At 66.5% G+C, this 115,343-nt stretch carries 78 protein-coding genes and 5 pseudogenes (2 of these 83 only partly in view); 34 read left to right on the top strand and 49 right to left on the bottom strand.

What is annotated here, in order from left to right:
• A protein-coding gene (locus tag DIE08_RS01885) for a cytochrome c (protein ID WP_124900847.1) crosses the window boundary here: on the top strand, positions 1 to 731 show its 3' portion. The gene continues 532 nt to the left of window position 1, outside the view; 731 of the gene's 1,263 nt are visible here — the last part of the coding sequence; its start codon lies beyond the left edge, outside the window; its stop codon occupies positions 729 to 731.
• A gap of 92 nt (positions 732 to 823) precedes the next feature.
• Here DIE08_RS01885 and DIE08_RS35455 read toward each other — a convergent pair whose 3' ends face one another.
• The 3 genes from DIE08_RS35455 to DIE08_RS01875 form a co-directional block, all read right to left on the bottom strand.
• The gene (locus DIE08_RS35455; protein ID WP_174911803.1) at positions 824 to 994 is read right to left on the bottom strand and encodes a hypothetical protein; all 171 of its coding nucleotides are present in this window, start codon (positions 992 to 994) and stop codon (positions 824 to 826) included.
• Between the two features lie 243 nt (positions 995 to 1,237).
• Positions 1,238 to 1,729, bottom strand: a complete 492-nt coding sequence (pal, locus tag DIE08_RS01880) for a peptidoglycan-associated lipoprotein Pal (RefSeq protein WP_059600465.1) — start codon at positions 1,727 to 1,729, stop codon at positions 1,238 to 1,240.
• 338 nt (positions 1,730 to 2,067) lie between these two features.
• A complete protein-coding gene (locus DIE08_RS01875; protein WP_124900846.1) occupies positions 2,068 to 3,324 on the bottom strand; it encodes a porin in 1,257 nt (418 codons plus the stop codon).
• A gap of 570 nt (positions 3,325 to 3,894) precedes the next feature.
• Here DIE08_RS01875 and DIE08_RS01870 point away from each other — a divergent pair.
• Together DIE08_RS01870 and DIE08_RS01860 are read left to right on the top strand one after the other, a co-directional pair.
• Positions 3,895 to 16,227, top strand: coding sequence for an LWXIA domain-containing protein (locus tag DIE08_RS01870; RefSeq protein WP_124900845.1), 12,333 nt, complete (start codon positions 3,895 to 3,897; stop codon positions 16,225 to 16,227).
• Positions 16,228 to 17,048: 821 nt separating this feature from the next.
• Positions 17,049 to 21,425 (top strand): autotransporter domain-containing protein, encoded by a 4,377-nt coding sequence (locus DIE08_RS01860; RefSeq protein WP_124900843.1) that lies wholly within the window; start codon positions 17,049 to 17,051, stop codon positions 21,423 to 21,425.
• Between the two features lie 47 nt (positions 21,426 to 21,472).
• Here the strand turns inward: DIE08_RS01860 and DIE08_RS36505 are convergent.
• From DIE08_RS36505 to tssJ, 20 genes and pseudogenes are all read right to left on the bottom strand, one after another.
• Positions 21,473 to 21,592: pseudogene (locus DIE08_RS36505) on the bottom strand (LysR family transcriptional regulator); the annotation flags it as partial.
• 30 nt (positions 21,593 to 21,622) lie between these two features.
• A pseudogene (locus DIE08_RS01855) lies at positions 21,623 to 22,536 on the bottom strand (ISNCY family transposase); the annotation flags it as partial.
• 791 nt (positions 22,537 to 23,327) lie between these two features.
• Positions 23,328 to 23,717 carry a DUF2750 domain-containing protein gene (locus DIE08_RS01845; RefSeq protein WP_124900841.1) on the bottom strand — a complete coding sequence of 130 codons (390 nt, stop codon included), beginning with the start codon at positions 23,715 to 23,717 and terminating at the stop codon, positions 23,328 to 23,330.
• A 12-nt stretch (positions 23,718 to 23,729) separates the two neighbouring features.
• Positions 23,730 to 28,196 carry an RHS repeat-associated core domain-containing protein gene (locus tag DIE08_RS01840; RefSeq protein WP_185715823.1) on the bottom strand — a complete coding sequence of 1,489 codons (4,467 nt, stop codon included), beginning with the start codon at positions 28,194 to 28,196 and terminating at the stop codon, positions 23,730 to 23,732.
• 14 nt (positions 28,197 to 28,210) lie between these two features.
• Positions 28,211 to 29,476 (bottom strand): hypothetical protein, encoded by a 1,266-nt coding sequence (locus tag DIE08_RS01835; protein ID WP_124900840.1) that lies wholly within the window; start codon positions 29,474 to 29,476, stop codon positions 28,211 to 28,213.
• A 15-nt stretch (positions 29,477 to 29,491) separates the two neighbouring features.
• Positions 29,492 to 31,696, bottom strand: coding sequence for a type VI secretion system tip protein TssI/VgrG (gene tssI, locus DIE08_RS01830; protein ID WP_124900839.1), 2,205 nt, complete (start codon positions 31,694 to 31,696; stop codon positions 29,492 to 29,494).
• Complete coding sequence (gene tssH, locus DIE08_RS01825) at positions 31,693 to 34,365, bottom strand: type VI secretion system ATPase TssH (RefSeq protein WP_124900838.1); 2,673 nt, start codon at positions 34,363 to 34,365, stop codon at positions 31,693 to 31,695. Before tssH ends, tssI begins: the two co-directional genes overlap by 4 nt.
• A gap of 12 nt (positions 34,366 to 34,377) precedes the next feature.
• Positions 34,378 to 35,502, bottom strand: a complete 1,125-nt coding sequence (gene tssG / locus DIE08_RS01820) for a type VI secretion system baseplate subunit TssG (RefSeq protein WP_124624111.1) — start codon at positions 35,500 to 35,502, stop codon at positions 34,378 to 34,380.
• The gene (tssF, locus tag DIE08_RS01815; protein ID WP_124900837.1) at positions 35,499 to 37,370 is read right to left on the bottom strand and encodes a type VI secretion system baseplate subunit TssF; all 1,872 of its coding nucleotides are present in this window, start codon (positions 37,368 to 37,370) and stop codon (positions 35,499 to 35,501) included. The genes tssG and tssF overlap by 4 nt, the downstream gene beginning before the upstream one ends.
• Before the next feature lie 4 nt (positions 37,371 to 37,374).
• Positions 37,375 to 37,923: a type VI secretion system baseplate subunit TssE gene (gene tssE / locus DIE08_RS01810; protein ID WP_124900836.1), complete on the bottom strand. Its 549-nt coding sequence runs from the start codon at positions 37,921 to 37,923 to the stop codon at positions 37,375 to 37,377.
• Positions 37,924 to 37,939: 16 nt separating this feature from the next.
• On the bottom strand, positions 37,940 to 38,431 hold the full coding sequence (locus DIE08_RS01805; RefSeq protein WP_057927224.1) for a type VI secretion system tube protein Hcp: 492 nt from the start codon (positions 38,429 to 38,431) through the stop codon (positions 37,940 to 37,942).
• Positions 38,432 to 38,490: 59 nt separating this feature from the next.
• Positions 38,491 to 40,008, bottom strand: a complete 1,518-nt coding sequence (gene tssC, locus DIE08_RS01800; protein WP_124624102.1) for a type VI secretion system contractile sheath large subunit — start codon at positions 40,006 to 40,008, stop codon at positions 38,491 to 38,493.
• A complete protein-coding gene (gene tssB / locus DIE08_RS01795) occupies positions 40,001 to 40,555 on the bottom strand; it encodes a type VI secretion system contractile sheath small subunit (protein ID WP_124900835.1) in 555 nt (184 codons plus the stop codon). The genes tssC and tssB overlap by 8 nt, the downstream gene beginning before the upstream one ends.
• A gap of 59 nt (positions 40,556 to 40,614) precedes the next feature.
• Complete coding sequence (tssA, locus tag DIE08_RS01790) at positions 40,615 to 41,739, bottom strand: type VI secretion system protein TssA (protein ID WP_124900834.1); 1,125 nt, start codon at positions 41,737 to 41,739, stop codon at positions 40,615 to 40,617.
• Positions 41,726 to 44,161, bottom strand: a complete 2,436-nt coding sequence (locus DIE08_RS01785; protein WP_124900833.1) for a serine/threonine-protein kinase — start codon at positions 44,159 to 44,161, stop codon at positions 41,726 to 41,728. Before DIE08_RS01785 ends, tssA begins: the two co-directional genes overlap by 14 nt.
• Positions 44,162 to 44,226: 65 nt before the next feature.
• Positions 44,227 to 44,922 (bottom strand): type VI secretion system-associated protein TagF, encoded by a 696-nt coding sequence (gene tagF, locus DIE08_RS01780; protein WP_124900832.1) that lies wholly within the window; start codon positions 44,920 to 44,922, stop codon positions 44,227 to 44,229.
• The gene (tssM, locus tag DIE08_RS01775) at positions 44,904 to 48,533 is read right to left on the bottom strand and encodes a type VI secretion system membrane subunit TssM (protein ID WP_124900831.1); all 3,630 of its coding nucleotides are present in this window, start codon (positions 48,531 to 48,533) and stop codon (positions 44,904 to 44,906) included. Before tssM ends, tagF begins: the two co-directional genes overlap by 19 nt.
• 1 nt (position 48,534) lies before the next feature.
• Positions 48,535 to 49,854 (bottom strand): DotU family type VI secretion system protein, encoded by a 1,320-nt coding sequence (locus DIE08_RS01770; protein ID WP_124900830.1) that lies wholly within the window; start codon positions 49,852 to 49,854, stop codon positions 48,535 to 48,537.
• Between the two features lie 14 nt (positions 49,855 to 49,868).
• Complete coding sequence (gene tssK / locus DIE08_RS01765) at positions 49,869 to 51,251, bottom strand: type VI secretion system baseplate subunit TssK (protein WP_124900829.1); 1,383 nt, start codon at positions 51,249 to 51,251, stop codon at positions 49,869 to 49,871.
• Complete coding sequence (tssJ, locus tag DIE08_RS01760; RefSeq protein ID WP_124900828.1) at positions 51,248 to 51,763, bottom strand: type VI secretion system lipoprotein TssJ; 516 nt, start codon at positions 51,761 to 51,763, stop codon at positions 51,248 to 51,250. The genes tssK and tssJ overlap by 4 nt, the downstream gene beginning before the upstream one ends.
• Before the next feature lie 630 nt (positions 51,764 to 52,393).
• Here tssJ and DIE08_RS01755 point away from each other — a divergent pair.
• Both DIE08_RS01755 and tagH read left to right on the top strand, forming a co-directional pair.
• The gene (locus DIE08_RS01755; RefSeq protein WP_124900827.1) at positions 52,394 to 52,780 is read left to right on the top strand and encodes a TssQ family T6SS-associated lipoprotein; all 387 of its coding nucleotides are present in this window, start codon (positions 52,394 to 52,396) and stop codon (positions 52,778 to 52,780) included.
• A 47-nt stretch (positions 52,781 to 52,827) separates the two neighbouring features.
• The gene (tagH, locus tag DIE08_RS01750; RefSeq protein WP_124900826.1) at positions 52,828 to 54,237 is read left to right on the top strand and encodes a type VI secretion system-associated FHA domain protein TagH; all 1,410 of its coding nucleotides are present in this window, start codon (positions 52,828 to 52,830) and stop codon (positions 54,235 to 54,237) included.
• Positions 54,238 to 54,415: 178 nt separating this feature from the next.
• On the opposite strand, the gene DIE08_RS01745 is transcribed toward tagH, so the two are convergent.
• From DIE08_RS01745 to DIE08_RS01685, 13 genes and pseudogenes are all read right to left on the bottom strand, one after another.
• Positions 54,416 to 55,861: an NAD-dependent succinate-semialdehyde dehydrogenase gene (locus DIE08_RS01745; RefSeq protein ID WP_124900825.1), complete on the bottom strand. Its 1,446-nt coding sequence runs from the start codon at positions 55,859 to 55,861 to the stop codon at positions 54,416 to 54,418.
• A gap of 162 nt (positions 55,862 to 56,023) precedes the next feature.
• Positions 56,024 to 57,343: a cytochrome c gene (locus DIE08_RS01740; protein ID WP_124900824.1), complete on the bottom strand. Its 1,320-nt coding sequence runs from the start codon at positions 57,341 to 57,343 to the stop codon at positions 56,024 to 56,026.
• 15 nt (positions 57,344 to 57,358) lie between these two features.
• The gene (locus tag DIE08_RS01735; protein WP_124900823.1) at positions 57,359 to 59,593 is read right to left on the bottom strand and encodes a xanthine dehydrogenase family protein molybdopterin-binding subunit; all 2,235 of its coding nucleotides are present in this window, start codon (positions 59,591 to 59,593) and stop codon (positions 57,359 to 57,361) included.
• A gap of 1 nt (position 59,594) precedes the next feature.
• The gene (locus DIE08_RS01730; RefSeq protein WP_059525474.1) at positions 59,595 to 60,050 is read right to left on the bottom strand and encodes a (2Fe-2S)-binding protein; all 456 of its coding nucleotides are present in this window, start codon (positions 60,048 to 60,050) and stop codon (positions 59,595 to 59,597) included.
• Between the two features lie 141 nt (positions 60,051 to 60,191).
• Positions 60,192 to 60,491: a putative quinol monooxygenase gene (locus tag DIE08_RS01725; protein ID WP_124900822.1), complete on the bottom strand. Its 300-nt coding sequence runs from the start codon at positions 60,489 to 60,491 to the stop codon at positions 60,192 to 60,194.
• 93 nt (positions 60,492 to 60,584) lie between these two features.
• The gene (locus tag DIE08_RS01720) at positions 60,585 to 61,643 is read right to left on the bottom strand and encodes an NADP-dependent oxidoreductase (protein WP_124900821.1); all 1,059 of its coding nucleotides are present in this window, start codon (positions 61,641 to 61,643) and stop codon (positions 60,585 to 60,587) included.
• Positions 61,644 to 61,844: 201 nt separating this feature from the next.
• Positions 61,845 to 62,465 carry a TetR/AcrR family transcriptional regulator gene (locus DIE08_RS01715; RefSeq protein ID WP_124900820.1) on the bottom strand — a complete coding sequence of 207 codons (621 nt, stop codon included), beginning with the start codon at positions 62,463 to 62,465 and terminating at the stop codon, positions 61,845 to 61,847.
• 123 nt (positions 62,466 to 62,588) lie between these two features.
• Positions 62,589 to 63,599: a DNA-binding protein gene (locus DIE08_RS01710; protein WP_124900900.1), complete on the bottom strand. Its 1,011-nt coding sequence runs from the start codon at positions 63,597 to 63,599 to the stop codon at positions 62,589 to 62,591.
• A 380-nt stretch (positions 63,600 to 63,979) separates the two neighbouring features.
• Positions 63,980 to 64,374: pseudogene (locus DIE08_RS01705) on the bottom strand (transposase); the annotation flags it as partial.
• A 3-nt stretch (positions 64,375 to 64,377) separates the two neighbouring features.
• Entirely contained in the window at positions 64,378 to 65,379 is a 1,002-nt protein-coding gene (locus DIE08_RS01700) for an NADP-dependent oxidoreductase (protein WP_124624060.1), read from the bottom strand.
• A 67-nt stretch (positions 65,380 to 65,446) separates the two neighbouring features.
• On the bottom strand, positions 65,447 to 66,310 hold the full coding sequence (locus DIE08_RS01695) for an alpha/beta fold hydrolase (protein ID WP_124900819.1): 864 nt from the start codon (positions 66,308 to 66,310) through the stop codon (positions 65,447 to 65,449).
• Positions 66,311 to 66,548: 238 nt separating this feature from the next.
• A complete protein-coding gene (locus DIE08_RS01690; protein ID WP_124900818.1) occupies positions 66,549 to 67,337 on the bottom strand; it encodes an SDR family oxidoreductase in 789 nt (262 codons plus the stop codon).
• Positions 67,338 to 67,393: 56 nt separating this feature from the next.
• Positions 67,394 to 68,476, bottom strand: a complete 1,083-nt coding sequence (locus DIE08_RS01685; protein ID WP_124900817.1) for an alkene reductase — start codon at positions 68,474 to 68,476, stop codon at positions 67,394 to 67,396.
• Positions 68,477 to 68,607: 131 nt separating this feature from the next.
• Here DIE08_RS01685 and DIE08_RS01680 point away from each other — a divergent pair, with 131 nt between their 5' ends.
• Positions 68,608 to 69,213 carry a TetR/AcrR family transcriptional regulator gene (locus DIE08_RS01680; RefSeq protein ID WP_124900816.1) on the top strand — a complete coding sequence of 202 codons (606 nt, stop codon included), beginning with the start codon at positions 68,608 to 68,610 and terminating at the stop codon, positions 69,211 to 69,213.
• 109 nt (positions 69,214 to 69,322) lie between these two features.
• Here DIE08_RS01680 and DIE08_RS35450 read toward each other — a convergent pair whose 3' ends face one another.
• The 3 genes and pseudogenes from DIE08_RS35450 to DIE08_RS01670 all read right to left on the bottom strand — a co-directional run bounded on the left by DIE08_RS35450 (position 69,323) and on the right by DIE08_RS01670 (position 70,523).
• Positions 69,323 to 69,499, bottom strand: a complete 177-nt coding sequence (locus DIE08_RS35450; RefSeq protein WP_185715822.1) for a hypothetical protein — start codon at positions 69,497 to 69,499, stop codon at positions 69,323 to 69,325.
• A gap of 47 nt (positions 69,500 to 69,546) precedes the next feature.
• Positions 69,547 to 69,762: pseudogene (locus tag DIE08_RS35970) on the bottom strand (DUF2147 domain-containing protein); the annotation flags it as partial.
• Between the two features lie 98 nt (positions 69,763 to 69,860).
• Positions 69,861 to 70,523 carry a TetR/AcrR family transcriptional regulator gene (locus DIE08_RS01670; RefSeq protein ID WP_409360387.1) on the bottom strand — a complete coding sequence of 221 codons (663 nt, stop codon included), beginning with the start codon at positions 70,521 to 70,523 and terminating at the stop codon, positions 69,861 to 69,863.
• A gap of 471 nt (positions 70,524 to 70,994) precedes the next feature.
• Here DIE08_RS01670 and DIE08_RS01665 point away from each other — a divergent pair, with 471 nt between their 5' ends.
• From DIE08_RS01665 to DIE08_RS01640, 6 genes are all read left to right on the top strand, one after another.
• Positions 70,995 to 72,161 carry an efflux RND transporter periplasmic adaptor subunit gene (locus DIE08_RS01665; RefSeq protein WP_124900815.1) on the top strand — a complete coding sequence of 389 codons (1,167 nt, stop codon included), beginning with the start codon at positions 70,995 to 70,997 and terminating at the stop codon, positions 72,159 to 72,161.
• A complete protein-coding gene (locus tag DIE08_RS01660; protein WP_124900814.1) occupies positions 72,158 to 75,325 on the top strand; it encodes an efflux RND transporter permease subunit in 3,168 nt (1,055 codons plus the stop codon). Before DIE08_RS01665 ends, DIE08_RS01660 begins: the two co-directional genes overlap by 4 nt.
• Positions 75,325 to 76,791, top strand: a complete 1,467-nt coding sequence (locus tag DIE08_RS01655; RefSeq protein ID WP_124900813.1) for an efflux transporter outer membrane subunit — start codon at positions 75,325 to 75,327, stop codon at positions 76,789 to 76,791. Before DIE08_RS01660 ends, DIE08_RS01655 begins: the two co-directional genes overlap by 1 nt.
• Before the next feature lie 127 nt (positions 76,792 to 76,918).
• Positions 76,919 to 78,253, top strand: a complete 1,335-nt coding sequence (locus DIE08_RS01650; RefSeq protein ID WP_124900812.1) for a paraquat-inducible protein A — start codon at positions 76,919 to 76,921, stop codon at positions 78,251 to 78,253.
• Positions 78,254 to 78,292: 39 nt separating this feature from the next.
• Positions 78,293 to 79,888, top strand: a complete 1,596-nt coding sequence (locus tag DIE08_RS01645; protein WP_124900811.1) for an intermembrane transport protein PqiB — start codon at positions 78,293 to 78,295, stop codon at positions 79,886 to 79,888.
• Between the two features lie 26 nt (positions 79,889 to 79,914).
• Positions 79,915 to 80,586, top strand: a complete 672-nt coding sequence (locus DIE08_RS01640; RefSeq protein WP_260436445.1) for a membrane integrity-associated transporter subunit PqiC — start codon at positions 79,915 to 79,917, stop codon at positions 80,584 to 80,586.
• A gap of 308 nt (positions 80,587 to 80,894) precedes the next feature.
• Here the strand turns inward: DIE08_RS01640 and DIE08_RS01635 are convergent, their stop codons facing one another.
• Entirely contained in the window at positions 80,895 to 81,209 is a 315-nt protein-coding gene (locus tag DIE08_RS01635) for a hypothetical protein (RefSeq protein ID WP_124900809.1), read from the bottom strand.
• A gap of 200 nt (positions 81,210 to 81,409) precedes the next feature.
• Here DIE08_RS01635 and DIE08_RS01630 point away from each other — a divergent pair, with 200 nt between their 5' ends.
• The 3 genes from DIE08_RS01630 to pstS all read left to right on the top strand — a co-directional run bounded on the left by DIE08_RS01630 (position 81,410) and on the right by pstS (position 83,058).
• Positions 81,410 to 81,625 (top strand): hypothetical protein, encoded by a 216-nt coding sequence (locus DIE08_RS01630; protein ID WP_124900808.1) that lies wholly within the window; start codon positions 81,410 to 81,412, stop codon positions 81,623 to 81,625.
• Between the two features lie 90 nt (positions 81,626 to 81,715).
• Positions 81,716 to 81,982 carry a hypothetical protein gene (locus DIE08_RS01625; protein ID WP_124900807.1) on the top strand — a complete coding sequence of 89 codons (267 nt, stop codon included), beginning with the start codon at positions 81,716 to 81,718 and terminating at the stop codon, positions 81,980 to 81,982.
• A gap of 50 nt (positions 81,983 to 82,032) precedes the next feature.
• Positions 82,033 to 83,058 (top strand): phosphate ABC transporter substrate-binding protein PstS, encoded by a 1,026-nt coding sequence (pstS, locus tag DIE08_RS01620; protein ID WP_124900806.1) that lies wholly within the window; start codon positions 82,033 to 82,035, stop codon positions 83,056 to 83,058.
• Positions 83,059 to 83,540: 482 nt separating this feature from the next.
• On the opposite strand, the gene DIE08_RS01615 is transcribed toward pstS, so the two are convergent.
• Positions 83,541 to 84,290, bottom strand: coding sequence for a TetR/AcrR family transcriptional regulator (locus tag DIE08_RS01615; RefSeq protein WP_124900805.1), 750 nt, complete (start codon positions 84,288 to 84,290; stop codon positions 83,541 to 83,543).
• A gap of 136 nt (positions 84,291 to 84,426) precedes the next feature.
• Here DIE08_RS01615 and DIE08_RS01610 point away from each other — a divergent pair, with 136 nt between their 5' ends.
• From DIE08_RS01610 to DIE08_RS35965, 8 genes and pseudogenes are all read left to right on the top strand, one after another.
• Positions 84,427 to 84,837 carry a hypothetical protein gene (locus tag DIE08_RS01610; protein ID WP_124900804.1) on the top strand — a complete coding sequence of 137 codons (411 nt, stop codon included), beginning with the start codon at positions 84,427 to 84,429 and terminating at the stop codon, positions 84,835 to 84,837.
• Positions 84,838 to 84,849: 12 nt separating this feature from the next.
• Positions 84,850 to 85,920, top strand: coding sequence for a VOC family protein (locus tag DIE08_RS01605; RefSeq protein ID WP_124900803.1), 1,071 nt, complete (start codon positions 84,850 to 84,852; stop codon positions 85,918 to 85,920).
• A 37-nt stretch (positions 85,921 to 85,957) separates the two neighbouring features.
• The gene (locus tag DIE08_RS01600) at positions 85,958 to 86,914 is read left to right on the top strand and encodes a fumarylacetoacetate hydrolase family protein (RefSeq protein ID WP_124900802.1); all 957 of its coding nucleotides are present in this window, start codon (positions 85,958 to 85,960) and stop codon (positions 86,912 to 86,914) included.
• Positions 86,911 to 88,905: an acyl-CoA synthetase gene (locus DIE08_RS01595; protein WP_124900801.1), complete on the top strand. Its 1,995-nt coding sequence runs from the start codon at positions 86,911 to 86,913 to the stop codon at positions 88,903 to 88,905. Before DIE08_RS01600 ends, DIE08_RS01595 begins: the two co-directional genes overlap by 4 nt.
• A 115-nt stretch (positions 88,906 to 89,020) precedes the next feature.
• The gene (locus DIE08_RS01590; protein ID WP_124900800.1) at positions 89,021 to 89,758 is read left to right on the top strand and encodes an OmpW family protein; all 738 of its coding nucleotides are present in this window, start codon (positions 89,021 to 89,023) and stop codon (positions 89,756 to 89,758) included.
• A 39-nt stretch (positions 89,759 to 89,797) separates the two neighbouring features.
• Entirely contained in the window at positions 89,798 to 92,776 is a 2,979-nt protein-coding gene (locus DIE08_RS01585; RefSeq protein WP_124900799.1) for a molybdopterin-dependent oxidoreductase, read from the top strand.
• A 10-nt stretch (positions 92,777 to 92,786) separates the two neighbouring features.
• Positions 92,787 to 93,656: a 4Fe-4S dicluster domain-containing protein gene (locus DIE08_RS01580; RefSeq protein ID WP_124900798.1), complete on the top strand. Its 870-nt coding sequence runs from the start codon at positions 92,787 to 92,789 to the stop codon at positions 93,654 to 93,656.
• Between the two features lie 5 nt (positions 93,657 to 93,661).
• Positions 93,662 to 93,825, top strand: a pseudogene (locus DIE08_RS35965) (cation transporter); the annotation flags it as partial.
• A gap of 182 nt (positions 93,826 to 94,007) precedes the next feature.
• On the opposite strand, the gene DIE08_RS01570 reads toward DIE08_RS35965, so the two are convergent.
• A complete protein-coding gene (locus DIE08_RS01570) occupies positions 94,008 to 95,198 on the bottom strand; it encodes a LuxR family transcriptional regulator (RefSeq protein WP_059599475.1) in 1,191 nt (396 codons plus the stop codon).
• 281 nt (positions 95,199 to 95,479) lie between these two features.
• Here DIE08_RS01570 and DIE08_RS01565 point away from each other — a divergent pair, with 281 nt between their 5' ends.
• From DIE08_RS01565 to DIE08_RS01545, 5 genes are all read left to right on the top strand, one after another.
• Positions 95,480 to 96,418: an alpha/beta hydrolase gene (locus DIE08_RS01565; RefSeq protein ID WP_124624002.1), complete on the top strand. Its 939-nt coding sequence runs from the start codon at positions 95,480 to 95,482 to the stop codon at positions 96,416 to 96,418.
• Positions 96,415 to 97,539 (top strand): bifunctional 3,4-dihydroxy-2-butanone-4-phosphate synthase/GTP cyclohydrolase II, encoded by a 1,125-nt coding sequence (gene ribBA / locus DIE08_RS01560; RefSeq protein ID WP_059599455.1) that lies wholly within the window; start codon positions 96,415 to 96,417, stop codon positions 97,537 to 97,539. The genes DIE08_RS01565 and ribBA overlap by 4 nt, the downstream gene beginning before the upstream one ends.
• Before the next feature lie 172 nt (positions 97,540 to 97,711).
• Entirely contained in the window at positions 97,712 to 98,125 is a 414-nt protein-coding gene (locus DIE08_RS01555; RefSeq protein WP_124900797.1) for a helix-turn-helix transcriptional regulator, read from the top strand.
• Positions 98,126 to 98,127: 2 nt separating this feature from the next.
• Positions 98,128 to 99,462, top strand: coding sequence for a type II toxin-antitoxin system HipA family toxin (locus DIE08_RS01550; protein WP_124900796.1), 1,335 nt, complete (start codon positions 98,128 to 98,130; stop codon positions 99,460 to 99,462).
• A gap of 104 nt (positions 99,463 to 99,566) precedes the next feature.
• Entirely contained in the window at positions 99,567 to 100,802 is a 1,236-nt protein-coding gene (locus tag DIE08_RS01545) for an NADH:flavin oxidoreductase (RefSeq protein ID WP_059599452.1), read from the top strand.
• Positions 100,803 to 100,848: 46 nt separating this feature from the next.
• Here DIE08_RS01545 and DIE08_RS01540 read toward each other — a convergent pair whose 3' ends face one another.
• Positions 100,849 to 101,976 (bottom strand): 4-hydroxyphenylpyruvate dioxygenase family protein, encoded by a 1,128-nt coding sequence (locus tag DIE08_RS01540; protein ID WP_124623993.1) that lies wholly within the window; start codon positions 101,974 to 101,976, stop codon positions 100,849 to 100,851.
• 357 nt (positions 101,977 to 102,333) lie between these two features.
• Between DIE08_RS01540 and shiA the strand changes: the two genes are divergently transcribed.
• The 3 genes from shiA (at position 102,334) to DIE08_RS01525 (ending at position 106,192) form a co-directional block, all read left to right on the top strand.
• A complete protein-coding gene (shiA, locus tag DIE08_RS01535) occupies positions 102,334 to 103,641 on the top strand; it encodes a shikimate transporter (RefSeq protein ID WP_124623991.1) in 1,308 nt (435 codons plus the stop codon).
• 210 nt (positions 103,642 to 103,851) lie between these two features.
• The gene (locus DIE08_RS01530; RefSeq protein WP_059599449.1) at positions 103,852 to 105,153 is read left to right on the top strand and encodes a UDP-N-acetylglucosamine 1-carboxyvinyltransferase; all 1,302 of its coding nucleotides are present in this window, start codon (positions 103,852 to 103,854) and stop codon (positions 105,151 to 105,153) included.
• A gap of 268 nt (positions 105,154 to 105,421) precedes the next feature.
• Positions 105,422 to 106,192, top strand: coding sequence for an IclR family transcriptional regulator C-terminal domain-containing protein (locus tag DIE08_RS01525; RefSeq protein WP_124498875.1), 771 nt, complete (start codon positions 105,422 to 105,424; stop codon positions 106,190 to 106,192).
• 39 nt (positions 106,193 to 106,231) lie between these two features.
• Here the strand turns inward: DIE08_RS01525 and DIE08_RS01520 are convergent, their stop codons facing one another.
• From DIE08_RS01520 to DIE08_RS01505, 4 genes are all read right to left on the bottom strand, one after another.
• Positions 106,232 to 108,532 carry an ATP-dependent DNA helicase gene (locus tag DIE08_RS01520; RefSeq protein ID WP_124900795.1) on the bottom strand — a complete coding sequence of 767 codons (2,301 nt, stop codon included), beginning with the start codon at positions 108,530 to 108,532 and terminating at the stop codon, positions 106,232 to 106,234.
• Positions 108,529 to 110,223 (bottom strand): VRR-NUC domain-containing protein, encoded by a 1,695-nt coding sequence (locus tag DIE08_RS01515; RefSeq protein ID WP_124900794.1) that lies wholly within the window; start codon positions 110,221 to 110,223, stop codon positions 108,529 to 108,531. Before DIE08_RS01515 ends, DIE08_RS01520 begins: the two co-directional genes overlap by 4 nt.
• A gap of 105 nt (positions 110,224 to 110,328) precedes the next feature.
• A complete protein-coding gene (locus DIE08_RS01510; RefSeq protein WP_124900793.1) occupies positions 110,329 to 111,207 on the bottom strand; it encodes a MipA/OmpV family protein in 879 nt (292 codons plus the stop codon).
• A 207-nt stretch (positions 111,208 to 111,414) separates the two neighbouring features.
• Positions 111,415 to 111,726: a hypothetical protein gene (locus DIE08_RS01505; protein WP_059599445.1), complete on the bottom strand. Its 312-nt coding sequence runs from the start codon at positions 111,724 to 111,726 to the stop codon at positions 111,415 to 111,417.
• 520 nt (positions 111,727 to 112,246) lie between these two features.
• Between DIE08_RS01505 and DIE08_RS01500 the strand changes: the two genes are divergently transcribed.
• The 3 genes from DIE08_RS01500 to DIE08_RS01490 all read left to right on the top strand — a co-directional run bounded on the left by DIE08_RS01500 (position 112,247) and on the right by DIE08_RS01490 (position 113,831).
• A complete protein-coding gene (locus tag DIE08_RS01500) occupies positions 112,247 to 112,495 on the top strand; it encodes a hypothetical protein (protein WP_124900792.1) in 249 nt (82 codons plus the stop codon).
• Between the two features lie 339 nt (positions 112,496 to 112,834).
• Positions 112,835 to 113,266, top strand: a complete 432-nt coding sequence (locus DIE08_RS01495) for a CBS domain-containing protein (RefSeq protein ID WP_124900791.1) — start codon at positions 112,835 to 112,837, stop codon at positions 113,264 to 113,266.
• Positions 113,267 to 113,330: 64 nt separating this feature from the next.
• Positions 113,331 to 113,831, top strand: coding sequence for a PRC-barrel domain-containing protein (locus DIE08_RS01490; protein ID WP_124900790.1), 501 nt, complete (start codon positions 113,331 to 113,333; stop codon positions 113,829 to 113,831).
• A 34-nt stretch (positions 113,832 to 113,865) separates the two neighbouring features.
• On the opposite strand, the gene DIE08_RS01485 is transcribed toward DIE08_RS01490, so the two are convergent.
• Both DIE08_RS01485 and DIE08_RS01480 read right to left on the bottom strand, forming a co-directional pair.
• Positions 113,866 to 114,495 (bottom strand): DUF4142 domain-containing protein, encoded by a 630-nt coding sequence (locus tag DIE08_RS01485; RefSeq protein WP_124900898.1) that lies wholly within the window; start codon positions 114,493 to 114,495, stop codon positions 113,866 to 113,868.
• A gap of 100 nt (positions 114,496 to 114,595) precedes the next feature.
• A protein-coding gene (locus tag DIE08_RS01480; protein WP_124900789.1) for an ATP-binding protein crosses the window boundary here: on the bottom strand, positions 114,596 to 115,343 show its end. The gene runs 1,214 nt beyond the window's last position; the window shows 748 of its 1,962 coding nt (coding positions 1,215-1,962); its start codon lies off the right edge, out of view — the gene reads right to left on this strand; it ends in the stop codon at positions 114,596 to 114,598.

Raw genomic sequence — 115,343 nt, 5'->3', positions numbered from 1 at the left:
TGAAGGACAGCCTGCCCGATGCATCGACCGGCCAGTCCGCCGACTGGCAGCGCGGCCGCTATCTGGCGGGCGCGCTCGGCCACTGCGCGGAATGCCACACGCCGCGTGCGTTCACGGGTCAGCTCGACGGCGCGAAGCCGTTCGCCGGCGCCGCGCTCGGCCGCGTGGCCGCGCCGGACATCACGCCGGCCGGCCTCGCCGCGCGCGGCTGGACGGGCACCGACCTGCAGACGTTCTTCGGCGTCGGCATCGCGCCGCAAGGCTCGGCGTTCGGCGAAATGTATCCGGTCGTGCACCTGAGCACGCAATACATGACGAAGGACGATCTGCGCGCGCTGTCCGTGTACCTGCTCGGCGATACGCCGCCGGCGCCGCAGGCGGTGAAGCCGGTGTCGGCCGATGCCGCGCAGCTCGCGGCCGGCCGCTCGGTGTATCTCGCGGTGTGCGCGGGCTGTCATGGTTTCGACGGCGAAGGCAAGCCGCACGTGGCGGTGCCGATGAACGGCAATTCGACGCTGCGTCAGGGCGATGCGCGCAACCTGCTGGTCGCGATGCTCGACGGCATCGACGAGCAGAAGTTCGCCGGCTTCGAGAACCTGCAACCGATGCCGGGTTTCGCGCACACGCTGAGCGACGACGAACTCGCGCAGCTCGCGAACTACCTGCGCGCGACGTGGGGCGGCCAGCCCGCGAGCGTCATGCCGGCCGACGTGAAGGCCATGCGTCGGTAAGTCGTGCGGCGCAGCGGGGCGTCGCGCGCGAGGCGGCCGGTTTCCGGCCGCGCTCGTGCGTAACGCCCCGCTCGAGCCTTTCCGGCGGCGCTTCAGTAGCCGCCCCCTCCGCCGCCGCCACCGCCACCTCCGCTGCCGCCCGCGCCGCCATACCGGCTCATCCCGGGGCCTGGCGATACGCCGCCACCCGACGACGTACATCCGGCCGACAGCACCAGCATCAGTGCCGCGAGCAGCGCCGCGGCCAATCTTGCCGAATTCATTTCACTCTCCTTTCGCCGAGAAGGCCGCGCGGCAGGATGGTTCGCGTGAACCGGCGACCGCGCGATGACGAAACGTTTCCGGCGGGCGGTTTATTCCATGCTTTTTGCGTATCGGCACATGGCGACATGGAGCGGGGCAGGCGGTCGCGCATGCAGCCGGGGCGCGGCGCGCCCCCGCAGATTCGCTGCATCCGGGCAACGGAGAGTGAGCAGCCGGAATGCCGCCGTCGCGGCGGCATCCGGTCAACGATAGACGAGATCGGCGCGGCGGTTCTGCGCCCACGAATCCTCGTCGTGGCCGAGCGCAACCGGCTTTTCCTTGCCGAGGCTGACCGCTTCGAGTTGCGACGCCTGCACGCCCAGTGTTTCCAGTGCGCTCATCACGGCTTGCGATCGGCGTTGGCCGAGCGCGAGGTTGTATTCGGACGTCCCGCGTTCGTCGGTGTTGCCCTGGATCAGCACGCGGCGCGACGGGTGGCTGCGCAGGTAGTCGGCGTGCGCCTGCAGCAGCGTCTGGTATTCCGGCTTCACGGAGTACTGGTCGAAATCGAAGTAGACGCTGCGCTTCGCGAGCGGGCTGTTCGGATTGTTGAGATCGTCGGCCGCCACCGTCGCGACCGCTTCGCTCGATGGGGCCGGCGCCATCCCGGCATTCTCGGGCGTTTTCGCCGCGTGGTGACAACCCGCCAGCAGCGCGAAGGCTGCCATGACCGCAAATCGGTTCGTTTTGCTCATCGTGCGTCTCCTGCGGTTGACTGCGAGGAAAGCGTGGTGCGCGCGAACTGTCGCGTCACGCATCCGGCGAGACGGCACGAAAGTGCCGGCTTCCGTGCGCGATGCGCTTTCGTAAGCCGGCGATGCGCCATATGAAAGATTGTCTCGACCGGAACGCCGAAGCACGGCGCCGCTGCAACTAGATTAGGAAAAATGTCACAGCGTGACCAGTTTCTCGGCATTTTTCACACGGGAACGACGCAGGACGCATTCTTGCTTGCGCGGAAACCGCAGCATGCGCGGCGATGCATGATGCGCCATGCCGGTGCGGGCGCGTCTCGTGTCGTGTCGCCGGGTCGTCAGAACTTGTGCCGCAACCCGAGCGCGACCACCAGCTGGTTGCTATTGGCTGACGGCGTCATCGTCCAGACGGTCGCGTTGAACGCGGGATTGCCGTTGCCGCCGCTCACGCTTTGATAGACGGCTTCGAGATACGCGTCCGTGCGCTTCGAGAACGCGTAGTCGGCCTGCGTGACCACGTGGTTCCATTTCGGGCGCGTCTGGCCCGTGCGCGTGTCGAAACGGCCCATCGTATACGTGTACGCGGCGGCTACGCTCAACGCCTGCGTGACGAAGTAGCGGCCATCGACCGTGAAGTTGTCGAAGACGAGCGATTCGCCCTTCAGCGGGGTGATGCCGCTGCCCTGGAGCACGCCGCTCACGCCGTCGGTGGCCGAGTGCGACCACGCGGCGCCGACCGAATGCGGGCCGAACGCATAGCGCCCGGCCACGGCCCAGATCTGCTGGTTGCCGCCCGTGATCGTCGCCGAGCCGTCGACCGTGCTCAGTGCGCCGTCCGGATTCGGCGCATTGCGGTCGCGGCTGATCTTCAGGTAACCGGCGCCGAGCTTCAGCGGTCCGTTCGCATACCCGAGCCCCGCGCTCCACACGGCGTTGTTCGAGAACGCGCCGGCCGTGTTCGAGAATCCGTACAACGCGCCGAACGTCAGCCCGCGATACGTCGGGCTCGTGTACTTCACCGCGTGGTTGATGCGCAGGTTGCGGTTCGAGTCGTCGTTGTCGTACGGATGCACCGCGAGGTTGCCGCCCCAGCCGGGGCCCGACGCGCCGAGCGGCGTCACGAAATCGAGGATCAGGTCGTACTGGCGGCCGAACGTGAGCGTGCCGGCCGTGCGCGAGCTCACGCCGAGCCACGCCTGACGGCCGAACATGTCGACGCCTTTCTGCGACAGCTTGCCGTTCGTGCCCGTGAAGCCGTTCTCGAGCGTGAAGACCGCCGCCATCCCGCCGCCGAGATCCTCGCGGCCGCGCAGCCCCCAGCGCGACGCGTTCAACGCGCCGCTCGTCAGCCCGACGCTGCCGCTGCCGGGCGAACCGGCACCTTGCGTACGCTGGTTGGTCGCGTAGGTGATCGACGTATCGATCAGGCCGTACAGCGTCACGCTGCTCTGCGCGTGCGCGACGCACGGAATCAGGCCGGCCGCGCAGGCGGCGAGCACTGTCCCCGGGAGCGCCCCGGTACGACGGCCGCGGCGGACGGCATGCGGCGTGGCAACGCGCGCGTTGGCGGGCTGGATGGTTTTATAGGAATGCATAGGATTTTTTATCGTTGGTCTCCGGCCCGATCGCCGGTGGGTCGCGTCGGCGCGCCGGCCGACTGATCGAGCGGCCATTATTGGAGATCGCGCGACCGTCGATTAAGCCGCTGCACAGGAAAGGTCCTCTGCGAAATCGCGTGGAATCGTGGCGTTTCGATGCAGGGTGTTTGCGTCGAATCGGCGCGCAATGGAACCATCGCGTGGGCGGAAGGTTTCGGCAGGGCCGGGGGGCTCAGCGTGAGCGTCGGTACTTTCACGAGCCTGCGGGCGGATGTCGTCCGGGTGGTGATCCAACGCGCAGGGTCGTGTGTTGCTCGTTGGCGGCGGCATGTATTTCTGGTCTCGTGCGCGCCACCCGGCAAAATTTGCCGCCCGAAGCGGCAACGGTCGAATTGCCGCGTCGGGTTCATTCCGTTCGTAGCAGGAGTCTGCCCGCGCTGCCGCAACCCGGCCGACGACTACGTAATGCGCGACTTTTTCACGCGTGCCCGTTCTGCACAATGGACCATTGCGCGTGGCCCGTCTGCCGCTGTGCCGGCACGTCACGCATGCCGCGGGAGAATGGACATGGTGTTGATGGCTGTGGGCGGGGGCGGGCCGGTGAACGTGCCGCAGCCGCAGAATGACGACGATCCGGCACCGAAGAACGGGGCAGGCAGCACCCCGCCGGCCCAGACGCCGGAACAGCAGGCCCTCGCGGCCGCGCAGGCCGAGACGCAGCGCCTGCTGCAGCTCGCGCAGGCCGAAATGGCGACGCTCAAGCGTCTGCACGACCAGGGCGCGTCGCAGGCCGATCTCGACAACCAGGTGAAGAAGGCCGAAGCCGCATGGGGCTCGGTGCAGGCGGCCGTCGAGAACCAGATGCGCGTCGCGGCGGACGGCGGCGGCGACACGAACAAGGCGATCGCGGGCGTGGCATCGGATCTGCGCAATGCGTCGCCGAACGATCCGGTGTTCGGCTCGGTGCTCGACGATGCGCAAAAGGCGGTGTCGGCCGAATCGGCGCCTGAGCGGGCGACCAACGTGAAGGCGTTCCAGTTCGCGATGGCGATGCAGAAGGATCAGGCCGCGAACGCCGACGTGCAGCAGTACAACGCGTTGCCGGGCGGCATCCGGCGCGCCGATCCCGACACCGGCGCGCAACTGCGCCAGGCGGCCACCACGGCCGACACGAACGCCGACGACGCATACACGGCACTCACCACCGCGTTGCGCCACGAATACAGCACGTCGGCCGCGACGCTGCGCCTGAACGACGCGAAGGCCGACTATGCGGCGTGGCAGAAGGAGCCCGGCGGATTGCGCCGCGCCGACGAGGCCGACATCACGCAGGAGCTGTCGCAGGCGCAGAGCCAGTACGACAAGGTCGTGACGGGCGGCGACGACACCGCGCTGACCTACGTGACGGCCGACGAGCAGAAACAGGTCGTCGCGTCGGTGAAGCAGAATCACGACGGCATGTGGTACACCGGGCTCGTCGACGCGCTGGGCGAGGAAAGCCAGCTCAAGCGCACGATCGCGACGATCAATCCCGACGATCCGTCGCTGTCGCCGCAGATGAAACAGCTCGCGCAGTCCGACCCGGTCACGTTCGCGCTGTTGCAGGACACCGGTGTGACCGTCGATCCGAACGACCCGAAACTGTCGCCGCAGGAGAAGACGCTTGCCCAGCAGAATCCGCTCGCCGAGGCGTTCGTCAAGCTGACGGGTGTTCCGGTCAGCACGGACGGCAAGAGCGAATCGGAAGCGCAAGCCCTGAACGCGCAGATCAACCAGGCGGGCGGCGTGTTCGCGTATGCGATGGCGCACGCCGACCAGAACCAGCCCGGGTACCAGAAGATCAAGCTGCTGCTCGCCGCCGCGCCCGACGTGCGGCTGCAATACACGAAGCAGCAGGTCGCGCAACTGATGGAGAATCCGGGCAGCAATCCGGGCGCGGCGCTTCAGGTGCTGAACACCAACATGAACGCGTCGTTCTCGCTGGACGAACGCCAGACGCTGTGGACGCAGGCGGGCCAGCCGCATTTCAACGCGAACTTCATCCATTCGCAGATCGATCCGCTGATGCAGAAGCCCGATTCGCAAGCGACGGACCAGGCCAGCATGCAGGCGCGTTACGACGGCCGGATGAATGCCGACAAGGCCGGCAAGTGGATGCAGGACATCCTCGCCAATGCCCCGCCCGAATTCGCGGGCGTCGTGCTCGATACCGTCGAGAAGGATTTCGGCAACAAGTGGACGCAGTCGAACACGGGCACGCCGCAGCCTTACGGCGACGGCATCGAGTTCTACAAGGGCCTCAGCACGGCGGTCGGGCTCGCCGATCAGCAGCCGACCGCGAGCGGCGAGCCCGTGCATCGTGAAGACGACGTCGCGAGTTGGCTGCTCGACGCCAACGGCAACGCGAAGACGATGATCTATACGTTGCGCGGCAGCGATGCCGGCTACGGGTTCGACGGTGTGCGGCAGGCGCTGTCGTCGGGCGTCGACCCGTCGTTGTCGAAGGCGCTGCTGTCAAAAATGCAGAACGACGACCGGTTCCGCTCGGGCTTCGCGAACGACTTCCAGCTGCGTTACGACCAGGGCACCAAGAGTGCCCAGGACAAGCAGAACAAGGACGCCGCCAGCGCCAGCTACAAGCTGTTCCAGGCCGATCCGGACAAGCAGCTGAAGGCGTATTTCGACGACTTCCAGAAGCACTTCGACGACAAGTCCTATACGTTCACCACCGGCTCCGATCAGATGACGAACTTCGTCGGCGCCGGGCTCGGGATCCAGCCGGACGACCCGGGCGCGACGCCGACCGACCGGAACGACGTGCCGTCGATGGCGCTGCTCGAACAGTTGATCGTCAGCAACGGGCAGTTGCAGAACGGGACGGCGGTCAACAGCCAGTCGCTGTACGCGAGGAATTCGGCCGCGACGCAGATGATCCAGAACGTCGTCGATCAGATCCGCAAGGTCGGCGGCGACCACGCGGTCGTGTCGCTGGTGCCGATCTACTACGTGTCGAAGGGGACCGGCACCGCGCCGAGCGCGCTCTTCAAGGTGCAGGTGGAGGGGCATCCGGACCAGTACAAGCTGATCGACGATCGCGGCTGGAAGTACGACACCGTCGACGACTACCAGCACAACAATGCGCTGTCCGACGACGGCAAGCTGTACGTGCCGAAAAGCCTGACGAACGGTCCGGCGTCCGGCGGTTTCTCGCAATACGAAACGATCGACGCGCACAAGACCGAGTGGTACCAGCACGCCGAACACATCCTCGAAATGGGTGCCGGCATTCTTGCCGCGGCCGGCGGTGTCGTGCTGGTCGCGAGCGGCATCGGGGCGCCGGTCGGCGGCCTGATGCTCGGTGCCGCGTGGACGGCCGTCGGCGCGGGCATGGCCGTCGGCGTGCCTGCCGCGATCGGCGACCTGAAGAACCTGAGCGATCACGGCCAGTCGATCGGCTTCGGCAACGTACAGGCGCGCGGCGACTGGATCAGCCTGATCGGCAGTGGCGCGGGCTTCGCCGGCGCCGGGCTCGGCGTGGCGGCGAAGTCGCTCGCGGAGGCATCGTCGCTGCTGCGCACGACGGGGCGGGTCTCCGACCTGCTGACGGCCGCATCGCGCGGCGACGGCGCTGCGGCCGACGTGGCTAGTGTCGGCCGTTTCACGCAGGAAGCCGACGCGTTCCAGTCGCTCGCGCAGACGACGGGCCGCACGGCCGGCGTATTCAATGTCACGGGCGGCCTGATCGGCGGCTACCAGATGGGCGACCAGGGCGTGTCGCTGGTCAAGAACTGGGACGCGATGTCCGATTCCGATCGCGCGCAGCAATTGCTCAACCTCGGCATCGGCATCGCGCAGATGGGGCTCGGTTCGCACACGCTGATGGAGCGGCCGATTCGAGCCATCACGAAGACGCCCGCACCGTCGACGGTGTCGCGGCCAGTCGCGATCAACGTCGTCGATACGTTGTACGGCAACGGACTGGCGAACCAGCGTCTCGCGGTCGGCGAGATCGGCAACCCGTGGCAGCACGCGGAGGAGCAGGCGAACAGCTTCGGCGAACCGGCCGACGACGGCGGCACGGTCGCGCCGGCCGACAAGGGGCTGCGGGCGCGCGTCGCCGCGTGGTTGCGCGCGCACCGCATGCAGGGCCCACCGGACGACGCCGCGATCGTGCCGCGGCTCGCGCCCGACGGCGAAGCGACGCCGGCCGTCGCCGACGCGCTGGCTGGCGACGGTGCATCGACGGCTCGGGCCGGCATGCCGACAAACGGCGCGCATCCAGCGTCCTGGGAGATCCCCGCGCATGTCGCGGCCGATCCGGCGATGCTGAGCGAGGTGGTCGGAGGAATCATCGAGAGCGGCAACCGGCTCGAGGACGTCGAGTACTACGTGTACGCGCTGCAGGATCCCGAAGGCAACGTGCGCAACCCCGAGGAAGACGGGCTGCCCGCGACCCAAAAGGGCAACATCGTCGACGACATGAGCGCGGCGCGGGCGGACCAGCGGCGTGCGAACGCGGCCGACGATGCGAAGGCGCGTGCGGCGGTTGCGCCCGACGAAGACGGCACGATCGGCGTGACGCGCTACACGACGTATCACGACGCGCTGATGGTCGGCGCCGACGGCGTGGCCGGCGGCCGCTACCGGATCGCGCTGGTCGATCAAGGGGCGCTCGCCGCGGACGGCTCGGTGCCGCCCGAAGCGGTGGTCGGCCACGTCGGGCTGACCGACGCCGGCGATGCGTTCATGCTGTCGATGAACGATGCATACGACCGCACGCTGCGTGTGGTGTACCCGCGCGGTTTCGATCCGCAGAAGCCGTTGATTCGCAACGAGGGCGGCCGGCGCGTCGACGTGATCAACGCGCCATTCGGCATGAGCGAAACGCAGTGGGCCGCGTACCCGCGCCGCGAGGCCGACCTCGCGATCTATTCGGACAACCCGAGTCAGCCCGAGAACCGGCTACCGGCGGGCGAGCGGCCGTTGATGCCGGTGCCGCCCGGCTATTTCGCCGTGTACGCGCATGCGTGGGCCGATGCATTCGCAAGCGCGACCGGCAAGGCGATGAGCGCCGAAGACATGGCCGAGCTGATTCGCCAGAGCGGCTGGGACGGCAAGTCGCCGGTCATTCTTTATGCGTGCGGCGCCGGCACGCGCGTGAGCCCGCTCGCGCAATTGCTCGCGAACGTGCTGGGCGTGGACGTGTACGGCGCAAGCGGATTCGTCGCATGGCGTTCGCCGCGCTATCGGGCCGACGGCAGCCCCGACTCCGGTTATGCGGGCGGCATCCTGATCGAACCCGGCGCGCCCGATCAGGCCGGCGTGCCGGACCATTCGGTCAGCGGCGAACCGCGTACGTACCGGTTCTCGCCGGCGCTGGCGGTCATCGACCAGGGCGCGCATCCGGTCGACTGGAGCGGCGTCGCGCCGCGCCCGGTGTCGAATCATTGGGGCGGCAGCGCCACGACGGGCGACGCGCGCGTGCCGATCGGCGTGTACGTGTGGCGCCTGTTGACGAAACGCGGCTCGATCATCAATCCGCGCAGCGGCCGGTCGGCCAGCGCGCTCGAGATGACGCATGCGCTGGAAGAACTGGCGTGGAAAGGCTATACGCCGGGCACGCCGATCGCGCTCGAGGGGCCGCGCAGCGGCGCCAATCCCGAGTTGCTGCAGGAATTCGCGGATCTGATCCAGGCGCCGGTATTCGGCCGGCTGGGCGACGACGACGCGGCCGGATGGCGGCGGGCGCTCCCCAATCCGGGCCGACGGCTTGCGCGCTTCGAGATCGAGCCCGACGTGAACGGGAAGTTCTCGCCGGGCGGCGCGCAGCCGATCCGGATCAATCCTCTGGAACTGCGGCCCGTGCCGGGTTCGAACGTCGTGAACCTGCTCGGGCACGCGACCGCTCGGCAGTTCCTGAAGGTGTCGGGGTTCGACATCGCCGAGTCGCACGGCACGGCGCCGCGCGACGTGACCCTGGACAGCGCGGCCGCCGTCACGGAAGGCGGCAAGACGATTTCGCCGCGGCAATTCGCGCGCAAGCTGCTCGACGATCCGGCCTATACGGAAGGCAACGGCGTGCTGCTGACGGGCTGCTATCTCGGTGCCGGCGGTTACTCGTTCGCGCAGGAACTCGCGTACGAACTGCAGGTGCCCGTGATCGCGTCGATCACGTCCAACTCGGTGCGCGGCACCGGTGCGCTGGAACTGCATCCGATCGACGACAAGATCGTCCTGCCGGCAAACGATCCCGACGTCGCGACGCGGCTCTATCTGCATCTGCCCGAGGCGCCCGATGCGAGCGATCCGCCGATGGTGTTCGCACAGCGCGGCGAACCGGCGGCGCGCACGGCCGTGCATGACCATGCACCGGTCGAGCCGGTGCGCGCGATCGACGCGCAGATCGATCAGGACTCGGACAGCGGCCGCCGCGGCGCGGGCGGTACGCAAGGCGATGGCGGACGCCAGGACGTGACGCCGGGCGGGCCCGCGCATCCGCGGCTCGCCCCCGACGCGGAACCGGGCGAGCCGCCAGTCTACGAGCCGACTCCGCTCGTCGAAGTCGGGCCGGGGCAGATCTACAAGGCGGACGAATGGGCCGCACGCGTCGAGCAGGTCGCCGAAGCCGAGGCCGACGACGGCCTGTCGGGGAAAACACAGAAAATCTATCCGAAGACCAGCCGCGTCTATACGGACCGCCGGATCGCCAACGATGGCGTCGTCACGACGACGGTTCATGGTCAATCGGTGCTGCAGCCCGGGTTCGACGACGTGACCGGCATCGACGCGACGCAACATCCCGAGTTCCTGCGTCCGGCCGATACACTGCTGATGCCGCCCGACGATCCACTCCATGCGATCGGCGCGCGCGGGCTGATGTCGCCGCCCGGTCATCACGTCGTGTTCGGCCACGGGATATCGGCCGACGCGATGCTGGGCCCGGAAGGCCGTCCGCTCACGCCGGACGAGGTGGCCGAGCGCGTGGCGCCGCATCTCGAACCGGGGCAGGACGTCACGCTGTATTCGTGCTTCGGCGGATCGAACAAGCACGATCCGCTGCGCATCGCGCCCGGGCAAGTACGGGCGGCCAGCACGACCTTCGCGGCGGCACTCGCGCAGCGCCTGTCCGAGCTGACCGGACGGCCGACATCGGTCTGGGCGCCGCCGGACATCCTGCTCGTCGAGCCCGACGGTTCGACCACCGTACGCGGCACGCGGCTGACCGGCCAGGTCGACAAGGATCGTCTGCCGATGCAAAGCTTCCGCGGCGATCCGGCACGCGCGGGCCGGCCGGCGCTCCCCGCAGGACGCGACGCGGAACCGGCCGCGACGACCGCCCGTACCGCGTCGCGCCCGCTCGCCGATCCGCCGCCTCGCCCGACGGTGCCGCGCGTGGCCGATCCGACGTTTGCCGATCCCGACTACGATTTCACCGCGATTCCGGACGACACGTTCGAATCGGTCACGCTCGATCATCCGTTTCGCACCGCGCTGGCCGAACGGCCCGGCGTGATCGGCGACGCGGCGCGCGTGACGCAACCCGGCGGCACGGTGAGCCAGCGCTGGCCGAGCGGCTTCCTCGACGGCCCCGAACCGACCCGCGTGATCGACGGGGTGATGCAGGCGTTCGACGCGGCCGGGCTGACCAACCTGCGCGTGGAATTCGTGATGCGCGATGGCAGCATCGAGCTCGGCAGCGGCACCGATTTCGGTGCGCTCGATCCCGAGGACGGCTGGTTCCGGTTCAGCGGCACGGTGCCCGATGCACCGGCTACCGCTGCCACGCACGCGCCGGCCCGTTCGGCGACCGATGCCCGGCTCGCATTGCCGGAAGGCGCGCGGACGGTCGCGCACGACGATCTCGGGCAGGCAATCGATACGGCGCATACCGGCCCACGGAACCACGCATACGTGCGCACCGATGCGTTGCCGGACGGCACCGCGTTCGCACGGGACGACCTCACACCGCAGGAACGTGTCGCGGCCAGCGCGTCAGCGAACCTCGCTGCGGTCGAGGGCCAGGCACCAACCGACGTCGTGCTGCTGTCGGCGCTCGGCCACGATCCGGCTCGCGCGCTGCGCATCACGACGCCCGATGGCGGCGAGCTGGTCAAGCCGGCCGGTGTCGACATGTACGTCGTGCGCACCCGCGACGCGGCGACCGGCGAGGTGTCGTACCGGCTCGTCGGCATCGACCGCTCGGGCTTGCCGGAAGGCTATGCGGCCGTGCATGCGGGCGGCATGCGTGCGGTCGGGGCGACCGACGGGCGCCCGACCTGGCCGACGATCGGCCCGGCGGGGCCGGCGGCCGGCCGCCTTGCCGGTACGGCCGGCGAATCGTCCGGCGCGGCGGCGCCTGCCGCCGTATCCGGTCATGCGAACCAGCCGGGCGTGCCGCAGGGCGCCGCGGTGGCTGAAGCGAGCGATCCACAGGCGGTTGCCGCGACGTGGCTCGACAGCCTCGGCCGACGCACGCTCACGCGCGTCGATGGCCCGCGCGCGCCGACGCTCGACGGGTTGGGCCGCCAGCTCGGCCCGAACGCGCACGTGCTGATCACCGCGCATACCGACGCGCCGGCCGCCGAGGCCGAACACGCGGCGCCGGCGTTCGTCGCGGTGCTCGAGACCGACGAGCACGGCGCGCTCGGCCCCGTGCGGATGCTGGACGGCAAGCGCGTGCCGGGCGCGCTGCGCAAGGCGCTCGGGAAGACCGGCAGCAGCGGGCGCACGGCACGCCGTCAGTTCGATTTCTTCGTGTCGCCGGTCGCGCACGACGAGCTGATGCAGTTCGGCGGCGCGTCGAAGATCGAGACGCGGGACGGCAAGTCGTCGTGGTCCGTGACGGCGTCGGGTCATCCGGTCGACGCCGCGCTCGCCGCAGACGTGGCGAAACTGCACGACGCACCGGGTTTCAAGCGGCCGCGCCAGGCCGTGCGTGCCGTCGAGGGAGAGCGGCGCTGGATTCACGTGGTCGAAGACGAGACGGGCAAGGTGCTCGGCTACGCGGAGCGCAACACGAACCACGAATGGAAGTACTACGAAAAAGCGCCGCTCGGCGACACCGAGGTTCCCGAGCAGGATCTGCGCACCGTGTTCCGGCGACGGCGCAGGGGCGGCATTCCGGTCCTGCGCTCGCCGCGGCGCGGCATCCGGTTCGTCGTCAGCGACGTCAAGCCGGAAACCGTCGATCGAATCGGCGGCTTCCGGCCGGCGAAGGAAACCACCTCGGCAGAGAAACCGCCGCACCGTTCGCTCGGCGATCTTTTCCAGTCGAAGGTGCCGCTTCGCCGGCCGCTCGAGCGCGCGGAGCAGGGCGGTGAAAGCAACACGGCAACGCGGCCGCCGGTCGATCCGCATTTGCTGCCGTCGCACACATCCGCGCTCAATGCGGTCGATTTCAGCGGCAACAGCGTGCCGCACCTGCTGACTGCGATCCGCAACGGTGCGGTTGACGGCAACCAGCACGTGATCTACGTGTTCAGGACGGACGGCGCCGTGGCCGAGGCGCTCGGCGATCCGGTCGGCGTGATCGCCGCGCGCAACGGCGAGATGCGGTGGTTCGACGCCGTCCGGCACGCCAACAACCCGCATCATCAGGGCGTACCGCTCGACGAAATGCCGATCGGCAACGACCGGTTCGGCTCGGACGTGCATTTCCTGCTCACCCAGTTGCCGCCGCGCGCGTTCCTGCGGAGCGCGCGGCCGACGCGCATCGCGGCGCTCGAAGCGCGCGCGAAGGCGCTGCGCGAGCAGCTGTCCGACGCGGAAGCGCGTGGTCAGCATTCGGCGCCGTTCAGGGCGCTCGCGGCCCGGACGCGGCACGGTTACAACGAGGTGCTCAACGACTTGCAGCGCTTGCGGCGCAGCGGCACCGCACCTGCGCCGCTGTCGATCGAGCCGTACCAGCCCGGGCTCTCGTCGTCGACCGTCGTCGCGTTCAGCCTGCGCAATGGTGCGGCGAAGACCGAGCAGTATTTCCCGACGCACGACCAGATCGAGGCCTACAACAAGCAGGCGCAGCGTGCCGGCAAAGTGAATCTCGTGCTGAAGGGCGAGCCGCAGGCCGTGATGGTCGACCCGGGCATGTGGCGCACGCTGCTCAACAAGCTGTACGTCGGGCGCGACGTGTCGACGTCGGCGTCGCGCTTCCTGCCGGTGCCCGGCAAGCTGCGCGCACGCACCCGGCGCTTGGGCGCGGCGACCGTCGCCGACCAGCGGATCCGGTATTTCTTCACGCGCTCGAGCGAAGCATTGCAGGACCGCATGGTGCCGATGGCACGTTCGCTGTCGCTGAGCGACGATCCGGCGCTGATGCGCAAGATCGTCGAGCAGTACGGCGGTGTGACGCCGGTCGTCACGCTCGTGGTCGATCCTCATCTGCTCGCGGCCGTGCTCGGCAAGGCGCACGATCCGGATTTCCTGCGCGCGGTGAAGGCGCTCGGCGACCAGAAGAACGCCGTGTTCGACGGCGAGAACGGGATGATTCATCCGGCGCCGGGCACGGACGGGAGGGCACTCGCGCTCGATCATCTCGCACATCTGAATCGCTGGCTCGACGAGGCGGCGCACACCGGCTTCGCGATCCGGCTCGAAACGGCGCCATCGCGCGCGCTCGTTTCCGGCACCGACTACCGGTACCAGTCAGGCACCAACGACGCATACCACGATTACGTGCGCGTCATGACGGCGCTCGAGAAGTGGTCGAACGAACATCCCGATACGACGGCGCCCAACGTGATGGTCACGTTTCACGGCTGGGACGCAGTGCCCGAATCGGTGCCGGGCGCAGGGCACGAGAAGCTGTTGCGCGCCGTGCTCGAGCGCGAGGGGCTCGAATGGGTCCACGTCGGCCTGTCGCTCGGCACGCACGGCGCCGACTTCATCGGCAACCAGGACCTGACCGGCGCACTCGCGAAACTGATCGTCGAGAATCGCGCGCGACCCGAAATCATCGACCGCCTGCACGGTGCCGATGCGCTCACGCGCGTGTTCGAGCGCGTCGACCGCCAGACGCTGGCGAACCAGCATCAGCTGCTGTTCGCGGAGGTCGAGCGGATCGGTGCCGCGCAAGGGATGACGCCCGCCGAAGTGGCCGCGCTGCGCCAGAAGCTCTACGAAGGCAACACGACCGTGTGGCTGAACCAGGCGCGCAAGGCGACGATCGAGCATGCAACGGAACACTGGAAGGGCGACGGCAACGAGCCTGGCAACAAGACGGAGAAGGGCGCGCGCAGGTTCGCCGCACGCTGGCTGGAGCAATACGGCGCCAGCGTGCCAGACCGCGTGACCACCCGAGCGCAGCCATCCGCCGCGGACCCGGCCGACCACTGGCGCGCGGTCGTGCGCGATCCCGCGCTGATCAACGATGGCACCAAGCCGATCGGTACCAGCCGGCGGGAGACCGCACAGCTCGCCAAGGTCGAGATTCCCGACGCTAAGCGCGCGCAGGCGGAGCTGCACGCACTGCGCGTGCACGACGAGCCGATCGGCACGAACCGACCCCCGCCGTCGCGACGGCGGATTGCCGGCGAAATGACCGCCGCCACGCTGGCCGGCGGGACCGGCGCGGGCGCGCTCGTCGCGACGGGCAAGGAGTTCGTGGGTACCGCGACGAATTCGCTGTACGCCGGGCTGCGCGTCGGCCGCGTGTTCCAGGCGCTGCATCACGGCGCGGTCGCCAGCCTGAAGAACGGCGATCCGCGCGTGTTCGATCGCGTCGTCGACCGCCTCGTGCGCGGCCTGCAGAAGCAACTCAAGGCGAACGGGTTCGACGCCGACGCGCGAGGTACGCAGCTCGAACAGATTGCACACGAAGGCAAGGCCGCCGCCGCGCAGCTGCGCGCGCTGAACGAGGACGGGACGCTGTCGTTCGACGAAACCGCGACGCACACGCAGGCGATCGCGGCCGACATGCTCGCGCAGATGCAGGGCGTGGTCGGCGGGACGTCACTGAAACTGCTGCACCATGGCAGCCCGCGGCACTCGGTTGGCCGGGTCGGGCGACTGTTCGCACTGGGAGGGTACGGCGGCTCGATCACGATCAACGGGGCCAAGTTCCTCCATGGCGACGGGCTGGCCGGCGGGCAGGCTTTGGGCGGGATCATCAGCGCCGTCTCTACCGGCATCGTCTACAAGGGTGGTTCGCGCGGCGTGAATGCGGAGAATCGCAGTCAGCTGGCGCGGATCGCGAGCGCGACCGGCGACTACGTGACATCGGCCGTTGGTCTGGCAAGCGGCATCCACGGCGCAATGGCCGCCCACACGTTCGGCGACGGGATGACCGGCATGCTCGGTGCGATGTCCGGCGCGCTGCTGGGCGCCGGCCGCCTGCATACGCAATTCCCGAATGCCACGCCGTGGCTCGCGCGCTTGCCGACAGGCATCGCGCTGTTCCCGGTGGCGATCTTCGGAATCATGCAGGGGTACGGCGTGATCTCGGCGTTGACGGGATCGGACGACAAGGACAAGCATCCCGGTTCCGGTCCGTCGCCGACGCCTTCAGGTTCGAGCAGCACGACGCCGACGCCCGGGGCCTCGCTCGCACCGACGCCCGGGGCGACGACGGCGCCGGCGGCTCAGCCGAGTGCGTCTGCGTCATCGACGCCGAATGCGCCGCCGTCGGGGACGCCATCCTCGCCGGCGCAGCCTTCGACGGGTTCGCCGCGCCCGACGCCAACTCCGCTGACGGTGCAGGTGGTCGCCGGCGATTCGTTGTGGACCATTGCGGAAAGTCACGAAGGGTCATTGCTTGCAGCCGCTCGCGTACCGACCGACGAACAGCAACGGATGTCGGACGGTCAACGGATCAACGTCGCGTTGAACGAGATCCTGCAGCTCAACCCGAACCTGGCGAGCAATCCGGGGGAGATCAATCCAGGGCAGCAGGTGATCGTCGGGTGAGGGGGCGCGCGGAACGCGTGCGTGGTCTGGCCGTCGCACGGGGCATACACGGTCACTTCGACGATCGGGCAGGGAGGGCGATCAGGATTCCGCGCGTGAATGGCAGCGATCTGTGGGAGGCGATCTTTAACAGGCGGTTCAAATACTCCGGTCCGTCCTGCACGATGTAGGTTCCCGAGATCAAGGAAGAGCAGGCCGACGCGACGAAAGAGCAATGTGGCGCCGGCGCTGCCGAGCGATCTTGGTCATATGCTGACCGACGATCGGCACGATCTGGTGGTCAATGTTCGATGTACAGGCCAGCCGGGCGAATGAGCCGAAATCGAACGCTTCGCGGTGATCGCCGCGAACGGCCGAAGCGAAAATACGTCCAGCCCGACAGTAATTCAACGACCTGCTAGCCCTGGTTCAGCACGGATACCGCGTACCGCGGATTTGCCCGCCGCCGTGGTAATCGGGTTCAAGAAGTCCGCCGAGACTGCTGGGGACGGCAGCAGCGGGTGGATGCGCATGTCCAGCAACGCGGGGAAGTGGACGGGTTGATCCGCCTGACACAGTGGGAAACAACGCGCCGGGACGACTCGACTCTTTTTTTTCGGGATTCGGCCGGATGCCCGGTGAGCGGCGGGTCCGCGACCGCCTTGGCAATGTTTCCTGCGCAGGTGTTATATTGCGCGCGCATGCGTCCCGACCGGTGAACCAAGAAAGACAGTATCCGCGTACCGGCACGCCAGAGAACGAAAACAGAAACGGGTCCGTCGCGCCATCGGTCCAGGGTCTCCGTGACCAGCGCCATGGGTCCATGCAACGAGGGGATCAACATGAACCGGGTCTATCGGCTGGTCTGGAGCCGCACCTTGCGTGCTCCGCAAGTGGTATCTGAACGCACAAAGGCGGCGCACGGCGGGGGCCGCGCCAGCGATGGTGCCACGCCCGCGCGCCGCTGCACTTCCATTGTTTCCATCGGCGTGTCGCTTGGTCTGGCTGGCGCGGCCTTACCCGGCTGGGCCACCACGTGTTCTACCAGCACCATCGCGAATTGCAGTGCTGCCGGCGGCAACGGCCTTCCGAACCGCAGCGGCAACGGTGGCAGTGGCAATGGCGGTGGCGGCGGTTCATCCGCGCTTGGTCCCGGTAACGCGACGATACAAGTGCCCGGCGGGGCTACTTCGGGTGGCACGGGCGGTACCGGCGCGGTGAACGATAGTGGGCAAGTTGGCCCGGCTGGCGCGGTGGGCGCAACGACCGCCGGGAATACGGTCGTTGGTGCCGATGTTTCCGGGGGGGCCGGACAGGGGTTCGACGGCTTCAACTTTGCCGCAGGTGGCGGCGGCGGCGGCGCTGCCGTGTATTCCACCGGCGCCAGTATCTTCATCACCCCCGGGGTGACCCTGCAAGGCGGTGCGGGCGGGAATGGCGGGGCCGGCACATCGGGGCCTGCGTCGAATGGCGGCGGCGGCGGCGGCGGCGGCGCAGGATTGATCATGGTCGTGCCTTCCGCAGAAGTGAACAACCAAGGCTTGCTGGTCGGCGGCAATGGCGGCACCGGCGGTGGCGGCGGCAATCCTGGCGGCGGCGGTGGCGGCGGCGACGGGCTACTCACCTTGGGGCAGTCGATCCTGGTCACTAACCAAGGCACGATCACGGGCGGGACGGGCGGTGCCGGTGGGGGTGGCGGCACCACCGCCGGAGACAGCGGTGCAGGTGTCAATCTGGCCGGCGGCTTTAACGTGCTGGACAACTTCGGCACCATAACGGGCGGTGCAGGCAACGGCGGCGCGGCGGGCGTGGGCGTCATCGCAAACAACGACTTCATCGTCAACGGGGGAACGATCAGCGGTGGCCTGTTAAGCGATGGCGTCACGCGCGCGGCGGCCATTCGCTTTAACGGCACGCACAACACGCTGCAGTTTGTCACGGGCTCCAACATCATCGGCAACCTGGACGTAGCGGCAGGCGCAGCTGCCTCGGTCGTCGCCGGGAGCGCCGGCCTTTCGCTTGGCAACAACATCACGCTTGGCGATACCGCGTCGCAGGTCACGTTCGATTCCAGCCTCAACACCTTTGTGATGTCGGGCGCCGTGTCCGGCGCGGGCAACGTGGCCGTGAGCGGCAACCGAACGATCACGCTGACGGGTGACAACACCTATACCGGCGACACCACAATCAGCGCCGGCACGCTGCAGATCGGCAATGGCGGGACCACCGGCTCCGTCGCCGGCAACATCGTCAACAACGGCACGTTGGCGTTCGACCGCAGCGACACGGTGTCGTATGGCGGCACCATCAGCGGGACGGGCAGCCTTGTGCAGGCCGGGGCAGGTACGCTGGCGATATCCGGTGCCGCCGGCTATGCGGGGAGCACCACCATCAACGCCGGCACGCTCGCGCTGATCGGTGCCGGCAGCATCGCCGCTTCCAGCGGGGTCGTGAACAACGGCACGTTCGATATCTCGGGGACCATCTCCGGGGCGACGATCAATGCGCTTACCGGCACGGGCACGGTTGCGCTGGGTGACCGCACGCTGACGCTGGCCAATGCGGCCGGCACGTTTGGTGGAGCGATCAACGGGACGGGGGCAGTGACCGTCGGCGGTGGTACGCAGACGCTGTCGGGGGCGAATACCTACACGGGCGCCACCACCGTCAATGCCGGCACACTGGCGTTGACCGGTGCCGGCAGCATCGCCGCGTCCAGCGGTGTCGTGAACAACGGCACGTTCGATATCTCGGGGACAACCTCCGGTGCCACGATCAATGCGCTCACCGGCACGGGCACGGTTGCGCTGGGCGGCCGCACGCTGACGCTCGCCAACGCGGCCGGCACCTTCAGTGGTGCCATTGGCGGCACCGGCGGGCTCACCGTTGCGGGCGGCGCGCAGACACTGTCGGGTGCAAATGGCTTTACCGGAGCAACGTCGATCAACGCAGGCACGCTCGCGCTGTCAGGCACCGGCAGCATTGCCGCGTCCAGCGGCGTCATCAACAACGGCACGTTCGACATCTCGGGGACGACTTCGGGTGCCACGATCAATGCGCTCACCGGCACGGGCACGGTTGCGCTGGGTGGCCGCACGCTGACGCTCGCCAATGCGGCCGGCACCTTCAGTGGTGCCATTGGCGGCACCGGCGGGCTCACCGTTGCGGGCGGCGCGCAGACACTGTCGGGTGCAGATGGCTTTACCGGAGCAACGTCGATCAACGCAGGCACGCTCGCGCTGTCAGGCACCGGCAGCATTGCCGCGTCCAGCGGCGTCATCAACAACGGCACGTTCGACATCTCGGGGACGACCTCCGGTGCCACGATCAATGCGCTCACCGGCACGGGCACGGTTGCGCTGGGTGGCCGCACGCTGACGCTCGCCAACGCGGCTGGCACCTTCAGTGGTGCCATTGGCGGCACCGGCGGGCTCACAGTTGCGGGCGGAACACAAACGCTGTCGGGCGTGAACACGTACACCGGGGCGACGATGGTCAACGCGGGCACGCTCGCCTTGTCGGGTGCCGGCCGGCTTGCATCTTCCACGTCGGTCACGCTCGCCAGCGCAACTGCCGCGCTTGATCTGTCCGCCGGCGGCAGTCAGCAGGTCGCGCATCTCTCCGGCGTAGCAGGCAGCCGGGTGGTATTGGGCGGCAATGCCCTCACGCTGTCCGACGACTCGTCGCAAACATTCAGCGGCAGCCTCAGCGGCACCGGCGGTTTGGTCAAACAAGGCGCGGGCACGCTGACGCTGAATGGTGCCAGCAGCGCGTTCTTCGGGACGACGACGGTGGCAGGCGGCACGTTGGCCGTGGGCGACGCGGCTAATGCCGGTGCGGTGCTGGGTGGCAACGTCCAGGTGAACTCGCTTGGCACGTTGCGCGGCCATGGCACGGTATCGGGGGACGTCAGCAGCAACGGCGTGGTCGCGCCAGGTGGCTCCATCGGAACGCTGTCCGTGGGCGGGAACTATACCCAGGGAGCGGGCGGCACCCTCTCGATCGAGGTCAGCCCGACGGAGGCATCGCAACTACGCGTAGGCGGTGCCGCGACGCTCGGCGGCTCATTGGCCATTCTGTTCGATCCCGGCACCTATACCGCCCGCCGCTACACCGTGCTGAGCGCGGCCAACGGCGTGACGGGCCGCTTCGCGAACGTCGGCACCACCACCGCCGGCGCGAATCTCGGCGCGTTGCGGTCATCGCTGGACTACGGTGCCAACGGGGTCGACTTGCAGCTCGCCGAAGCCACCGGGCCCGGCACGCCGGCCAGCCCGACTGTCATCGCACCAACCAAGACCTCTATCTACACGGCCCTGGGCACGACAGCATTGCTTCAGGCGCAGGGCGCCAGTTCGACGCTGCTCGGCCGTCTGACGGGCCCGCAGATTAACGAGGCGGGTTCCAGCAACGTGTGGGCCGTTGCCAGCGGTTCCAGCACCAAGGTGGGCGGAACGGGCGGCGCGCCCGGCTTCCTTACCCACGCCTACGGCTTCCTGGCGGGCGCGGAAGGGCGGCTCGGCGGTGCCACGGTCGGTGCGGCGGGAGGCTATACGCACACCACGCTGAGTGAAGAAACGACAGGCGCATCGGGTGGCATCGATACGCTGCGCGTCGCCCTGTATGGCGCGCAGCCCATGGGTGCCGTCAACCTGTCGGCCACGCTCGGCTATGGGCTGGATTTCCTTTCGCAGAAGCGGCCATTCGGCAGCCCGGGTACCGCCGAAGGCGATCATCTCGGCCACGAGTTCACCGCCGCCACGCAGGCCAGCCTGCCCATGGACGTTGGCGGCCTCCGGCTTGCGCCGCACATCGGGCTGCGGTATGCCTACGTGCGCGGCAGCGGCTTCGGCGAGAACGGCGCCAACGGCCAGAACCTGCAAGTCGGCCCCGACAGCGCGAGGAGCCTCCAGCCTTACGTGGGTGTCTCGCTCGATAAGACCTTCGGCGATGCCGTGCGACCCGTCGACGTGCAGCTTCGCCTGGCCTATGCGCACGAGGTGCTGGGCGCGGGCCGCGTCGTGCAGGTGCAGAGCCAGGACGGGACCGTGTTCGCCGCGCCGGGCACCGATCTGCCGCGTTCGTTCCTGACCACGGGCGCCAGCGTTACCCTCCAGGCCGCCAAGGCGACCACGGTAGCACTCGGGTTGGATGCGACGATCGACACGAGTCATGTGTCGGCGCAGTCGGCGTATGTGCGGCTCAATCACAAGTTCTAACCGCGTACGCATGGATCCGGCAGTGTGGGTTGCGCTTCGCGCCCGCGCTACCGGCCGCTCGATACAGGCGCCACGTACAGCGCAAGCAATTGCGCCTTCCAGTTCATGAACACCTGCACCCGCACCGGCAGGTTCCGCCGGTTCTGGTTCACCAGCGATACCGGCATCAAATCGGTCAGGCAGCTTGCATTCCACGCCCGACGTGTTTCACGCCACGTCAACAACGTATCCAGATCCTCGTCGTCTCTCAGTGGCCGGTGCGCATTGAAGTCGCTCTTCGGCGGCTTCGCGAAGCGCGCGTTGTAGGCGGCCATGAAGGAGGGCGCGTAAGCGTTGGCGTCGGCCACCGTGTTGATCCCGCGCAATCGCATCTGTTCGCGCAGAACGTGTCGATGTTCAGCTCATACATCGCCCGGCCGAACGGTGTCACGCGATTGCCAGTCTTGCCCGGTGTCGAAACTCGGAACACGCTGGCCTTGTCGCTGTAGAACGCCCCGGGTTTGCCGTGCCGTTCGATGTACGCTCGCGTTGCTTCGAAGTAGCTGAAGGTCGATTCCGTCTGTGTGAAGTGCAGCATCATCAGTCGACTCGTCGCGTCATCCACATACACCAGCAGCGTGCAGGCCGGCGCCCGTTCCTCGAACCATCGATGATCGCTGCCGTCGATCTGGATCAGTTCACCGAGGCACGCCCGGCGCGCTCGCGGCTGGTAGACCTTAGGTGGACGCTGCCGGCGTGGCACCCACAAACCGGCATCCGTCATCAGCCGCCGTACCGTTTCCCTGGCCAACTGGATGCCATGGCACTCGGACAACTTCTCGCAGGCCAGCGTCGGGCCAAAATCCGCGTAGCGCTCGCGAATGATCGTCAGCGCTCGCCGAGCCAGTTCCTCGTCCAATCGCCGGTTCCCCGGACGACCACGTTTGCGCGACGTCAGTCCAGCCGCACCAGATTCCCGGTACCGAATCACTAGCCGTTCGATCTGCCGGACCGTTAGGCCCAGTCGTTCGGCCGCGCGGCCAGGCTTCAGGCCCAAATCCACTACAGCCTGGATTACCTTCAGACGGTCGAGTTCTCGCATGTTCAATGTCACCAGTGCTGTTCGGTGCATCGCCGGCTCCATGATCTGACAGGGAGCCGGCAAGCTTACCGAGGTCCAAACGCGACATTTCTAAATGGCTAGAACACGACATTTCTAGAAAGCTACTACACAGAAACTATCGATAATTCACGTTATGTAAAATAATAATCATCACGACGATCATGAACCCACCGTGCCGCACCGCCGTGTCGCGCGCGTCATCGTCGACGTGCGGCCTCCTCGATTACGACTGCGAGAGCCTGTGCCAGCGCTCGACCGCCGATTCCGAACCAGCGGCCGTTCCACCTGCCGCGATGCGGCGAGCCTCTTCGACCGCCGCCTGTTGATCGAGTGGCATCTGCCCGACGGTTGCCACCGTTTGCGAGGCATCCGCCGCGACATCCGGCTGTTGCAGCCCGGCTCGCGATGCAGCCGCCGGTCGCCGCCGAAACCAGATCGAACCGCGTGGCCAGGAACGGCGCCTAGGTCATCATGCGCGCGCGAAGCTTCTCTCGGAGAAACGCACCGTGTTCCCGCGCGCGCTGTCACCGGGCCGCGAAATACCGCATCGTTCCTTTATCGTTTCTTGCGCCTGGTGGCGCGACGCGTCGACAGTCAGGCCGACAGCGCGGCCCGCGCGCTCAATGGCCGCATGTCGGTCCAATTGACGCTGATCCATTCGAGACAGACGTCCCGGGTTCCCGGCGGACCCACCGCCCGCCAGCCTTCCGGCACACATTCCAAATGGGCTCTATCGCTCGCCGCCGGCCGGAAAAACAACGGGTGAGAATCTCCGATGTTGTGTTTACCTGAGTGCCCGATTAATATCGATCGCATTCCGCAGTCAAATCTCTTAAAAAATCTGCAGGCTTGACAACAGGCGTATCTGTCCGATCAAGTACTCCGAATATTCCTAAATTTATTTCGTCATCAATCAGATTCGGAAGAAGATCGTCCATAAGATAGTCGAGATCAATCTCCCTTGTGAGACAGTTTTTCCAATCTCCAATTGCGCATAATTCGGCGAGTTGGCGTGCCGGCCACAGTGGAAATATCGGATTTTCATTATCGTCCGCTCCCATTATCCATCCATCGTCGTATAGACCCCATGCAACCTCCCAGTCGACAATTTTCTTTACCGAGTATTCATATCTCCTTCGCCCTTCCGCTTTGGTCAATTTTTCGATCTGGATACGAGTCAAAGTCAACATTTTGGTCTCCGATCAATGGGTGTTATTAATACATTTCTTGCACTTGCTCGTCGCGCGTTTGGTTGTTTGTTTCTTGTTCTTGCTGCCATGATCATCATACTTGTGTTGCCGCTGGTGCAGCTGGGTGGTGTTCAGATCTGTGTGCAGGTAGTCGAACCCCTTTGCCGATTCGTAACCTCTCCAGTGGGCCATGTCGAAACCATATGGCACGCGAACGGTTTTCTTCTCATTGCCTAGTTGGTTGCGACTCTTCGTTTCTATGGCATACGTCTCTTGCCGTATCCATCCTCGTATGTAACTGGGTTGCTTGTCATCATCTGCAAGCGCTTTGAGTCGAGGTTGCTTTCCGGCATACGATCGCCTGCTTCTGCGTCTGAGCCCCAGCGGGTCATTCCAGCCATACAGATTGACAGCAAGTTCGTAGGGATTGATCCCACCATCCAGGCCGATCGGGTCTTGTGATATATATATCCCGACTTCCGGATCGAAGTAACGATATCGATTGTAGTGCAGGCCGCTTTCAATATCATGATACTGACCAAAAAGACGCAGTGGCTGATAGATTGAGTTGCCGTTGTTTTTGTTGGCTTGCCCTAGGATGGTATAGCTCGCATTCCACACGATTGACCCTGATACATCGGTCATTCTCGTTGGTGCGCCGTTTGCATCCAGATGAAAAAAATACAGCTCTTCGGATGTATTATATGTGACGGCGAGTGGATTAAATGTCCCTGGAAAGTAGATCCATTCCAGATTTTTTAATTCGCGCACATCCCCGGTGCCAGTCATGTCGGGATCGTCAATACGGTCTTCAATTTCTGCGGCCAGGGCGTCGCCATCCCACATAAATCGACTTTGTATCGTTGATGACGTCGCGGTGCCTGATCGCTGCCCGGATGGCACAAGGACATCCTTCCGGGTGAACTTCCCCACTCTTCGATGGAAAGCATCGTACGTATATTGTGTGGAAGTGCTCAGGACTTCGTCCATCGTTTGTTGAACCGTGCGAGCTTCGATCAGGAGTCCATCGCCATCCCAATAGAATTGCGAATCCTGAACGCTATCCTGCCTGCGCACCAGGTTACCTGCACGGTCAAATGTATATCTACGGCCTCCATATTCACCTTCCCGGGCGAACGTAGTATTTTTTATACGGTTCGGTAAGTGGGTCGCTTCGACTCCGGCGCGGGTCCGCAGCAAGTCACCCGCTTTATCGTGGATGAAGCGATGAAGCTTGCCGGCAGGATCGATGTGGCTGGTTACCCTGCCTAGCGGGTCGTATTCGATTCGCTCCGTACCGCGCAGGGAATCGCGTTTCTCGACGAGTTCTCCGTTTGCGTCGTAGGCATACTCATTTACAAAGAGCGGGCCAGTGTCAGTAAGCAGCTTTTGTGTCGTGAGCAGCCCATCCGGTCCGTAAGTCAACTCCCGACATTGGTGTGCTCCCAGTTGTTCGCGAACGATTTGCCCGAGTCCGTCGCGCTCGATCAGGATCGGCGCGGCGTCGTTGATTTGCACCGATGAAATGGAGTTAAGTGCATCGTAGGTGTAACGCACGCTGTTTGAACTAGCGCGCGACCGGCATGAAGTACGACGCTCGATACGGTTTCCTGCCGGATCGTAAGCGAACGAGATGCAGAAATCATCCCCCTGTTTTTCGGAAAGAACGCGCCCATCCAGGTCGTACTCCAGATAGACTGAACAATCAGGGGAATGGGCTTGGACGAGATTGCTGTCCTGATCGTATCGAAACGTCTCTGATCGTACCCCGGAGGCCTGCCGAGAGTCGGCTATGCGCTTCTCTACAACTCGCCCGCGGGCATCGCTGACGTACTCGATTTCCTGTCCGCGGGGATCGGTGCTGCGAAAGAGTGCTCCATTGGGGTGATATTGATACTTCCACGATTGCCCCCAATAGTCGATCTCTTCAACGATACGGGCCAAGGGATCACGTTTCAACGTGTGATGCTCGCCGCGTTCGTTGACAACGCCCACCAAATCCTCTTCAGAATCGTACAGATATTCGACGACGGTTCCATCGGCAGCCAACCGCTTGCTTATCTGGCCAAGCATTGTGTACTGGAACCACGTGGCATTTCCGGCTGGGTCCCGGTGACACGTGAGATTCCCGTCCGCGTCGTAGCTGAAGGAACTGGCCTTGGCATCCGGCTCCACCGCACGGATCAGGTTGTCGTTGCGATCGTATTCGTAGCGATAAACCTGCCCCAGAGGGTCAATCACTTGGACGATATTGCCGCGTCCGTCGTGCGTATATCCGATGCGATGACCCAGAGGATCGGTCAAGAAGGCAAGATTTCCGTCGCTATCGAATTCGATCCGGGTTGTCGCTCCGCGGGGATCCGTAAATGAAGTCAGTTGCCCGTATGCATCGTATGTGTAGCGAGAAATGGCACGCGACGGGGTCATCTGCGCGACCAGGTTGCCATAGTGGTCCCATTCGTAGCGCCACGTTTTGCCTCCAGGCGTAGTCAGGCATATAGGGCGGTGATTTTTATCGTATTCGGTCTGTCGGGTATCGCCGTTGGGGTGTATCTCGGACAGGAAATTTCCGTATGTGTCATAGCACCACGTCGTGGTATGTCCTTCTGGATCAGTTTCACGATTTGTCCGCCCCTGCGGGTCGTACTGATAGCTCGTGACGCCGTTCAACGGGTCAATTTCTGCAACCGGCATGTTTCGCGCGTTCAATTGCATGATCGTGGTGTATCCGCGCGAATCGATGAACCTTGCCTCCCTCCGGGCTGGATCGTACGAGAAGCGATAGTCGAACAATCCATCGTCGCCCCACGCTCGCTCAACACGTTGCTTACCGTCGTCACAATTGCGATAGCTGTAGTAAAACGACACGCCCCGGGCGCTGGTGTGACCGACCATCAGATGCGCGTCTGTGTAGTCGAAGCGATGTGGCTGAGTCATCGCGTCCACTGCGGCTCGCAGATCACGACAGTCGTCATGCTCGTAAGTGACGAGAAAGTGTGTGCGGCCAGTACCATCGCGCAAAGCCAGCGAGGCCAAACAAGCCGCCGAACGCACATCCGGATCCGCATTCGTTATGTTTCTCAGGCTGCATTCGAGTGTGCGGCCTGTTGGCCCGTCCCGTGTCCATTCGGAGATACGCTCAAGGCATCCGAGTGCATCTCGTTCGAAGACCCAGGCGTTGCCGTTTAAATCGGCTATACGTTCGATTTGCAAAGTCAGGCGGGCATTGCTTGGTAGCGCACGAACCGTTTGACGCCATTGCGGCGGCAGCGCGAAATCGTATTCGATCCCCTCGCGCGTGCGCAGCGTCAACTCATCTTCGTATTGGTACAACGCGTATCCACGTTGCCAGTCGTACACACGCACTGGCCAGCCGTGGCTTGCCGGAAGCACGTCGAAGGCAGTTGAATGGTCCGGAAAATTCGCGACTGCGCCCACGGCGCCTTCGTGCCAGATCAACTCGAGTCGTATGTCGGCCGGTGTTTGCCAGCCTGTACCGGCCACTCCTTCATAGGGGGGATTGCTCGCATAATGCCGTTCCCATACGAGCGGCAATCGTCCGGATATCGTGAAGTCGCGTTGCTGCACGACCACTTGCCCTGTCGTAACGTCGACCGGTTCTGCCTTTAGCACGTTGCATCGCAAGAACCCCGGTTTCAAATGCAGCTTATCCGCCAGCGCATGCGCCCACTTGGACCCCTGAAACGCCTTGAACAACCCCTTCGCCGCCGCAGCCATATTCATGATCGGCGGCCCGCCGACCATCACCGGTCGCCCTGCCGGAATCGGCAGCATCACCGAGCTCGGCATCGACGGATAGGTACGATCGGTATGCGCGCTGTTGTGGCCAGGCGGTTCCAGGCCAATAGACCAGCAGCTCAACGCCGGCAGCGCCATGAACGACATCGGATCGTTATTGGCGAGCACCGTCCGGCTGCCCATGTACGATTCCGCATCGTCCGAAGGGATAGGATCCGGCTCCGGCGGCGGGGCAAACGACTCGCCGAGCGGAAAATGCAGCCCTGGGACATGGTATGAATGCGTCCCGGCAGTTGCCCGCATCAAGCCATTCACGAAGATCGGCCGTCCAGCGGCGCCGCCCATTCCGACACCTGCGCCGAACATGTTTCCAATGCGGCTCTGGAGCGCTGCGGCTTGCTGCTCGAGTTTCAGCCCCTCCGCGACGATCGAGTTTTCCTCGATATCAGTCAGTTTTCCCGATGCAAACTCGGCCGCGTCGTCGAGCTTCTTTGCCACATCGGGATGGTCTTCGAGATACTCGGCCGCCTTCTCCTGTGCAATCGCCATCGCGATGCTTCCGACCACGCCCTTCGCCGCCTCGATGTACTCCCGAAGATCGAGCATGAACCCGACATGCGGGTGCGGCAGAAACACGGGCGTCGGACTCGGTGCAACCAGGACCGAATGAACGTCGATACCGACAACGGGATCCAGATGCTTGACCGCCAGCAATCCCATTCAGCCCTCCCTGCTCAGCGCCCGCCACGCAACGCCGCGACCTTCGCGCTCAGCGCGTTGCGTCTCCGGTCCATCGCACCCAGCTGTGACACCATCCACTCGACAACCATCGGCAGATTACTGTTAGCCCGCATCGGCTCATCGATCATCAATCCCGCATCGAGCGCATTGAAACCGGCCTCCAGCGCATGCTCGCGCTCCCCCGCCCGCTCCCAGCACACGGCGCTCATGCGCCACGCCTCGACCGTCATCAGCCCATCCTTCGCCGCCGTGGTCGAGGCCACCGCACGCTCGTAGCAATAAGCCGAGTGCGCATAATCCTTATGCGTCAGATGCACGCTCGCCTCGCCGAACAACCCGTTCGCAACGAGCTTGTGCCCCGCCGGATGCCCTGCCTCGACCGCGCGCATGCCGCTGCTGGCGGCACTCCGATACGCATCGATCGCCTTCTCCCGATCACGCCACTTCAGATACGCAGCCCCTGCAATCAGATGCACGACAACGCATTGATCGAACCACTGCTCACGCTCCGCGACCTTCAACGCCGCTGCACGCAATTCCTCCAGTCGAGCAGGATTACCGCCTTCGATCATCTCGGTCAGCATCACGAAATGCCGTCGAAACTCGCCGCTCGGCCCGCGCTCGCCCGATTCCGCAAGCAATTCGCGCGGCACGCTGGCCATCGAATACTTGCCGTGCACGACGCGCACCGCGGCGCGATGCCGTTGCTTCAACGCCGCAAACGGCGCGATATCGATACGCGGCACGACAAAACGCACGCGCTCGGCAAGCCGCGGTGCGACCGAGATGATCGACAGCAAATCGTCGATCCATCGCACCCATGCCGCGTCATCCCGCACTTTCCCCGGCTCCAGCACGAATACCATTGCCGGAAAAATATCCGGATGGTGCTGCATCAGGCTGTCGGCAACCGCGAACAGATACAGCAAGGGATTCTTGCCATCGTCGTACGGCGCTTGCCAATCGGCCCGCACCCCCTGCGCATCGGATCCTTCACGCCGGCTGTCGTAGAACGCAATAAGCTCGTCCGTCAGCGCCTTTGCGTACTCCGCTTCATTGACGAACGACGCGCGCATCGTCCTGACCGCACACGACGTCTCGTCCTGAACCTGAAAATAGAGCCGCACGAGCTCCGCATCCGTCTCGTCGGTCTGCCAGATCATCAATCGCGCATCCTGCTCTTTCGCGAAATTCATCCAGTCCGTATGCGCATCCATGAACCTGCGTTCTATCGGATTGGTCGGCTGCCAGTTCTGCATTCGTGCGAGCCTCCGTTATGGATTCAGTTTCAGGATCGCGCCTTCGACCGTGTGTTCGCCGGTCGCCGACGACGTCACCGTCTTGCCGTTCACGCTGTGGGTGTTCGTGCCGGTCGACGCGATGTTGACGCCCTGGATCGTGATCGTGCCGTCACGCTTCATCACGATGCTGGACATCCCGCAGACGAGCGAAAGCTGATCGCCGGCGTTGACGAGCATCTGGTGCTGCACGTTCGTCGTATGGTTCGCGCCGACGTTGACGGTGTGCTCACCGCCGACCGTGTGCGTATGGGCGTTGGCAATCGTCGATGTACGTGCACCGATTTCCTCGGTATGCGACGACGCAACCAGCGTCTTCATGTCCTGCGACGTCGTTTGATACATCTGTCCGACATTCAGCGTCTTGCCTTCGCCGATCGTTTCGGTCTTGCCATGCGTGACCGATTCCGTGTGGCTGCCGCCGATCGTCGCCTCACGATCCGACGCGATCGTGACGGTCTCCTTCTTCCCGACCGTTCGCGTGCGGTTCCCGCCAACCTCATGCGTCTCATCCACGCCGATCTGCGCCACCCGGTTCTGCCCGATATTCACCGACTCGTTCTGCCCGACGCTGCGTTGCCGGTTGTTCTTCACCTGCATCGTCTCGTCGTTCCCGACCGTATGCGTATGGTTGTTCCCGACGGAAAGCGAATGATCGAGTTCGGTCTCGGCGTCGAAATTGCGCTCGGCATGCATCCACAGCTGCTCGGCGCCCTTCTTGTCCTCGAACCGGAACGCGTTCGCATGGTCGGTCGTCCCGCCCGGTGACGACCGCGACAGCAGCCCGCTCTGCGTCGCGCTGCCCGGCAACCCCCACGGCGGCATCTTCTCGCCGTTGTAGACCCGCCCCGTCACGATCGGCTCATCCGGATCGCCGTTGAGAAAATCGACGACAACCTCATCGCCGACACGTGGAATCTGCACGCCACCGAAGCCACCCCCAGCCCAAGGACTCGACACTCGCACCCAGCATGACGAATCCTGATTGCTCTGCCCGTATCGGTCCCACCGAAACTGCAACTTCACCCGCCCATACTGATCGGTCCAGATTTCCTCCCCCGGCGGCCCGACCACGGTAGCCGTCTGCGGCCCGTTCGTCCGCGGCCGCGGCGTTTCACGCGGCGACCGATAAGGCAGGCTCGACGGCTGCACGAGCAGCATCGTCTGATGCACCACAGCCTCCGCGCCCTGATCGCTCGCATACGCGTTCTCCTGGAAACGGTACCGACACCGCACGATCAGGTACTCGCGGTTCTGGTCGGCACGCGGGCAATGCGCGAGCGTGAACAGATACCCGGGCGCCGCCCCACGCACGTCCGTCTCCGCACTCGCGCGCTCATGCTCGGCCTGCTGCTCCTCGAGCCGCACGCGGCTGTAATGCGCACCAGGCGCATCGTCGCGATACCCGCCCGGCCATTCGAAAGACGCAAAACTGTCGTGATCATGCCCACGCGGATCGACCTTCTGCGACGAAAGATCGGCACGCGGCTTCGTATAGTCGTAGTCGGTGGTCTGGTGCTTGCCGACGCTCACTTCCTGCGCGGGCAGCCAGCCGTCGATGTGTTCCTCGTCGGCGATCGCGGTGCGATCCTGCGCGATGTACGGGATCGTTTCGTAGCCGGGCAACGCGACGTGGGACGACATCGCGTCGCACAGCACGAGCGTATGACTGTCGGCCGCGTGCCGGAAATAGAAATAGATGCCCTCGAACTCCATCAATCGCATCACGAACGCGGCGTCGGTCTCGTTGTATTGCACGCAGAACTCACGCGGCACGTACGCATCGGTCAGCTTGTTTTCGATGGGGAAGCCGTAAGGTGCGAGCACTTCCTGCACGATGTCGGGCACGGTGCGGTTCTGGAAGATCCGGCAGTCGGAGCGGCGCGTCGCGAGCCACAGCCACGGCCGCACGACGAGCTCGTAGCCGTAGTGCCGTTCGGCGCGCCGGCCGGCCAGCGTCGCGCGCGCGACGATCCCGTTCAGATAGCGCGTCGACAGGTCCTGCTGCTCGATCCGCACGGTCACGGGCTTGCCGAGCATGTCCTTCAGCGACAGGCTGTGGCTGTCAGCCAGAGCCTCGATCCGGAATTCGAACAGGCGGCCGAGTTCGTCGCTGCCATCGAGCGTGTGGAACTTCAGGTCGTCGCCGTGCGGGCTGTCGAGTGTGAATACGCGATTCACGTCGTTCCCTCCTCGTCGAACCGGTAAGCGAATTCGCCGCCGGCGGCGCTCACCTCGATCGACGTCAGCGTGCGCCCTTCGAGCGTGGCTTCGAGGATCGAGCGGCCGATGCGCGGCATCACGGTATGCGTGAGGATCGCGTCGACCATGCGGCCGCCGGATTCGATCGTCCGGCAGCGTTCGACGATCAGCGCGGTCGCCGAATCAGTGCATCGCAGCTGGATTCCGTGATGCAGGTCGATCCGCTTCTCGAAGCGCCGCAACTGCAACTCGACGATGCGCGCGAGCGTTGCATCGGTCAGCGGGTAGTACGGCACGACGGTCAGCCGGCCGAGCAGTGCGGCGGGGAACACGTCGAGCAGCGGCGCGCGCAGTGCATCGGCGAGCGTCTGCATGTCGGGCAGGCGCTCGGGGTCGCGGCACAGCTGCATCACGCGATCGGCGCCGACGTTCGAGGTCAGCAGGATCACGGTATGCCGGAAGTCGATGTCGCGCCCCTCGCCATCCTCCATCCAGCCCTTGTCGAACACCTGGAAGAAAATCTCGTGCACGTCGCGATGCGCCTTCTCGATCTCGTCGAGCAGCACGACGCTGTACGGACGCCGCCGCACGGCCTCGGTGAGCACCCCGCCCTGTCCGTAGCCGACGTAGCCGGGCGGCGCGCCCTTCAGCGTCGATACCGTGTGCGCTTCCTGGAACTCGCTCATGTTGATCGTGATCGCGTTGCGCTCACCGCCATACAGCGTGTCGGCCAGCGCGAGCGCGGTCTCGGTCTTGCCGACGCCGGACGGCCCGCACAGCAGGAACACGCCGTGCGGTTTGGTCGGGTCGTCGAGCTTCGCACGCGCGGTCTGAATCCGTTCGGCGATCAGTTCGACCGCATGGTGCTGCCCGACCACACGTTCGCCGAGTGTCTCGGCGAGCTTGAGCACGGCTTGCGTCTCGTCGCGCACCATCCGGCCAAGCGGAATGCCGGTCCAGTCGGCGACGACGGCGGCGACCGCATGCGTGTCGACGGCGGGCAGCACGAGCGGTGCGTCGCCCTGCATCTCGGCGAGCGCCTGCTGCGTGGCTGCGAGGCGCGACAGGACATCGACGCGTGCGTCGCTCGTGAGCTCGTGCGACGGCTCGTCGTCGAGCAGCGCGGCACGCGATTCGACGATCGAGGTTAATGCTTCGCGCTCGGCTTGCCAGCGCGTGTCGAGCCGATCGAGCTCCGTCTGCACGGTGGCAAGCTCGGCATCGATCGCGTCGCGCCGTGCGGTGTCGCCGCTGCCGAGCGCGCACTCGCGCGCGATCCGTTCCCGCTCGACGTGCAGGCCGTCGATGCGCCGTCGCGCGTCCTCGATCGGCGCGGGCACCGCGTGCTGGCTGACGGCGACGCGCGCGCAGGCCGTGTCGAGCAAGCTGATCGCCTTGTCCGGCAACTGCCGAGCCGGGATATACCGATGCGACAACGTCACGGCGGCCTGCAGCGCGTCGTCGAGCACCAGCACGCGATGGTGGGCTTCGAGCTTCGCGGCGAGACCGCGCAGCATCGTCACGGCGGCGGCCTCCTCGGGCTCGAGAACATGCACGAGCTGGAAGCGCCGCGTCAGCGCGGGATCCTTCTCGATGTACTGCTTGTACTCGGACCACGTGGTCGCGCCGATCGTGCGCAGCAGGCCGCGCGCGAGTGCCGGTTTCAGCAGGTTCGCGGCGTCGCCGGTGCCGGCCGCCCCGCCCGCGCCGACGAGCGTATGGACTTCGTCGACGAAGAGGATCGCGGGCCGCTCGGACGACATCGCTTCGTCGATCACGCCACGCAGGCGGCTCTCGAATTCGCCCTTCACGCTCGCGCCAGCCTGAAGCAGCCCGATGTCGAGCAGGTACAGCGCGACGTCTCGCAGAGACGGCGGCACGTCGCCAGCGGCGATGCGCAGCGCGAAACCTTCCGCGACGGCGGTCTTGCCGACACCGGCCTCGCCGACCAGCAGCGGGTTGTTCTGCCGGCGCCGCAGCAGGATGTCGACGATCTGGCGGATCTCCGCGTCGCGCCCGACGACGGGGTCGATCTCGCCTGCCCGTGCACGGGCGGTCAGGTCGACGGCGAAGCGCGCCAGGGCCGAGCCTTCCGCTGCTGGCATACCGCGCGTCGCGGCGTCGCCGGAGCCGGTGCCCGAGCCCGAATCGGCACGCGCAGCCGGTTGCGCTTCGGGCGAGCCGTCGACGATCGATGCGAGTTCGTCGGCGAGCACATCGGGCACGATGCGCTCGAACTCGCGTGCGATCGCGTACAGCACGTTGCGCAACTGCGGCGTTTTAAGGATCGCGAGCAGCAGGACCGCGCCGCGAATCCGCGTCGCGTCGTATTTCAAGGTCGCATAGACCCACGCGCGCTCGACCGCGTCGTCGATGTGCACGGACAGGTCCGACACCGACCCCGCGCCGCGCGGCAGCCGATCGAGCGACGCGACGAGGCCGCGCTCGATCGCGGCCTCGTCGATCTCGAACCGGCGCAGCACGCGCTGCAGGTCGCCGTCGGGCCGCTGCAGGAGCTGCTTGAACCAGTGCGCGAGTTCCACGTACGGATTGCCGCGCAGTCTGCAGAATCCGGTCGCCTGCTCGAGCGTCTCGTAGAGGAGCGGATCGAGCTTTCCGAACAGGTTGACGCGGCCGATATCGGACATGACGGTTCCCGTTTAGGCGGTTTCGCGATGAAGGACGGCGCCGGTGCGCGGCGGGCCGCCACGGCGTGCGTCGTAACGGACGACGAGATCGCGCGCGGGGCCCGCGTCGAGCCGTTGCCCGAGCCACGCGGTACGGCCGAGGCCCTGCGACGCGCCGAGCGCGATCGCCGGCACCGCGTCGGCCGCCAGTTCGAGCTGAACGTCCCAGTCGAACTCGATGCCGACGTATTCGCGCACCCAGTGCGCGAGCTGCCGTGCGTGCGGGCCGCCCGGCAGGAAGCGCCGGTACGCGTCGAGCGACAGCGGTCCGAGCACGATCCGGAAATGCGACTGCGCGTCGCGCACCGCGATGCCGAGCGCGACGCCGCCGACGCGCAGGGTCGGCCGCGTCGCACGGATCACGCAGCGCTGCGAGCGTTCGATCGCGACCCAGCGCGACACGTGCTCGACGATGCGCGCATCGACGCCGAAATGACGTCGCAGGATCTGCACGAGCCCTTCCGGGTTGCGCGTGTGCCGTACGAGATGACCCGCGTGGAAATAAAGCGCATGCGGCGCGAGCGTGTCGGCAGCCGTGCGTTCCGCATCGGGCTGCCCTGGCGGCCCGTCGCCATGCGCGGCGCGCCCGATGAGGCTCGCGACATACGCGTCGAACCGTGCGCGCCCGGGACGATCGAGGCTCACCGTCGGTTGCGCGTCGGCCCATGCTCGGTAGAACAGCAGGATCAGCCGGTGATGAAACAGGTCCGCGAACGCGGCGAAGGTCGGGTCGTCGTGCTGGGCTGCGCGCTCGTGCGCGTATTCGGTCAGGTGGGTCGGCAGCGGCCCGTTCGGTCCGAACAACCCGAAACCGTGGATCGCGATGCGCGGCAGCGTGGCGCTGCCGTCGCCATCGTATGCACCGGCCACCATCGACGCCGCGAACGCGAGCGACGGCTGTTGCCCGAGCCGCAGCGGTTCGTCGCGCGGCCGCGCGGCATGACCAAGCGGTGCACGGCCGGGCGACAGCGCGTCGAGCCAGCGCAACGCCTGGAACAGGTCGTAACCGTGCGGCGCAGCGCGCAGTCGCGCCCACCATGCGTCGCGGCGTGCGGCTTCGGCGGCCGATCGAGCGCCGGGTGGCGTGCCGTGTTTCATATCGCGGGCCGCCTGCCGATGCGCGCAGGCCAGTGCGCGAGCGTGCCGCGCTGCACGCTGGTCAGCACGCATTCGGCGAACGCATTGATCGATACATGCCGCGCGAAGAACTGTTCGAGCACCGCACCGAGCAGGAACGGACTGTCGCCGGAGAACGCGTGATCGTCGACGGTCACGTCGACCTGCACGCCGCGCCCGAACATCAGCGGCCCGAGCGCCGGCAGCCGCCGGAACACCGGCGAGAACGCGACGCGCCGCACGCCGTCGATCTGCCGGCGCATCGCGGCATCGGCCGGGTCGGCGTGCAGGCCGAGCAGCTCGCGCAGCGCGTGCGCGCCCTCGTCGTCGTCGAGATCGGTCAGCGTCTGCCGGGCGAGCCCGAGATGACGGATGAGCCGCCAGGCCGTCTGCGCGTCGGCGATCGGCGGGCGCGGCCGCGACGGGCCGCGAATCGCGGCGATACGCTCGACGGGCGCCGAGATGCGCAGCGTGAACGTGTTCGCATCGCCTGGCGGCAGCAGCAGCGCGAGATCGCGGTTGGTGCACAGGGTGTCGACGGACAGGTAGCGCATCGACTCGTCGTACGGGGCGCACTGGCTGTCGACGAGCGACACGTAGGTCTCGCTGCCGACGTAGCCGGTGCGCGTGCCGTTCGCGCGTGCCTGCGCGGACACCAGCCGAGGCTCGCGACGCATCGTGTAGTACGCGCCGTAGTTGCCGTCGTCGCTCGCGAACGATGCATGGAACGGCCGGAATTCGCGCGACTGGCCATCGTCGCGCTGCTCGCTCGCCAGCCGCTGCACGGCATAGATCTCGTGATCGAGCGGCCGGCTGCGGTCGACGACGACATGATGCTCGCGCGCGCCCGGCTGCAACCGGATGCGGTCGCCGCGACGTGCGAAGAGGTTCACGGCCGGTGTGCAGTTCAGCGCCAGATGCCGCGCATCGACGGCCGCCTCGAGTGCGGCGTCGTGGCGGTCGAACAGCACTGTCAGCTCGCATTCGTCGCCGGTGGCGCGCGCGAGCGCGGCGCGCAGCCCGCCGACGCTGAAGAACAGGAAGCGCGCCGGAAACGCGAAATACTCGCGCAGCAGCCGGTAGCCGTGGAAGCTGCGCCCGTCGTCGGGCAGGATCGCCTGCGCCGGATCGAAACCCTCGTGGACGATCGCATCGGCGTCGAGCGTGTGCAGCCAGCGCGGCGGCTGCCCCGGGTCGTGGCAGACGACGCCGAGCGCATGCGCGGCGATCAGTTCGAGCAGGTGCAGCGCGTCGCGTTCGGGGCCCGCGAGATGAAAGGTCAGCCGCTCGAGCGGCAGTTGCGACAGCCTGGCGCCGCCGCGCGCCTTGAGCCGGATGCGCAACGCGCCGCGCACGTCCTGGCGTGCCGGTACGGCGCCGCGCGGCAGCCACGACGGCGCGCCGGTGACGGCCGCATCGGTCAGCTCGAGCGGCCACAGCGTCAGGTCGTGCGCGGTACGGAATTCGCATGCGGTCTGCTCGGATGCGGCGGGCCGTGCGCGCAGCGCAGTGCCGGCCGGCAGCCGCCAGCCCTGCGCGAGGCTGCCTTCGTTCAGCATCGGTGTGAACCGCACGATCGCCATCGACGGCAATGGCGCGAGATAGCCCGGATACACGGCGTCCAGCAGCGCCTGGGTGAACCGCGGAAACTCGGCGTCCATCTTCAGCTGCACACGCGCGGTGAGGAAGCTGAAGCCTTCGAGCAGCCGTTCGACGTACGGATCGGGCGGCCCCGACTCGGTGAGCCGCAGCCGCGCGGCGATCTTCGGGAACTGCTGCGCGAATTCGTCGCCGAGCTCGCGCAGGTACGCGAGTTCGCGGTTGTAGTAGTCGAGCAGGCGCGTATCCATCGTGTCAGTTTCCCGCCGCCGACCGCAGCGACATCGCGCCCGTCTCGAGATCCAGGTCGGAGCGCAGCACGAATTCGACCGGATGCGGGATCGACCACAGCGTGCCGCGAATCTCGAACAGCAGCACGTTGTGACGCCGTTCGCCGGCGCGCCCGTCCGATGCACCGGCGAGGCTGCGGACCTCGACGCTGTCAGGCGCGATGCGCGGCTCGAAGCGCACGATCGCGTCGCGGATCGACGCCTCGACCGACATGCGCTCGACGCCCGACATCGGCTTGCCGACCAGCGGCCGCATCCCGTAGTTGAGCACCGAGGCCTGCGCGTGCGCGAACGCGGCCCAGTCGACGAAGCCGTCCTCGGCGTTGCGTGTATTGAGCAGCCACGCGAGATCGCGCAGCACGGCCGCGCGCAGGCGCTCGGCGCCGATCCCTTGCGTGCCGGGCAGATCGGCCGTGCGCTGCGGCGCGTCGTCGGTCAGCCGGTCGAGCAGCGCGGGCTGCAGCCGGTCGCGCATGCCGCCGTGCCGGCCGGCGCGGGCTTGCGGGTCGTCCATCGTCATCGCTCCGCCGTCACATCTCGGTGTTTTCCTTGATGTTCCAGCCGACCGACACCTCGGCGCCCTTGCCGCCGTTGTCGTTCTGCTGCCAGTACTGCTTCTTCACCTTCGCGGCCTGGAAGCCGTAATGCATCATCAGACGGTCGGCCGCGTCTCCCGGATCGATGCCCGCGACCTGCGCGGACGTGACGAGCACTTCCTGCAGCGTCACGCGCATGAACTCGATCTGCGAGCCGCCGGTCTTGCACGCGGAGATCTCGACCTTGGGCAAGTGCTTGCCGCTCGCGCAGTTCTTGATGATCGCGGGCGCACCCTTGTCCATGTACGCGGCCACGACGAGATCGTTGAAGCTCGCCTTGCCCGCATTGCCGCCGCTGCCGCTCGCCATCGCGCCCGGCTGGCTCGCGCCCCACGTGAACGACTCGATGTCGGTCCAGCCCTTGTGCTGCGCGTCCGCCGATTCGCCGGTCACGCCGTCCACCTTCATAAACATAGCCACGCCCATTGCCGTCTCCGTTTCGGTGCGAAATCAGGTTGAATGCCGGGTTGAGTGCCCCTTGCCGCTCACTCGTTCGCCGCCTTCGCGGACGGCAGCCGCGAGATCAGCCGCAGCGACACGGTGAGCCCTTCGAGCTGGTAGTGCGGTCGCAGGAAGAATTTCGACGTGTAGTAGCCGGGGTTGTCCTCGACCTCGTCGACGACCACCTGCGCGGCCGCCAGCGGCTTGCGCGCCTTGGTCTCCTGAGACGAGTTCACGGGGTCGCCGTCGACGTAGTTCATGATCCAGTCGTTGAGCCAGCGCTCCATGTCGTCGCGCTCGCGGAACGAGCCGATCTTGTCGCGCACGATGCATTTCAGGTAGTGCGCGAAGCGGCAGCATGCGAACAGGTAAGGCAGGCGGCCGGACAACCGCGCGTTCGCGGTCGCGTCGGGGTCGTGATACTCGGCCGGCTGGTACAGCGACTGCGCGCCGATGAACGCCGCGAAATCCGAGTTCTTCCGGTGCACGAACGGCATGAAGCCGTTCTTCGCGAGCTCGGCCTCGCGGCGGTCGCTGATGGCGATCTCGGTCGGGCATTTCTGGTCGATGCCGCCGTCGTCGGTCGGGAACGTGTGGCTCGGCAGCCCTTCGACCGCCCCGCCCGACTCGACGCCGCGAATCGACGAGCACCAGCCGTACAGCTTGAACGAGCGGTTGATGTTCGCGGCCATCGCGTAAGCCGAGTTCGCCCACGTGTAGCGGTCGTGATTCGCGGCGTCGGTGTCTTCCTCGAAGTCGAATTCGTCGACCGGATTGGTGCGCGCGCCATACGGCAGCCGCGCGAGAAAACGCGGCATCGCGAGGCCGACGTAACGCGAATCCTCCGACTGCCGCAGGCTGCGCCAGCCCGCGTATTCGGTGTTCTGGAAGATCTTGGTCAGGTCGCGCGGGTTCGACAGCTCCTGCCACGAATCCATCTGCATCAGTTCCGGCGACGCGCCCGCGATGAACGGCGCGTGCGCGGCCGCCGCGATCTTCGACAGCTCGCCGAGCATCTCGACGTCCGGCGGGCTGTGATTGAAGTAGAAGTCGCCGACCAGGCAGCCGAACGGCTCGCCGCCGAACTGACCGTATTCCTCCTCGTAGATCTTGCGGAACAGCGGGCTCTGGTCCCACGCGACGCCCTTGTAGCGCTTGAGCATCCGCGCGACCTCGTTGCGCGACGCCGGCAACGCCTTGATCTTCAGCAGCTCGTCGGTCTCGGTGTGCGTGACGAGGTAATGCAGGCCGCGCCATGCACCTTCGAGCGTCTGGAATTCGTCGTGATGCAGGATCTGGTTGATCTGCTCGGACAGCTTCCGGTCGATCTCCGCGATGATCTGCTTCACGCTGCCATATGCGTCGGTCGTCATGCCGACCGTATGTTCGAGCGCCTGCTGCGCGAGCGTGCGCACCGCGCGCTCGACCGACTCTCGCGCCTCGGCGGTCTTCGGCTTGAACTCCTTCTGCAGCAGCGCGGCGAACTCGCCGTGCGCGACGGCCGGCTGCGCGGCGTCGCGGGTGTCGCGTACATCTGCGCGGGACTGGACGGGGTCATTCATCGCGGGCCTCCGGTTGGGTCGCGTCGCCGGCCTGCGCGTCGGCGCGCGGTTCGCGCACGAGCGTCTTCAGCAGGTCGGGATCGTTGATCGCGCGCTCGATCAACTGCTCGGCGCCGTGCTTGCCGTCCATGTACGACAGCAGGTTCGACAGCTCGGTGCGCGCATCCAGCAGCCGGCGCAGCGCGTCGACGTTGCGCGCGATCGCCGCCGGCGAGAAATCGTCGATCTGCTCGAACGTCATGTCGACGTTGAGCATCCCTTCGCCCGTCAGCGTGTTCGGCACCTGGAACGCGACGCGCGGCGCGACCGACTTCATCCGCTCGTCGAAGTTGTCGACGTCGATCTCGAGGAACTTGCGCTCCGGTAAATCCGGCAGCGGCTCGGCACGCTTGCCCGCCAGGTCCGCGATGACGCCCATCACGAACGGCAGCTGCACCTTGCGCTCCGCGCCGTAGGTCTCGACGTCGTACTCGATCTGCACGCGCGGCGCCCGATTGCGCGCGATGAACTTCTGTCCGCTGCCTGTCGCCTTGGTTCTGTCCGCCATCGTCCGCTCCTTCACATCGATCAGATTGCGTGTACGTTGCCGCCGCGGGGCGGCTTGCCTCATTCGCTCCGTTCGCCGCTCAGCAAGTCCAGCTTCGGCAGGCTCTCCGGAGCGAGATCCCGGATGATTTCGTAGAAGTCGAGCGCAAGCAGCCGCTGCGCGCGCCGCAGCAGCAGCGGCGCCGGGTGGCTCGGCTCGTGCAGTTCGAAATAGCGGCACATCTTGTCGAGGCCGAGCCGCACGTCGTCGCGGCTCGCGACCTCGGCATCGCGCCAGGCCTGTCCGTTCGGCACCGTGGCCGGCACGGACGCGCCGTGCGCGGCGCCTGGTGCGGCCGGCATTGCCGGAATCGAACCGTCCGCCGGCCCTGCCGCTTGCACCGGTGCCGGCTCCGGCATTTCGCGCACGATGCGTTGCAACGCCTTTTCCGTGTCGCTCGCATCGGGCGACCATTCGCTGCCGAGCCGGTCCGTGACGCGCGCGCGGATCGTGTCCAGCGCACCCAGCGCCGCGCGCACGGCGTCGATCGGCACGCGGCCGTCGTCGCGTGCGATCGACAGCGCGGCGACCAGGCCGTCGCGGCTGCCTGCCGCCGGGCCGCCCGCTTCGTCGCGGCCGTCGAGCGCGCGTTCGGCGTCGCGCACGCTCGGGCCCCCGTCGAACAGCGGCTGACGCCGCGCCGCGCGCGCGCATTCGTGCGCGCCGGCGACATCGGCGAGCGCGTTCATCCGCGGTGTCGGATCCTGTTCGCCGTCGGCGTCCAGGCGCGGGTGCAGGTCGTCCCACCAGCGCTCGATCAGGCCGGCGACGACCGCGAGCCCGTCCGCGTAGCCCGGAATGCCGTGCTGCTCGGTCCAGCTGCGCGCGAGATGCGCGGCGACACGCAAGTCCTTCGTCCGCTCGCTCAGCGCGAGCGCAAGGCGCTCGACCGCTCGCCAGTCGGGCGTCTCGGCGGGAATCACGGTGTCGCCGTATTGCTGCTCGGCGCGCGGTGTCGCCCGCTCCTGAAGCTGCAGGAAGTCGGCGTCGTATTCGAGGTTCGGGCCGCACGGGGCTTCCGGCGAGACGTCCGCCAGCAGCCGGCCGATCAGCTCGGCGCGCGGCGTCGCCGCCGGCAGGCCCGGTGACGGCGAGGACAATGCGGCGGCGGCCAGCGCCGCCTGGCTGACGTCATTCGAATGCATAGTCGATGTTGACCGGTTTGCTGCCGAAGTCGATCGCCACGGTGCGGTGCAACGGCGGCAGCGAGCCGTTGCGGATCTCGATCTGATAGACACCCGGTGTCAGCGACACCGAGCGCAGCGGCGGGCTCGCGCCGCGCCGTGCGCCGTTCACGTACACGTCGCCCCACGGGCGCACGTTGAAGCGCACCTGGACGGTTTCCTGCTTCGGCGGGCGCTGCTCGGCGGCCGATGCGTTGATCGCGGCGACGGCCGTCGCCGCTTCCGATGGCGATGCCGACGCGGGTACCGGTGCGCTCGACGGCGATGCAGCGGCCTCCGACGGCGGCACGTTGACGACGCGCTCCGATGCGTCGAGGCTGCCGGCCGGTGCGATGGTCGTGCTCGAACCGGCTTGCGACGGCGTGGCGCCCGCGATGTTCGTGGCGGGCGTGGCGACCTGCGGCGCGGGAACGGCAGCCCCCGCGGCGGGCGTGCTGGCCGGCGCGGCGGCCAGCGTTGGCGGCGGCACCTGCGCGGACGATCCGCCCGGCATACTCGACGTCGGCACGACGATCGGCGTCGGGCCGTGCTGCGCGAGCATCGCGTCCGATGCGCCGGCCGAGGACGCGACGCCGGCCAGCGGCTGGCTGGCGCCCGCTTCCGGTTCGCTGGCGACTTTCGCGGGACGCGACAGATAGGTCGCGGCGATGCCAACGACGATCAGTGCTGCCAGCGCGCCACCCACGTAGGTCTGCGTGCGCCGGTTGCTCGCTGCGATGAACGATGGGCGGCGCGGCGGGCGGGTCGGCGGCGATGCACCCGGCGAGGACGTGGATGCGCCAGCAGCGCCAGCAGCGCCAGCAGCGCCAGCAGCGCCAGCAGCGCCAGCAGCGCCAGCAGCGCCAGCAGCGCCAGCAATCGGCACTGCCGTTCCGTTCAGGTTCCCGATATCCGTTGCGCGGCCCTGGCCGCTGTCCGCCACCGCGCTTGCGGATCGCATGCCGGCGTCGCCATGCGCTTCGGTCTTCGAAGTCGACCGTTCGTCGTCCAACGCTTCCTTTGCACGCGCCTCATCACTTTCACGTCCGCCGGATCGCCCCGTTTTCGCGGAGGGCGACAACGCCTGCGATACGGACGACGAAGCAGTTGAAGAAGCGGACGAAGCCGGCGAAGCCAGCGCTCCCGCAGCAGCAGCCGACGCCAAAGACCCGCCATCTTCCGGCTTGTCGCCAGCCCCGACGGATGCAGTAGACGGCGTACCGGAAGTGCTCGGCTGGCCTTCCGCCCGCTCAGGCTGCGACGACCGCACATCCGTCGTTGCGTCGTCCGATACCGTCCCGCGTTCACCGGCCGACGCCGCAGCAGCAACCCCGGCCGACGTTTTTCCCGTCGCAGCAGACGCACCCGAAACACCGGAGGCCACCTTCCCTGCTCCGCCTCCCCCGGCATCGGCCGCCGGCGGCACAACGGCCGCACCATACCCGCCGCCCGTCGGGTCGAGATCGCGCAACCCGAGTTCCGCCGCGAACGCCGCGACCGACTCCGGCCGATCGGGGATCCGCAACTGCAGCGCGTGATCGATCGCCGCCAGGAACGCCGGGCTGTACACCTCGCCGGCCGGCAACTCGCGCGACGCGAGCGGCCGGTACGTGTCCTTGATGCTGCGCACCACGGCCGCGGGCGGCAGTTCACCGGTGATCAACGCGTGCATCACCGCGCCGAGCGCGTAGAGATCCGTCCACGGTCCCTGGCTGAACGCGGGATCGTCGGTGTACTGCTCGATCGGCGCGTAGCCGGGCTTGATCATCATCGCGCCGTCGTCGACGAGATCGCCGATCCGCTTGCGCGCCGCGCCGAAATCGAGCAGGATCGCGCTGCCGTTCGGGCGGATCAGCACGTTGTCGAGCGCGACGTCGCGATGGAAGCACTGCGCGCGATGCAGCGTGTCGAGCGCGCCGAGCAGCGCGCCGACGATGTTGCGCAATTGCGTCTCGCTCATCCGCACACCGCCGTCGAGCAGCTGCTTGAGCGTGCGCCCCTCGTAGAACGGCATCACCATGTACGCGGTGCCGTGGCTCTCCCAGAAGTGCAGCACCTTCACGAGCCCCGGATGGTCGAATTGCGCGAGCAGGCGCGCCTCGTTGAGGAACGCGCCGCGTCCCGCGTCGAACGCCTGGGCGAACCGCTCGGAGCGCAGCGACACCGTGTAGTCGCCGCCGCGCGTCGCGAGCATGGACGGCATGTATTCCTTGATCGCGACCGCGCGCCGCAAGGTGCGATCGAACGCGCGATAGACGATGCCGAAACCGCCGATGCCCAGCACCTCGTCGAGCTGCAGCTCGCCCAGGCGATGACCGAGCGGCAGCGGCCGCACCGTGAATTCGGGCGCGTCGCCGCGGGTCGCCGTGTCGTGCTCGTTGTCTCTCGATGAAGGATCCTTCATGTCTACCTCGCGATACCGCATCCGTATTGCCTGCGTTGCCTGCCTCCGACCGCCGACCGGCACCGTCAGCTACCGCCGAACAGCGTCAGGAACAGCGCGTTGTCGGGCGCGCCCGTATGCGCATGCGTGCGCAGCGGCGAGCCGTCGGCGCGATTGGTCCACCAGAAGCTCGTCCCGCCGTGCGGATCGAAATAGCCGGACAGCCCGGGCCATGCGGCGAGCGCCGGCCGCTCCGGCAGCGACGCCGGGATCGCATCGACCACTTCCGCCGTCGGCCCGTCGCCCGGTGCGAGCCGAACGCGGTCGAGCGTCTCCTCGAGGTCGACCGGCGCGCGCGCATGCCGGATCGCGTCGAGCAGCGCATGGCCGATCTGCCAGTAGAACGCGTCGGCCGCGTCCGGCAGCCCGTTCCAGTAATCGGCCGCCGGCATCGGCAGCGTGACGATCACCGGGTAGTAACGCCCGACACGGTCGCAGCTCGGCGCGAGGCAGCCTGCCTGTACGCACGACGCGCCGGCGCCCGCCGGCACCAGGAAATTCCAGACCGGCGCGACCGTGTAGTGGCGCGCGATCTCGTCCGGGCCGCGTTGGCGCATCGCGGCCATCCCCTGCTGAAGCCAGCGTTCCCACCACTGCGCGAGCGCATGCGGCAGCCGGCTGTTCACGAAGTCGCCGGCGCCGGGAATCTTTCCGTACCAGGCCGGGGCGTCGCCATCGGCGCGCGCGAGCGGCGGGAGGCGGCTCATTGCTTCGGAGGGCATGTAAAGGACTCCATCTGGGGCAGCCTGAACGGATTGCGGACACTGCCCGCATTCACCTGCAGCACGAGCGGTTTGCCGTCGACGGTGAAGCGCGCGACCATCTGGTCCGAACCCCGCCCGGCCGACACGGCGGCGCGGTCGAACAGCCGATGCAGCGCCCACGGCCCGTCGGTGGTGAAGCCGTCGGTCGCGCCGGCCTGCCCCGACACCTGCAAGCGGACCTGGTTGCTGCCGCGCGTGCCCGGCCAGTCCACCGCGCTCTGCACGAGCGGGCCGTGCGCATAACGGACGATCTGGCCGTCGACGTCGAGCACCATCTCCGTGAGCGACGGATCCATTTCGAGCGGCTGGATCTGCACCTTCAGTTGCGCGGTGCGTGCGCCGCCGCCGAAGTAGACGTCGCGGATCACCGCGGCTTTCTCGAACGACGAAAGCATCGCGGCCGCCGCCGGATCGGCATCCGCATTGCGGTTCGCGAAACGCCACGGGCGCGACGTCGTATCGACGATCGACTGCAGGTTCTTCTGGAAGAAATCGTCCATCAGGCCGCCCGGCGCGAACATCTGCGCGAAATCCGCCGGTGCGACGTCGCGCGACGATCCGCGCGCGAACGGATAGCGGCCCGCGATCGCCTGCCGGCAGAAATCGCCGACGTTCGCGCCGGCCCGCTGCGCGACGCTGCGCTGCTCGACGGTCGCGACGCTGCCGTTCGCGACGTTCGACAGGTCGTCGAGCACGTCGCGGAATGGCGTGGGCAGCCGCCCGGCCTGCGCGCGCAGCCGCGCGGGCGCGTCGGACGGCGGCGGCTGGGCGCCGCTGCGCAGCGCATCGTCGGTGGCTGTCAGGTACGTATAGAGCGCGTCGATCGACTTCAGCACCGCGTCGAACGCCTGCGCCTGGTCGCCGCTGCCCGGCGCGAACGCGCGCAGCCCGGCGAAGTGGTTGTCGACCACCTGCTCGGGGCTCGCGGGCGCCGCGGCTGACGGATTCGCGTCGCTCGCGCCCTGCCCCGCGAAGATCTGCGACAGCGAACTGCGCGCCTCGTCGACCTTGTCCTGCGCGCGCGACGCGAGATTCCGACCGCCGCCCGGCGCATCGCCGAGCGCCGTGTCGCGCGCGAGCGCGATCATCAGCCGGGTGAGCGGCGAATCCGCCGACGACAGCGCGCGCGCGACCTGGATGCTCTGCGCGAGCGTCGCCGTGCGCTGCAGCTTGATGTCGGCGAGATAGTCGTCCCAGATCTTCAGATAGTCGTTCAGGTACAGCTGGCGGATGTCGCGCGCCCATGCGGCGGCGTCGTTCGGCCCGGGGATCTCGGACAGCCCGAGATTCAGCACCCACACCTCCTCGCGCCCGTATGCGTCGACCTCGCCTGCGAGGCGCGGCGCGAACACGTTCCGGTAGCCGTTGCGCGTATACAGGCCCGGCACGCCTTCCGACAGCGGCTTGCCGCTCTGGCGGCGGAACACGAGCGACGCGTCGGGCCCCACCGCGCGCGCGACGCTGAAATCGAACGCGGACGTCGCCGGCCGCAGCGTGCGCGTGAGCTGGCGATATAGCCGCTGCGAGAACGGCACCTGCCGCAGCCGGTCGCGTACGTCGGCCACCCGCCGCTCGTTCATCGGATACGGCGACACGGCCACCCGGTTGCCGAACAGCGCGGCGAGATGCGCGCGCAGCGCCGAGCGTTCGGCCGGCGAGAAATCGGGCGGCAGCGAGCGCTCCATTTCCAGATCGACGACGGCCTGCACGAACGCGGGATCGTAGTGCGCGCTGTCGTACAGCATCAGGTAGGCCTTCAGCGCCGCATACGCATAGTCGGTTTCGTCCGGCCGTGCATCGCTCAGCGCGGCCTCCATCCGGCGCGCGGCAATCGGCAGCAGCACGTCGTCGAGCGCGCGCCGGTACACGACGTCGACGGCCTCGTCGATCTTCTCGCCCTGAAAGAGCCCCCAGCGGTACGCGAGCGGCGGATGCGAGCGGTCGACGCCGCCGGCATTCGCGAGCCCGCCGAGCGCATCGAGCACCGGCAGCAGCCGCGCGATGTCGGCCGCATCCGAGAACTTCGCGCCGGCGATCTGCGCATCGACGGCGGGCACCTGCTGCGCGATCCGGTCGAGATACGCGCGATTGTTCGCGTAGCTGCGCAGCCAGGCAGCCAGCACGACCACGCTCACGACCGCGAGGAGCGCATAGCCGGCGATCTGCAACACGCGCCGCTTCTGATGCCAGCGCAGGTCGCTGCCGGCGAGCGCGGCTTCGCGGAAGATGTGTTCCTGCAGCAGCGACTTCAAAAAGAAACTGCGCCCGGTCGAGCCGACCTGGGCAACCGGCGGCATGCCCTCGATCTTCAGGAAGCGCTTGATGCCGCTCATCACGCGGTCGAACGCGGTGCCTTCCTGTGTGCCGCTCGTCAGGTACACGCCACGCAGCATCGGCATCGGCTCGAAGCTCGACACGGAAAACACCTCGGCGACGAACTGGCCGAGCATGTCCTGCAAGTCGGCGACCTGCTGCGGCAGCAGGTACGCCATCTCGCGCTGGCGCGCATCGGTCTGCGTCGCGAGCAACTCGGGCAGCCCGTCGTTCAGCCGCTGATGCAGCAGCCGGTATTCGCGGTCGAACGCGGCACGCAGGTCGAAGCCCGGCGCCTCGCTCTGCGCGAGCGGGAACGTGAAACCCCACACCTGCGCGCATTCCGCGCGGCCGAAGCCGCCGAAATACTCGGCGAAGCCGGCCAGCAGGTCGGCCTTCGTCACGAGCAGGTAGACGGGAAACCGGATGCCGAGCTGGGCGCGCAGCTCGAGCAGCCGCTTGCGCAGCACCATTGCGTGCTGCGTGCGCTCGGCTTCCGACGCGCCGACCAGGTCGGCGACGCTGATCGTCAACATGGCGCCATTCAGCGGCTGGCGCGTGCGGTACTTCTTCAGCAGCTCGACGAAGCCTTTCCACTCGGCTTCGTCGAGTGCGCGATTGCCTTCGTGGGTGGTGTAGCGGCCGGCCGTGTCGATCAGCACCGCGTCGTTCGTGAACCACCAGTCGCAGTGTCGGGTCCCGCCCACGCCGCGAATCGCGGCACGGCCGAACTGCTCGGCAAGCGGAAAACTGAGCCCGGAATTGACGAGCGCGGTCGTCTTGCCCGAGCCCGGCGCGCCGATGAACACGTACCACGGAAGCTGGTACAGATACTGGCGCGACATCCGGTCGAACCAACGCGCCAGCCCCTTGCGCGCGGTGTCCGCCTGCCCGAAGCGGACTTTCTTCAGCAGCGCCGCGGCCTCGTCGAAGCGGCTGCGCAGCTCGTCGAGCTGGGCCTTGGCCGGATCGTCGGCGTTGGCCGGCCCGGGCGCGGACTCGCGCAACTGGTTCAGCAATTGCGCGTTCAGGCGGCTCGCGTGCCAGCTTCGCCACGCCACGCGTGCGCCCCACGCGGCGAACAGCACCGCGATCGTCGCCGCGCGCACCCAGCCGCTCTCGAGCGGCCGGATCTCGGCGAACGCGAACAGCGGCCCGGCGAGCCACACGAAACACGCGAGCACGACGAGACCGGCGAAGGACCAGATCTCCCGCGACGGCAACGGCCGGACGAAACGCGCGACAGCCTGGTTCATGTCAGTGCGCTCCCTGCGTCGCGCCGGCGGCGGCACTGCCGGGCGCCGGCAGCAGCGTGATCTCGACGCGCCGGTTCAGCGCGCGGTTCGCGGGCGTATCGTTCGGCGCGACCGGATCGAGCGTGCCGCGCCCCTCGGCCGCGAGTCGCTCCGGATGGTCGAGGCGCGCGGCGATCATGCCGCGCACGGCCTCGGCGCGCTCGCGCGACAGGTCCCAGTTCGACGCGAAGCGTGCCGTATGCACCGGCGTGTCGTCGGTATAGCCGGTCACCCGCACGTTGCCGGGCACCTGGTTCAGCGCATCCGCGACGCGTGCGAGCACTGGCGCGTAACGGTCGATCACCGACGTCGAGCCGGACTTGAACAGCCCGTCGCCGCGCAGCACGATCACGCTGCGATCCGCGTCGTCGCGCACCGCCACGAGGCCGGCCGCGATCTCGGGCGCCAGGAACTTCGCGACGCGCGGCGCCGGCGCCGGGCGCGGCGGAGCCTGAGCAGGCTGAAGCTTCGGCACGTGCAGCGCATCGATCGACGCGAACAGCCGGTCCGAATGCCCGGCCAGCGCGATGCGCAGCCCGACGAACACGCCGAAGCCGATCAGGAGCGCGAGCGCCACGCAGACCCATAGCGGCACGACGAAGCGACGCGACACGTCGCGCGTGACGACGTCGCGCCAGTGCGGCGACAGCGCGGGATCGAATTCACCGCGCACCGAGCGGATCGTGTGGGCCAGTTGCCGGCGCAGCGCGTCGAGCTCCGCATGACCGTTGTCGAGCACCCGATAGCGGCCTTCGAAGCCGAGCGCGAGACAGAAATACAGCAGCTCCAGCAGGTCGAGGTGCTGGCGCGGCTGCTGGGACAGGCGTTCGAGCAGGTGGAAGAACTTCTCGCCGCCCCAGGTTTCGTTGTGAAACGACACGAGCAGGCTGTGCGACGACCACACGCTGCCGCCCCACGGCGTCAGCGCGGCTGCTTCGTCGAGCGCCGTGCACAGGCAGTAGCGCGCGCCGATGATCGCCTCCGACGGCACGCCGGCTTCCTGCGCGCGCGCCTCGAACTGACGGATCTCGACGACGAGATGCTCGCGCAGCCACGCCGGGTTCGGATGATGGACGGTCGAACGGATCTGCGGCACGAGATTGAGCAGCGGGTTGGCGGCCGCGACGAGCGGGTTCGTGCCGCTCGCGGCCCAGCGGCCGGGGCGCGGCTGCGTGGCGGTCGGCCCCGCCGCACCGGACGCGGCCGGCGGATGCATGCCGCCCGGATTCGGCGGCACGAATCCGCCTGCGCCGGCGGAAATCGAATCGGAGGAAGAATTCATCGCGCTGCCCGCCCTCACCCGCGAATCGCCCAGAACTCCATCGAGAGCCCCGGAAATTCGCCGGCGAAATGAAATGCGAGACCGCCGGAGCGCGCCAGCTGCTTCCACAGGTCGCTGCCCTTGTCGATCTCGAAGTACGTATGACCCGCGTGGTACGGGATCTGCCGCGGCGCGACCGGCAACTGGCGCATCGTGATGCCCGGCAGCTGCAACTGCACCAGGTCGCGGATCCGCTCGACCGGGCCGAGCTTTGCCTGCGCGGGAAACCGCGCGCGCAGGCTGTCGGCCGGCACGTCCGCCCGCACGGCCAGCACGAAGCCGGCCGTGTCGCGCAGCGCGGGATCGGCGAGCGTCGCGACCCGGATGCCGTTGCCCGCGTCGTGCAGCTCGATCTGGATCGCGTTTTGCTCGAGCACCGTCGACAGCGACCGGCGCAGCTCCGTCATCAATTCGGCGAAGCTCGTGCGCAGGTCGTCGTGCACGTAGACGGCGAGCGATTGCGGGCGCCGGCCGGCCGCCGTGAACGTGCTGAGGTCGCATGCGAGCTTCAGCCAGTCGCGGAACAGCGCCTCCGGATGCGTCGCGACGTCCTGCTGCGCGTGCCAGGTCAGCGCCAGATAGCGGTTCACGAGCTGCAGCAGCAGGAAATCCGCGACTTCCGATACGCCGCCGCGCCCCGGCTCCGACAGGCGCTCGGCCAGCGCGTCGCTGCGCTGCGTGAGCAGTCCGTGCAGCTCGCGCGTGTACGCGAGCAACGCCGCATCGCGCTGCGCGACCAGGCGCGGCGGAATGTAGCCGTCGTCGACGAGCAGCCGTGCGTCGGTGCGTCGCTCGACGATCCGCACGACGCCGAGCGCATGCCAGTCGCCGGTCAGCTCGGAGTCGAGCATCAGCCGGACGTTCAGGCGCCCCGTTTGCAGCAGTGCGGGGCCGAGCGCGACCGCGTTCGCATCGGCCACTTCGTATTCGCGCACGACGTAGCGTGCGACGTCCGCACCGCCGCTGCCGCCTGCGCCCGCGCCGAACGCCACCTCCTCGCCGCCGCCGCGCCACAACGGCAGCGCGAGCACGACGAGCTGGTCCTTCGCATCGGCCGGCACGTCGAGCGGCTCGGGCAGATCGTCGGGATGCGACAGATCGAACGGCGTGCCGTCGCGCATCACGCCCGCCGCCGCGCGTAGCGCGACCTTGCCGAGCGCGAGCTGCTCGCGGTCGATCTCGAGCGTGTCGAAGCCCCAGTAGAACCCCTGCAGCGGCAGGCAGCGCAGCGCAACGTACCGTTCCCAGTGCCGTTCGAGCTGCTGGAAATGCTGCGGCCGAAGGAACATCCCTTCGGTCCACACCACGCGCTGGCGCAGTGCGGCGACGGGTGTCGCGGACATCGTCGGTTCGGTCATGGGCGCCCCCGCGTGTCGTTCAGCGCGAGACCGCCGTTCCTGACCGCGATCGACAGCTTCAGCTCGCCGGGCGACGTCTGCCAGAACTTGTATACGTTGAGCTGCTTCGCGCGCGGCAGCGGCACCGTCAGGCGCCAGCGGTTCTTGTCGAGCATCCGGTATTCGGCGATCACGCCGATCGCGCCGGCTTCGACGTTGCCGCGGTAATGCAGCGTGCGCGACTCGCCCGGGCGCAGGATCACGCGGTCGGTGCCGAGGAGGTCCGCGCCGAGGATGTTCTCGGGCTTGTCCTGGAGCGAGAAGAAGTCGGCGCCGTCGAACGCGGACGCCGCGCGCAGCTGGAACACCTTCAGCACGATCGGCGAAGGTTTGCGGTTGAAGTCCGGATTGACGTCGGGCGCCACGTCGACCGTGATCGCATACGGCACCGCGGCGGCACGCTCGGTGGCGCCGCATCCGGGCAACAGCAATGCACATCCCAATACGATGAACCCGCTCGACCGCCAGCGCATATTTCATCCTCGCAGCGCAATAATTCCCCCGTCGATTTCCGTACGCGAAATCGACACCTCGAATTAAAAAGGGACAATTAATTGACCGGTAATTATGTGGCTTGCATATCCTTCCGCTCAAATATCATTCGGCAATTTATTCTTGTAAAAAGCCGGGTCAAATCGCCAATTACGGGACGGGATCAAGATTGGGGAAATGACGAGGAATTGAATTGATTTCGGTCATTTTGAAAAGGCGCGTTAATTCGACCGGTTCGCCACGGCGGCCCGGTTCTATTGCATGGACACTGGCCGCATGGACGCTGAACCCAAGCCTGACGGCCGTCGGCGGTGGGTGGCTACGCCCTGCGGGTCGTGTCACGCTGTTTGCGTTGCCCGAACGGAGGGCCGGCTTTTCCGATCATTGACCTGCGCCGGGCAAACAACTGACGAATCCCAAAAGCACAGCGAACTATAGAATCGATTTTATGGATTAACAAGTCGAAAACCCGGAATCGATTTGAGCGATAACTCGAACGCAATTTACAAAATGAAACAAAACGTAACGGCGACATCGCCAGCCTTGATTGGCACTAGAATCCAACAGCACTTGTGCGCCACCTTCCAATAACGCAAACACTTCATTTCAGAATGAAAGGCCATTCATCGATCGTGATTTTCCTTGGCGCCTTGTTGCTGGGAATCGGCGGGTGCGGTACGTCCCCTACGCAGTCGGCGGCGCGCGCCGCGGTCGACAGCGCGCGCGCGGCGTATGGCGCGGGCGACTACGGACGCACGATCGCGATCCTGAGCCGGGCGAAGGAGATCGACGGGGCCGATACCGACACGCAGGTCGCCGCTCACAAGCTGCTCGCGTTCAGCTATTGCGTGACGAACCGCGTCGCGCAGTGCCGCGCCGAGTTCTCGAAGATTCTCGACCTCAACCCGCGCTTCGACTTGTCCCCCGCCGAGAAGGGACATCCGATCTGGGGGCCCGCGTTCGAGTTCGCGCGCCGCAGACATGCGTCGTCATCCTGACCGAACCGGATTCCCCGCGAGCGTTTCCTTACCGAGCGACGTATGACATGCAACTGATCGTGATCGAACATGCCGGCGAGCCGGTCGAAAGCGACTCCTACGACGCCGTCGTGTTCCACCCGCCCGGCGGCACCATCGGCCGGGCGACCGACAACCATCTCGTGCTGCGCGACGACACCCGGCAGATTTCCCGGCTGCAGGCCCTGCTGCAGGTCGGTGACGATGCGTGCCTGCTGAAGAACCTGAGCAGCGTGTCGACGATCGAGGTGAACCGCGAGCCCGTCGGCTATGCACAGGAGCGCCCGCTCAATACTGGCGACATCATCCGCATCGGCCCGTACGTGCTGCGTGCCGAGCGTGACGACGGACATGAGGCGCCGGTCGTCGACATGCCCGCCGCCTCCAGCGCGAGCGCCGACCTGCGGCGCACGCCGGAAACCGCCGCACACGCGCACCTCGACGCGAAGACGACCGGCAACCGGTTGTGGGGCCTGCTGCAGGATCGTCTCGCGCCGCGCGGCAAGGCGGCGGACACAGGTACGCGATCCGGTACGTCAGCGCGCAGGGAGGCGGCGCAGCCCGCGAACCGCGCCACGCCGACCGCGCCATCGCAACGCGACCTGAATCAGTTGTCGACCGACCCGCTCGACTTGTTTGTCCAGTCGTCGCCCGATATCGGCGAATCGGGTTCGGCGTCACCGTCCGGACGCGGCAATGCGGATCGCGGCGCGTCGTCCGCGACGCAAGCCGACCATGCGCCCGAGTGGACGCAGCACGTGCGTGTGCAACCGGCGACGGCGCATGCCGAGCCACGTCCCGCCGACGAGCCTGCACCGCAGGCGAACCGCGCGCCGACGCCCGATGAATTGCTGAACGCGTTCTTCGAAGGCGCCGGCCTCGATACCGCCGCCGAGTCGCATCAATGGTCGGCCGAGCAGCTGTACATCGCGGGGCAGTTGCTCGCGCTGTTCGCGAACGGCACGGTCGAGCTGCTGTCGTCGCGCAGCATCCTGAAGCGGGAGGTGAAGGCGCACATGACGATGCTGCTCGATCGCGAAAACAATCCGCTGAAACTGCTGCCCGACGGTGGCGCCGTGCTGCGCCAGATGTTCGGGCTACCGCTGCCGGGCTTCATGTCGCCGCAGAGCGCGGTCAGCGACGCGTTCCAGGATCTGCACGCGCACCAGATCGGCATGGTCGCCGGCATGCGCGCCGCGCTGATGGATCTGCTGACGCGCTTTTCGCCGCAACGTCTGCGCGAGCGAGACGATGCGATGCGCTGGTACGAGAAGCGCGTGCCCGCGCTGTACAAGGCGAGGATGTGGGACCGCTACGCGGCGACGCATCGCGACACGGTGTTCGCGATCGAAGACGATTTTGCGTCGGTATTCGGCAAGGCGTTTCTCGCCGCGTACGACGCGGAGGTGGAAAGCTATCGCGGGAGCAGCCGGCATTGAGCGGCGGGCGTCGTATGTCCCGTGCTCGACGGGAACGACCGCCACTCCCGGGCGAAGCCGACTGCCAAGACCGCCATCGACGCAGAAATGACAAGGCCGGGCAGAACGCCCGGCCTTCGGCAACGCGACGGCGCGTGCGCGCCGCGCAAACGGCGGCACGCTCGCGCTCGAATGGTCGTCAGACCGCCATCACCGTCACCGACTTCGTGACGAGGTACGGTTCCAGCGCTTCCGGCCCGCCTTCCGACCCGTAGCCCGAATCCTTCACGCCGCCGAACGGCATTTCCGGCCACGGCGTCGCGGGCTGGTTGATCCACAGCATCCCGACTTCCAGGCGCTGCGTCAGCAGGTGCACGTTCGCGAACGAACGCGTGAACGCATAGCCGGCCAGCCCGAACGGCAGACGGTTCGCTTCGGCGATCGCGTCCTCGAGCTTGTCGAAACCGCGGATCGCCGCGACCGGGCCGAACGGCTCGTTGTTGAACACGTCCGCTTCGAGCGGCACGTTCGCGATCACGGTCGGCGCGAAGAAGTTGCCTTCCGAGCCGATCCGTTCGCCGCCGGTCTCGATGCTCGCGCCGACCTTGCGCGCGTTCTCGACGACCGACGCCATCGCGGTCAGCCGGCGCGGGTTCGCCAGCGCGCCGAGCGTCGTGCCTTCCTCGAGGCCGTTGCCGACCTTCAGCCCCTGCGCATGCTGGACCAGCGCGCGCGTGAATTCGTCGCGAATGCTGTTGTGCACGAGGAAACGCGTCGGCGAAATGCACACCTGGCCGGCGTTGCGGAACTTCGCGCCACCGGCGGCCTTCACCGCCAGCGCGACATCCGCGTCCTCGGCGACGATCACCGGCGCGTGGCCGCCCAGTTCCATCGTCGCGCGCTTCATGTGCTGGCCCGCGAGCGACGCGAGCTGCTTGCCGACCGGCGTCGAGCCCGTGAACGTCACCTTGCGGATCACCGGGTGCGGAATCAGGTAAGACGAGATTTCGGCGGGATCGCCGTACACGAGACCGATCACACCGGCCGGCACGCCCGCGTCGACGAACGCGCGCAGCAGCGCGGCCGGCGACGCCGGCGTTTCTTCCGGCGCCTTCACGAGGAACGAGCAGCCGGTCGCGAGCGCGGCGCTCAGCTTGCGCACGACCTGGTTGACCGGGAAATTCCACGGCGTGAACGCCGCGACCGGACCGACCGGCTCCTTCACGACGGTCTGCTGCGCGCCGAGATTGCGCGGCGGGACGATCCGGCCGTACACGCGGCGGCCTTCATCCGCGAACCATTCGATGATGTCGGCTGCCGACAGCACTTCGACACGCGCTTCCGTCAGCGGCTTGCCTTGCTCCTGCGTCATCAGCTGCGCGATCGTGTCGGCGCGCTCGCGCACCAGCGCGGCCGCCTTGCGCATCGTCGCCGCGCGCTCGTGCGCGGGCACCTTGCGCCATGCTTCGAAACCGCGCTGCGCCGCGGCCAGCGCGCGGTCGAGATCGGCGATGCCCGCGTGGGCCACCTTGCCGATCGTCTTGCCCGTCGCCGGGTTCACGACATCGAGCGTCTTGCCGCTCGCGGCGTCGACCCACTCGCCGTCGATCAGCAGTTGTGTATCCGTATAAGTCACGTTAGCCATCCAGACACCCCAGTTTTGCGTTCGATAAAACGCGCGCTGCCGCGAACGGCCGCGCGCCGGTTGATAGAAAGCACTGCGTTGCCGGGCGCCCTGCACCCGGCAACGTTCGACGACGCGCACGCGGCGCGCATGCCCGTCGTCATCCGCCACGCACGGCCGCGCTCAGCGCGCAGCCGCCGTCGCCTTGCGGAGTTTCGCGACGTCCGCCGCCTGCACGGCCGGCGCGCCATTGTTCCAGCCGGCGCGCATGAACGTCAGCACGTCGGCGATCTGCTGGTCGTTCAGCTGATTCGCGAACGCCGGCATCGGATACGCGGACGGCACACCGCCGATCACGAGCGACTCGCTGCCGTTCAACGTCACGTTGATCAGCGACGATGCATCGGTCTCGAGCACGTTCGGGTTGCCCGCCAGCGGTGCGAGCAGCGGCGCGTAGCCGCGACCGTCCGCGCCATGGCAATTCAGGCAGTAAGCGTTATACACCTTTGCGCCCGGATCGTTCGCCGGCCGGCCCAACGCGACCTGCGTCGGCTTCGGATCATAACGGTTAGGCGGCGCGCCCGTGCCCCCCGCCGCCGGCAGCGATTTCAAATAGCGGGACATCGCCGCGAGATCGTCGTCGTTCAGTTCCTGCGTGCTGTGGTTGATCACGCTGACCATCGAGCCGAACGCGGTCGCATGCTGGTTCGCGCCGGTCTTCAGGAATTGCACGACATCCGCATCGCTCCATCTGCCGAGCCCGGTATTGTGCTCGCCGGTTAGGTTCGACGCGAACCAGTTGTCGATCGGCGCGCCCGACAGGAACGCCGAGCCGCTTTCGTCCAGCGCCTTCTCCTGGAAGCCGACGCCGCGCGGCGTATGGCACGACCCGCAATGCCCGAGTCCCTGCACGAGGTACGCGCCGCGGTTCCACATCGCATCCTTCGCCGCCTTGTCGGTATATGGCGTCGTGTCGAGGAACACCGCGTTCCACAGCGCCAGCGGCCAGCGCATGTTGAGCGGCCACGGAATGTCGGACGCACGGTTCGCCTGCTTTACCGGCTCGACGCCATGCATGAAGTACGCGTAAAGCGCCTTCACGTCGTCATCGCGCAGCTTTGCGTACGACGGATACGGCATCGCCGGATACAGGTGATGGCCATCCTTCGCGACACCCGAGCGCAGCGCGCCCGCGAACTCGGCCTCCGTATAGCCGCCGATGCCCGTGTCCGGGTCGGGCGTGATGTTGGTCGTGTAGATCGCGCCCATCGGCGTGATCATCTTCAGGCCGCCGGCGAACGGCGCGCCGCGCGGCGCGGTGTGGCACGCCACGCAATCGCCGGCCTTCGCGAGATACGCGCCGCGTGCGAGCAGCGCGCTGTCGGAGGGCGCCGTTTGCGCGGCATGCGCCGCCGTGCCGGCCATCAGCGCGGACAGCGCGATCAACGATGCGCCAAGCGTGCGAGCGGCGCGATTCAGACTGTTCGGGGTGAGGTTTCGCATGGTGTGCCTCTCCCCTCAAGCCGTCTTCAGCTGGCTGCCGACCGGGAGCTTGCGCAGCCGCGTGCCGGTCGCCGCGAAGATCGCGTTGGACAGCGCCGCCGCGGTCGCAGCGGTGCCCGGTTCGCCGATTCCGCCCGGCGCCTCGGCGCTCTTCACGAGATGCACCTCGATCGGCGGCGTCTCGTTGATGCGCATCATCCGGTAGTCGGTGAAGTTGCTCTGCACGACGCGGCCATCCTCGATCGTGATCTCGCCATACAGCGCGCCCGTGATCCCGAAGATGATGCCGCCCTGCACCTGCGCCTCGATCGTGCCCGGATTCACGGCCATCCCGCAGTCGACCGCGCACACGGCACGCTTGACCTGCACTTCGCCGCCCTCCACCGCGACATCGATGACGATCGAGAAGAAGCTGCCGAACGCGTGCATCACCGATACGCCGCGCCCTTGCCCCTTCGGCAAGGGCGCGCCCCATCCCGCTGCCTTCGTCGCGACGTCGAGCACGTTCAGCGCGCGCGGCGTCTTGCCGAGCAGCGCGCGGCGATATTGCACGGGATCGGTCTTGGTCTGCGCGGCCAGTTCGTCGATAAAGCTCTCGACGACGAAGGTGCTGCGCGTCGGGCCGACGCCGCGCCAGAATGCGGTCGGCACGTGACGCGGCTCCTGCCGCACGTAATCGATCAACTGGTTCGGCAGGTCGTACGGCAGGTCGGTCGCGACTTCGACCGCGTCGGGATCGACGCCGTCCTTGAACGCCGGCGGTGCGAAGCGCGCGAGGATCGACGAACCGACGATCCGGTGCTGCCACGCGACCGGCTTGCCGTTCGCGTCGAGGCCGGCCGAAATCCGGTCGTAGTAGTACGGCCGATACATGTCGTGCTGGATGTCTTCCTCGCGGGTCCAGACGACCTTCACCGGCGCGTTGACCTGCTTGGCGATCTTCACGGCCTGGCCGATCATGTCCGTTTCGAGCCGCCGGCCGAAACCGCCGCCGAGCAGGTGGTTGTGCACGACGATCTTCTCCGGCGGAAAGCTCGTGAGCCGCTGCACGGTGTCGACCGCGCGCGTCGGCACCTGCGTGCCGACCCAGATCTCGCAGCCGTCGCCGCGCACGTGCACCGTGCAGTTCACCGGCTCCATCGTTGCGTGCGCAAGGAGCGGCTGTTCGTAGACGGCGTCGATGCGGGTCTTCGCGCCAGCGAACGCCTTGCCGACGTCGCCGTCCTTGCGCGCGACCGCGCCCTTCCCGTTCGCGGCGGCCTGCGCGAGATCGGCGACGATGTCCTTGGTCGACACCTTCGCGCCCGCGCCTTCGTTCCACTTCACGACGAGCGCCGACGCGCCGCGCTTCGCGGCCCACGTATGATCGCCGACCACCGCGACCGCGTTGTCCGCGCGCACGACCTGACGCACGCCCGGAATCTTCTTCGCGGCCGTATCGTCGACGCTCGCGACCGTGCCGCCGAACACCGGGCTGTTCACGATCACCGCGTACAGCATGCCGGGCAGACGCACGTCGAGCCCGAACTGCGCGGTGCCGTCGACCTTCTCCGGCGAATCGAGCCGTTTCACCGGCTTGCCGATCAGCTTGAAATCGGCCGGCTGCTTCAGCGCGACATCCTTCGGCACCGGCAGCTTCGACGCGGCGTCCGCGAGCTGGCCGTACGATGCGCGCCGGCCGCTCGGGAGGTGCCGCACTTCGCCGTTTTCCGCCCGGCAGGTGGCCGGATCGACGCTCCATTGCTTCGCCGCCGCGGAAACCAGCAGCGTGCGCGCGGTCGCACCCGCGCGGCGCAGCGGTTCCCACGCGTAGCGCACCGACGTCGAGCCGCCCGTCAACTGGCCGCCGAGCAGCGGATCGAGGAACAGCTTCTCGTTGGGCGGCGCATGGTCGAGCGTGACGTTCGACAGCGGCACTTCGAGTTCCTCGGCGATCAGCATCGGCAGCGCCGTGTAGACGCCTTGCCCCATCTCGACCTTCGGCATCACCAGCATGACCTTGCCGCTGCGGTCGATCTGCACGAACGCGTTCGGCGCGAATACGCCGGCGCGCGCACTTTCGTCCGCATCGCCGCCGATCACCGAGCGCCGTGCGTCATCGCCCGCCGCCGGCATGCTGAAACCGAGCAGCAAGCCGCCGCCCGCCGCCGCGCCGAGCGACATGCCCGCCTTCAGAAACGAACGGCGCGACATGCCGGCGCCGGCCGCTTGCCCGGCGACCTTGCCTGCTTCGATCAGTCCTCGCGACATGTCACGCTCCCTTCGCGGCTTGCTTGACGGCCGCGCGAATCCGGTTGTACGTGCCGCAGCGGCAGATGTTGCCGGCCATTGCCGCGTCGATGTCGGCGTCGCTCGGGTTCGGGTTCGACGCGATCAGCGCCGTGGCCGCCATCACCTGCCCGGACTGGCAGTAGCCGCACTGGACGACGTCGAGCTCGCGCCACGCTTCCTGAACCTTCTGCCCGGCCGGCGTCGCGCCGACGGCTTCGATCGTCGTGATCCTGCGGCCCGCGACGGCCGCGACGGGCAGCACGCACGAGCGCGCGGCAACGCCGTCGAGATGGACGGTGCACGCGCCGCATTGCGCGATCCCGCAGCCGAATTTCGTGCCGGTCAGGCCCACGACGTCACGCAGGACCCACAGCAGGGGCATGTCGTCGGGGGCGTCGACCGTGCGGTTCTCGCCGTTGATATTGAGGGTGACCATTCAGACTCCGGGGCCGGTGTGTTGGGGAAGCGGCGCGAACGATCCGTTGCGCCGCATTGTCGTTGTCATTGCCGTCGCGTCATGCGTGACGGCTGCCGCGCGGCCCGAGCTCGAGCGAGCCGCGACGACGGTGCCGCGCCGTCACTCGGCCACGTCGATGCCCGACAGCACCTTGATGACGGGCGGCGCCGCGAACCAGTCGGCCGACTTCGCGCGGAATTCGGTGAAATGCGGGCTGGCGAGATGCGCGTCGAACGCGGCCTGGTCGTCGTAGATCTCGTACAGGTGCAGGTTCGGCGAACCGTCCTGCTCGCGGAACAGGTCGTAGCGCCGGTTGCCCGGTTCGACGCGCGTCTTGGCGACCATGCTGCGCAATTCGGCCTCGGCGGCCTGCGCGTGTTCGGGTTTCAGGAACAGGGAAGCAATCACGTGAAGCGCCATCTTGTCACTCCTTTCGAAACGGAATCGAGCATGCCACAAGCTGGCGTCTCGCGACGCCAGCGTGCAATCGTTGTGTGTCGTCTTGCGCCGGTGTCAGGCCAGTTCGTCCGGACCCACGCGCACGACGACCTTGCCGAAATTCTTGCCGGCGAGCAAGCCGATCAGTGCTTGCGGTGCTTCGGCGAGGTCGGGGACCACATCTTCGAGCGTCTTCACCTTGCCCTGCGCGACCCACTCGCTCATCTCCTTCAGGAACGGCGCATAGCCGGTCGCATAGTGATCCAGAATGATGAACCCCTGCATGCGGATGCGCTTGCGCAGGATCGTGCCCATCAGCGCCGGCACGCGGTCGCGGCCGCTCGATACCGCGGTGTCGTCGTACGCCGCGTCGTTGTAATGCGCGATGATTCCGCACACCGGCACGCGCGCATGATCGTTGAGCAGCGGCCACACCGCGTCGAACACGGCACCGCCGACGTTCTCGAAATAGACGTCGATGCCGTTCGGGCAGGCGGCCTTCAGTTTCTCTGCAAATTGCGGATCGCGGTGATCGACGCACTCGTCGAAGCCGAGCGTGTCCTTCACGTATGCGACCTTGTTTGCGCCGCCTGCGACGCCGACCACGCGGCAGCCCTTCAGCTTCGCGATCTGGCCGACCACCGCGCCGACCGCCCCGCTCGCGGCGGCCACGACCACGGTTTCGCCCGCCTTCGGCTCGCCGATCTTCAGCAACCCGGTGTACGCGGTGAACCCCGGCATGCCGAGCACGCCGAGCGCATGCGACGGATGCGGGAAGTCGCGGCCGAGCGCAATGAGGTCGCTGCCGTCGGACAGCGAATAGTCCTGCCAGCCGCCGCCCGCGACGACCAGGTCGCCTTCGCGATACGCGGGCAGGTTCGATGCCACGACACGGCTGACCGTGCCGCCGACCATTACGTCGCCTAGCTGGACCGGCGGTGCATACGACGGCGCGTCGCTCATCCGGCCGCGCATGTACGGGTCGAGCGACAGCCAGACCGTGCGCAACAGCACCTGACCGGCGCCGGGCACCGGCACGTCGAGGGTCTCGGTACGGAAGTCGTTCGGGGTGGGCGCGCCGACCGGGCGCGCGTTCAGGATGATTCTGCGGTTTGCTGCCTTGCTTTGCGGCATGGGAACCTCCGTCAACAGGAAGGGACGTGCACCGGGCACGATCGGATCAACTTGGACAACCTTGATGCGAGGCTGCGAGCCGTGCCAGCCAGTCGGCCGGCGGAGCCGCAGCCTTACGGGTAAAGCAACGGGATTTCAGTGTAAGTAGACCAGTCGTCTAGTATTCACCCAAAAAACAAGGCGCGCCTGCGCGCGCCCACGTTACGACTGCGCTCCGTCCGGCTCGAAGGACGGCAGGTTCAGCATCCGCCGTGTTTCGAGCATCGCGCGTTCGAGCGGTTTGCGGTTCCGGTGAATCTTCTCCAGCAGCGTCGCACCCAGCCACAGCTCGTAAAGGATCGCGGCCGTATGCGCCGGATCGTCGACGCCGCTCAGCGAACCGTCGGCCAGCCCGGCCTCGATCCCGCCCGCGAGCCGCTCGATGATCTGGCCGGTGCCGCGCCGCAGCACCGCGCGCATTGCCTCCGACAGATCGGACACTTCCGCGCCGAGCTTCACCGCGAGGCACTTGCCTTCCGGATCGTCCGCGCACTGCGTGTGCAGCCAGTTGCCCCAGTACGTCATCAGGCGTTGCGCACCCGTGCCGGCCTGTTGGCCGAGCAGGTTGTCGAGATGCTCGAGATAGCCTTCGAAATACGATTCGAGCAGCGCCTCGCCGAACGCCTCCTTCGAGCCGAAGTAATGGTAGAACGAGCCCTTCGGGATGCCCGCCGCGGCGAGAATCTCGTTCAGACCGACCGCCGAGAACCCCTTGTGGAGCATGATCGGCTTCGCGATATTCAGAATGTGCTGGCGGACTTCCGCGCCTGAAGATGCATTCATGATGGCGTATCTTAACAACGATTAGACCGGTCGTCTAGCAACGTCGAGCCGGCGAGTTGAGCGGCACTTTACCCGAATCGCACCGCGTCGCGGATGCGTTATCGCCGTACCGTGGCGCCCATGTCACGCGGGTTTGGGAGCGCGCTTCCTGGCGACCGGTTTCGCCGCACGCAGACTGCCGCCCGCCGGCCGACCGGGCGCCCTGCGCACGGGGGCGCGTGATGCGCGTTCCGCACGCAATGCATCGAGTTCACCGACATACGCGGCATTGGCCGCGCGGGCGCCGTCGAGCTGGCCTTCAAGCACCCCGCAGCGGTGCTGCGTGTCGGCCAATTGCGCCTGCAGCGCCGCGAGATCCTTGCGGTGCTGCGTATCGCGCTGTTCGGCGCGCGTCGCGGCCGCATCGAGTTCCTTTTGAACGCGCGCGGCCGCGAGCCGTTCGCGGTCGATCTCCTGAAGCGCCCGTTTCTCCGATGCTCGCAAGCGTTCCTCCGCCCGGCCCGCGTCGTCGCGCAGCCGGTCGAGCTGCGACGTGAAATCGGCGCGCGCTTGCGCCAGCGCACGATCGGCGTCTGCATTGTCGGACTTCAGCCGTTCGACTTCCGCCTGCAGCGCGCGGTGCGACGCTTCGTCGGCCGCCCTTGCCTGCTCGAGCTCCTGGATGCGCACCTGGGCCGCCAGCAACGCGCTCGTGCGGTGCTCCAGCGCGGTTTCGGTACGGGACAGGTCGGTTTGCAATGCAGCGACCTCCGCCTTCGCCGCCGCTCGTTCGGCTTCGACTTCGGCGCGCAGTGCATCGAGCGCTGCGGCGGCATCGGCAGTCGAGCGACTCCACAACGCGGCGACGAGCTCGCCGGCCGCAGCCTGCAGGTCAGCCGGCAAGTCGGGGTGCTCGATGCGCACCCGACTCTTCTCCCGCAACTCGGCCCAGAACTCGCCGAGAACCGCCGTCGGCGTGCTCATGCTGCCCTTGCGCACGAGCTGGTACAGGCGGTTCGCGGTGGGCGTGATGCCGAAGCGGAAGAACATCAATGCGCAGACCTCGCGATACAGCTCGCGGGTTTTCGGGAAATCGGCCTTCAGGCGGTCGATTTCGGCGATCAGGCGGGATTCGTCGGCAGCAAGGTCGGACATGGCAGGTTGCGTCGATAGTTTCGTGAATAATATAACGTAAACCGTTAAATATCCAATCATCAGTCGCGGTTGATTTGACATTATTTCTATAATGTCGAGATCAGTGGTCGCCGGTCTCGCGTTTGGCATCGCCGTCGTCCGTTTGCACAATTTTGTAACCCTGCCTTTGGTGCGCCTTATACAGGTCTTGCCCAGCACGGCTCGGCGGCCTCGCGCCACGCTCATCGACATGAATTGAGACCGAGTCCTGCTGCCTGAAAATGCACTCCGCTATTGAACGGTTTGCGACTGCAGTCGGGAAATTTGTAACCACGCCGACCGAACAGCTGGATGCGATGGTCGTAGTAGATCGCTATTCCTCCCTGCTTTCCTGGGTGGCTGACCGAGCCGAACGAGCCGCGATGGATTGCCTTGACGGTGATCAACGCAAAGAAGCGTTCGACCAGGTTGAGCCACGAACTGTAGGTGGGAATGAAATGCATGTGCCAGCGGGGGCGTGTCGCCAGCCACGCCTTGACCTTCGGATGCTTGTGACTGCTGTAGGTCGACGATGCAATGCACGTCGAGTTCGGCTGGCACGGCCTTGTCGATTTCGTGCAGGAAGGACAGGAATATACGGTTGCTGGCCCAGCAGCTTGAAGTAACGATGCACACCAGTTGGCGAAATGGCGGTTTCGGCGGCGATCGTGCGCATGCTCCAGTACGTGGAGCCATCCGCGGGCTTGGTGTGCAGGGCCTTGTGAATCAGTTGTGCCAACCGCCCGCCGTCGTTGGTACCTTACTTGATCTTGACCACGACTTTACCCTTCGCGCGTCCTTGCGCCAGGTACTCAAGCGCTTCCTTTGCTTGTTCAAACGGAAACACCTTGTCAATCACCGGATGGATACGTTCGGATTCGAGCAGTTTGCCGATCTCGGCGAGTTGAGCACCGTCGGGGCGTACGAAGAGAAATGAGTAGGTGACATCCCGCTTCCTCGCAAGACGCATGATCTTGCGGCTCATCAGACCGAATACAAACTTCAGGACGAGGTTCAGCCCGCGAGCACGGGCGAACGCTGCGTCCAGCGGACCGATAAGAGAGACGATCTTCCCGCCCGGCTTCAAGATTCCTACCGATTTTTCAACCGCGTCACCCCTAATCGTGCCAAGCACCACATCGTAGTCGCGCAGCACTTTCTCGAACGCTTGCTTCTTGTAGTCGATTACTTCGTCCGCGCTCAGGCTTTTCACCAACGGGATATTACCCGTGCTGGTATTGGTTCCCACCTTGGCGCCGAAATATTTGGCCAGTTGGATCGCAAACGTTCCAATACCGCCGGACCCCGCAGGAATGAACACCTTCTGACCCGGTTGAAGATTGGCACGCTCCTTCAGTGCTTGCCATGAAGTGAGCCCGACCATTGGAACCGAGGCGGCCTGCACGAAGTCCAGATTAACCGGTTTCGGGGCCGCAGCGCTCTCCGGTACCACGGCAAATTCGGCGATGGATCCTCTTCCAAGGTCGAACAGACTTGCAAAGATGGCGTCGCCTTTCTTGAAGCGAGTGACGCGGCTGCCGACATCGATCACGATGCCGGCCAGATCGCTGCCCATGGTCGCGGGCAGTTGGACCTTCAGGACGGGTTTGAACATTCCCGTTGGAATCATGTTGTCGATCGGGTTCACCCCTGCGGCGTGAACCTCAACCAGCAGTTCGTCGGGCTTGAGCGTGGGGCGCGGCACCTCGGCGAACCCGATCTCGGGTGATTTGCCATAGCGTTTGAATGTGAGTGCTTTCATGTTGCGCTTGCTCCGATGGTGCTTTGTATTCGCGAGAAACGTCATACGCCTCTGGTCCACAAGGTATTCATTGCGATAGAAATTCCAGTGCCATGGGTACGAAGTTGGTGTGATGCTGGAAGATTCCGCCGTGGCCGGCGTCCAGATAAATGACGAGTTGCGCCTGGGGGATGCGGCGGCCCATATCGTGGCTGAGCGCGGTGGGCACCATAATGTCGTTATCCCCATTGGCGATCAGGACAGGCATGGGCAGGCTGGCGAGATCCTGTGGCGCTTGCTGGCCCCACGCCTTGATCGCCTTGAGTTGACGAAGGAAGGCGCGAGGTGTCGGCCCCTTGTCGCGGCCAGACTTACGTTCCTTCAACCGTTTCAAGAAGGCGCTTGCCGCGTGCTGGCCGTTGGTCGTGGACGTGAAGAACAGATACGCCTTCGGATCGCGCAGCGTTAGCAGGCCTTTGAGCATGAGTGGCCAGGACACAGCGCCCACACGATCAATCCCGTGACCGCCGGCGGGGCCCGTGCCAGTGAGTATGAGCTTGCGCACCAAGCCCGGCGCCTTGAGCGCCACGTCCTGCGCGACGAAGCCGCCAAGCGAGAAGCCGAGCAGATCGACTCGATCGAAACCCATTTCGCGAATCAGCGCGATGGTGTCGCGCGCCATCTCGTCCACGGTCACGGGCGCGATGCCACCGGATAAGCCAATTCCTCGATAGTCGATGGCGACGACGCGATGTGTCTGAGCCAAGCCATCGACGATGCGCGGGTCGAAGTTGTCCAGCACGGCGCCCCAATGGTTCAGCAAAACCAAAGGAATGCCGCCGTGCGGACCCAGTTCACGGTAGGCGAACTGGGTTCCAGCCGCGTTGACGAACTTGTTTGGTGCCCGCGTATACGACGTTGTCGATTGGGTGTCCGGGTTGACGCTCTGCATCATTGACTCCTTGGGCGCTGCTTTCATATGTCGAGCGTCATGCTGACGGGGAAAACGGTGGGACTTGAATCCGCGCCGCAACCCGGAAACTCGAGTGTGGCCTCAACCATCGATTCGGATAACGGCGCTTCGTCGGCGGCGCGCGTCAACGTCGACGAAGCGTTCGTGCGTGGCTTCCTTGGATCGGGTGTCGGTCATCGTGGTATCCGTCGTTCCGCCGTTTGCCGCAATTGAGTGGTCAGGCGCGGAGCTGATAACGCTCGGCCGCGTGTGCCTGTCGAATATCCGAAAGCAGTCCCTGGCGAGCGCCATCCAGCGCGTCCCACCGCCCGGCTACGTGCAGCGGCGGGATCGTGACCAGTTCGCGACGGTCGAACCCGATCAGTGCGGCATCAACCAACTCGCCCACTTCCATCACCTCGGGCAGCGTGTTCACGTCGACCCCGGCGCGCTCCCAGATCTCCGTGCGCGTCGCCGCCGGCAGGACGGCTTGCACGTAAACACCCTTGGGCGACAACTCGAGATTCAGGCCCTGCGACAGAAACAGCACGAATGCCTTGGTCGCGCCGTAGATCGACATGCCGAACTCGGGCGCGAAACCTACCACCGAGCCAATGTTGACGATCGAGCCGTTACCGGACTGCACGAAGCGTGGCGCGACCGCGGCTGCAAGCCTCGCCAGCGCCGTCGTGTTGAGCGTGATCAGGCGTTCGATGCTTTCAGGGGTTTGCTGCAGGAAGCCGCCCGACTGAGCCACGCCGGCATTGTTGATCAGAATTCCTATTCGATCGTCATCGCGCAGACGAGCCTCGAGCGCGGACAGATCGGTGGACTGGGTCAGGTCGGCCTGCAGCACTTCTACCGCCACACCGGTTTCCTCCCGCAGGCGCGCTGCCAACGCATCGAGTCGCGCCTTGTCGCGGGCGACGAGAACGAGGTCATGGCCACGCCGAGCGAAGCGCTCGGCGTAGGTGGCACCGATGCCGCTGGAGGCGCCGGTGATGAGGACTGTCGGAAGCGTGGTCATGGGTACTTTCCTTTGCAAGGGTTCTTCTGGCTGAGGCTTGATCAAGAGCACGAGCCTTAACCGGAAATCGTCGGGTAATCGATGTAGCCCACCGCGCCACCGCCATAGAGCGTCGCCGGGTTGAATTGCGTCAGGGGTGCGCCGTGCTTCAGGCGTTCGACCAGGTCCGGGTTGCTGATAAACGGACGGCCAAACGCGAACAAGTCCGCTCTGCCCTCATTGAGTTGAGTGGTGGCGAATTCCAGGTCGTATCCGTTGTTGGCCAGATAGGTCTGCATGAAACGGCGGCGCAGCGCGTCATAGTCGAATGCCGCCACATTGCGTGGGCCGCCAGTCGCGCCTTCGACCACGTGCAGATAGACGATGCCTTGTGCGCTGAGCTGTTCGGCGATGTAGTCGTACTGCGCTTGCGGATCGCTGCAGGAAATGCCGTTGGCCGGCGAAACGGGCGAAATGCGCACGCCCGTGCGCTCTGCGCCGATTTCCTTGACCACGGCGGCGACTACTTCCAGCAGCAGGCGCGCACGTTTTTCGATCGAGCCGCCGTAGTCGTCGGTGCGCTGGTTGGCCCCGTCCTTGATGAACTGCTCCAGCAGATATCCGTTGGCGCCGTGAATTTCCACGCCGTCGAAACCGGCGGCAATCGCGTTGGCCGCAGCCTGTCGAAAGTCGTTCACGATGCCCGGCAACTCGGTGAGTTCCAAGGCGCGTGGCTCGGACACGTCGGCAAATCCGTTGTTGACGAAAGTCTTCGTCTCAGCGCGGATAGCGGAAGGTGCGACCGGCGCCGTGCCGCCAGGTTGCAAGTCAGTGTGCGAGACGCGGCCCACATGCCAGAGCTGCACGAAGATGCGTCCACCCTTGGCATGTACGGCATCCGTGACCTTACGCCAGCCAGCAATCTGCTCGCGCGTGTACAGGCCGGGAGTGTCCTGATAGCCCTGGGCCTGGGCCGAAACCTGGGTGGCCTCGGTGATGATCAGTCCGGCCGAGGCGCGCTGGGCGTAGTAGGTCGCGGCGTACTCGCTGGGCACCAGCCCGGCGCCGGCACGGTTACGAGTCAGCGGTGCCATGACGATGCGATTGGCGAGCGTCAGGCCACCGAGGGCGTACGGCTCGAAAAGCGATTTCTCTGACATGTCGTTCCAGCGTCGGATGGTGGGAATGGCTCAATGATGACGATCATAATCTAACGTGTCAATACTTTGATGACGACCAACATCAATGTATAGTCAGGCCATCAGACAGGAACGCGCCAACGGAGAGGAAAGTGAAAGTCACCAAGGCACAGGCCCAGGCCAATCGGGCCCACGTTGTTGAAACAGCGTCGACACTGTTCAGGGAGCGCGGTTTTGATGGGGTCGGAGTAGCGGATCTGATGGGCGCAGCTGGTTTCACCCACGGCGGCTTCTACAAACACTTCCGCTCAAAGACCGATCTGATGGCCGAATCGGCGGCCTGCGGCATGGCGCAAACCGTTGCGCTATCGGCCGGGGTCGACGCATCGGAGTTCGTGCGGCAGTATCTCGCGCGCGAGCACCGCGACTCGCGCGCAACCGGATGCACGATGGCCGCGCTGGGTGGGGATGCCGCGCGTCAACCCGAAGCGGTCCGAGCCACATTCGCGGACGGCATCGAAAGACTGCTGGCGGCATTAGTCCAAGAACGTGATTCGTCAGACGGTGCAGACGCGGCAGAGGCCCGAGCCAACTGCCTCGACATCATGGCGCATGCGGTCGGCGCCATCGTGTTGTCGCGCGCGTGCCCGGATGATTCTCCACTGGCCGACGAAATCCTGACGGTATGCCGCGACAAGATTCTCGCGACACTGAGGCCCCCGGCGACAGCGCGCGAGCCGCGCTCGCAATCATGGTAACGACAGCTCCGCCAAGTCAAATTGACATCGGGCGCCGACGGCCACCTGGAGGATATCGGAGATCATCGAATACGATAGCGCCGGCAACTGTTGTTCCCTGCGGGGCCGACTATCGTTCTCTCCTTTTATCATTCGGCTCCAAACCGTCCATGGCCCACGCATGGATAACCGTCAACGCTCCAAGATCAATTTCTTTGGGGTCGGTTGCGCCGAAATATTGAACCCATTTTTTGACTAGTTCGGCCTGCCCCGCAGCAGATGTACGGCTACGGGAAGTATCGGACATGACGGAATCCTTATGATTATTGGTGTTCGAAAATGACAGACTGAGTCCTTGATTATCTTGCCGCTGAACGTACCGTCACCGTTCTGCGTAATCTGTACAAGGGCGGTCGGCTGGTGAGTGTGATCGTCGATCGTCTGCCATATGCCGACCGGCGTGCCGGAAACGTCGGCAAAAACCGGCATCGCACATGTTAGCAGTGCGCCTGCGATTGCCATCGCTAGCCCAGCCTCGCTTGACAGCGCCGGCGGGCTTTGTGTCGACATGGTTCGAAGAATGCATAACGCGCGCAGCCAGCTTGCCGCAATTGGGGGCGGTTCCCTGGTACGCAGACGAGCCGTATCGTGCGGAACTCGACAAGCATCTATCGTTGCCGCGACGACAAGGTTGAGTTGTCCGGCGAGGCGGATTCTCTTACCTGACGGGCGAAGTCGCCGGGCGGCAACGGTCGGTTCGCCACCTCAAGTGCCTCGGCGCACGTCAGGCCGAGCATCTGCAATACCATCGCCGCGGCTCGCTCGGGGAACTTGCCCTCGTCCTCCATCGGCTTTCGTGCCGCGCCCGCCGCCGCGTAGGACTCCGCAGCAATCACCGCCAGGATCGTCCCCGTCGTCGCGAGCACGCTCATGAACGGATCACCGACGACAAAGCGGCGCGCCGAGATTCCTCGCTCGCTATCCCGCCGCAAGCGTTGGCCCAGCCCGTGGCCGAGCGCGCGCTCGGAAAGTCCCTCCCGCATCAGGAACCGCGCCCAGAGCCGCTCGCGGCGCGCGCGCATCAGCGTGTGGCGCACGCAGACGGAAACGACCTCCGCCGGATCCGACAATCCGCTCGCCAGACGCTCGAGCCCGTCCGCGAAATCGTCGAACACCCACTCCGTCAGCGCGGCGAAGATGCCGTCCTTCGATTCGAAGTGGTAGTAAAACGAGCCGAACCCCACATCCGCCGCCTCGGTGATCTCGCTGATCGCCACGTTGTCCCTGCCCTTTTCCGCCATCAGGCTGAACGCCGCCTGCAGCAAGCGCATCCGCGTCGCCTGCTTGCGCCGGGCGCCGCGCGGCTGACGCTGCTCCGCCTCGCCCGCTGATGCGTTCGACCGGCGGGGCCGGACCGGTGCGTCGCCCATGAGCGCGCCTCCCTTTTTCGAAAGAATGTTCTGCATGGGGCAATTCTAGATTTTTCTCTCATACTTGACAACATTATCAGTTATGAGTCTAATCTCGGTCATCGCAGAGCCGGTCCCTGTCCAGACACCGTCCACCCCACGCTAGCGAGCGTCGGCGACGTGCGGACGGCCGCGTCGGCGCATGCGCGGCTATCGCCAGGCGGGAGCCGCGCCATGTCGGCAAATGGAATGGTCTGCACCCGGAACATTGGAGTACTGATTGATCGCCAGGCGTACCGCCGCGGAAACACTCCATGCGCCTGCATGAACCAGGGCGACCCGCCGTGGTCGCCGACCTCTTTTCAGTTGGCCCTCACTTGTCTTGGAAACATCGTGAAATCACCCGGTCTTGACGCGCTGACTTCGACGCGCCCGTTTCTGACACGCATCGCGCCGCCGCTTCGGCGAGCTCCGATTGCGTTCGCCTGCTGTGCGATTCTCCTCACGGCGTGCCACTCGCACGAAGCCCCCGCGCCCGAACTGCAGCCGGTGGTCGCGCTGCCCGTTCATGCGGACAACGGCGCAGTGCAGCGCGTGCTGCCCGCGCAGGTTCAGGCGCGCTATTCGACGCCGCTGTCGTTTCGGGTCAGCGGCAAGATCGTCGAGCGCCGCGTGCGGATCGGCGACACCGTCAAGGCCGGCCAGACCCTCGCGATGCTCGATCCGGCGGATCTGCACAACACGCTGCTGAACGCGCGCGCGCAGCTCGATGCCGCCGAGCATCGCGTTGCCTATGCGAAGCAGCAGCTGGATCGCGACCGCGCCCAGGCTCAGGCCAACCTGATCGCACCCGCGCAGCTCGAGACGACGCAGGACGCGTATGCATCGGCGGTCGCGCAACGCGATTCCTCACTCGCGCAAATGGCGCTCGCGAGCGATCAGCTGCGCTACGCGACGCTGGTCGCGGATCACGACGGCGTCATCACGTCGGAAGATGCCGATACCGGGCAGAACGTGCAGCCCGGCCAGGCGGTGTTTCATCTGGACTGGAGCGGCGACCTCGACATCGTCTGCGACGTCGCGGAGCGCGACCTGCGCGATCTCGCGGTCGGCCGCACCGCACACGTCAGCCTGACGGCCCTGCCGGGCAAGGTGCTCGACGCACGCGTGCGCGAAGTCGCGGCGGCCGCAGATCCGCAGAGCCGCACCTGGCGCGTGAAGCTGACGCTGCTCGCGCCGGGGCCGGACGTGCGCTCCGGGATGACCGCAAGCGTTACTTTCGACGGCGCCGCCGACACTGCCGCGGACCACGCGGTCACGCTCCCGGCCACCGCGCTCTTTCATCGCGGCGACGCGCCGGCCGTATGGGTCGTCCGCAAGGGCAGCGACACGCTGGAGCTGCGCCCGGTGTCGGTCGGACGCTACGACGAACGCACGATCACCGTCACGTCGGGTCTCGCGGACGACGAACGTGTCGTGATGCAAGGCGTTCACACGGTCAGCGCCGGCCAGCACGTGCGTGTCGTGCCGCCGCTGCATGCGGAGGACTTCGCATCATGAACGCTCCGGAACACCAGCCGTCGACCGACGGCACGCTCGCTCGAACCGGCGCGGCATCGCACGACGGCGGCCGTTTCAACCTCTCCGCGTGGGCGCTGAAGCATCAGCAACTGGTGATCTTCCTGATCGGCCTCGCGACGATCTTCGGCGTGATCGGCTATACACGACTCGCGCAATCGGAGGATCCGCCGTTCACGTTCCGCACCATGGTGATCCAGACCTACTGGCCGGGCGCCACGGCGCGCGAGGTGCAGGAACAAGTCACCGACCGGATCGGCCGCCAGCTCCAGGCCGCACCGTACGTCGACAACATCAAGAGCTATTCGCGGCCCGGCGAGTCGATGATCTTCTTCGCGATGAAGGATTCGGCGCCGGTCGATCAGGTGCCGGAAACCTGGTACCAGGTTCGCAAGAAAGTCGGCGACATCCGCGCGACGCTGCCCAAGGGCGTCGTCGGCCCGTTCTTCAACGACGAATTCGGTGACGTCTATACCAATATCTATGCGCTCGAAGGCGACGGCTACTCGCCCGCGCAACTGCACGATTACGCAGACAAGCTGCGCACCGTGCTGTTGAGTGTGCCGGGTGTCGCGAAGGTCGACTACTTCGGCGATCCCGCGCAGCACGTATTCGTCGAGATCTCGAACGCGCAGCTGACGCGGCTCGCGATCACGCCGCAGCAGCTCGCGCAGGCGATCGATGCGCAAAACGCGGTCGCGCCGGTCGGCACGATCACGACGGCGGACGATCGCGTGTTCGTGCGCCCGAGCGGCGCGTTCAAGGACACGCAGGCGCTCGCCGACCTGCTGATCGAGGTGAACGGCCGGACGTTCCGGCTCGGCGACGTCGCGAAGGTCACGCGCGGCTACGACGATCCGCCGGTCACGCAGATGCGTACGAACGGTCACGCCGTGCTCGGCATCGGCGTCACGATGCAAAAAGGCGGTGACGTGATCGATCTCGGCAAGGCGCTCGACGCGAAGGCAGCCGAGCTGCAGCGCGGTTTGCCGGCCGGTCTGAAGCTGGCCGCGGTGTCCAGCATGCCGCATGCCGTGAAGCACTCGGTGGACGACTTCGTCGAAGCGGTCGGAGAAGCCGTCGCGATCGTGCTCGTCGTCAGCCTCGTGTCGCTCGGCCTGCGCACCGGCATGGTCGTCGTCATCACGATTCCGATCGTGCTCGCCGTGACGGCACTGTGCATGCACGCGTTCGGCATCGGCCTCGACAAGGTGTCGCTCGGCACGCTGGTGCTCGCGCTCGGGCTGCTGGTGGACGATGCGATCATCGCCGTCGAGATGATGGCGGTGAAGCTCGAGCAGGGATGGAGCCGAACGCGCGCCGCCGCATTCGCGTACACGAGCACGGCGTTCCCGATGCTGACGGGCACGCTCGTCACCGTGTCGGGCTTCCTGCCGATTGCGCTCGCGAAATCGAGCACCGGCGAATACACGCGCTCGATCTTCGAGGTATCGGCGATCTCGCTGATCGTGTCGTGGTTCGCGGCCGTCGTGCTGGTGCCGCTGCTCGGCTATCACATGCTGCCGGAGCACACGCATCGCGACGGTCACGCGCATGGCGACGAGGTGTACGACACGGGGTTCTACCGCCGGCTGTCGGGCTGGATCTCCGCTTGCATCGACCGCCGCTGGGTCGTGCTCGGCGTGACGGCCGTGCTGTTCGCGATCGCGATGGTCGCCTTCACGCGCGTTCCGCAGCAGTTTTTCCCGAATTCGGAGCGGCCCGAACTGCTCGTCGACATGCGCTTGCCGGAAGGCGCTTCGTTCGACGCGACACTGCGTGAGGCAAAGCGGCTCGAGAAGGCGCTGAACGGTCGGCCTGAAATTGATCACGTCGTGGACTTCGTCGGCACCGGTGCGCCGCGCTTCTATCTGCCGCTCGATCAACAGCTTCAGCAGCCGAACTTCGCGCAATTCGTGATCACGGGCAAGGACGTCGAGACGCGCGACCAGCTGTCGCACTGGCTCGAAGCGACGCTCGCAAGCCGCTTTCCGACCGTGCGCACGCGCGTCGCGCGGCTCGAGAACGGGCCGCCCGTCGGCTTTCCGATCAAGTTCCGCGTCAGCGGCGACGACATCGCGACCGTACGCGGCATCGCGGAAAAGGTCGCGGACAAGGTGCGCGCCGACAACCGCACGCGCAACGTGCAATTCGACTGGGACGAGCCGGCCGAGCGATCGGTGTCGTTCGAGATCGATCAACTGAAGGCACGCCAGCTTGGCGTGACGTCGGAAGACGTGTCCAGCTTCCTCGCGATGACGCTGTCAGGCTACACGGTCACGCAGTATCGCGAGCGCGACAAGCTGATCGACGTCGACCTGCGCGCGCCGAAAAGCGAACGCATCGACCCGTCGAAGCTCGCGGGCCTCGCGATCCCGACGCCGCACGGTCCGGTGCCGCTCGGCACGATCGGCCATGTGCGCGACACGCTCGAATATGGCGTGATCTGGGAACGCGACCGCCAGCCGACGGTCACCGTGCAAGCTGACGTGCGCGGCGAAGCGCCGAGCATCGGCGTGACGCGCGACCTCGACGCCGCCCTGTCGACGCTACGCGCCACCTTGCCGGCCGGTTACCGGATCGAGATCGGCGGCGCGGCCGAGGAAAGCATGAAGGGCCAGACGTCGATCAACGCGGAGATGCCGCTCATGATCATCGCGGTGCTGACGTTGCTGATGATCCAGCTCAAACGCTTCTCGCGCACCTTCATCGTCGTGCTGACGGCGCCGCTCGGCCTGATTGGCGTCGTCGCCGCGCTGCTGCTGTTCGGCAAGCCGTTCGGCTTCGTCGCGCTGCTCGGCGTGATCGCGATGTTCGGGATCATCATGCGCAATTCCGTGATCCTGGTCGATCAGATCGACCAGGACATCGCGGCCGGGCAGCCACGCTTCACCGCAATCGTAGGTGCAACCGTGCGCCGCTTCCGGCCGATCATGCTGACCGCCGCGGCCGCCGTGTTGGCGCTGATTCCACTGTTGCGTTCCGGCTTTTTCGGCCCGATGGCCACCGCGCTGATGGGCGGCATCACGATCGCGACGGTGTTGACCATCTTCTTCCTGCCGGCGCTCTATGCGACCTGCTTCAAGGTGCGCGCCGACGAACGCGAGTCGCGCGCAATGGACGTCGCGTCCTCGGAGACATGCTGATGAAACTCTCTCGTATCACATCTTTGCTGGCCGTCAGCGCGGCGCTTGGCCTGGGCGGCTGTGCGATGGCCCCGAGCAGTGCGCCACCCGCGATGCCGTCGCCGGCGCACTACGGCGCGACGCCCCAGGCGCCGCGCACCGCCGAGGCGGCGGGCGTCGCGCAGCAATTCGACGTCGGCGCCGCGCCTGTCCCGCAATGGTGGCGCCTGTATCGCTCCAGCGTGCTCGACGCGCTGGTCGATGAAGGCCTGCGCGCGAATCCGACGCTGGCCGCGACGGAAAAGACGCTCGCCGCCGCGCAGGAGGAACTGCGCGCGCAGATCGGCGCATCGACGCTGCCGTCGATCGACGCGAATGCGCAGGTCGCCCGCACGCGCACGCCGGACATCTCCGGCGCAGGCGCGCAAAGCCTGCGCTACAACGTGTTTGTCGGACAACTGCAGGCGCATTACACCTTCGACCTGTTCGGCGCCACGCGATACGCGAACGAGGCAAGCGCCGCGCGCGTCGACGTGCGCGGTTGCGAGTTCGAAGCGGCAAGGCGTGCGCTGGCGGCCAACATCGTCGGTACCGCCATCCGCGCCGCGACGCTCGACCGCCAGATCCTGCTGACGGAGCGCCTGATCGCCGTCGCCGAGGCATCCGCAACCGAGGACCAGCAGCGTTACGCGCTCGGTGCGGTATCCCATGTGCAGGCGCTGGCGTCGACGCAGGGCGCGGCGTCGCTTGCCGCGACGCTACCGCTGCTGCGCCAGCAACGCGCGAGCGCAGTTCACGCGCTGGCGATCCTGCTGGGCCGCACGCCCGACGTGCCGCCGCCGGTCCCGTCATTCACGGGCCTGGCGCTGCCGGAACACGTCCCCGTGGTCGTGCCGTCCGACCTGCTGAAAGCACGCCCGGACATCCGCGCGGCCGCGGCGGCCGTGAAGGCGGCATCAGCGGACGTCGGCGAGGCGACCGCGCAGTTGTTCCCCAGCCTGTCGCTCACCGCGACGATGGGGCGCGGCGGCTTCAGCTGGCCGGCGCTGTTGTCGGGCGCGGGCGGGCTGTGGGCCGTCGGCGCCGGGCTGTCGCAGCCGATCTTCCACGGCGGTGCATTGCTTGCGCACCGGCGGGCGTCGCGCGATGCGTACGACGCCGCAGTGCTGCAGTACAAGGCGGCGGTGTTGTCCGCGTTCGGTGACGTCGCAGATTCGCTCGCCGCGCTGGACAACGACGCGCAAGCGCAGGCCGCGAACGAACTCGCGGCGCGCGCGGCAGGCGAGGCGTTCCACGAAACGGCGCAACGCCGCACGTTGGGTGCCGTTCCGATGTCCGCGCAACGGTCGAGCGAGCAGGTCTATCTGAACGCGGAGCTCGATGCGGTGCGTGCCGCGAGCCGCCGGATGACCGATACGGCGGCGCTGCTGCAGGCAATGGGCGAACTGCCACCCGACACCGGCACGACGGTCGCGGCCCGGCAGTAGCCGCTGCTTGCGTCGACGGACCGGCCGGTGCCTTCGGGCCGCACCGGTCCGCCATCTCGACGCCCGATGCCCGGCGTACCGTGCATCGCGCGGTGCCGACCTTCGTTACCCGCATGATTGATTCCCGATGAAATCCGACAACCTGGTCGCCTGCCACGAATGCGACCTGCTGCTTCAGCGTCCGCCTCGCCTGCGTGCACTGACGGCACACTGCCCGAGATGCCGCGCGCGCGTGAGCGGCGCGGCGCACGGCCGCCGCTCCCTCGACCGGCTGTGCGCGTTGACGGTCGCCGCGCTGGTGACGTATTGCGTCGCGCTGGCCTTTCCGATCGTCGCGCTCGATGCAGCCGGCATCGCGTCGCACGCGACGATCGGCGACGCGGTGCGCGCGCTAATGTCGAACGGTGAGCCGGTGGTGGCGGTACTCGTGTTCTGCACGACGATGTTGTTCCCGCTGCTGGAACTGGCCGCGTGGCTGTATCTACTCGTGCCGTTGCGCGCGGGCCGCATACCGCGCCGCTTCGCACCGGTGCTGCGCGGCATTCACCGCTTGCGACCGTGGAGCATGGTCGAGGTGCTGATGCTCGGCGTGCTCATCACGATCGTCAAACTGACGAGCCTCGCTCACGTGCTCGCCGGGCCTGCGCTATTCGCATTCGGCGGGCTTACCGTGATGCTCTGCATGCTGTCGACGATCGAACCGGCCCGACTGTGGGAAGCGCACGACGAACTCGCCGCGCTGCAGCCAGGCGACGCCGACCATATGAAACCGCCCCGCCCCGACATGACGCGACATGCGTCGCCCCGGACAACCGAAAGCAGCGGATCGGCGGGCATGACGGCCCGCACCGCGGGGTGGATCGCCTGCCACCTGTGCTCTCACGTGCAGCTGGCGCACACATGCGGCGCGCACTGCCCACGCTGCGGATCGTCGCTGCACGCACGCCGCCCGCACAGCGTCGCGCGCACGGGCGCGCTCGTCGCTGCCGCTGCGTTGCTCTATATCCCGGCGAACCTGTTGCCCGTCATGCACGCGACGTCGCTCGGCCGAGCCGAGGACGACACGATTCTCGGCGGCGTCGCGTACTTCTGGGCATCCGGCGACTGGGCGCTAGCCGCCATCGTGTTCGTCGCGAGTGTGCTCGTGCCGATGCTCAAGCTCGCCATCCTCGCCTTTCAGGCGATTGCTGCCCATCGCGGCGCGCAATGGCGGCCGCTCGAACGAGCCCGGCTGCATCGGCTGGTCGAGCGCGTGGGCCGCTGGTCGATGCTCGACGTATTCGTCGTCGCGCTCACGATCGCTCTCGTGCATTTCGGCTCGTTCGCCGACATCACACCCGGGCCCGGTGCGCTCGCGTTCGGCGCCGTGGTCGTGCTGACGATGTGCGCGTCGATGCAGTTCGATCCGCGGCTTATCTGGGACGGTGCGCCACGCACGGCCGCCGCCCATCACCAACCCTGAGCCGGCTCAAGCGCCCGCTTTCTCGCGAATTCCAAAACGATGTCTCCGTTCGATTTTCCTCCACCCGAGATCCGGCCGCGCAGCCGCTGGATTCCGTCTCTCGTCTGGATCGTGCCGCTCCTGTGCGCGCTGATCGGGCTGTCGCTCGTGATCCGGACCGTCGCCGCGACCGGTCCGACGATCACGGTCACGTTCGCCAACGCCGAAGGCCTCGAAGCCGGCAAGACCAAGGTCCGCTACAAGGACGTCGATATCGGCTCCGTCCAGACCATTACGCTCACGCCCGACTTCAAGCGCGTGATCGTCAGCATTCAACTGACGCGCGACGCCGCGCGCTTCGCGAACCGCGACACGCGCTTCTGGGTCGTCCGACCGCGCGTGGGCGCCACCGGCATTTCCGGTCTCGGCACGCTGCTCTCCGGCGCATTCATCGGCGCGGATCTCGGCCGCTCATCGGAGAAGCAGACAGATTTCACCGGCCTCGAGACGCCGCCTGCCGTCACCGCGGACCAGCAGGGTCGACGCTTCCTGCTGCACGGCGACTCGCTGGGCTCGATCGACATCGGCTCACCGGTGTTCTATCGGCATCTGCAGGTCGGTCAGGTGGTCGGCTTCTCGCTCGACAAGGACGGTACCGGCGTCGATGTGCAGGCGTTCGTGAAGGCGCCCTACGACAAGTACGTCAGCGTCAATGCGCGCTGGTGGCACGCAAGCGGCGTGGATCTGCGGCTCGATTCGAGCGGCCTGAAACTCAACACGCAGTCGCTGGCTACCGTGATCGTCGGCGGTCTCGCGTTTCAGTCGCCACCCGGACAACCGGACGCGCCGCAGGCAGCCGACAATGCGCCGTTCCGGCTCGCCCCCGACGAAGCCGACGCAATGCGCGACCCCGACGGCACGCCGCTGATGGTCGTCATGCGCTTCGACCAGTCGCTGCGCGGGCTGTCGGTCGGCGCGCCGGTCGATCTGCGGGGCATCGCGCTCGGTCAGGTCACGAACATCGGCATCGAGTACAACGAACACTCGCGCAACTTCAGCATGAAGGTCACGATGGCACTGTATCCGTCGCGACTGAGCCGGCACAGCGATACGGCGCTTCCCGCGCCCGATACGGCCGGCGGCCACGAACTGCTCGAGCACCTGGTAGTCCAGGGGCTGCGCGGACAGTTGCGCACCGGCAGCCTGCTGACCGGTCAGCTCTATGTCGCGCTCGACATGTTCCCGAAGGCGCCGCGCGCGAGCGTGGACGTGCGCCATACGCCGGTCGAGCTGCCGACCGTGCCCAATACTCTCGATGAACTGCAAGTGCAGATCGCCGACATCGCGCGCAAGCTCGATCAGGTTCCGTTCGACCGGATCGGCAACAATCTGAACGGCGCGCTGGCGCACGCGAACCAGTTGTTCGGCCACCTCGACGAGCAGGTCGTGCCGCAGGCGCGTGACACGCTGGCCGCCGCGCAACGCACATTCAACGCGGCGGAGTCGACGTTGCGGCAGGATTCGCCGATGCAGTCGGACGTGCATGAGGCGATGCAATCGCTCACGCATACGCTGCAGTCGTTGAACGCGCTCGCGGACTATCTGGAACGTCATCCCGAGTCACTGCTGTTCGGTAACAAGGGGGACCACCAATGAAAGCACGATCGTTTGGTCGGCTTCGCATGTCGGCGCGCATCGCGACGTGCGTCGCACTCGCGGCGCTGAGCGCGTGCGGTTCGCCGCCGGTGCATTTCCACACCCTCGCGGTGGCAGACGATGCGCGTGTTGAGGCCACCGCCGCGCATCCCGCATGGCTGATCGACATTCAGGCCGTGCACGTCGCGACGCCAGCGGACGGCAACCGGCTCGTCGTGCAGCGCGGCCCCCAGCGGGCCGACATCCTGGAGCAGGAGCGCTGGGCCGCGCCGCTCGGCGACGAAATGCGCGACGGACTGTCGACACGTGTCGCCTCGATGCTCGGCACGATCGATGTTCACCGCGTCGCCCACCCGGACGGCACGCCCGTCTACAGGGTCGCGGTGGACATGCAGCGTGTCGAGTCGTGGCCGGCGTCGCACGTGCTGCTCGACGCGACCTGGAGCGTGAGTTCCGCGGCCGGACAGCCGGCACTGACGTGCCGCAGCATCGTTCGGGCCGATACGTCGGCGGGCTACGATGCGCTCGTCGATGCGTATCGCCGCGCGCTCGATGCGCTTGCGCTCGGGATCGCCGCAGGCATTCGCACGGCGGCCACGCACGCCGCGCCACCGGCCGATTGCCGTGCGGGCGCATTCAAGCGCCCGAACGTGCCCTCTGATGTCGGTCGCGGCGCGCCGGACGCGCTCGACGATTGAATCGGCGCCGTGACGACGCGACAGACCGGATCGTCGACACGGTTCCGATCATCGGCTTCAGCAAGATCTTCGAGACGGAACTCAGGCGCCGCGAAACTGGCGCCGCATTGGTTGAATACCGAGTTGCTGGCGCGTCGGTCGACGTCGCCGCAAACGGATCGGGCCGCACGACCCGTGCCGTCGCCCAGTGCGTCCGGGAATCCTCCATTGGAACGCAGCACCATCGCAAATTCCGAGTGAACGCAGTAATCGGATAGTGTCCAACGAGGGGGACTCCAAGGCTTGACGCCATCAACCTCTCATGGCGCTCAGCGCGTCGCCGCCGCAGAATCCTGCCCGGCGCGCGCATTGCTCGTTCGCAAGAAATGGGCAATGTTCAGAGAAACAGTATCCGCCTTGGCCTTCGAGCGCACCTTCCGAGCGACGCTCAGGATCGGGCTCAGTTGCTCATAAAAGCATTCAAGTTGGCGCGCATCGGACGCCAATCGCTCAAGATCGAGCGCTTTTTCAAGAACCGCGCGTGCGACATGAAAACGTTGAAGTCCGCGCCCCACTCGAACCTGAAAGACCACACCATCGCTGTTGTGCGGCACCCCTGCCCAGACAAGCGAACCGCTGTCCATAAAGCCTCCGAAGATTCACAATCGTCACATCAATATGCCAGAAGCGCTCACTGCGCACATTGGTATTTCAAAATTGTGACGCTTGGCGCATCGGAATTTTCACGGCAAGCCGAATATTGCAGCGCAACAAGAATGCTCGTAGACTGGGTTCGCACTCGATGTAGTTCCCCAGCAGTCGCCCCATGACGGGAGAGCACGCCATGACGACTTCTTCACCCTCACTGAGTCAGTCGCCCCCGGTCCTCCATGTGTTCGAACAAGATGGGGGCTGGCATTGGGGCATCACGATTCCTCGCCGCACGGGAAGCGGTTTCAAACTGATCGCATTCAGCGAGCACAGCTTTTCCGCTGAAGACACTGCGCAACGCGACGGCGATCGCGCGCTGGCCTCCATAGTGGCAAGTGGCGGGAACTAAGCGTTTCCGGCAGTTGCACGCTCCTTGAGTTTTCACATCCAGATGCAATACTCCTATCACCCTCCCATGCGAGACCTCTCACCGCGCGCCATGACGGACCACACCACTTGTCTGACATACCCAATCGTCTGCGACGATCTGAGCCTGTCGTTCTCTGCCTATGGCACCGGTTGGGGGTACGTTGCGGTCAAGCTCCCGGCCAACATCATTCGAGAAAAGCTCGGCGCAAACACGGCGACACCGGAGCAGTTGCTCACGGCATTTGAAAGCAATCGCGACAAGATCACGATCGCGGTCAATCAACATGCATTGCCGAGCGACGGCCGGCACATCCAGCTCGACAAATCAGACTTCTAGATCGGAACCAGCTGTGGGCCGGCATGCCGACCGCGGACAGGAGGTGGTACATGAACATCCGGATCCTGATTTGCTGCACCTTCGCTCTTGTTGCCACCGCCGGTCAAGCCGCCGATATCACCGGTGCCGGGAGCACGTTTGCAGCTCCGATTTACACGAAATGGGCTGATGCGTACAGGAAGGCAGGCGGCGGCAGGGTCAACTATCAAGGCATCGGTTCGTCGGGCGGCCTCAAGCAGATCAACGCGAAGACGGTCGATTTTGCCGGTTCGGACGCACCGCTGAAGGATGAAGAGCTCGCGAAGGAAGGCCTGTTCCAGTTCCCGACGGTGGTCGGCGGCGTGGTGCCGGTCGTCAACGTGCCGGGCGTGAAGGCCGGCGAACTGACGCTGTCGGGCCCGGTGCTCGGCGACATCTACCTCGGCAAGATCAAGAAGTGGAACGACCCGGCGATCGCCGCGCTGAACCCGAAGGTCAAGCTGCCGGATACGGACATCGCGGTCGTTCGCCGCGCTGACGGCTCGGGCACGAGCTTCATCTGGACGAACTACCTGTCGAAGGTCAACGGCGAGTGGAAGTCGAAGATCGGCGAAGGCACGACGGTCAACTGGCCGACGGGCACGGGCGGCAAGGGCAACGACGGCGTCGCGGCCTTCGTGCAGCGCCTGCCGGGCGCGATCGGCTACGTCGAGTGGGCGTACGCGAAGAAGAACAACATGACCTACACCGCGCTGAAGAACTCGACGGGTGCGGTGGTCGAGCCGAAAACGGAAACCTTCAAGGCTGCTGCTGCCGGCGCGAACTGGTCGAAGTCGTTCTACCAGATCCTGACGGACGAGCCGGGCAAGGACGCATGGCCCGTCGTCGGCGCGACGTTCGTGCTGCTGTACACGAAGCAGGACAAGCCGGAACAGGGCAAGGAAACGCTGAAGTTCTTCGACTGGGCGTTCCGCAATGGCAACCAGGCCGCCACGGATCTCGACTACATCTCGCTTCCGGATCCGGTCGTGGCCGAAATCCGCAAGCAGTGGAAGGCGAAAATCAAGGACGCCACCGGGAAAGCGCTAGCCGATTGAGTGCGGTGGGATCGACAACAATCTGAATGGCACGCATGGCGCATGCGAACCAGTTGTTCGGCCACCTCGACGATCCGGAATTGCGTGCGTCGAGCTGGCCGCACTCACCGCGCGCGCTTCCCCGTCCACGGGGTTCTCCACGCTCCCGGCCAACGACAGCGGGGGCAGCATCTCCGGCGTCAAATGCGACGCCGAATGATCAACACGCTCGTCATCCATGTGCCGGCTCCCGTGCCCGGCAGCCGACTGGTCATGCACGCAAGTCCGACACGGGGCACCAGCCTCTATGACGATCGCTGTGCCTCACCTGTCGGCGACGAGATTCGCCGCCGTGCGCTTTCAATTCCGGTGACGCACCTGGTCGAACGCGGTCGGCATGCACCGACTGGACGACATGCGCCACGCTCGGCGCAGCAAGTCGGCTGACAGGTACCGCACCAGCGCTCGGGATGGCCTCGCCGGCGCCTGCATCGCCCCGTCAGTCACTGTGCCGTTTCGGCCGTTTCCACGACCGGCAGCGGCCGGCTTGCGATCTTCTCGGCATCCGCACGCTTGAGCCCCAGCATATGCAGGAGCGTCGCCGCCGTGCGTTCCGGGAAATGCTCTCCGTTGAAGCCGAGTTCCTTGAGAACACCGGCCGCCGGCGCGCCCGGCGCGACGAAGTTGAGTTCGGCGGCAATTGCGGTCAGCACCGTACCGCCCACCGAAAGGAAGCCGATGAACGGGTCGGCAACCACGAAGCGCTTCTCGGCGATACCGCGCTCGATGTCCCGCAGTAGGCGTTGACCCAGGCCAAGCGTCAGGACGCGCGCCGAAAAGCCCTCGCGTATCAGGAAGTGTCCCCATACCGGCTCGCGCCGGGCACGCATCAGCGTATGCCGCACCGCGACAGAGATGATTTCCGCCGGGTCGGACAAGCCGCTGGCCATGCGATCGAGCGAATCCGCGAACTCCTCAAATACCGATTCCACCAGCGTGGCGTAGATCGCCTCCTTCGATTCGAAGTGGTTGTAGAACGAGCCGAAGCCGACGTCGGCGGCCTCGGTGATTTCGTTGATGGCGACGCCTTCCATGCCCTTCTCCGCCATCAGTCTGAGCGCGGCGTCCAGCAGGCGGGCACGGGTCTCCCGCTTGCGGCGCGCGCCACGTGGCTCACGCTCTTCAGCGACCGCTGGACTGGATGCTTCCGGAGCGGAGCGCTTTGGTGTCCGGCGACTCGGTGTATTCGTCATGAGGTTTCCGATGCTTGTTCGTGCCCAAGTATAGATTCAAATGTCTACATTGACAAAACTATCATCTATGACTTTAATGTCACAAAAGGTGACTGACAAACCCTCGAGAACCGATCGAACGACGAATGGAGATACGGTGGAGACACAACTGCACACGGGCGCCCGCGCGTCCATTCACAACAACTCGCGCTCGTTGGCGGAGCGTGCGCTGCCTTTGGCGCTCGGCACACTGATTGCCGGATTCGAGGCAGTCGGCGCCCCGATGGCCAATCGGCGGGTCTGTCACGAAGTCGACGTCTTGATCGTCGACGAGGCTGCCGAGATACGCGTCGCCCCACGCGCGATCGCATTCGGCAACGAAGCGCTGCGGACTCCCGGCACCTGCGCCGTGAAGCGCCGCCTCCATGCGAAATCGACGATCGACTTCGCAATATTTACGGGCCGGCCAGTCACGTCGCGCCCCGATTCGATCGCATGCCTGCCGTTGCGCGGCAAGCCCCTCGGTGCGACGGCGTGTGCCCTCGCGAGCGTCACTCGATCTGCCTGATTGTCATCCGCCATGAAACTGACCACCACACAACCGGCTCGCCATCCTCACCCCACAACGAAGGCATCGGCGCTCGCCTATTTGATCTTCGATCGCCCCGATCTCGACGAGGCAGAGCACTTTCTCAATGACTTCGGTCTCCGAACGGTGCTGCGGAATGACACGCAATTACTGCTGCGCGGAACCGGCACCGCACACTTCTGTTATGTCGTTCGCCGGGCGCCGAAGGCTCGCTTCGTCGGCTTCGGATTGCGGGTCGACAGTCGCGCCGATCTGGAGGCGCTCGCCAAACTCCCTGGCGCGTCGGAGATCGAGGCATCGGATTGGCCGGGCGGCGGCCATCGGGTGCGGCTCGTCGATCCGTCGGGTTTTCGGGTCGACGCGATCGCGGGCCAGACACGGGCCGACACGCTGCCGCATCGTGCTCCGCTTCCATTCAACTCGGTCGACGCGCCCGTGCGGATCAACGAGACGCAGCGGCCACCCGCACACGCGCCCGAGATCATTCGTCTTGGGCACGTCGTACTCGAGCTGGCCGACTTCCAGGAAACCTGCGCGTGGTACACGCGACATTTCGGATTCATCCCCAGCGACGTCCAGGTGCTGCCGGACGGCTCACCCGCAGTTGCATTCATGCGGCTCGATCTTGGCGAGAGGCCGGCCGATCACCATACGCTCGCGCTCGCTCAAGGGTTCGTGCCGACGTATAGCCACAGCGCGTACGAACTGGTCGACGCCGACGCGGTCGGCATGGGCCAGCGCATGCTCCGCGACAGAGGGTGGACGCACGCGTGGGGCATCGGCCGGCACATCCTGGGCAGCCAGATCTTCGACTACTGGCAGGATCCATGGGGCGACAAGCACGAACACTATTGCGACGGCGACCTGTTCACGGCCGACGAGCCGACGGGCACGCACGCAGTCAGCCGCGAAGCGATGGCGCAGTGGGGCCCGACGATGCCACGCAGCTTCACGAAACCCCGGTTCACGCCCTCGAGCCTTGCGGCGCTGCTTCGCAACCTGCGCCGCAGTCCCGATCTGACGATCCGCAAGCTGCTGACCCTGGCGAAATTGTTCGCCTGATCCCCATCCGCCTGTTCGACTCACGAGAGACACATTCATGTCACTGCATGTCCTGCACTTCCGGCACAACGGCCGCGCCCAATGGGGTGTGGTCGCCAACGGCGCCGTCACGCCGATTCCCGGCGACTTCGAAACAACCGCGAGCTTTCTCGCGGCGAATCCGGTTGAGCGGCTCGTCGCGCTCGACGGGCCGACGATTCCGGAGACAGATGTGGAGTGGCTGCCCCCTGTAACAGCCAACCAGCAATTCGTTTGCCAGGGCGCGAATTATCGCCAACACATGATCGAATCGGGCATGGATCCGGACGCGAAGAAGTTCAACATGATCTTCACGAAGGCGACGAGTTGCATCGTCGCGGCCGACTCCCAGGTCGTGAAACCGCGGCACGTCAGGTTTCTCGACTACGAAATCGAGCTCGGCCTCATCCTCAAACGCAACATCACGTCTCACCGGCAGATCACGGACACGAACCTGCACGAGTATGTCGCCGGCACCGTGATCGTCAACGACTATTCCGCGCGCGATGTCCAGATCCCGCAGATGCAGTTCTACAAGGGCAAGAGCTTCCGGACCTTTGGCCCGGTCGGCCCCTATCTGTGCCTGCTCGAGCGGCGTGACTTCCCGAAGCTGAAAGCGCTCGACCTGACGCTGACCGTCAACGGCGCGGTGCGTCAGCAGGACTCGACATCGAACCTCGTCTATGGTCCGGCGGAAACGTTGACCGAGTTGTCGGGCGTGCACGACCTTCGCGCCGGCGACCTGCTCGCGACCGGCACGCCGGCGGGCTGCGCACTCAGCATCCCGTCGCCGCTCAAGCAGCGAGCGGTCGCGCTCTTTCCCGAATCCGTCAAATGGAAGATGTTCATGAAGGTGCAGGCGGGGCGAGCGCAGTATCTGAAGGCAGGAGACATCGTCGAAGCCCGGATCGCGAGCCCCGACGGAACGATCGATCTGGGCGTGCAACGTAACGAAATCGTGGACGAAGCAGCATGAACGGCATCGCGACCCGGGACGACGTGCTTGCGATTGAAGCAACGGGCCTTCCGCCGGACCTTCCGACCAGCACGTACGAGATGATCTGCGCTGGTGCGGCCATCGATCCGTCCGCCCCTGCCCTCTCCTTTTTCATGACCGCCGACGCGCACCGCGACGCCGAATGCTGGACCTATCGCGAGCTGGTCCGGGACATCACGCGCACGGCGAACATGTTCGCGCGCCTCGGCGTGAATTCGAATTCCGTGATCGCTTACGTGCTGCCCAATCTTCCCGAAACGCATTTCGTGATCTGGGGCGGGCAGGCGACCGGCATCGTATGCGCGATCAATCCGCTGCTGGAAGGCGAAGCGATAGGCCATCTGCTCAACGCGGCCGGTGCCAGCGTGCTTGTGACGCTCGCGCCATTTCCCGGGACCGATCTCTGGCAAAAAGTCGCGGAGATCCTTCCCCGGGTCGAGCCGCTTCGGCATCTCGTGCTGGTCAATCTGGCCGATCGCGTGCGGGGCACGGCACGGTCAGCGGACCGGACGCTCCAGCATGACGCGTGTGCGCAGCCTTACGGCGCCGGCGCCTTGCGCGAGACGGTGCCTGCGCACATCCAGATCCACGACTTCGGTGCGGCGATCTCACGGGAATCCGGTACAGCGCTCGACAATGCACGCCGCATTCAACCCGGGGACATGTCCTCTTACTTCTGTACCGGTGGAACCACCGGGTTGCCGAAAATCGCGATGCGCAGTCACGGCAACGAAGTGGCGAATGCATGGAGCGCCGGGCGATTCTTCGGCAACAGTATCGGCCCCGGCAAAACGACTTTTTGCGGCTTGCCGCTCTTTCACGTCAATGCCGCGATGGTGACCGGCCTTCTGCCGTTTTCGCGCGGCGCCCATGTCGTGCTCGGCACACCGCAGGGCTACCGAGGTAACGGTGTCGTCAAACGCTTCTGGGAAATCGTCGAACATCATCGCATCAATTTCTTCAGTGGCGTCCCGACACTTTATGCTTCGCTGCTCGACATTCCTGTCGGCGATCATGTTATCGACTCGCTCGAATACGGCCTGTGCGGTGCCGCGCCGATGCCGGTCGGGGTCTTCAAGGCCTTCCAGGAAAAGACGGGCATCCGGATTCTCGAAGGTTACGGCCTGACCGAAGGAACGTGCGTGAGCAGCGTCAACCCGACGACCGGCGAGCGCAGGCTTGGATCGATCGGCCTTCGCATCCCCTTCCAGGCGATGAAAGCCGTCGTCGTGGACGAAGCCGGACGGTATCTGCGCGATTGCGCGGCTAACGAAGAGGGGCTGCTGGTCATCTCCGGCCCGAACGTTTTCACCGGCTACACGCATGCCGACCAGAACAAGGCCCTCTGGCTCGATCTCGGCGACGGCAAGCGCTGGCTCAACACCGGCGACCTCGGCCGATGCGACGTCGACGGTTACTTCTGGCTGACCGGCCGCAAGAAGGATCTGATCATCCGCGGCGGACACAATATCGACCCGGCGACAATCGAGGAACCGCTGCATCGGCACCCGGCGGTCCAGATTGCCGCGGCAATCGGGCGCCCCGACGCGTATGCCGGTGAATTGCCGGTCGCGTACGTTCAGCTCAAGCCGGGCATGACCGCCACCGAGCACGATCTGGACATGTTCATGCAGCAGGAGATCACCGAGCGCGCCGCCCTGCCCAAGCACGTCCGAATCGTCGAAGCGATCCCGCTCACAGGCGTCGGCAAGATATTCAAACCGGAACTCAAACGCCGCGAGACGGGTGACGCGATACGTGCCGCATTGGACCAAGGCGGCGCCCCCGGCGCATCAGTCGACGTCGCAACCAACGATTCCGGCGGAATGTCGGTCGTGGTCGAACTGAGCGATCCAGTGCACGAGACTGCAGCTCGCGTGGTGCTGGGCCGGTTTCCGTTTGCGTTCTCGATTTCGACCACCGCGAGGCCGGTACGGTCGCCAGGATCGACAGCGACAGATCTGCGGTGACGGAGGCGCACGACTAGCCGCGATAACACACACTCGGAAAGCGGCTCGTCATGATCAATAAGGTGTCCACATTAGTTGTTATTCATGAACCGGATCGAGACAGAGGAGACACACGATGAATTTGAGGCGAATGACGCGTTTCGCAGGCGTTGCGGTTTGTGTCTGCACGGCTGCACTTGTCGACAATGCGGACGCACAGACAGCCGGAAGTATCACCACATCGGTGGGATGGCTGCATATATCGCCACAGGGCAATGCAACGCCGCTGACCGTGCAAAGCGTTGGCGGCGCAACGGTGAATCAGCAAATGGCCGGTACCGGAGCGCACGCCAGCTCGACCGATACGATGGGAATCACCACCGAGTACTACGTCACCGACAACATTGGTGTCGCCATGCTGCTTGGACTGCCTCTGAAAGTGAATCTGATCGGTGACGGGACGTTGCAGAAGTATGGCACCCTCGGCACCACACGGCCGATGCCGCCTGCCATCGAGCTTCGATATCACCTGTTTTCCGCTGCTTCGAAATTCCGTCCCTATGCGGGACTTGGCGTGAACTACACGTGGTTCACGCAGGTTCGGGCAACCAATAGCCAATTCATCTCCGACAGCTTTGGGCCGGGCGGCTCGGCGCGCGCGACACTCAGCGCATCGTGGAACCCCGTGTTCGAGCTGGGGGCGAGTTACGCGATGACAAAACACTGGTCCGTCGGTACTTCCATCAACTACATGCCGGTGAAGACCCACCTCACGTTATACGGACAGACCGCGACCGGGACACCGATCGTTTCCACATCGACGCTCCGACTCAATCCCGTCAGCGTTTTCTTGAACGTCGCTTACACGTTCTAGCCGACGCGCCCGCATGGAAGCAACACTTTGGATCGAACGATGAAACGACAGGCTCTCAAGACCATTCTCTTTGCATTGCCCAAGGTTCTGGACCTGACGGCGCGCCGCTTTCCCGCCTATCGTGATCGCCTCGAGGAGCGCAATCTCGTCGCATGGATCGGGCTCATGGATCAAAGCATCGGTCGCGCCATCGAGTTCAGGAATGGCCGCATTCGGTCGCGCGCCGGCAAGCATCCGCGGCCCGACGTGCGCATGGCGTTCAAGGATGTCGCCACCGCCTTGAAGTTCCTTTCCCCCAGCCCGGACCAGGGCGAAATCGTCCACGCCGCCAAGAACTTCAAGGTGGTCACCGAAGGCGAGGACGAACTGCTGGTCTGGCTCATGCAAACCCTGAGCATGATGCGCACGGTCGGTCTGCCGATGGGCACGCCCATGCGCGACGGCACGCGACGCTACACCACCTGCACCAATGGCGGGCCCCTCTTCGTCTACGTGAAGGATGGCCGCATCGTTCGCGTGACCCCCATCGAGCTGGACGATACGGATGCATCGAGTTGGGTGATCGAGGCACGTGGACGCCGCTTCAGCCCGCCACGGCGAGCATTGGTCGCACCGCACGCGTTGACCCTCAAGTCGCTGGTGTACTCCGACAAGCGCATCCTTCATCCGATGAAACGGGTCGACTTCGACCCGGACGGCGAGCGCAATCCCCAGAACCGCGGCAAGTCCGGCTACGTGCGTATCAGCTGGGACGAGGCCCTGGACATCGTCGCCAAGGAGATCAACCGTCAGAAGCGCGTTCACGGCCCCGGTTCCATCACTTTCCCGATGTCGTCTCATCACCAGTGGGGCAACGTGGGCTACTACCTCAGCGCGCTGACGCGCTTCGCCAACCTGATCGGCTTCACGCGGGTCGCCGCGAATCCGGACAGCTGGGAAGGCTGGTACTGGGGCGCCATGCATCATTTCGGCAACTCGATGCGCGTCGGCGTGCCTTCCGGCTACGGCGGCATCGAGGATGGTCTGAAGGAGACCGAAATGATCGTCTTCTGGTCCTGCGACCCCGAAAGTACCAACGGGGCCTATGCAGGATTCGAGGGAACGCCACGTCGCCTATGGGCCAAGGAACTCGGCATCGAGTTCGTTCACATCGACCCGCACTGCAATCCGACCGCACAGCTGCTGGGCGGCCGCTGGATCCCGGTCCGGCCGCAAACCGATGCCGCCCTGGCGACCGCCATCATGTACGTCTGGACCGTGGAGGGCCTGTACGACAAGGATTACGTCGCGACGCGCACGACCGGTTTCGACGACTGGGAAGCCTACCTTCTGGGCGAAACCGACGGTATCCCCAAGACGCCCGAGTGGCAGGAAAGCGAGACCGGCGTGCCGGCCAAGGACGTCCGTGCGCTCGCGCGCCTGTGGGGAAAGAAGAAAGTGCATCTCGCTGTCGGGATGACCGGCGCGGGATTCGGTGGCGCGGGCCGCGGGGCGACCGGCGCGCAATGGGCGCGTTGCATGATCATGATGATGTCCATGCAGGGCTGGGGCAAGCCGGGCGTGAATTTCGGCTGCCTCGAAATCGGTGCCCCGCACGATCTGCAGTTTTACTTCCCCGGTTACGCGGACGGCGGCATTTCAGGTGACCTGGCGTGGACCGCCAATGCGGTGGACAACTACCAGCGCATGCCGCACATCCTGACCATGAATCCCGTCAAGCAGATGGTGCCTCGGCAGCAGATGCCCGATGCGATTCTCAACGGTCACGCCACCGGCTATCTCTGGGACGGCATGTCCCAGGAAGCCCAGTTTGCGCCGTTCACCTACCCGATGCCCGGCTATTCGCCGATCCACATGATCTATCGCTACGGCGGATCCGCGTTCAGTACCGTGACCCATTCCGGACGCTGGACGGAGGCCTATCGGCACTCGAGCATCGAGTTCGTCGTCAATCAGTCGATCTGGATGGAAGGCGAAGCCCAGTTCGCCGACATCATCCTGCCCGCTTGCACGTCGCTGGAGCGTTGGGACATTGGAGAATGGGCGAATTCAGGTGGTTACGCCCACCATGGGTACGGCACGGTCAACCATCGGATGCTGACGCTGCAGCACAAATGCATCGAACCCTTGGGCGAGTCCCGCTCCGACTACGACATTTTCACCGCTATCCTGACCCGGTTGGGCCTGGGTGGCGTTTTCACCGAAGGCTGTGGCGATCTCGACTGGGTCAAGCGCGTCTTCGATTCGTCGGATCTGCCCGATCACATTTCGTGGCGCGCATTTTGCCGCAAGGGCTACTTCGTCGTGCCGCCCGAAAAGCCCGAGCTGCGCCATCCCGTGGACATGCGCTGGTATGCGGAAGGCAGGAAGAAGGACCTGCCGGAACCTCATCCGCTGCCGTCACAGTTCTCGGAAAAATTCGGCAAGGGCCTGCAGACGCCGAGCGGCAAGCTGGAGTTCGTGCCCGAGTTGCTGAAGCGGCACACTGCGGACAATCCGGAGCGACCACCGCTCAACCGGTATATCCCTTCCTGGGAGGGATTGCGCTCGGACCAGGCTCGGCGCTACCCGCTGCAATTGATCGCCACCCACAGCCGCTTCAGTTTTCATACCCACTGTGACGGCAAGAATTCTGCGGTGAACGGCATCGACGATCATCGCGCGCTGATCGCGGGGCACCGGTTCTGGCTCCTGAGGCTCAATCCGGCTGACGCCGCCGTTCGACGCATTGCCCATCGCGATCTCGTCAAAGTACACAACGACCGCGGCGCCGTGATCTGTGCGGCCGATGTCTCGCCCCTGGTGAACGCTGGCGTGGTGAAGTCCTACGAGGCAAGCGCTGAATTTCAGCTGATCGAGATCGATGGTGAGCAAGTCGAGATTGGCGGTTGCATGAACATGCTGACCCCCGATCGCCCGCAAACCTCAGGCACCAGCAGCATGAGCCCGAATTCCTGCCTGGTGCAGGTCGAGAAATGGCGCGGTGCCGAAGCATTCATGCTCGGTCGCGCAGCGTGAGGAATTTCACATGAGCAAATGGAACCTGATTATCAAAGTCGGCCGTTGCGAGAACTGCCACAACTGTGTGATCGCCGCGCGGGACGAGCACGTCGGCAATGACTTCCCCGGTTACGCGGCGCCCGCCGCGGCCAACGCCGAGAGCCCCATCCGCATCCTGCGTCGCGTACAGGGTGCGTCGCACATGATCGAGACCACTTATCTGCCGGTCATGTGCAACCACTGCGACGACGCGCCCTGCATGCGTGTGGGCGGTAGCGCCATTCGCAAGCGCGCCGACGGCATCGTCATCATCGACCCGGACAAGGCACGAGGCCGAAAGGACATCGTGAAGGCATGCCCCTACAAGGCGATCGTCTGGAACGAAGAACTGCAACTGCCTCAGATCTGGATCTTCGATGCTCATTTGCTCGACCAGGGATGGTCGCGTCCACGTTGCCAGCAGTCGTGCCCCACCGACGTTTTCGAGACGGTCAAGCTCGATGACACGGCGATGGCCGAGAAGGCCCGGCGCGAGGGACTCAAGGTATTGCGACCCAACCTGAGCACGAAGCCCCGCGTGTGGTATAGCGGCCTTGAGCGCTGGGAAACGTGCTTCATCGGCGGAAGTGTCAGTGCCCAGGCAGGGGACGTGGTCGAGTGTGTCGCCGGTGCGGTCGTCACCTTGTATGTCGGTAATCGGCAGGTAGCCGAAACCGTCTCGGACGACTTCGGCGATTTCCGGTTCGACGGCCTGGCCAGGGGGAGCGGCCGCTACCGAGTCGAGATCCGACATGCCCTCGGCAACGCCTGGCGCGAGTGCGAATTGGGCGACAGCACCTATCTGGGCGAGATCAGGCTCAGTCAATCGACAAACGCCGTGGCGATCGAGTGCGCATGATCCGAAAGGCTGCCGGCTCGCACGTGCGGACCGATGCGCGTCGTCGTTGCTCGCCGCGCTCGCGATCGGCGCAGTCGTGATCCGCACCGGCATCGGGCTCATCCGGCGCGGCTGTGCGTCGTGGCCGGCATTGGCCGATTGCGCGTATCGCTCGACGCGAGGGTCGTGAACGCGGGCCGCCGCGCCGGCCGTAGACCCGCCGATACTCCGGAATGAAGAAGAGGCTCGCGCGGTGCGAGCCTCGTTTGCATGATGTCGCCATCACCGTGTCGCGCGCAACGCATCGGCCGATGCCGACGTGTCGCCGGGCGAACGCATCCGTTGCCGATGCGGCGGCTTCGACTGCGCCGCTTACCCGAGCGGCACGACACTCCCGAGCAGGATCCGCACGAGCGTCGCCTGGCGCGTGACGCCCGTCTTCGAGAAGATCGCACGCAGGTGCGTGCGCGCCGTGTTCTTGCTGATTCCCGATTCGTCCGCGGCCTCCTCCAGCGTCAGCCCGTTGGTCAGCAGCAGCGCGAGCGACGTCTCGGCCGGCGTCAGGTCGAACAGCTTGCGGATGATTTCCTGCGCGCCCTGCGGCTTGCGGTCGGGGTCGCGCAGAAACAGCGTGACGGCCGGCCGGCGCTTGTTGTCCTCCGACCAGTCGGACAGCAGCACGGTGCGCACCAGCAGCCCGAGACGCGGCTTGTCGAAACTGCGCGTGATCGGCATCGCCTCGACGGTCGCCGCAGCCGTGCCGTGATGTCCCATCACCGCGTGGCGGATCAGCCGCTTGAGCGTGCGGTTCTCCTGCGCATCGGTCGCCTCGATCGTGCCGCGCGCAATCGTCAGACCATTGTTCTGCTTGAGGATCTCGTCGGCGACGCTGTTCATGTCGATGATCGTGCCGTTCTCGTCGAGCGTGATCGTGCCGATCTGCATCCGGTTGATCGCGTTCGCGTAGATCGACCGCTCTACCTCGGCCGTGTCGAGCCGCGAATGGAGCTCGACCGCGCGCTTCAGGTGCGGCAGCAGCAGCGCGCAGATCGCCTTGTCGCGCGCGGAGAACTGCTTCGACGCATGGTTGCGGCACACGCGGAACCGGCACTCGACACCCGACGGCGTGCGCAGGTCCGCGCCGAGGATGTAGCGCACGTCCGCCGGCTTCAGGAACTGCTTGTACAGCTCGCTCGACAGCCAGCCCGTATCGCCGAACACGTCGTCGACCGTGACCACGCGATCGGCCGGCAGGCCGACGAACGGGTCGAGCGAATAGTAGTAGTTGTTGTACGACGCCTCGCCGTCACCCGGCACGACCGGGCCGTATTCCGAAGCGTGCACGGACAGCGGCGCGCGGCGGTCGCTCGCAGCGGCGCGCAGGATCAGCGTCACGTAGTTGGCCTGCAGCAACCGGCGAACCAGCTCGAGCGCCCCCGCCCACGGCGGCGTTTCCAACGGTCCCTGGTAGATGCGCGCCATCAGCTCGCTGAAATCCGCGACGCCGATGCCGGCCTCCTCACTTGTTGACTGGCTCTCTTGCGGAGCCCATCTCGTCTCCATCAGCACGCTCCATCCTCCATGCAACTTGTATTCGGTGCGATTCATCCGCGCCGCCATGATTAAGACTCGTCTTAATTCCGGCGTCATCGGGACATTCACTGAATGGTGAGCTTTGGCCAATCGGACGCGCGAACCATCGTCCGATCGGATGATGTGGCGCCCTGCCCGCTGCGCTGGAATGCCCGTCAAGCCGTGCCGACAAGCGTCCGGCGCGGGCTCAGGGAAAACCGCGATGCGGGTTTACCTGATTCAGACCGCATCCGATTCAGACAGGAGTTCCAATGCCGCTCGACCCTCAGGCGCAGGCGCTGCTCGCCGCGCTCGCCCAAGCGCCCGCGATCGATTTCGATCAACTGACCGTGCCCGCGTACCGCGCGAGCCTCGCCGGAGGCAGCGCGTTCGCGCCCGGCGACGCGATTGCCGCCGAAGAGGACTGGCAGATCCCGGCACCGGGTCGTCAGTTATCCGCACGACTGTATCGACCCGATGCCGACGGGCCGCTGCCGCTGACCGTGTTTTTCCACGGCGGCGGCTTCGTCGCGTGCGGTATCGACTCGCACGCGAACGTGTGCCGCAGTCTTGCCAGACGGGCACGCACGCTCGTGCTGTCGGTCGATTACCGGCTCGCGCCCGAAGCGCGCTTCCCGGCGGCCGCGCAGGACGCATGCGATGCCGTGCGCTGGGCCGCCGCCAGTGCGCGCGATCTCGGCGCGCGCGCCGGTGCGATCGCCGTGGCCGGCGATAGCGCCGGCGGCAACCTGGCCGCGGCCGCCGCATTGCAGTTGCGCGGCTCGGGCATCGCGATCGCGCACCAGTTGCTGCTGTATCCGGTCGTCGATTGCGCGACCGAGCATCCGTCGTACGAATCGCTCGGTGAAGGCTATTTCCTGACGGCGGACGCGATGCGCTGGTTCAAGCGCCAGTATTTCGACGACGGCGCCGACCGCGCATCGCCGCTCGCGAGCCCGCTCGCGGTGGCGGACCTGTCGGGCGCGGCGCCGGCCACGATCGTGAGCGCGGAATTCGATCCGTTGCGCGACGAGGCCGAAGCGTATGCACTGCGTCTCGCGCAGGCCGGCACGCCGGTCTCGCTCGTGCGCTGGCCGGGCCAGTTGCACGGCTTCGCGAGCATGCTCGGCGCGGTCGACGCGGCCGATCGCGTGCTGACCTTCGGCGCCGACGCGCTGCGCCGCGCATTCGATGCGACGGAGGCGCAATGACGCTCGCCACCACGCCGGAAATCGTCGACGAGCTGCGCGCGGGACGGATGGTCCTGCTGGTAGACGAAGAGGATCGCGAAAACGAGGGCGACCTCGTGATCGCGGCCGATCACGTGACGCCCGACGCGATCAACTTCATGGCGCGCTTCGGGCGCGGGCTGATCTGCCTGACGCTGACCGCCGAGCGCTGCGAGCAACTGCGCCTACCGCCGATGGCCGACCACAACGGCACGCCGTTCGGCACCGCATTCACCGTCAGCATCGAGGCGGCCGAAGGCGTGACGACCGGCATTTCCGCGGCCGATCGGGCGCGGACGATCCGCGCGGCGGTCCGCGCGGGCGCGCGCCCCGACGATCTCGTGCAGCCCGGCCACGTGTTTCCGATCGCCGCGCGCCCGGGCGGCGTGCTGGTGCGAGCCGGGCACACCGAGGCCGGCTGCGATCTCGCGGCGCTTGCCGGGCTCACGCCCGCGTCGGTGATCTGCGAGGTGATGAGCGACGACGGCACGATGGCGCGGCTGCCGGAGCTGAAGACGTTCGCCGCGCATCACGGGCTGAAGATCGGCACGATCGCGGACCTGATTCATTACCGCCGCGAGCACGAGTCGCTCGTCGAACGTGTCGGCGAACGGCCGCTGCATACGCCGTGGGGCCGGTTCCGCGCGATCGAGTATCGCGACACCGTGCACGGCGCGCCGCATCTCGCGCTGGTGCGAGGCGAGCCCGATCCGTCGACGCCCGTGCTGACGCGCGTGCACGAATGCCATTCGCTGCTCGACCTGCTCGACGCGGAACCGTCCGCGCATTCATGGCCGCTGCACGCGGCGCTGCAGCGGATCGATGCGGCCGGCTGCGGCGTCGCGGTGCTGCTCGACTGCGACATGCGCGGCGACGCGATGCGAACGCCCGCCGGCCACGCACGCCGCGACGGCCGCGTGACGGGGATCGGATCGCAGATCCTGCGTGACCTCGGCGTGCGACGGCTGAACGTACTGTCGAGCCCGTTCCGGCTGCCGGCGCTGTCGGGGCACGACCTGGAAATCATGGCGTTCATCCCGCTCGGCGACGACGATCCGGAAAGCGCGCGCGCCGCCCACGCCAGCCCGCTGCGGGCGGCGTGATGCCGGGCTGACGAGCGCGTGCCGCCCGCCCTTTTACCGACCCGCGGGTGTCCGCCTGACAGGCTATCGTTTGTTTTTATGAATTACAGTCTCAGGTTTGTATTTTGACGATACATACCATAGACTGTATTTTTCGATTACAAGCGATCGCCTGTCATTTCGCGGAGAGCCCATGCCATTCCCGGTCCAGACCTTGAGCCAGTTGCGCCCGATCCTCGTCGGCTTCCGGAAGTCGGCGGGGCTCACGCAGGCGCAGCTCGCCGCCCGCCTCGGCGTGACGCAACAGTCGTACGCGCAGCTCGAAGCCAATCCGTCCGCGGTCAGCATCGAACGGTTTTTCAAGGTACTGAACGTGCTCGGCGTTCGCCTGACGCTCGTGCCGGGCACCCCGGACGACACAACGGTGCCCGACGACACCACGCCAGCGCTCAAGCGCGCACCGGCCGCACGCGGCCGCTCGCCCGGTTCGTCGGATGTGCCGGCTCGCCCGCCGGCCGCCGCGAAGGCTCCATCCGCCGCCGCGCGGAAACGGTCTGCCGCGGCGACACCCGGCAAGTCTCGGAACCCCACGCGGGAGGACTGGTGACGATGGCCCGCCGTCCCCGCCACGACCGCCTCGACCTGTGGATGAACGGCATCCCGGTCGGATACTGGGAAGTCCGGCGCGGCGTCGAGCGCCTCGTCTACCTGCCGGCATGGGTCGACGATCCGCAAGGGCGTCCGCTGTCGCTGTCGCTGCCGTTCACGCCGGGCAACCAGCCGCACCAGGGCGCGATCGTCGCCGATTACTTCGACAACCTGCTGCCGGACAGCCAGCCGATCCGCCGCCGCATCGCGCAGCGCTACCGGCTCGGGTCGACGGCGCCGTTCGAACTGCTCGCGTCGATCGGCCGCGATTGCGTCGGGGCGCTGCAGTTGCTGCCGCCGGACGAAACCCCGATCGACCTCGAATCGATCGACGGCACCGTGCTCGACGACGCGGCCGTGGCCGACGTGCTGCGCCACGCGACCGCCGCGCCGCTGCCCGGCCAAGCGGAGCCGGACGGCGAGCTGCGCCTGTCGATCGCCGGCGCGCAGGAAAAGACCGCGCTGCTGCGCGACGGCAAGCGCTGGCTGCTGCCGGCGGGCAGCACACCGACCACGCATATCTTCAAGCTGCCGCTGGGGCGTGTCGGAAACATGCAGGCCGACATGCGCACGTCGGTCGAGAACGAATGGCTGTGCTCGAAGATCGTCGCCGCATACGGCCTGCCCGTCGCCGCGTGCGATATCGGCCGGTTCGACGACCAGAAGGCGCTGATCGTCGAGCGCTTCGACCGCCGCCCGTCCCGCGACGGCACGTGGATCCTGCGGCTGCCGCAGGAGGACATGTGCCAGGCGACCGGCACGCCGTCGGGCGCCAAATACGAATCCGACGGCGGCCCGGGCATCGCGACGATCATGGGCATCCTCGCGAATTCCGCCGATGCCGCGCAGGACCGCAGGAATTTCTTCGTCACGCAGCTCGTGTTCTGGGTGCTCGCGGCCATCGACGGCCACGCGAAGAATTTCAGCATCGCGCACCTGCCGGGCAATACGTATCGCAGCACGCCGCTGTACGACGTGCTGTCCGCGCACCCGATCATCGGCACGCGACGCAACCAGCTGCCGCCACGACGCGCACGGCTCGCGATGGCCGTATGCGGGAAGAATCGCCATTACGTGATCGGCGACATCCAGCCGCGTCACTGGATCGCGCAAAGCGCGCGCGTCGGTCTGACCGAACACGACGTGCGCGCGGCCATGGCCGATGTGGCCGCGCGCACCGAACCGGTGATCGCCGCCGTCGCGTCGGGGATTCCGGCGGATTTCCCGGCGGACGTGGCCGATGCGATCTTCGACGGGATGCGTCGTCAGGCGCGCAAGCTGGGTACGGCCGAGTAGGCGGTGCGGACGCGGCCCCGGCGGCGGGTCATCCACGTGGACGATGCCGCCCCGCACCGACTCGGCACAATGGTCGCCGTGCCCCTTCCCGACGCCCGCCCGACATGGAACCCGTCACGCTCGATACCGCATTCAGCCCGCTGCAGATCGGTCCGCTGACGCTGCGCAACCGCCTGATCAAATCCGCGACCAACGAAGGGATGACGCCGAACGGCGTGCCGTCGCGCGCGCTCGTCGGGTTTCATGAGCGTATCGCCGCAGGCGGCGCCGCGCTGACGACCGTCGCGTACTGCGCGGTCAGCGACGATGGCCGCACGTTCGTCGACCAGGCGCGGCTCGATGCGCCGACGGTCCGGCAATTCCGCGCGCTGACCGACGCGGTCCATCGTCACGGCGCGGCGGCGTCCGCGCAGATCACGCATGGCGGCTGCTTCACGTTCCTGCCGTCGCTGTCGACGAAACGACCGTTGAGCGCATCCGGCGGCTTCAACAAGGTCGGCGTGATGAGTGGCCGTTTCCTGAAGCAGGCGATGACGCGCGACCAGATGACCGCGATCGCCGACGAATTCGCACGGGCGGCGCGACATGCGCGCGACGCGGGCTTCGACGCGGTCGAGATCCACATGGGACACGGTTACCTGCTGAGCCAGTTCCTCTCGCCGCTGTACAACCGTCGTCGCGACGCGTACGGCGGCGATGCGGCGCGCCGCGCGGCGTTTCCCGTCGAGGTGCTGGGCCGCGTGCTCGACGCCGTCGGCCGCGATCTCGCCGTGGTCTGCAAGATCGGCGTGACCGAAGGCGTGCGCGGCGGCGGAACCGCCGACGACGCGTGCGAGATCGCGCGGCGGCTCGAGGCCGAGGGTGCGCACCTGCTGGTGCTGAGCGGCGGGATGAACGTCGAGTCGGTGTGGCAGCTGTTCGGCAGCCCGCTGCCCGGCGATGCGCGCGCGAACGCCGACAACGCGATCGTGCGTGCGGCGATGACGCTGCAGAAGCTCACCGAGCCGAGGATGGGCGCATTTCGGGAGATGTATTTCCTCGAGCACTCGAAGCAGGTGCGAGCGGCCGTCCGGATGCCGCTCGCGTATCTCGGCGGTGTGCGTTCCCGCGAGAACGTCGCGCTGGCGATGCGCGAAGGATTCGACGCGGTGGCGCTCGCCCGCGCGCTCGTGTTCGAGCCGGACTTCGTGAACGAGCTGCACGGCGGCCGGCTCACGCAGTCGGGCTGCACGTCATGCAACCGCTGCGTCGTGTCGATGTACACGCCGGGTGGTACCGCGTGCGTGCTCAAGCCGCAGAACGACCCGGCGCCGAACCGCGTGCCGGCCGTGGGCGCTTGACGTTACTCAGCGGCTGATTCCCCGGTCACGATCGTGCGCCTGCCGCTCAGCCGGCGTCGCGGGCGCGCGCCAGCGCCGCGAGGTTCCCTTCCCCGAATCCGTGGTGCCCCTGCCGCTGCACGATCTCGAAGAAGATCTCGCCGGGCCGGCGCTTGACGAAGGTCTGGAAGAACAGGCGCGGCACGCCATCGCTGCCGATCTCGCCATCGACCAGCACGGCGCGGCGGCGCAGCGCGTCGAGATCGACGCCGTGCCCCGGCAGCCGCGCATCGACTTCGTCGTAATAGCGCGCCGGCGGCTCGATGAATTCGACGCCGTTCGCGCGCAGCGCATCGACGCTCGCCAGGATGTCGTCGGTCGACAGCGCAACGTGCTGAACGCCTTCGCCTGGGTGGTCGGGCAGATACGCGTGCATCAGTTCGGTGCGCCGCGTGCCTTCCTCGTAGACCGGAATCCGCACCGCGCCGCACGGCGACACCATCACGCGCGATTCTTCCGACACATGCCAGTGCGCGTCGATTTCGTGGATTTCGCGGAAGTGCAGCAGGTCGTGATAGAAGTCGAGCCACTCGCGCATGCGCCCCGCGCCGACCGTCTGCGTGAAGTGGTCGACCTGCTGCAGGCCCGTGCCGACGCAGTCGACATCGGTATGCGCGGTCGCGATGTCGATCGGCCGGAAATCGATGTCGAAGATCGAGATGTCGCCGACGCCGCCGCGCTGGCCGTCCCGCCCGCGCCAGCGGTCGACGAAATAGAGGTGCGAATCGCCGATCCCCTGGATCGCGGGAATCTTCAGCTCGCCGACCCCGATCCGCTCGCCCTCGAACGCCCACGCGCCGAGCTCGATCGCACGCTCGAACGCGCGGCGCGCGCTCGCCACGCGCAGCCCGATCGCGCAGACGCCCATCCCGTATTCCTCTGCATAGCGCGCGGCGAACGAATCGGGCTCGGCATTGATCAGGAACTGCATCTGTCCTTGCCGGTACAGCGTGACGTTCTTGCTCACATGGCGCGCGATCGCCTTGAACCCGAGCTGCTCGAAGCGTTGCGCAAGCGCGTCCGGCACCGGTGCCGCGAACTCGACGAATTCGAGTCCGGCCATCCCGAGCGGATTGGCAGCCGGATCGGCAACGGGCGGCGTATCGCTGGACAGGGGGTGGGAATTGCCGGGCATTCCAGTCTCCGGGGGCATGCGGTCGATGGGGATGACGCCCGGCGCGCGCGGCACGCACGGCCGATGTGACGGCCGGACGTCCGCCCGATTCGGGCGAGGTTTCGATGGTCCAGATTTTAACCAGATCGTTCACGGCGGCACACCCTGGCTGAACGGGATATTGGTGTCGCGCCTAGTGCAAACCCGAAAATCGTTCGATAATCGCACACAACTGAACGATAATCGCGCATTTTGACCGATCGGCTAATTGCCGCCGTGCGGCGCGCGCCCTATTCTCCGTTCACCCATCGACTTCAATGCAGCATCGGACGCGGCGCCCCCACGCTTCCACGATGCGCCGTGCCAGGAGACACCACCATGACCACAACCTTCGCCACCCTCGACGCCGCTGCCGGCGCCCGCGCACGCAGCCAGGCCCGCAAGGCCGCGATCGGCAGCTTCGTCGGCGCCGTCGTCGACTGGTACGACTTCCTGCTGTACGGGATCGTCGCCGCACTCGTCTTCAATTCCGAATTCTTCCCGAAGGTCAGCCCGACCATGGGCACGCTCGCGGCTTTCGCGACCTTCGGCGTCGGCTTCCTGTTCCGCCCGCTCGGCGGTGTCGTGTTCGGCCATTACGGCGACCGGCTCGGCCGCAAGCGGATGCTCGTGCTGACCGTGATGCTGATGGGGCTGTCGACCGTCGCGATCGGCCTGCTGCCGACCTTCGCGTCGATCGGCTGGTGGGCGCCCGTGCTGCTCGTGCTGATGCGCGCGCTGCAAGGCTTCGCGGTGGGCGGCGAATGGGGCGGCGCGGCGCTGATGGCCGTCGAAAGCGCACCGAAGCAAAAAAAGGCGTTCTACAGCAGCGGCGTGCAGGTCGGCTACGGCGTCGGGCTCGTGCTCGCGACGGGCATCGTGTCGATCCTGAGCCATACCCTCGGCGAAGCCGCGTTCAAGGCCTGGGCCTGGCGCCTGCCGTTCGTGTTCAGCATCGTGCTGGTGCTGATCGGGCTGTGGGTCCGCAAGAGCATGGACGAGTCGCAGGAGTTCGTCGAGAAGGTCGAGCACGGCAACCGCAAGCTCCGCCTGCCGGTGCTGGAGGCACTGACGCGCCATCCGAAGGCGTTCCTGCTGATCGTCGCGCTGCGGCTCGCCGAGCTGTTCACGATGTATATCGTCACCGCGTTCGCGCTCAGCTATTCCACGTCGAACCTCGGCATGTCACGCGACCTGTTCCTGAACATCGGCCTGCTGGTCGGTGCGGTGAGCTGCGTGACGATCCCGTGCTTCGCGTGGCTCGCCGACCGCTTCGGCCTGCGCCGCATCTACCTGATCGGCGCGGTGATCGGCCTCGCGTCGGCGGTGCCGTTCTTCGTCGCGCTGGAATCGCGCTCGATCGCGTGGATCGTGGTCTTCTCGATCCTGCTGGCGAATGCCGCGCACGACATGGTCGTGAGCGTCCAGCAGCCGCTGTTCACCGAACTGTTCGGCGCCGAATACCGCTACAGCGGCGCAGGCGTCGGCTATCAGTTCGCGAGCGTCGTCGGCGGCGGGTTCACGCCGTTCATCGCGGTGGCGCTGGTAAGCGTGGCCGGCGGTTCGTGGCACCTCGTCGCCGGCTATCTCGCGGTGGGCTGCCTGATCTCGCTGGTGGTCGCCGCCCGGATGCGGGCGGCGCAGTGAGGCAATGACCGAATGGCCGGCCGCGATCCGCGCCGGCCATTTCCGCACCGACTGCCATCTCCGACCGGGTAAGGGAATCGCGCCACGCCCAACGTCAAACACGGTCAATCCCGCGGGCAGAAGCCCCTTTTCCCCTCTGAACATTCCACACCACCCGCCGACCAATGGCATCATATGGGCCTACGTCAGTCACAGATACGCCCCCATATCATGTCGAATCTCATCGTCCACGGCGGCACTCCGCTGCGCGGGGACATCAAGCCGTCCGCGAACAAGAACGCCGTCCTGCCGATTCTGTGCGCCACCCTGTTGAGCGATCAGCCGCTGCGCCTCGTCGGCGTGCCGGACATCACCGACGTGCGCAAGATCCTCGACATCTTCCGCACGCTCGGCAGCGACGTGTCGGTCGACTTCACGACAGGCATTCTCGATCTCCACCATCGCAACACGACGTTCGACCCGGCCGTTCACCGCCTGCCCGAGGCGATGCGCTCGTCGATCATGCTGATTCCGCCGCTGCTCGCGCGCTTCGGTGTCGCGCGCCTCGAGAACGACGTGAAGGGCTGCACGCTCGGCGTGCGCGAAATCGATCCGCACGTCGAAGTGTTCGAGCGCTTCGGCGCGCACATCCAGCGCACGCCCGATTCGCTGATCGTCCGTGCCGACGGCCCGCTGACGGCCAACGATCACTGGCTCGACTACGCATCGGTGACGACCACCGAAAACTTCGCGCTGTGCGCGACGGCGGCAGGCGGCACGTCGACGCTGATGAATGCGGCCTCCGAGCCGCACGTGCAGGAGTTCTGCCAGTTCCTCGCGATGATCGGCGTCGCGATCGAAGGCATCGGCACGTCGCGCCTGTGCGTGACGGGCGGCGGCAAGCTCGGCGGCGGCGAATTCCGCTTCGCCGAGGATTTCCACGAAATCGCGACGTTCCTCGCGCTGGGTGCGATCACCGGCGGCGACATCACCGTGCGCAACTCGTCGCCGGAGCATTTCCCGCTGATCGACCGCACGTTCGCGAAGTTCGGCGTGCACGTCACACACCGCGATGGCTGGTCGCGCGCGGAACGCGACGGCCCGCTGCGCGTGCGGCGGCCGTTCACGCAGAACATCCTGACCAAGGTCGAAGCCGCGCCCTGGCCGTACCTGCCGGTCGACCTGCTGCCGATCTTCATCGCGCTCGGCGTGCGTGCGGAAGGCAGCGCGATGTTCTGGAACAAGGTCTACGACGGCGCGCTCGGCTGGTCCGGCGAACTGTCGAAGTTCGGCGCGCACGTGCTGCTGTCCGACCCGCACCGGCTGATCACGTTCGGCGGGCTGCAGCTGACGCCAGCGCGCGTCGAGAGCCCGTACATCATCCGCGTCGCGATCGCGCTGCTGATGGTGGCCGCGAGCATCGAAGGCCGCTCGGAAATCATGAACGCGCTGCCGATCCGGCGCGCGCACCCGCATTTCGTCGAAAATCTGCGTTCGGTCGGTGCGAACGTCGAGTGGACGAGCAGCGAGTAACGTCGATCCGGATGCGGCGTGGACGATGTCCGCGCCGCGTATCCTGTCCGCCCCGCATTCATCGGACGCCCGGACAATCCGCCGATCGGCCCTGACCAATCAGGGTCGCCGCCACCAGCGCTAACCGGCCGTACCGTCGGCGCCCGGTACATTCCCCCTCCTCGTCACCCATCGCACGTCCGTCGATTGCTTTCGCACGATTTTGGATCTGCGCGATAATCGCCCATTCCCGCGCGAACACCGCGCGCCCACCCGTGCGCCACCGACGATGAAAAAGCCCGACCTCGACCGACGCGACTGGATTGCCGGCCTCGAAAAGGGCCTGATGATCCTCGAAGCGTTCGACAGCCAGCATGCACGAATGACGCCCACCCAGGCGGCTGCCCGCACCGGTCTCACGCGCACGGCCGCGCGACGCTACCTGCTGACGCTCGAATCGCTCGGCTACGTGTACACCGACGGCAAGCTGTACGGCCTCACGCCGCGCGTGCTGCGGGTCGGCTGGTCGTACTTCGACTCGGCGCGCCTGCCGCGCACGGTCCAGCCGTATCTGCAGCAACTGAGCGCGTCGCTGAACGAATCGGCGTACGTGAGCGTGCTCGATGGCTGGGAACTGGTGTTCATCGCCCGCAACGGCGTGTCGCGCGTGATGACGACCGGCTTCGTGCTCGGCGCGCGCGTGCCCGCCCCGCTGACGTCGCCGGGCGTCGTGCTGCTCGCGCATCATCCGGATCGCGAGGCCGTCCGCGCGTGGCTCGACGACACCGAACTCGCACCGTTTACGCCACACACGATCACCAACAAGGCACGCCTGCTCGAACAGGTCGATCACGCGCGCGACGCGGGCTTCGCGGTCATCGAACAGCAACTGCAGGTCGGCGTGCGCGGCATCGCGGTGCCGCTGAAGAACCGTCACGGCGAAGTCGTCGCCGCGCTGAGCACGAACATGCCGATCGGTGCCGAGTCGACCGACGCGGCCGTACGGCGCGTGCTGCCGCATCTGCAGGAAGCCGCGCTCGCGATGCTGAACGTGCTTTAGAGATTCATGCAAGTGGGTGCACGACGCCCGTCCGGCAGATCACCCGATCCGCCACCACCGCGGCAACAGATCGCGCACCTCGCGCCGCCGGTAACGATCGTCGATCAGATGCACGACGCCCTCGTCGTGTTCGGTGCGGATGACGCGTCCGGCCGCCTGCACGACCTTCTGCAAACCCGGGTACAGATACATGTAGTCGTATCCGTTGCCGAAACGCGCATCCATCGCGCGCCGCATCTGTTCGTTGACATCGTTGACCTGCGGCAGCCCGAGCGTCGCGATGAACGCACCGATCAGCCGCTCGCCGACGAGATCCACGCCCTCCGAGAACGCCCCGCCCAGCACGGCGAAGCCGACCCCGCGCCCGCCCGCGTCGAAGCGTGCGAGAAATGCGTCGCGCTCGCTTTCGGCCATGCCGGGCGCCTGGGCCCACACGGGCACGTCCGGGTGGCGCGTCTGCATCAGCGCGACGACGCGCCCGAGATAGTCGAAGCTGCTGAGAAAACCGAGGTAGTTGCCGGGCCGCGTCGCATACTGCGCGGCGATCAGGTCCACGATCGGTTCGAGCGAACGGTCGCGGTCGCGCCAGCGCGTCGACACGTGGCTCGCGACGCGCACGGTCAGTTGTTCGGCGCGGAACGGCCCGTCGACGTCGAGCCAGCCCGTGTCGGCCGGCAGTCCGAGCGTGTCACGATAAAAATGAAACGGGCTCAGTGTGCCGGAAAACAGCACGGTCGCGCGCGCGGCTTCGTAACGCGACGCGAGAAAGCCGGCCGGAATCACGTTGCGCACGCACAGCGTCGACTGGATGCGGCGCCGGCGCGCGGCTGGCGCGACGCCGTCGAGCCCGGACTGGCGCGGCAACGGCTCGCCGTGCAGCGTCGCGTCGAAGATCGACGCGCCGTCGAACGCGTCGGCGAGCACACCGAACTGGATCGCCTCGAAATGAAAGCGCAACAGCGCGTCGCCGTTCGCACGCGGCGCATCGGTCAGGTGTTCGCCGATCGCCGCGACGAGGTTCTGCACGGCCGTCACGATCGGGCCGGGAATCTCGGGATACGCCGCGTAGCGCTCGGCCTGTGCGCGATTGAGCGTGCCCCACGCGCGCGCGAGCCGGTCGAACGCCTTGCGCAGAGCCGCGGGTGCGGCCTCGCGCGCGGCCGCGAACGCGAACGGGTCAAGCGATGCGCTGTACATCTTGCGGGCGCGATCGAGCAAGTTGTGCGCCTCGTCGACGAGCACGCCGACACGCCACTGGTTCTGCTGCGCGAGCGTATGCAGCATCGCGCTGCCGTCGTAGTAGTAGTTGTAGTCGCCGATCATCATGTCCGACCAGCGCGCAAGCTCCTGCGCGAGGTAGTACGGACAGACGTCGTGTGCGAGGGCCGCCTCGCGCACGGTGTCGCGATCGAGCAGCCCGGTGCCGATCGCCGCGTCGCGCGCTGCCGGCAGCCGGTCGTAGAAGCCTTGCGCGAGCGGGCACGATTCGCCGTGACACGCGCGGTCCGGATGCTCGCACGCCTTGTCGCGCGCGACGAGTTCCAGCACCCGCAGCGGCAGCGTTGGCGTGCCGGCGCCAAGCGTGGTCGCCGCCTCGAGCGCGAGCGCCCGGCCGGGCGTTTTCGCAGTCAGGAAGAACACGTGATCGAGCTCGCCTTCACCGCATGCCTTCAGCAGCGGGAACACCGTGCCGAGCGTCTTGCCGATGCCGGTCGGCGCCTGCGCCATCAGGCAGCGTTCGTCGCGCGCCGCCCGATAGACGGATACGGCCAGCTCGCGCTGACCGCTGCGGAATTGCCCGTGCGGAAACGTCAGCGCACGCAGCGCCGCGTCGCGCGCCGCGCGATGCGCGGTCTCGCGCTCGGCCCAGCCGACGAAGCACGCGCACTGCTCGGCGAAGAACGCGGCGAGCGCGCTTGCGCCAAGCGTCTCCGTCAGCACGGTCTCGCGCTCCGACACGATGTCGAAATACACGAGCGCGACGTCGATTTCCGTGAGGCCGCGTGCGTCGCACATCAGGTGCGCATAGACCTTCGCCTGCGCCCAGTGCAGCGCGCGATGGTTGGCCGGCATCGCGTCGAGGCTGCCGCGATAGGTCTTGATCTCCTCGAGCCGGTTCGCGACGGGATCGTAGCCGTCCGCGCGCCCGCGCACGGTCAGCGTGCCCCACGTGCCGGTCAGCGCGATCTCGGTTTCATAGCGTGCGCCGCGCTTCGACGTGACGGCGCCGTGACCGGCGATGCCTTCGAGCGCGGTCGGCGCGGGCGTGAAGCGCAAGTCGAGATCGCCGCGCCGCGCGGTGAACTCGCACATCGCCCGCACCGCGACGACATAGCTCATGCGGACAACCCCGCCGCTTCGTCCTGTCGGACGCCCGCGCCCGCCCATTCGACATCGACGACGCGCACCGGCATGGCATGCGCGATGCAGTATGCGAGCCAGCGCGTCTGGTTGTCCTGCAGCCGATCGCCGGGGCCCTTCACCTCGATCAGTTCATAGCGCCGCTCGCCGGGCCAGAAACGGACCAGGTCGGGCAGTCCCGAGCGGTTGCCGCGGATATCCGAGAGCAGGCGCGTGAACCACAGCCGCAGGTGCTCGGGCGGCAGGCATGCCAGCGCCTCGTCGAGCAGTTCGTCGGTCAGCACGCCCCAGAACACGAACGGCGATTGCAACCCCATCTTCGTGGCGTAGTGCCGGCGGATCGTGTCGCGGTACGCGCCCGAATCGAGTTGCGCGAAACAGCCGGCGAAGGCGGCGGTGCGGCGTACCGCGAAATCGGGTGCGTGCAGGTCGGCCGGGCCGCGCTGGAACGGGTGAAAGAACGCGCCGGGCACGGCCGCGAACACGGGCTCCCAGCACAGCAACCCGAACAACGAATTGATCAGCGTGTTCTCGACGTAGTGAACCGGCGCGTCGGGCCGTGCAAGGTGGTCGCGCACCGCGTATTCGACGCTGACGAACGCGTCGGGGCGCGCAAGCACGAGCGTCTCGCGCGGCACGTCGGGCGCGCTGCCCGCGCGTTCAACCCGCTGCCCGAGACGGCGCTGCAGGCGCGGCAGCATCCGCTCGACGCGCTGACGCTCCTCGTCGCTTTCGAAGGCGCTGCGCGCCTCGAGCGCCAGCGCGAGCGCATCGTCGTCGCGTCCGCAGCGTTCGAGCACGCGAATGCGCCGGTGCCGGCTGCCCGGCCACGCGCTGCGCGCATACGCGTCCAGCGCGGCGGTCCAGTCGGCGCGGCGCTCGCAGGTCTGCCCGAGCGTGAACAGCAGCTTCGCGCGGCGCGTCGCGAGCCACGGCTGCACGCAGCCGACCGCGTCGATCGCCTGCAGCAGAGCGTCGAACGGCAGGTCGTCGGGCCACGCATCGAGTGCTTCGCGGCAGGTCTGCAGCGCAAGATACGTCTCGATGTCGTCGCGCTGCTGGAACGCGCGAGACGACGGCGCGAACGGCACGCTTTCGTACTGGAACACGCCGAGATCGGCGAGCACGAATTCGCTCCAGTCCTGATGAAGATTGCCGAAGAACATCAGTCGCAGCCGGTCGCACAGTGCGCCGACCGTCACGCGCAGCACGCGATCGTCGGTCTGCTCGCACCAGGCGTCGAGCGGCTGCGCCACGTCGTGCGCGGGCCGCAGCCGTTCGAGCCAGTCGGGCTTGCGCTCGCCCGCGTGTGCGCCGAGCGACGGGAACACCTTCAGGAGATCGGCCTTGGTCGACAGCGCGAACAGTTCGTCGAGCGTGAGCGCGGGCGCCGGATCGACCCAGCCGAGCTCGACGAGTGGCGTGGCCGCGTCGAGCGTGCTGCCGATCTCGTCATACACCAGCTTGCTCGCACGGAAGTCGGACCCGCTGCGCATCAGCATGCGCACGAGCAGCGCGCGCGACACTTTTGGCAACTGTGCGAAATCCCGAAGAAACGCGTGTTCGCGCGCATCGAGCAGGTCGTCGTAACGCTCGCCGAGCCAGGCAAGCGCGCGTTCGAAATTGGTCAGGTAGTAAAACGCCGGGGGCGTCGGCGATGCAGGCGTCACGGGGATCGATCACTGTACGTTTGTACAGGTCGGAATCATATCAAATGTGACGAAAAATGCTGCATGCCGCGGCCCCTTCCGGCCGCCTTTCCGGCGCCGATCCGATCAGAACTGGTAATTCACCGACATGTCGAACACGCCGTTCGTCGACTGCTGCGTGATCGGGCTGCGCCTTGCGCGGCCGACGAGCTGTTCGATCGCGCCGTCCATGGTCACGAACCAGTGCTTGTTGACGAACCAGACCATCGTCACGCCGGCGCCGAACGACTTCATCCCCGCGCCCGACGAATAGGTCGGCAGCCCCGAACGCGCGGACGCACCCGGGTTCACGCCGAACCAGCTGTTCATGTAGCGCGAATCGGCGAACGACACCGTCGGCCCGGCGAACCAGAAGAAGTGCTCGTTGCTGCCCGGCATCGGCATGTACGCGGAGAAATCGCCGATCCAGCCGTTCGAGCCGCCGATGCTGCGCCGAACATCCGCGCGCAGCACGAGCGGAAAATCCTTCGAGATCACGTAATCGGCCGCGAGCTTCATCACCGGCGCCGCGTTGATGTTGTCGAGCCCGTTCAGGTGGTCGAGGTCGTCGGCCGAGCGGCGCCCGAGGTCATAGCCCACCGACAGGCTCACGCGCCAGTTGGGCCCGCGCAGCACGTTCGCGCCGAGCCCCTCGCCCGTCGACAGGAAGAACAGGTCGCGATAGCGCACGTCCACATTCGGGCCGCCCATCACGCGGTAGCGATCGGAACCCGCGTAGCGCGGCTGGAGCGTCATCGCCGCGCCGACGCTGACCTGCCACGTCGGAACTGTCGGGCTGAACAGCTTCTGCAGCGGGACGCCTGCCGAGTATTGCCATTCGCCGAGCGGCGAAGGCGTCTGCGCCGACGCGTCGCGGGCACCTGCCGCCGCCAGCACGGCGAAGGCCGACAGGCCGGACACGACCCGGCGGATGCCGGGCGACAACAACGGGCGGGCAACGGTCATCAAGGCGATCTCCGTCGGTTGCACGAATCGAACCTAAGGGAAAGCGCGTCGCATCCCGCTCGGCTGGAACGGCAGGCAGCCGACGGCGCGAACGTAGCGTGCGCTGAATTGTCATCATCCTACGCGACGCGCGGCGAAGCCGCAAAGCGCCCGTTGAGCACGGGCACTTTGCCGATTTCCGGCATGAACCGGTGCAGGATTGCGGAATCAGAAACGCTCGACGTGATAGTCGCCGGCCAGCGCGGCCGGACTGCGCTTCGCCATCATGCGCGAGAAGCCGTCGGCGAGACGCCCGAGCGCGAGCTGCTTCTGGCTCGCGTCCCAGTGCGTGTAGGTGTCGTAGGCGGTGTCGTCGAACGACACGGTGACCGCGACCGGGTGCCCGCTCGCGCGAAAGCCGATATGCAGCACGCCGCCCGGCAACTCCTCGATGTGATAGCGCAGCGAACGCGACTCGAAATAACGGCCCAGCACCTGGGCGATCGCGCGCTTGTCGGGCGATTGCACGTGAATGTCCATGATGGTCCTCCTTTCAGTGTTCGCGCGGCCGGCCGTGGTTGGCTGTGCCCGCCCGGCATGCGCATCGGCGGCGGCTGCGATGGCGGATCGCCTAGCGGCTGCCCCGGGGGCACGGGCGGATCGAACGGATCGTCGTGCTCGGGCAGCGCCGGGTCGGGATCGACGTCGGGCGTCGGCTCGGGACGGTGCAGCATGGATTGCGTGCTCATGTCACTCCTGCGCGGCGGCTCGCGCGTGTCGATTGGCGTGGCGAGCACGCGCAACGGATGTGCCTGCCCGGCGGGGCCGCCGCGCATATGTCGAACCGTTCGCGTACATCACGGAAATCGCCGCTACGCACGCTCGCGTCGTAACGTATCCTTTCCCTGGGTTCAATCATCACGATGTCCTCTCGTCCACACCGGCTGCGGGCAGCCCGAATGGTCGCCCGCCCGGCCGCCTCGACGATTGCAAGCATCATGCCGCCCGCGCCGCGCGGGCACGGCGCTTGCGCTCCTCGTACCCGTAAGGAGGTTCGATCATGACCGCATCCGCCCCCGGCAGCCGCAACGCCGTGTCACCGGCTGCCGGCCCGCTCCCGCTGGCCACGTCGCGCAAGCCGTCCGAAGACAAGACGGAGGAACGCATCGACGAAGGGCTCGAGGAGACGTTCCCGGCAAGCGATCCGCCCGCCGTCGGCGGCGCAACCCGGATCGACCCCGCCAGGCCGTCAGGCGAGCGCGAACGTCGCGCGCCCGACGCCCCGCCACCGCCCCGCGATCACGGCTGACGGCGGCACCCGGCCCGCGATGCGCGGCAGCGCGGCAACGGGCCGGCTCAACCGGAGCGAACTGATGAAACGCATTGAACGTGCATGGCACGAAGTCAGCGGTGCCGCGGGCGTCGCGGCGCTGGCCGCGATCGAGAGCGCGCTGGTGCTCGCCATCGTCGTGATGACGGGCGTCGGCCACTGAGCGCAGTGCGCGGCCCGGCCACGGCTGCCGCCGTGGAAGATGTACAACCCGGCTGGCAAATTTCTCCGTGGCACGGCCGCGCAGGTCCGGCACCTGTCGATTGAACGCGGCACGCGTCCTGCTCCCGCATCGTCTCGCTCACGAAGGAGGCGTTCATGTATCGCGTCAATGAAATCATGTCGCGCGACGTGGTGTGCGTCGCGCCCACCGACACGATTCGCCATGCGGCCGAATTGATGCAGCGCTTCGACATCGGCGTGCTGCCGGTGTGCGACGGCACCGGGCTCGTCGCGATCGTGACGGACCGCGACCTTGCGGTACGCGCGCTGTCGCACGGGCATCCGCCCGATACCCCCGTGAAAATGGTCGCATCGGCGCCGGTGCAGTGGTGCGTCGAGGACGACGGCGTCGGCGACGTGCAGCAGCGGATGGCCGACATACAACTGCACCGGATGCCGGTGCTCGACGCCAACCACCAGATCGTCGGCATGGTGTCGCTCGGCGACATCGCGACGCGCGCGGGCGGCCCGGCACGCGACGAGTTGGCGAATACGCTCGAGGACGTGTCCCTGCCGCGCCGCCGCTGAGCGCCCCCCACCCGTGCTGCCCGCGCGCCTTATGCGCCGTGCCGCTTCGACCAGGAGAAAAGCGATGACAACGGACAGACCGTCGCGCACACAGGCGCGCATTGTCGGCGACCGCGGCCGTTCGGCCGGCGGGCCGGGGCCGGACGTGATGGCCGCCGGCACGCTGGAAAACGATCGCGTGCTGACGATGGACGGCGACGACATCGGCAAGGTCACGAACATCATGCTCGACGTCCACTCGGGCCGCATCGCGTACGCGGTCGTGTCGTCGGGCGGATTTGCCGGGATCGGCGACAAGCTGCTCGCGGTGCCGTGGAACGTGCTGACGCTCGACGTCGAGCGCCGCTGCTTCGTGCTGCCCGTTCCGACCGAACGGGTGCGCGACGCACCGGGCTTCGAGAAGGACCGCTGGCCGGCGATGGCCGATCCCGCGTGGGCCGAGGCGCTGCACGCGCACTACGGCGCGTCGCCGTACTGGCTGATCGAGGAAGGCGAGACGGCGCTCGACTCGCCGCCATACGAGGCGTCTCCGAACGGCCCGGAGAGCGGCACGCGACGCCACTGACCGACGCGACAGACGCGCGCGGCCGCCGTGCGGATCAGCGCACGGCCGCGATCGAACGCTCGAGCGCGCGCGCGGCGCGCAGGTGCGCCTTCAGCGTCGACAGCGTGTCTGCCGCGAACGCGCGAAGCTGCGGGTCGTGACCGTTGCGCGCTTCGGCTTCGTAGACCCTGATCGCCGCCTCGTGCGCGTTCGGTCCCGCCAGCGCGATGTAACCCTTGTCGAATGCGTCGCCTCGCATGGTTCGCAGGGTCGTCAGCCCCGGATCGACCAGCATGCGCGTCTGCACGGGCAGGCCCTTTTGCGCGCCGAGCCGGCGCAATTCCGCGGCCATGCGAACCTGATCGTCCACCATCCGGCGCGCGAAGGCCTTCACGTCCGGATTCGACGACCGATCGAGCGCGAGCTGGCTCGCCTCCAGCACCGTCTTGCCGACGATGCCTGCCTTGTCGACGAATTCCGCATCGATGCCGTTCGGCCGCCGCGTCATGTCCGCCTCGTCGGCGGTCTCGCCGGGACGGACGACGCCCGGCGCGACATGAACGGACGATGCTGGCGGCGCCTGCGCATGCGCCGGCGTGAATGCCGACGCGCAGAACGCGGCGAGCACGCCCGATACCAGCAAGCAGCCATTTCCGGCGAACGGGATCCGCACGATCAGCGGCATGCGCCCGGAGCGCGCCGGCTTGCCTCCCGGGTCGTCGCGCTGCGTGTTGTTCGATCTCTTCATCGCGCCTCCTGGCGGGTGTTGCGGAGGCCGTCGGGCGTCAGCGGTGCCGTCCGGCGGCCGCCACGTCGACGATCACGCTGGCCAGTGTCGGCATGTCGACCGGCTTGTCGAGAAACGCGTCGAAGCCGGCGGCCATCACGCGGTTCCGGTCCGCGCCCGCGTGTGCCGTTACCGCGACGACGGGCAGAAGCCCGTCGGCGTTCGGCAAATGGCGGATGTGGTCGAGCAGCCAGAAGCCGTCGCCGTCCGGCATCGCGAGATCGGACAGCACGACGCTCGGGTGCTGCCGCGCGACCACGTCGAGCGCGTCGCGCCCCGATTGCGCGGTCGACACCTGGGCACCCAGCGTTTCGAGCGCCGCCGCAAGACTCTCGCGCGACGTCGCATCGTCGTCGACCACCAGCACGCGCTGGCCGTCGAGCGCCACCGCCGTCGACGCCCCGCTCGGCCGTGAGGGTTGGCCGATCAGATCGTCCGCGCGCCAGTCCACCGGCAGCATGACGGTCACGGTCGTGCCACGCCCGACGCCTTCGCTCGTGGCCGCCACCTCGCCGCCGTGCAGCCGCGCGATGTTGCGCACGATCGACAGGCCGAGCCCGAGGCCGCGTTTCGGCGACGCGGACGCGCCTTCCGGCCGGTTGAACGTATCGAACAGATGCGGCAGGCGATCCGCGGAAATGCCCTGCCCCGTATCGGCGACCGACAGTCGCACGCGCGCGCCGGCCCGGGTCAGCGACACTTTGACGTGGCCGCCCGGCAGCGTGAACTTGATCGCGTTCGACAGC

Origin of the sequence: Burkholderia sp. Bp9004 (assembly GCF_003858025.1) — a bacterium.
GTDB lineage: Bacteria > Pseudomonadota > Gammaproteobacteria > Burkholderiales > Burkholderiaceae > Burkholderia > Burkholderia diffusa.
The sequence above is the reverse complement of the archived record's forward strand: the minus strand, read 5'-3'. Positions and strand labels throughout refer to the sequence as shown.

What these genes read in the sequence shown, in the direction of transcription:
- DIE08_RS01525 (WP_124498875.1), top strand. Translation starts at nt 105,422, where the DNA reads ATGAAAAAGCCCGACCTCGACCGACGCGACTGGATTGCCGGCCTCGAA.
- DIE08_RS01625 (WP_124900807.1), top strand. Translation starts at nt 81,716, where the DNA reads ATGACGGACCACACCACTTGTCTGACATACCCAATCGTCTGCGACGAT.
- DIE08_RS01835 (WP_124900840.1), bottom strand. Translation starts at nt 29,476, where the DNA reads ATGCAGAACTGGCAGCCGACCAATCCGATAGAACGCAGGTTCATGGAT.
- DIE08_RS01860 (WP_124900843.1), top strand. Translation starts at nt 17,049, where the DNA reads ATGAACCGGGTCTATCGGCTGGTCTGGAGCCGCACCTTGCGTGCTCCG.
- DIE08_RS01725 (WP_124900822.1), bottom strand. Translation starts at nt 60,491, where the DNA reads ATGGCGCTTCACGTGATTGCTTCCCTGTTCCTGAAACCCGAACACGCG.
- DIE08_RS01690 (WP_124900818.1), bottom strand. Translation starts at nt 67,337, where the DNA reads ATGACCACGCTTCCGACAGTCCTCATCACCGGCGCCTCCAGCGGCATC.
- DIE08_RS01735 (WP_124900823.1), bottom strand. Translation starts at nt 59,593, where the DNA reads ATGTCGCGAGGACTGATCGAAGCAGGCAAGGTCGCCGGGCAAGCGGCC.
- DIE08_RS01495 (WP_124900791.1), top strand. Translation starts at nt 112,835, where the DNA reads ATGTATCGCGTCAATGAAATCATGTCGCGCGACGTGGTGTGCGTCGCG.
- DIE08_RS01695 (WP_124900819.1), bottom strand. Translation starts at nt 66,310, where the DNA reads ATGCAGAGCGTCAACCCGGACACCCAATCGACAACGTCGTATACGCGG.
- DIE08_RS01710 (WP_124900900.1), bottom strand. Translation starts at nt 63,599, where the DNA reads ATGTCCGACCTTGCTGCCGACGAATCCCGCCTGATCGCCGAAATCGAC.
- DIE08_RS01745 (WP_124900825.1), bottom strand. Translation starts at nt 55,861, where the DNA reads ATGGCTAACGTGACTTATACGGATACACAACTGCTGATCGACGGCGAG.
- tssK (WP_124900829.1), bottom strand. Translation starts at nt 51,251, where the DNA reads ATGACCGAACCGACGATGTCCGCGACACCCGTCGCCGCACTGCGCCAG.
- tssH (WP_124900838.1), bottom strand. Translation starts at nt 34,365, where the DNA reads ATGTCCGATATCGGCCGCGTCAACCTGTTCGGAAAGCTCGATCCGCTC.
- DIE08_RS01540 (WP_124623993.1), bottom strand. Translation starts at nt 101,976, where the DNA reads ATGCCCGGCAATTCCCACCCCCTGTCCAGCGATACGCCGCCCGTTGCC.
- pal (WP_059600465.1), bottom strand. Translation starts at nt 1,729, where the DNA reads ATGAGCAAAACGAACCGATTTGCGGTCATGGCAGCCTTCGCGCTGCTG.
- pstS (WP_124900806.1), top strand. Translation starts at nt 82,033, where the DNA reads ATGAACATCCGGATCCTGATTTGCTGCACCTTCGCTCTTGTTGCCACC.
- DIE08_RS01655 (WP_124900813.1), top strand. Translation starts at nt 75,325, where the DNA reads ATGAAACTCTCTCGTATCACATCTTTGCTGGCCGTCAGCGCGGCGCTT.
- DIE08_RS01685 (WP_124900817.1), bottom strand. Translation starts at nt 68,476, where the DNA reads ATGTCAGAGAAATCGCTTTTCGAGCCGTACGCCCTCGGTGGCCTGACG.
- DIE08_RS01630 (WP_124900808.1), top strand. Translation starts at nt 81,410, where the DNA reads ATGACGACTTCTTCACCCTCACTGAGTCAGTCGCCCCCGGTCCTCCAT.
- DIE08_RS01585 (WP_124900799.1), top strand. Translation starts at nt 89,798, where the DNA reads ATGAAACGACAGGCTCTCAAGACCATTCTCTTTGCATTGCCCAAGGTT.
- DIE08_RS01550 (WP_124900796.1), top strand. Translation starts at nt 98,128, where the DNA reads ATGGCCCGCCGTCCCCGCCACGACCGCCTCGACCTGTGGATGAACGGC.
- shiA (WP_124623991.1), top strand. Translation starts at nt 102,334, where the DNA reads ATGACCACAACCTTCGCCACCCTCGACGCCGCTGCCGGCGCCCGCGCA.
- tagF (WP_124900832.1), bottom strand. Translation starts at nt 44,922, where the DNA reads ATGCCCTCCGAAGCAATGAGCCGCCTCCCGCCGCTCGCGCGCGCCGAT.
- DIE08_RS01645 (WP_124900811.1), top strand. Translation starts at nt 78,293, where the DNA reads ATGTCTCCGTTCGATTTTCCTCCACCCGAGATCCGGCCGCGCAGCCGC.
- DIE08_RS01530 (WP_059599449.1), top strand. Translation starts at nt 103,852, where the DNA reads ATGTCGAATCTCATCGTCCACGGCGGCACTCCGCTGCGCGGGGACATC.
- DIE08_RS01785 (WP_124900833.1), bottom strand. Translation starts at nt 44,161, where the DNA reads ATGAAGGATCCTTCATCGAGAGACAACGAGCACGACACGGCGACCCGC.
- DIE08_RS01660 (WP_124900814.1), top strand. Translation starts at nt 72,158, where the DNA reads ATGAACGCTCCGGAACACCAGCCGTCGACCGACGGCACGCTCGCTCGA.
- DIE08_RS01700 (WP_124624060.1), bottom strand. Translation starts at nt 65,379, where the DNA reads ATGAAAGCACTCACATTCAAACGCTATGGCAAATCACCCGAGATCGGG.
- DIE08_RS01650 (WP_124900812.1), top strand. Translation starts at nt 76,919, where the DNA reads ATGAAATCCGACAACCTGGTCGCCTGCCACGAATGCGACCTGCTGCTT.
- tssB (WP_124900835.1), bottom strand. Translation starts at nt 40,555, where the DNA reads ATGGCGGACAGAACCAAGGCGACAGGCAGCGGACAGAAGTTCATCGCG.
- DIE08_RS01505 (WP_059599445.1), bottom strand. Translation starts at nt 111,726, where the DNA reads ATGGACATTCACGTGCAATCGCCCGACAAGCGCGCGATCGCCCAGGTG.
- DIE08_RS01720 (WP_124900821.1), bottom strand. Translation starts at nt 61,643, where the DNA reads ATGCCGCAAAGCAAGGCAGCAAACCGCAGAATCATCCTGAACGCGCGC.
- tssA (WP_124900834.1), bottom strand. Translation starts at nt 41,739, where the DNA reads ATGCATTCGAATGACGTCAGCCAGGCGGCGCTGGCCGCCGCCGCATTG.
- DIE08_RS01590 (WP_124900800.1), top strand. Translation starts at nt 89,021, where the DNA reads ATGAATTTGAGGCGAATGACGCGTTTCGCAGGCGTTGCGGTTTGTGTC.
- DIE08_RS01570 (WP_059599475.1), bottom strand. Translation starts at nt 95,198, where the DNA reads ATGGAGACGAGATGGGCTCCGCAAGAGAGCCAGTCAACAAGTGAGGAG.
- DIE08_RS01740 (WP_124900824.1), bottom strand. Translation starts at nt 57,343, where the DNA reads ATGCGAAACCTCACCCCGAACAGTCTGAATCGCGCCGCTCGCACGCTT.
- DIE08_RS01580 (WP_124900798.1), top strand. Translation starts at nt 92,787, where the DNA reads ATGAGCAAATGGAACCTGATTATCAAAGTCGGCCGTTGCGAGAACTGC.
- DIE08_RS01875 (WP_124900846.1), bottom strand. Translation starts at nt 3,324, where the DNA reads ATGCATTCCTATAAAACCATCCAGCCCGCCAACGCGCGCGTTGCCACG.
- DIE08_RS01500 (WP_124900792.1), top strand. Translation starts at nt 112,247, where the DNA reads ATGACCGCATCCGCCCCCGGCAGCCGCAACGCCGTGTCACCGGCTGCC.
- DIE08_RS01805 (WP_057927224.1), bottom strand. Translation starts at nt 38,431, where the DNA reads ATGGGCGTGGCTATGTTTATGAAGGTGGACGGCGTGACCGGCGAATCG.
- DIE08_RS01755 (WP_124900827.1), top strand. Translation starts at nt 52,394, where the DNA reads ATGAAAGGCCATTCATCGATCGTGATTTTCCTTGGCGCCTTGTTGCTG.
- DIE08_RS01595 (WP_124900801.1), top strand. Translation starts at nt 86,911, where the DNA reads ATGAACGGCATCGCGACCCGGGACGACGTGCTTGCGATTGAAGCAACG.
- DIE08_RS01565 (WP_124624002.1), top strand. Translation starts at nt 95,480, where the DNA reads ATGCCGCTCGACCCTCAGGCGCAGGCGCTGCTCGCCGCGCTCGCCCAA.
- DIE08_RS01870 (WP_124900845.1), top strand. Translation starts at nt 3,895, where the DNA reads ATGGTGTTGATGGCTGTGGGCGGGGGCGGGCCGGTGAACGTGCCGCAG.
- DIE08_RS01640 (WP_260436445.1), top strand. Translation starts at nt 79,915, where the DNA reads ATGTCGGCGCGCATCGCGACGTGCGTCGCACTCGCGGCGCTGAGCGCG.
- tssC (WP_124624102.1), bottom strand. Translation starts at nt 40,008, where the DNA reads ATGAATGACCCCGTCCAGTCCCGCGCAGATGTACGCGACACCCGCGAC.
- tssJ (WP_124900828.1), bottom strand. Translation starts at nt 51,763, where the DNA reads ATGCGCTGGCGGTCGAGCGGGTTCATCGTATTGGGATGTGCATTGCTG.
- DIE08_RS01545 (WP_059599452.1), top strand. Translation starts at nt 99,567, where the DNA reads ATGGAACCCGTCACGCTCGATACCGCATTCAGCCCGCTGCAGATCGGT.
- DIE08_RS01635 (WP_124900809.1), bottom strand. Translation starts at nt 81,209, where the DNA reads ATGGACAGCGGTTCGCTTGTCTGGGCAGGGGTGCCGCACAACAGCGAT.
- DIE08_RS01485 (WP_124900898.1), bottom strand. Translation starts at nt 114,495, where the DNA reads ATGCCGCTGATCGTGCGGATCCCGTTCGCCGGAAATGGCTGCTTGCTG.
- DIE08_RS01555 (WP_124900797.1), top strand. Translation starts at nt 97,712, where the DNA reads ATGCCATTCCCGGTCCAGACCTTGAGCCAGTTGCGCCCGATCCTCGTC.
- tssE (WP_124900836.1), bottom strand. Translation starts at nt 37,923, where the DNA reads ATGGACGACCCGCAAGCCCGCGCCGGCCGGCACGGCGGCATGCGCGAC.
- ribBA (WP_059599455.1), top strand. Translation starts at nt 96,415, where the DNA reads ATGACGCTCGCCACCACGCCGGAAATCGTCGACGAGCTGCGCGCGGGA.
- DIE08_RS01840 (WP_185715823.1), bottom strand. Translation starts at nt 28,196, where the DNA reads ATGGGATTGCTGGCGGTCAAGCATCTGGATCCCGTTGTCGGTATCGAC.
- DIE08_RS01600 (WP_124900802.1), top strand. Translation starts at nt 85,958, where the DNA reads ATGTCACTGCATGTCCTGCACTTCCGGCACAACGGCCGCGCCCAATGG.
- tagH (WP_124900826.1), top strand. Translation starts at nt 52,828, where the DNA reads ATGCAACTGATCGTGATCGAACATGCCGGCGAGCCGGTCGAAAGCGAC.
- DIE08_RS01615 (WP_124900805.1), bottom strand. Translation starts at nt 84,290, where the DNA reads ATGACGAATACACCGAGTCGCCGGACACCAAAGCGCTCCGCTCCGGAA.
- DIE08_RS35450 (WP_185715822.1), bottom strand. Translation starts at nt 69,499, where the DNA reads ATGTCCGATACTTCCCGTAGCCGTACATCTGCTGCGGGGCAGGCCGAA.
- tssF (WP_124900837.1), bottom strand. Translation starts at nt 37,370, where the DNA reads ATGGATACGCGCCTGCTCGACTACTACAACCGCGAACTCGCGTACCTG.
- tssG (WP_124624111.1), bottom strand. Translation starts at nt 35,502, where the DNA reads ATGAAACACGGCACGCCACCCGGCGCTCGATCGGCCGCCGAAGCCGCA.
- DIE08_RS35455 (WP_174911803.1), bottom strand. Translation starts at nt 994, where the DNA reads ATGAATTCGGCAAGATTGGCCGCGGCGCTGCTCGCGGCACTGATGCTG.
- tssM (WP_124900831.1), bottom strand. Translation starts at nt 48,533, where the DNA reads ATGAACCAGGCTGTCGCGCGTTTCGTCCGGCCGTTGCCGTCGCGGGAG.
- DIE08_RS01730 (WP_059525474.1), bottom strand. Translation starts at nt 60,050, where the DNA reads ATGGTCACCCTCAATATCAACGGCGAGAACCGCACGGTCGACGCCCCC.
- DIE08_RS01715 (WP_124900820.1), bottom strand. Translation starts at nt 62,465, where the DNA reads ATGAATGCATCTTCAGGCGCGGAAGTCCGCCAGCACATTCTGAATATC.
- DIE08_RS01845 (WP_124900841.1), bottom strand. Translation starts at nt 23,717, where the DNA reads ATGTTGACTTTGACTCGTATCCAGATCGAAAAATTGACCAAAGCGGAA.
- DIE08_RS01520 (WP_124900795.1), bottom strand. Translation starts at nt 108,532, where the DNA reads ATGAGCTATGTCGTCGCGGTGCGGGCGATGTGCGAGTTCACCGCGCGG.
- DIE08_RS01770 (WP_124900830.1), bottom strand. Translation starts at nt 49,854, where the DNA reads ATGAATTCTTCCTCCGATTCGATTTCCGCCGGCGCAGGCGGATTCGTG.
- DIE08_RS01510 (WP_124900793.1), bottom strand. Translation starts at nt 111,207, where the DNA reads ATGACCGTTGCCCGCCCGTTGTTGTCGCCCGGCATCCGCCGGGTCGTG.
- DIE08_RS01670 (WP_409360387.1), bottom strand. Translation starts at nt 70,523, where the DNA reads ATGCGCTTGCTGCAGGCGGCGTTCAGCCTGATGGCGGAAAAGGGCAGG.
- DIE08_RS01490 (WP_124900790.1), top strand. Translation starts at nt 113,331, where the DNA reads ATGACAACGGACAGACCGTCGCGCACACAGGCGCGCATTGTCGGCGAC.
- DIE08_RS01605 (WP_124900803.1), top strand. Translation starts at nt 84,850, where the DNA reads ATGAAACTGACCACCACACAACCGGCTCGCCATCCTCACCCCACAACG.